This window comes from Pseudofrankia saprophytica, assembly GCF_000235425.2.
Classification (GTDB): Bacteria; Actinomycetota; Actinomycetes; order Frankiales; family Frankiaceae; genus Pseudofrankia; species Pseudofrankia saprophytica.
In genome coordinates, this window is sequence record NZ_KI912266.1 from 4,824,763 (window position 1) to 4,907,685 (window position 82,923).

An 82,923-nucleotide genomic window follows, 5' to 3' on the forward strand; every position below is an offset into this window, starting at 1 on the left:
CCTCCCGCACGAAGTTCCCGTTCATGCCGACCGTGCGCTTGTAATGCCCGTCGGTCTGGAACTCCTCCTCCGGGATCGACGGCGTGCCGTGCACGTACAGGAAGTGCGGAGTGTCGACGTTGTTCTCCGCCATCTCCTGGCAGCAGGTCGCGACCTCGAAGTCCTTGACCACGATCGGCAGCCAGTCGGCGTCGTGGAACTCGGCGACCTCGGGCACCTCGTACGTCGGCTCCGCCCGCTCCAGGTGGTGCCAGGCCCAGATCATGTGGTTGCGCTCGACCACCGGGTAGGAGCGCGCGGTGGCCGTCTTCGGGATGTACGGGTTGTCGTCGTACGGCACCTCGACGCAGGCACCGCTCGCGCCGTCGAACCGCCAGCCGTGGAACGGGCACTGCAGGCTGCCGTCGACGACCTTCCCGCCGACGCCGAGGTTCGCGCCCAGGTGCGGGCAGTAGGCGTCGAACAGGTAAGGAGTCCCGTCGTTGCCCCGGAAGAGCACCAGGTCCTTGCCGAAGTAGAACAGCGTCTTCGTGCGGCCGGGCTCGATCTCGTCGGCCCGGGCGACGATGAACCAGCCGTTCGGGACCGGGAACGGGAAACGCGGCGCCCGCTCCCGGCGGACCCGGGTACGCAGGGACAGGTCATAGAGGGTGTCCGGCCGCTGCGGCATCGGCAGGCCGACCAGGTCGTCGGCGGCCGTCGCGGCGACCGCCGACGTCCCGTAGACACCGGTCAGGCCGGACCGGCTGGCCCTGGTCTCGCCGGAGATCGTCATGTGCTGCCTCCCAGAGAGGTGCGCGCGGGGAGAGACGGAGCAAGATCGGATAAGGTATCCGGTCCTGGCTGGCGGCGGGCTGTGGCGAGCCATCCACTGAACCGCCATTCAACATGATGAACGTGCAGTTCACAACACTGGTTTCTCGGAGCGGCGACCCTGCGGGAGGCCCGCCTCAGCCGACGAGGCGTCCACCGGGAGCGGCCCGGTCCGGCGCTGACCCGCCGCCGACGAGTGCGCGCTGGCCACCGAGCACTCGTCGGCCACTGCCCCGGTCACCGCTTCGATCACGGCCCCAGTCACGGAACGAAAGGTTCTGACGTGTGCGGGCTCGCGCGGGCGGCGACCCTGGAGTAAAGGAGGGATGAGGTGTCGCACGACGGTGATCTCACGGCGGGCCGCCGCCCGCCCGCCGCGTCCGGACACCGCCGCCCCGCCGACCCGGCCCCGGGTCCGACCGAGGCGGAGGCGGCGAGCGCGCAGGTGGCGCCCAAGGCCGGGACGGTGAGCGAGCGGGCGTACTGGCGGCTGGCCGGTGGGACCGCGCTGCTGGTGCTGGCGGCGCTCGTGCCGCTGGACTTCCTGACCGGCCGGCAGCTGGTGGTCTTCCAGGGGGTGACCCTGGTCGCCGCCAGCACGTTCGCGGTCGCCCTGGCCGTCTTCTCCATCGTGCGCAGCCGAGGCGTCGAGCGCCGTTGGCGGCTGCTGCTGAGCGCTGGCCTGCTCACTACCCTGATCGGGGCGTTGTACTGGAGCATCGGCTGGGCGGTCGCCGGCCGCACCTCGCTCCGGCTGCGCGCCGAGGACGCGGTCTACCTCGTGGCCCCCCTGCTGGGCCTGGTGGGGCTGCTGAGCATCCCGACCGGGCCCGCCGACAGGTCAGCCGGACAGCGCGCGCCCCCATCCGATGACGACGGGCGCCGGGTCGCCGCGGTGGTGGTCGCGCTGGACAGTCTGATGATCGTGGTGTCGATGTTCCTGATCGCCTGGGTCGCGGTGCTGAAACACGTCACCGAAAGCGGCCTGCGCGGCTGGCCGTTCGTGGTGGCGCTCGCCTACCCGCTCAGCGAGGTGGCGCTGGTCGTGGTCGCCCTCCTGCTGCTGACGTTCCGACGGCCCCGCAACGGCCGGGCGATGTGGCTGATCACCGCCGGCCTGCTGTTCTTCTCCATCTCGGAGTCGGCGTTGGTGTACCTGACGGCGCGGGGGCCGTTCCACGTGGAGGACACGGCGCTGTACTGGGTCGGCACCGTCATCGGGCCGCCGGTGCTCGCGCTGGGGATGGTGATCCCGCCGGGACCCGCCAGCACGCGACAGACCGGCTTCGGCCGGGTTGGCAGGGAGGACCTGTCCCTGTGGGCTCATGCCTACCTGCCGTACCTGCCGCTGGGCGTCGCCTCGCTGCTCGTCGTCGTGCCCGCCGTGCGGGGGGAGGCGCTGCAGGGCCTCACCCTGCAGCTCTCGATCGCCCTCGCCACACTGGTCGCGATCCGGCAGCTGATCACGGTGGCGCAGAACACCCGGCTGATGGCCAGCCTGCGGGCGACCCAGCGCGGACTGCGCTACCAGGCGCTGCACGACCCGCTGACGGGCCTCGCCAACCGCGCCCTGTTCACGTCCGAGGTCGACCAGGCCGTCGCCGCGCACCAGGCCGACGGCCGGCCGCTCGTGGTGCTGTTCTGCGACCTCGACGACTTCAAGACGGTCAACGACACCCTGGGGCACAACGCCGGCGACGAGCTGCTGCGCGCGGTCGCCGGCCGGCTGCGCGGCGCCGTCCGCCAGGAGGACCTCACCGCCCGCCTCGGTGGCGACGAGTTCGCCGTCCTGATGCGGGACCCGTCCGACGATCCGCGCGCGACCGGCGACGGTACCGCCTGGCGCATCCGGGAGGCGATGCGCCCGGGGTTCGAGGTGCACGGGCGGCGGCGCGACGTCCAGGCCAGCGTCGGTGTCGCCGTGGCCGACGGCGGATCCCCGGTCGCCAGCACCGAGGAGCTGCTCCACCGCGCCGACCAGGCGATGTACGCCGCCAAGAACCGCCGCCGTCGCCGCACTCGCCGGACCGTCCGCGAGCCACGCCGATCCGCTCGCCGCTGAGGCCTGTCCGCTGGGGACTATCGACCGAACTTGGCGATGGCGTCCGGGGTGACCGGGGTGAAGAGGTTCACCAGGTTGCCGTCGGGGTCGCGGAACAGCAGCGCGCGGTTGCCCCACGGCATCGTCGTCGGCTCGTTGACGAAGTCGGTCGTGATGCCCTTGATGCGCTCGTACTCGGCACCGACGTCGTCAACGATGAACTCGGTGATCACCGTGCGGTTGGCGGCGGCCTGGGCGCAGCCCGGTCCGAACAGTGGCACGGTGCGCGAGCTGGCGATCGCCAGCGTGAACGACGACACGGTCAGCTCGGCGAAGACGTCGGCCGACCAGGTCGCCGTGGTCTCGGTGACCTGCTCGTAGAACGCGACGAGTCGAGGGACGTCGTCGGTGATGATCCGAATCGAGACGAACCGCATGATGATCTCCTTCGTCGTCGGGTCAGTTGTGAGACTCGACAGCGACGCTAGGAGCGATACCGGACAGATTCCGCCCGGTATTGGGGAGAATCCTCGGCATGGCCCGTCCGACCGCGCGCGTGCTCGCCCTGCTCGAGACCCTCCAGTCCGGAGGAACGCACACCGTCGCGGAGCTGGCGGCCCGGCTCGAGGTGGACGAGCGCACCGTGCGCCGCTACGTCGGCCATCTCCTCGACCTCGATGTCCCGGTGCGTTCCGTGCGCGGCCGACACGGCGGCTACCGACTGGCCCCCGGATACCGCATGCCGCCGTTGATGCTCACCGACTCCGAGGCGCTCGCCGTCCTGCTCGGCCTGGTCGCCGGCCAGCGTGCCGGCCTGGTGACCACTGCCGACGCGACGGCCGACGGCGCCGCGGCGATCGATGGGGCGGAGGCGATCGATGGGGCCGAGGCGATCAACAGCACGGCGGCGATCGACAGCGCCGCCGGCAAGCTGCGCCGCGTGCTCCCGGAGGCGCTGGGCCGCCGGCTGGCCGCGCTGCTGGAGACCGTCGAGTTCACGGCACCCGCCCGCCCGGCGGTCACCACGACCGAGACGGGTGTCCTCCTGCTGCTGGCCGAGGCCGCGCGCGAACGCCAGCCGGTCTCGATCAGCTACACGGCCTCCGACGGTCGGCACAGCGCGCGCACGGTGTATCCATACGGGATCGTCGCCCATTCCGGCCGCTGGTACGTGACGGGAGGCGACTCCGAGAGCGGACAGGTACGCACCTTCCGGTTGGACCGGATCAGCCTGCCGCGGGCGCTGCCCGGGTCGTTCGACGTCCCTGCCGGGTTCGATCCGGCCGGCCAGGTCCTGGCCGGGATCGCCCGGGCGCCGTGGCGACATGAGGTCTCGCTGCGCGTCCAGGGGACGGCGGACCGCGTGCGTGCGCGGCTCCCGACCGGCATCGCGGTGGTTGGGCCGACCGGCGGGGACGAACCGGCCGACGGGTGGGTCAGAGTTCGGATCCGGGCCGAGCGGCTGGACTGGCTCCCCGAGATGATCGCCAGCCTGGGCCGGCCTTTCGTCATCGAGCGACCAGACGAGCTGCGCCAGCTGATGCGCTCGTACGGCCAGCGGCTCGCGGCCTGCGCCGCCGTCACCACCGACGCCGACGCGCGGACGGCCTGGACGACCGAACAACGGACAGAGTGACAACGGGACGTCGGGTCCGGTCCCGGGCCGGAGGCGGACCTCGCGAGCCTGGAGGGGATCAGGCGGGCTTACGCCAGGTCACCGCATAGCGAAACAGCGGAAGTCGCCGCCAGCGCATCCCGGGAAGAACGGTCGAGGCGATCTTGCGTACCTGGGCGTAGGTGTGGGGGTAGTCCAGCTGAACCGGCGCCGTGTGGCGCCAGAGCCCACGAGTGCGCCTGTACACCTGGGTCTGGACGACGCCGACGCCATCCACGGCGAGATCGACGACGTTCCCGCTCCGCGCGCACCCGACCACGATCAACGCCCCTCCCGGGGCCGTAAGGGCGGCCAGCCTCTGCAGGCCGGCGCCCAGGTCCGGCAGATGGTGAACGGTCGCGATCGAGCCGACGACGTCGAAGTGGTTCTCGGGCAGCGCGCAACTCATCACGTCCGCCACCACCCAGTCGACGTCCGCGCCAGACCGGCGCGCGCGCTCGACCACCGCGGCGTCCCGATCGATGCCCGTCACGTTCGGAACGAGCTCCCGAAGGTCAGCCGCCAGCAGGCCATCACCGGTGCCGACGTCAAGCGCCGTCTTCGCAGCTGGCGCCACCTCGGCCAGGACCAGCCGGTGGTAGTGCGTGTTGTGGTTCCAGTGGCGACGCGGACCAGTAGGCACGTGCGCCACTCTGCCACCCACCGCCAGCCGCCTTTGCAACACCTGACGCGCTCACCCGTCATCCTGTCGAAAGGTGCCGCGTCCCATTCGGCCGGTGATCCGGGAGCCGCGGCCAAGCCGCCGCGGAGGCGCCCGTGTCCACAGATGCTCTCTTGCCCACAGACGCTCTTTCGCCTGTGCCCTTACCCAACCGGGTCTCCCGGCTGCTCGGCGTGCGGATCCCCATCGTCCAGGCACCGATGACCTACATCGCTGGAGCGAGGCTCGCCGCAGCGGTGTCGAACGCCGGGGCGCTGGGGATCATCGAGACCACCTCACCGCAGGGCCGTGAGGATCTGAAGAGGGTCCGTGACCTCACCGACCAGCCGGTCGGCGCCAACGTCGCGCTCGCGATGCGCAAGGATCCCAGCGTCATCGATCTCCTGGTGGAGGCCGGTATCAGCGCGGTGTTCACCTCGGCCGGCGACCCGACTGCGCTGACCGACCGCCTGCACGACGCGGGATTGACGGTGTTCCATGTCGTCGGGAGCCTGCGCAACGCTCTCAAGGCCGCCGATGCCGGGGTGGACGGCCTCGTCGTCGAGGGTGTCGAGGGCGGTGGGTTCAAGAGCGCCAAGGCCGCGTCGACGCTCGTGCTGCTGCCGCTGGTCGCGTCCCAGGTAGCTCTTCCGATCATCTCGGCCGGCGGAATCTGCGACGGGCCGTCGATGGCCGCCGCTATCGTGCTCGGGGCCGAGGGCGTGCAGATGGGCACCCGGATGCTGGCGTCCCGGGAGTCGCCGCTGCACGACAACGTCAAGAACGCGGTGCTGGGGGCGGACGAGACCGGCACCGTCATGATCTCGGTCCCCGGCCTGCCGACCATGCGGGTGCTGCGGACGGCGGCGGCGGAACGGGTACTGGCCTCCGGTCGCCCGGAGGTGGGCCTGGACGGCATTCCTGCGCTCTACTTCGGCGGTGACCTCACGGCCAGCCTCGCCAACACCGGCCAGGTCGCCGGCCGCATCGAACGCGTCGAACCGGTGGCGGACATCGTCCACGAGACGTGGACCGGCTGCCGCCGCGTCCTCGCAGCGGCCAGCTCGCGCGCCAACGGTTGGCAGTGAATGGTGGCCGCGGCTGACAGCGATGGCTGACACTGGGGGTGTGCCAGCGCCCGTCGAGGTCCGCCGCGCCACGGCGGCCGACGCGGTCGCGATGGCCGGACTCGCGGATCGGGCATACCGGCCGTACGTAGCCCGGATGGATGGGCGACGCCCGGGGCCGCTGGACACGGACTACGCCGCCACCATCGACCACGCCGAGGTCTGGGTCGTCGACGGGACAGCGTACCGGCTGCGTGCCTTCCTGGTGCTGGTCCCCGGACCGGACGGTCTGTTGCTCGAGAACGTCGCCGTCGACCCGGCGGCCCAGGGCCAGGGGCTGGGTGGCGCGCTGCTCGACCTCGCGGAGGAACGGGCTCGGGCGCACGCCCACACGTCGATCTGGCTCTACACCCACGTCTCCATGGTGGAGAACCAACGGATCTACGCCGCCCGCGGCTACGTGGAAACCCACCGCGCCACCGAGAACGGCCTCGAGCGGATCTTCTACCGCAAGACCGTCGGCTGAGTCAGCAGAGCGCTCGACGCCCGACGGCTGTCGCGCGATAGGCGGGTCCCTGACGCGACCCGCCTATCGCGGCTGCTCAGACTCGGTAGAGCTTGGCGGCGTTCCCGCCCATGATCTTCTGCTGGGTCTCCGGGCGCAGAGTGGCGATCTTCTCGCTGACCATGCCGACGGGGTCCGGATGCAGGGACGTCGGGTGCGGGAAGTCGGTCTCGAACATGATGTTGTCCTCGCCGACCTGGTCGACGAGGTGCTGCAGATCCCCGCGGCCGGTCTCGAACCAGAACGTGGCGTACCAGTTGCTCTGGAAATACTCCGACGGACGCTTCTTGAGCTTCTTCGCCCACTTGGGCGCGTTCTCCTCCAACTCGTAGTCCATCGCCTCGAGCATGAACGGCACCCAGCCGATGCCGCTCTCGACGGAGACCATCTTCAGGTTGGGGTTGCGGTCGAACATCCCGGAGTAGCAGCTGTTGAGCAGCAGCTGCGAGTTGTTCTGGAACAGGGACGCGCCGCCGATCGCCGGCTTGACGTAGTCGTCCTGGCTGGGCCAGTACGTCGTGCCGAAGTAGGACAGCGACGTCTGGCTCGCGCCGATGTGGAAGTGCACCGGCAGGTTCAGCCCGGCACAGACGTCCCAGAGCGCGTCCCAGGCCGGGTCGCCGAGGTCGGGCGAGCCCGAGTCCTGCGGGTGGGCGGTCATGTTGATTCCACGGGCGCCCATCGCCGCGCAGCGCTCCGCCTCGCGGACGCAGCCCTGGAGGTCCCAGGCCGGCATGATCGGCATCGGCAGCAGCCGGTTGCCGGACTCCGCCTGGATCTCCTGCATCGCGTCGTTGTACATCTCGACGCAGAGCCGCAGGAGGTCCGTGTCCTGGACCGAGTTCCGCAGGTTCTGGCCGCCGAGCCCGATCGCGTTCGGGTAGAGGATCTGCGTGTCGATGCCCAGCTGGTCCATCAGCCGCAGGCGTTCGGCCGGGTCCCACGCCGCCGGGTGCACGTCGCCGATCCCCCAGGAACCGCCCTGGGAGTCGCGGAACGGGTGCTTCTTCCCGTCGTGGTCGATGGTGCCGCCCGAGCCGGCCTTGCCGAACGTCTTGCCCTCGATGACCCACATGTCGACGCCGTCGATCCGCTCGACGTGCGGCACCCGGTCCTCGTACCCCTTCGGGGCCCGCTCGGTAAACAGATCGTGCCGCTCGGTCATGTGAGCGTCCGCGTCGATCACCCGCAGACCTTCAGCCAACTTGACCACTCTGGCCTCCTTGCGCCGTTCGACCACACCGGTCCCGATGCCGAGCTGAGCGTACGCTCACTTCCGAGGGTCCGCAATCTCCAATTTTTTATTTTTGATTGACGGGCGACGATCGGGGCGGCCACGATGGCGACGTGGTGGCCCACCCGGTGTTGCGGCGGACGAAGACGAGCGCGGCGGTGGTCGAGTACATCCAGCACGAGATCTTCGACGGCCGGCTGCGCTGCGGCGACCGCGTGGACGTCGAGCGCATCAGTTCGGCGCTCGACGTGAGCCCCACCCCGGTCCGCGAGGCCCTGGTGCTGCTCGAACGGGATGGCCTGGTCTCGACCCGGGTGCACCGCGCGACCTTCGTGCAGCACTTCGACGCCCGCACGCTGCGGGCGGACTTCCACGTTCTCGGCCTGCTGGGTGGCGTCGCGGCCGCGCGCGTCGCGAAGGGCCGCGACCCGCAGGTCGCGGCCCAGCTGAGCGGCCTCCTGCGGGAGCTCTCCAGAAGCGGCCCGGCAGGCGCCCGGCGCGACGACCTCGCCGCCGAGATAGTCCGGGTCCAGCACCGCGCGGGCGCCACGCCGCGTCTGCTGGCCGAGCTGCGCGGGCTGGGCGGTTTCCTGGAGTGGGCGGCCCGCCAGAGCGACCGGCGAAGCCATGACGACATCGTCGAGGCGCACACCCGGGTCATCGACGCGATCGTCGCCGGCGACCCGCGGCGGGCGTCGCGGGCCCGGGTCGCCGATGCGCGAGCCGCCGCGGAAGAGGTGATCGGCGAGTTGATCCGCCGCGGTGTGCTGCGCGACGACGGCAGCAACGCCGCGGTGGCACCAGAGGCCAGCTCGGTAGACCCGGCCCGCCGCCAGGTAAGTGGCATCGCCGCCGGATAACCGCCGGACACGACTACCGGCCTGGTTTTCCACCACCGTTCTGCGGCGGAAAACCAGGCCGGTCACTTCTTCCGGTCTATTTTTTGCCACCGCAGGCTTCGCCTGCGTCCGGTCTGCCTACCACCGGGATCTCACACGCAGACCCAGACGGAGCGCGCGGGAACCCAGTGTCGTTGCCCGTTCACCCAGTCCCAGTGGCCGCTTTCATGACGCCAGTAACAGTGGGCCGCGGCGTTGGTGACATGGCTGGGTGTCAGCGCGGCCTCGGCCGGAGCCGCGGACAGCACCGATCCCAGCACGGCGGCGACAATCAGCAGAGGATATTTTCGGCCGTTTCGGTACGCCATGTCCGCTCCCCCCGGCGCACTGCGCCGTCTCATCGAGGAAGTTCCGGCTGAATTACCGTTCCGAGATACCCGTGGTTACTGAGAGTTAACCGTTCCTGTGACGTTGGGTAGTACAAGCCGGCGCCCGTGGTGCGAGCGCCGGGCATGGACATGAGACTGCGAACATGAGCGGCACTGCGCGGTTGACCGCCTCCGGATCGTCCGCCGGCGCAGGCGGGCGCGTGGACGCCGCGCCCGGCGTCTCGACGACCGGCCCGGCGGTCGGCGTTCTGGCCGGGCGAACGGTCGTGGTCACCGGCGCGAGCTCGGGCATCGGAGCGGCCGCGGCGCGGCGTCTCGCCGAGCTGGGCGCCAGCGTCGTCGTGCTGGGGCGCTCCCCGGTGAGGACCCGAGCGGTCGCCGAGAGCAGCGGCGCCGTCCCGCTGCTCGCGGACTTCGCCCGGCTGGACGAGGTTCGGCGGGTGGCCGACCAGATCCTGGAGCTGTGCCCGCGCATCGACGTGCTGGCGAACAATGCCGGGGCGATGTATCCGGAACGGCTGGTCACCGTGGATGGCCATGAGATGACCTTCCAGGTCAACTATCTCGCCGGGTACCTGCTCACCTTGCTGCTCATGCCGCGGCTGACCGCGACGCCAGGCTCCCGGGTGATCATGACCAGTAGCATCATAAACCGGATCGGGCATATCGACCTCGACGATCTGGACCATTCCCGCCGTCCCTACCGGGAGTTCCAGGCCTATGCCGACAGCAAGCTGGCGGATATTTTGTTCGTTCGCGAGCTCGCCCGCCGGGCCGCGGACCGGGCCATCGCGAGCCTGGGCACCGACGGACCGACGGCGACCGCCTTCCACCCCGGCGACGTCGCCACCAGCATCGTCCGCTACACCCGGCCACTGGCCCGGCTCAACGGCCGCTGGTGGAACCGGTTCGTCACGCTTACTCCCGACCAGGGGGCGCAGCCGCTGGTCGCGCTCGCCGTCCGCGCGGACCCACGCGCCGTCAATGGCGCCTACCTGCATCGTTTCCGGCGGCACGAGCGGCTGTTGACGTCCCGTCAGTCACGCGACCCGGATCTCGCCCGCCGCCTCTGGGACCGCAGCGCCGCCCTCGTCGACCTGCCCGGGTAACGGCCGGAGCGGCCGCCAGGGAATGCCGGCGGCCGCCGGCCGCGGGCTTGCCCGCGGTCGGCGGCCGCTGAGCGCGTCGACGAAAGCTCCTGGAGCGTGGACGTGCTACCGCTTGTTGAGCAGGCCCGCGTCGACGGGGACGACCGTGCCGGTCACGTAGCGCGCGTCATCGGACACCAGCCATGCGATGGCGTTGGAGATGTCCAGCGGTTCCACCATGTCGACGGGCATCGCGTTGGTCAGCGCGCTCGCGAGCGCCGGCGACCTCTCCAGGATGGCGGCCAGGTTCCCATCGCCGGCCATGGGCGTGCGCACCGCCGTCGGGGCGACGCTGTTCACCCGGATGCTGTACTGCGCCAGGTAGTTGGCCCACGACCGCATCAGCCCGATGACGCCGTGCTTGGCGGCGGTGTAGCCCAGGAATCCCGCCACGGGAATGCCCACGCCGATCAGCCCGCCCGTGGAGCTGGTCAGCACGATCGACCCGCCCTGGTTCCGCTTGACCATCGGCGGGATCGCGACGCGACCGGTGTTCCAGACACCCGTGAGGTTGACGGCGACGACGTCATCCCACTCCGCCTCCTCCGACGCGCTTCCGCCGCCCGCGCCGATGCCGGCGTTCGCCACCACGATGTCGACCGCCCCCAGCTCGGCCACGCCCTCGTCGTAGGCCTTCCGCAGCGAGGCCACATCACGCACGTCGGCCTGCCGGGCGACGATGCGCCGGCCGAGCGCCTCGACCTCCTTCACCGTCTGGGCGAGCTCTTCCGCCGTGCCCATCGGGTATGTCACCGTGGCGATCTGGGCGCAGATGTCCACCGCGATGATGTCGGCGCCCTCCTGCGCCAGCCGAATCGCGTGGCTGCGGCCCTGGCCGCGCGCGGCACCGGTGATGAACGCGACCTTGCCGTCCAGTTTTCCCATTACCCATCCTTAGCTCATGGTGCGGAGATCAGGGCCGGGCATACCGCGATGACAAGCGGGCGCCCACGCTAGCCGACGGTGATCGGCAACGTTTCCCAACCGCGCATCGTCGACGTCGACGACAGCGCGACGTTTTTCCAGTCGACATCCCACGTCGGGAAGCGCTTCACGAACTCCTCGAGCGCGATCCTGGCCTCGAGCCGGGCGAGTGAGGCTCCGAGGCAGTAGTGGGTGCCGAACCCGAAGGTGCGCTGGTTGTTGACCTTGCGGTGGATGTCGAACCGGCCGGGCTCCGGCCAGCACTCCTCGTCCCGGTTCGCCGAGGCGAGGAGCAGCATCATGGCGCTGCCGGCGGGCACCGTCCGGCCATGCAGCTCGACGTCGGCCGTGACGTACCGGGCGACGGCGTGGCCGGTCGGCTCGAACCGCAGGGTCTCCTCGACGGTGTTCGGGACGAGCCCGGGATCGTCCACCAGCTCGGCGCGCTGGTCGGGGTGACGGTCGAGCAGCGCGGCCAGCCAGCCGATCAGCCGGGCCGTGGTCTCGTTGCCCGCGCCGGCCAGGACGGTGACGTAGGTCAGGATCTCCGCGCGGGTGAGCGTGCGGGTCGTGCCGGCCGTGTCGACGAACTCGGCGCGCAGCAGCTCGGTCATCAGGTCGTCCGACGGGTGCTGGGCGCGCCAGTCGATGTAGTCGGCGAACAGGTCGGTGTCCATGAGCGCCTTCTCGGACACCTTCATCTGCTGCCCCGGCTCGGTGCGCAGCTTCGCGTCCGCCCGCTCGCGGACCGCCGTCTGGTCCGACTCCGGGATGCCGAGCAGCATCCCGATCACCCGCATCGGCACCTCGTTCGCGAACTCTGTCATCACGTCGAAGCCGTCGGCTCCGGCCAGCCGGTCGAGACAGCGCGTGCAGAAGTCCCGGATCTCCGCCTCGAGCGAGGCGACCCGCCGTGGCGTGAACACCCGCGCGAGCAGGCCGCGGTGGATGTCGTGGGCCGGCGGGTCCTCCATCAGCAATGTGCCTGGCGGAATGCGGATGTTCGCCTTGATGACTTCCAGGATCGGTCCCCGGGCCGACGAGAACGTCTTCCAGTCGATCAGCCCGCGATTGATGTCCTCGTAGCGGCTGAGGGCGTAGAAGTCGTGCTTGTCGTTGTAGTAAAGGGGTGCCTCCGCGCGCAGCCGTTGGTAGACGGGATAGGGGTCGACGGCGATTTCACGGTCGAAGGGATCCCAGTAGACCGCGCCATCACGACTCACCTGGCGAGCCCCCTTTTCGACGACTGCGAGACCGCGGCTCGCGCGCCCGATCGGACACGCGGAAGTATTAACAGCCGTTCTAGCTGGGCGATCGCCCAATGTCAACAGATGCCGCCCGCCGGGCCGCCGCTCGCCGCCCCGCGGACCCACCGATCCCGACACCTTGAGCGACCATATGACTACCATCCGTGCCGCGGCACGTCGCGGCACGTCGCGGCTCGTCGCGACGAAGGCGCGCCTCCGAGCCTTCGCCGGATGCGCGCGGCACCATCACGGGCCGAGGTCCCGAGTAGGGTCATACCGGCGACGAAAATAATCCTCCGCACCCTTTTCGTATTTCTGATGCACAGCTGAGCGAATTTTCTGATGCGAGGCGGCTGAACAGGGTGATCGACATGGCGACGCGGATCACGGAATGAAGGTCGCGATGCTGGCGCCGGTGGCGTGGCGCACCCCGCCTCGGCACTACGGCCCGTGGGAGCAGATCGCCAGCCACCTCGCGGAGGGCCTGGTGGCCCGCGGCGTCGACGTCACGCTGTTCGCGACGCTGGATTCGCGCACGGCCGGGGAGCTGGACGGTGTGTGCCCGCACGGATACGCCGAGGACCCAGAGCTCGACGGCCGGGTGTGGGAGGCGTTGCACGTGGCCCACGCGCTGGCCCGCTCCGGCGAGTTCGATCTGGTGCACAACCATCTTGACTGGCTGCCGCTGGCGTTCGCGGCGCATTTCCGGGCGCCGATGGTCACGACGGTCCACGGATTCTCCGACCCGCGGATCGTCCCCGCCTATGCCCGGGCGGCCTCCACCTACGTCTCCATTTCCGACGCCGATCGCAGCCCGGAACTGGACTATGCCGCGACGGTGTATCACGGCGTCGATCTGGCCGCCCTTCCGTTCTCGGCCGCCGGCGGGGAGGAACTGGTCGTCCTCGGCCGGATTCATCCCGACAAGGGCACCGCGGCGGCCATCGAGATCGCCCGCCTGGCGGGCCGGCGGCTGGTGATCTGCGGGATCGTTCAGGACGAGCGCTACTTCGCCGAACAGGTGCGGCCCCACGTCGACGGGGACGCCGTGAGCTACCTCGGGCCGGTCGGGCCGTCCAGGCGAGCGGAGGTGCTCGGTTCCGCCGCCGCACTGCTGCATCCGATCGCGTTCGACGAACCGTTCGGCCTGGCGGTCGTCGAGGCGATGGTGTGCGGCACGCCGGTCGTCGCCTACCGCCGTGGGGCCATGCGGGAGGTCGTGGACGAGGGAGTGACCGGGTTCCTGGTGGACGATCCGGCGGCGGCCGTGGCGGCGGTGGACCGCGCCACGAATCTCGACCGCGCCGCGTGCCGGGCAACGGCGAGCCGGCGGTTCTCGATGGCTCGCATGGTCACCGACTATCTCGCCCTCTACGAACGCATCCTGCGCTGACCTGCCCGACGGTTCAGCCCCGTCAGCTCCGTCAGGCGCGTCAGGCCCGGTCGGCCGGCCGGGCGGTCGCCCGGGTCATCCGCGCGAGCAGGGCGTCGACCGGCACGCTCGCCACCCCGACCCGGGAGTCACCGATCCCGTAGGGGAGCCAGAGCCGCCCGTCATGGACCAGGCCGCCGCAGGAGTACACGACGTTGGGGACATAGCCATCGGTCTCGGTCCGGCCCGGGGTGAGCAGCGGCTCGGGCAGCGTCGCGACCAGGGTGGACGGGTCCTCCAGGTCGAGCAGGATCGCTCCCACGGTGTACGTGCGCATCGGCCCGACGCCATGGGTGAGGACGAGCCAGCCCGCCGACGTCTCGATGGGTGAGCCGCAGTTGCCGACCTGAATGAGTTCGAACGGCGCCCTCGGCACATGCACCGGGCGGGACGGTTCCCAGACCAGCCCGTCGTCGGATGCCGTCAGACCGGTGGTCTCCCCGTCGGATCGGCAGAGCGCGAGGTGACGGCCGCCGACGAGCCGGGGGAACAGCGCCATCCCCTTGTTCCGGGCCGCCGGGCCGGCGAGCGGAGAGGACGTGAAGATCCGCAGGTCGGGGCTGGTGAGCAGTCGTGGCACGATGTGGGTGCCGTCATAGGCCGTGTATGTCGCTCGGTAGTCGACGGTTCCGTTCGGCGCGGTGAAACGGACGAACCGCGCGTCTTCCATCCCCTTGCTCTCGCTGGCGACAGTGGGCCACAGGACCCGCTGCGTCAGGGCGCTGTCCCGCGGGAACTCGACTCCTCGCAGCGATCCGGCGATGGACCGGATCCCGGCCAGGATGCCGGCGGCCTGCGGACGGCGCAGCAGTTCCGCGGGCATGCTGGTGAAGGCCTTTTCGAGCCCGTCTCCGGCCAGACTCCTGTCGGTGGCGTCGAGGACATCGAGGACAGAGCGCGTGACCTCGTCGCCGAGGCCATGCTCGGCGAGCAGGGAGCGCAGCCGGCCGCGCTCCCACGCGACCGGTACGACCATGCCGGTGGTGAGCGGGCCGGTGCGTGACTCCAGCCGCACCGTCGGGCCTGGGCCGAGCACGCCGACCGCGAAGGCGATCGAGGACACGTGCCCTTCGCCGACGGCGCGCAGGCTGAGCACCAGGCGCAGTGCGCCGGGTGGCAGCCCCGACTGGTCGGGGTGCGCGACCGCCGACGGATTGGTGACGGCCGCGCCTTCCACCGCGTACTCGGCGGTGAAGCTCGCGCCGAGCAGCAGCGTGCGCGCCGGCGAGAGCTCGGCCGGCGCCGCGACGCGGGGAGCCACGATCGCCGCGTGCCGCGCCAGGGTGCCGCGGTAGTCCCGGTGCCGGGGCTCGAACCGGTCGAGCAGGGCGGCGACGAGGCCGTCAACCTCGTCCTCGGCCAGAGCGAGCACCCGGTCCACGATGCCCGCGGCCCGGGAGTGCCCCTCGCCGCCCTCCTCGCCGGGGAGGAAGAGCTTCGCGATGACCCTGCCGGGATCCGCGGCCAGCGTGAGCGGAAGCCGGGTGACCAGGTCCGACTCAAGGGTCACGGTGTACTCGGCGCCAGCAGCCGGCGGGCGTGCTGCTCCGTGGACAGCAGGGCGAGCGCGGACTCCGCCCCCTGGTTGGCGTTGCACCCCCCGGGTTCGAGGCCGTCGTGGCAACCACCGGTCGTGGCGTCGACCAGCGGCGTGCCGGCGTCGTTCTCGCCGAGGAACCAGCCGTGCGCCTGCCCGAGGCCGGTGAGCCACCGGTTCTGACTGGTCGCCGCGTAGGCCCGCGCGCAGGCGTCCGCGATGGCCGCCGCCTCGATGGGCTGCTGGTCGAAGCCAGGCCTGGGATCGCCCCGAGGGCGCCGGCCACCGACGGGGGTCGGCGACAGCGTTCCGTCCCTGGTCTCCACGTGGAGCAGCCAGGCCAGCAACCGCAGGCCGTCCGCGCGTGCCGTCCGGTCTGACAGGCACATGCCCGCGAGGATCAGCGCCTCCGGCACCGCCGCGTTGGCGTAGCGCAGGGTGGGCTCCGGCCAGGGCCATCCGGGACTGTCGTCGATCGGGCCGATCGCGGCGACGGCGTCGGCGAGCAGAGTACGAGCCGGCTCGTCGTCCGGGTGGGCCAGCAGCAGCTCGCCCGCTCCGAGCGCGGCGAAGGTCATGGCCCGCAGCCAGGGGGAACGGCGGGCGGCACTGACCTGGAACCCGGCCCGGGCCCGCGCCCGCAGCCGCCGGGTGGGCGCCAGCGCCGCCGCGGTGCCCAGCCCCCACAGGGCCCGGCCCCAGCAGTCGCCGAGTTCGGGGTCGTCCCGCCAGCGGCCTTCGGTGTCGCGCCGGTTGACGACCCTTCCGTCCGGCGCCTGCGCCGCCAGCACGAAGTCGAGATAGAGCTCCAGCAGCCGAATGAGTTCCAGGGGTGGCGACGGCTCGCGAGACAGCACGACCAGCCCGCGCGCGACGTCATCCACGCAGTACCCGTACTCCCGGCGCGGCACCGAGCCAAGAGCGTGCTCGAACAGGCCGATGTCGTCGCTGAGCCGGAAAAGATGAGCGAACGAGATCGCCGGCGTCACCGGGCCACCGTCGCCGTCGCCGTCATCGACATGGGCGTGGGCGCTGGCGCGAGCGCCCGCTGGGGCGTGGGCACGGGTGCGACACCCGGCCTGCTCCCGGTGCGGGCGGCCAGCCCGGTGGCGAGCCGGCGGTAGCGCCGCGCCACCGCGGGCCACAGCAGCTCGGGTGCGTGGGTGGCGGCGGCGCTCGTCAGCCCGCGGGCGACGCCGTCATCGGTGAGGATGCCGCGCACCGCCGCCGCGATCTCCGCCGGGTCACCGTGTGGCACGAGCAGGCCGGTGCCGTCGCCGAGCAGCTCGACCGCGTGCGGGAAGCGGGTGGCCACGACTGGCCGCAGCGCCGCGACCGCCTCGATGAGGATGCCGGAGGTCACCTGGTCGACGGAGTCATAGGGCAGCAGGACCACGTCGGCGCCGCTGACGAGGTCGGCGAGCGATTCACTGTCGAGGTAGCGGGGGTCGAAGGCGACGGAGTCGGCCACGCCGAGCCGGCTGGCCAGCGCGGCCAGCCCTTCCCGGTACGCCTCGCCGTCCCGGGCGAGGACCTTGGGATGGGTCTGGCCCGCGACGAGGTAGCGCGGGGCCGGGTCGAGGTCGGCCAGCTGGGCCATCGCCGCGATGCCCCACTCGATGCCCTTGCCTGGCCCGAGCAGGCCCCAGGTGAGGATGGTCGGCCGGGCGGACCGCGCCGGCGTGGCGCGGCGGTTGTCGGCCGCGCCGTGCGGGATCACCGTGACCCGGTACGGGTGGACGTGGTACCCGTCGAGCAGCCGGTCCCGCGCGGTCTCGGTCATCACGACGACGGCGTCCGCGGACGCGACCAGTGCCTCCATGACCTCGCGCTGGTGCTGGGACGGGCTCACGAGCACGGTGTGCAGGACGACCACCACCGGCACCTCGAGATTGTCGAGAACCTCGATCACCTCGTCGCCGTCCGGCCCTCCGTAGACCCCGTACTCGTGCTGGACGACCGCGACGTCGAAACCGTTCAGGAGCCGCGCCGCGCGGCGCGGGCCACCCGCGGTTCCGGCCACCAGGTCCCCCACGACGGCCGCTGGTCGCCGGCCGGGCCCCGCCGGCGCCTCGAGCAGTCGCACCACCCCACTGGTGGCGCCCGGCGCCGCGCTGGCCAGTTCGCCGAGAAGGGCCGCCGTGAAGGTGGCGAGCCCGCACTGCGTCGGGAAATAGGTGCTCAGAAAGCCGTAACGGAGGGGCACGAAGGCCCGCCTTCCGGTAGTTGCCGACACCGAGTCGGCCGGCGGTCACGCGAGCGCTGCGCTCCGTGGATGCACGATGTGAGGCTCACGCCCGCGGCGAGAGGTGCCGGCACCGGCGGGGGCCAGCAACGAAAAGATGGCCATCTGGCCCAGACACTCGTCGCGCCAGAGGTTGGCACTCGATCCTATTGAGTGCTAACTCATTTGTAGCCCTCTCAAACCCCAAAAGCAAACGGAGACAGCCCCGGGTCTCGCCGTGTCATTTGGCGCACCAGATCGCCACTTCCGGTGGCACCCGGAGCTGGTCGCCCCGGTGTCGTCCTGGCACCCACAGGCGCGCCATCCGATGCCACGACCACCGTCGCCATTTGCGTCCGCAAACGTGAGATTGCATACTATTACTTTCCGTCATTGTATGAGCGCAAATTGGGAATTCTCCTTCCGCGCAGGGCTGTACCGGTCGCCGGACGCCGGTCGTCTCGACGGTCCGCCGATATGTTTCGCGGTCCGCCGACCGCGAATTCCCAGCCGTGCGGCGGGAACTCGGCAGCGATCAGGCGACGCCCGTGTCAGGACATGGGTCGCCGTCCGCTCGTGCATGATGCACGCCGCATGCACGATGCAGGTGAGCTGGCCAGCGCACATGATGTGCGTCATGCATTCATCCAGGCCCAGCGGGTGGGGCCCCTGCCAGTGAGCGCCCCGCTGTCCCCGCCGGCGCCGACGCCCCCGGTGGCCCCCGTGTCCAGCCGGCGAGTCGTGGGTGTGCTGGCCGGCGCCGGCACCATGGTCTCGCTGATGCAGACCCTGGTCATCCCGCTGCTCCCCCAGCTGCCCAGGCTGCTGCACACCAGCACCGCCAACGCTTCCTGGGTGATCACCGCGACGCTGCTCACCTCGGCCGTCGCCACGCCGCTGCTGGGCCGGCTCGGGGACCTCTACGGCAGGCGCCGGCTCATGCTGACGGCCGTGGTGTCCCTGACGGCGGGCTCGCTGGTCTGCGCGCTGGGCTCGACCCTGCTCCTCATGGTCCTGGGGCGAACGCTGCAGGGCCTGGGTATCTCCGTCATCCCGCTCGGCATCAGCATCATGCGAGACGTGCTGCCGCCGCGGCGGCTGGGCCCGGCGGTCGCGCTGATGAGCTCCTCGCTCGGCGTGGGCGGCGCGCTCGGTCTGCCGCTCTCGGCCACCGTCGCCCAGCATCTCGGCTGGCACGCGCCGTTCTGGTTCGCCGCCGGACTGGGCTGCGTCTTCACCGTACTGATCATCACCGTGGTGCCGGAATCGCCGGTCCGGGTACGGCAGCGGTTCGACGCCGCCGGTGCGGTCGGGTTGGCGGTGGGGCTGGTGGCCCTGCTCCTGCCGATCTCGAAGGGTGGTGACTGGGGTTGGACCAGTACGCCCGTACTCGGGCTCCTCGTGGTCTCAGCGATCGTCCTCGGGTCCTGGGCGAGGTGGGAGCTGCGTGCCACGGCGCCGATCGTGGACCTGCGCAGCAGTGCCCGCCGGCCCGTGCTGATGACCAATCTCGCCACGGTCGCCGTCGGGTTCGCGATGTACTCCGCGAACCTGCTCGGGCCGCAGATGCTCCAGCTGCCCACGGCGACTGGTTACGGCCAGGGCCTGTCCATGCTCCAGGCCGGCCTGCTGATGGCGCCCGGCGGCCTGACCATGATGGCGTTCTCCCCGCTGGCCGCGCGGATGAGCCAGGCTCTCGGCCCACGGTCCTGCCTGCTGCTCGGCAGCATGGTCATCTGCGCTGGCAACGTCCTCGCCCAGCTGCTTATCGGCACCGCGTGGGGCGTCCTGGTGTTTAACATCGTGAACAGCGCCGGTGTCGGCTTCGCCTACGCCGCCATGCCGAACCTGATCATGAGATCGGTGCCGGTGTCCGAGACGGCCGCGGCCAACGGCCTCAACTCGCTGGCCCGTTCGCTGGGCACGTCCACCGCCAGCACGGTGGTCGGCCTCGTCCTCGGCCAGCTGACGATCCAGCTCGGATCGGTCGCCGTGCCCTCCGAGACCGGCATCCGCGTCTGCCTGGCGATCGGCGCCGCCGGAGCGCTCGTCGCCACCCTGGTCGAGCTGGCCATCCCGGTCCGCCCGGCGCCCGAGCCGCCGAAGGCCCCGATCGGCGACCTTGAGACGATCACGAGGCCCGCCACCAGTTGACCGCCACCAATCATGAACGGTTCTGGTCGAATCTGGACCTTGCCGCCACGGCGGTGGGTCCCGAACCACGTGGTCTGCGAGGCTGGTGGCTGTGGGACGGATTGGTGCGCTGGTGCGGGCCTGTCATCCGGAGCCGGCCGCGGCGGTGACGCTGTTCGCCGTGGCGCTGGCGGTCGCCGTCGGACGGTCGGCGGCCGGGGTCGCCGCGGTCGCTGGCGCGGTCGTCACAGGGCAGCTGTCGGTGGGCTGGAGCAACGACGTCATCGACCGCCATCGGGACGCGATCGGCGGACGGCCCGAGAAACCCGTCGCCGCAGGGGGCATCACGCCGAGAACCGTCGCGCTCGCGGCCGCCGTCGCGCTGGCTGCCTGCGTCCCGTTGTCATTCGCCTCCGGGTGGCGAGCGGGGTGGGTTCATCTGGGCGCGGTCGCGAGCGCGTGGGCGTACAACCTCGGCCTCAAGGCGACGCCACTGTCGGTCGTGCCGTACGCGGTGTCGTTCGCCCTGCTGCCCACGTTCGTCGTTCTCGGGCAGGCAGGTCATCCACTGCCGCCGTGGTGGCTGCCGCTGGCGGGCGCGCTCCTCGGGTGTGGAGCGCATTTCGCGAACACCCTGCCCGATCTCGAGGCGGACGCCCAGACCGGCGTGCGCGGGCTGCCGCAACGTCTCGGAGCCGTCGGCTCGCGCTGGTCGGCCGTGCTGCTGCTCGTCGCGGGCTCCGTCGTCGCCCTGCTCGGCCCGACCGGTCCCAGCACCTGGCGCGTCGCCGTCCTCGCCCTCGTGGCCGCGCTGACGGCGATCGGTCTCCGGCTCGGCGACAAGCACGCGTTCCGTGCCGCGCTGGCGATCGCCGCGATCGACGTCGCCCTGGTCGTCGCCAGCGGTACCCAGTTGCGTTAGGGCGTTCCCGCGGCGGAGGCCGTAACCCGGGTTCCGGCCGTCCCGCCAAGGCTGAATAACGACGTTCTGGCGCAACACAGGCACGCTTGGTCAACATATCCGCTCGCTGACAACACTCTGTGTACTAGAAATGACGCACAGAGTGGCCACAACGGGATGTGGCCCGTCCTTCAGACAGAAGGAGCAGACATGTCTCAGCGACAATGGCGAACAGGGATGTGCTCGGCGGCGCTGGCCGCCGTGGGGCTGATCGTCCTGCCCACGGCCGCGACAGCTGCCACGCCCGGGCCGGCGGTCCTGGCAGGGGAAGGACCGGCGCCGGCGCTCCTGGGGTCTTCTGACCAGGTCCAATACCCGGGGCCCGGCCTTGTCCTGCCCTGGGGCGCCAACGGCCAGGGCCAGCTCGGCGACGGCACGACCACGGGCCGCCTGACGCCAGTCCAGACCGCGGGCATAGACGAAATCACCGCCGTCGCGGCCGGCGAGAGCACCGGGTACGCGATGGCCTTCGGCGCCGTCCAGGCCTGGGGTGACAACTCACACAACGAGCTCGGTGACGGCACCACCACCGACCGCCTGACCCCGGTGCAGGTCAGCGACCTGGTCGATGTGGTCGCCGTCGGGGCCGGCGCCCACAACGGGTACGCGGTGCGCAGCGACGGGACCGCCTGGGCCTGGGGGCTGAACAACCACGGCTCCGTCGGCGACGGCACCACCATCAACCGTTCGACCCCGGTGCAGGTCTCCGACCTGACCGATGTGACCGCCGTCGCCGGCGGTCTGCACACCGGGTACGCGGTGCGCAGCGACGGGACCGCCTGGGCCTGGGGGTTCAACAACGCCGGCGCGCTTGGTGACGGCACCACGACGGACAGCCCGACCCCGGTGCAGGTCTCCGGCCTGACCGATGTGACCGCCGTCGCCGGCGGTGTGTACCGGGGATATGCGCTGCGCAGTGACGGCACGGTCTGGGCCTGGGGATCCAACAGCTTCGGCGCGCTTGGCGACGGCACCACGACGGGCAGACTGACCCCGGTGCCGGTCGCCGGCCTGACCCAGATCATCGCCATCGCGGCCGGCAGCAACAGCGGGTATGCGCTGCGCGGGGACGGCACGGTCTGGGCGTGGGGGTACAACTACGAAGGCCAGCTTGGTAACGGCACCACGACGAACAGCCCGACCCCGGTCCAGGTCTCCGGCCTGACCGGGGTCACCGCCATCGCGGCCGGCGCCTACACCGGGTATGCGCTGCGCAGTAACGGCACTGTGTGGGCCTGGGGATCCGGCGCCGGCGGCGCGCTTGGGAACGGCACCACGACCAACCGCCTGACCCCGGTCCGGGTCACCGGCCTGAGCGGCATCAATACGATCGCCGGCGGCGGCCTCAGCGGGTACGCGGTGAACTGAGACGGGCCTCGCACCCGTCCGGCCTTACCAACCGCTAACCGGATGAGTACATCGGACTCGCTGCTACCCGGCCTGTCACCCGGGTAGCAGCGAGAATCCAGGAATCCGCGACGGGAACTGTCCCAGGCGTCACCCATCACCTGGGACAGTTCGTCGCACGAGGCTGAGCAAGATCGGTCGGGCGTGGGCCGTGCCGCGCCCGACAGACTGACCCCATGCAGCAACCCGGACGTGACCGCCTGCGCGAGCTGCTCGACGCGGTGCTCGCCGGCGCCGACGAGGGCGTCCCGCGTTCCCTCGACGAGATGGCCGGTGAGGCGTACTCCTCGCCGTTCCACTTCAGCCGGCTGCTGTCGCGGAACGCGGGCGAGCCGCCGGTGGCGATGCGGCGCCGAGTGATGCTGGAGCGCGCGGCCTGGCAGCTGCGGCAGGGGTCGACGGTCACCGACGCGGCCTGGGCCGCGGGCTACGAGTCCGTCGACGGCTTCACCCGTGCCTTCACCCGGGCCTTCGGCCACCCGCCGAGCCTGCCCGCGGGCAGCCACTGGCTGCCCGCGCCCAACGGCATCCACTACCACCCGCCGATGTCGCTGTGGGTGCACTCCACGGAGAACACGATGAGCCCCCTCACCGAACAGCTGGTCAGCCATGACCTGGACGACACCCGGGATCTCCTGGAGATCGCCAAGGGGCTGCCCGAGGCCGAACTCCGCGCCGAGCGGCTTCCCTTCCCGACGGTGACGTCCTGGGAGGGCCCCGAGAGGTCGATCGCCGCAGTGCTGGAGCACCACATCTGGACGAAGGAGGTGTGGCTCGCGGCGATCGAGGGCCTCGACCTGCCGCCGCGGGACGAGAACGACGGCGTCGCGCGGCTGCTGGAACGCCACGACGCCACCGCCGGCCGGTGGCTGGCGGTGGTACGCGACATCGAGGCCCGCGGGGCGTGGAACGACCGGCTCATCGACGCGCTGTGCGACCCGCCGGAGAGCTTCGTGCTCAGCAGCGTCGTCGCGCACATCGTCACCTACGCGGCGCACCGCCGTCAGCTGGTGCGCCACCTGCTGCGCGCCGCGGGACGCGAGGTCGACGACGGCGATCCGATCATGTGGCTGCGCGCCGTGCGCGGCGAGACCGAGCACGACCCAGCCGGCAGGCCGGGCGACGAGACCGACGACGACACGACCACCGGGACGGAAGGGAACGACCGATGAGCCGCACGACCTACTACACCGCGACCACCCTCGACGGCTTCATCGCCGACGAGCACCACTCGCTGGACTGGCTGGTCACCCAGGACATCGACCCGGCCGGCCCGATGAACCACAACGAGTTCATCGAGCACGTCGGCGCGCTCGTGATGGGATCGTCGACCTATCAGTGGCTCCTCGACAACCACATCTCCACCGGCGGCACCTGGGACTACCAGCAGCCGAGCTGGGTGCTGACCAGCCGTGACCTCAAGCCGGTCGACGGGGCCGACATCCGGTTCGCCCGCGGCGACATCCGGCCGGTGCACGCCGCCGCGGCGGCCGCCGCCGGGACGAAGGACGTCTGGGTGGTCGGCGGCGGCGACCTCGCCGGCCAGTTCGCCGACCACGGTCTCCTCGACGACCTCATCGTCTCCTTCGCCCCGGTCACCCTCGGCGCCGGCAAGCCGCTGCTGCCCCGTCGGCTCGACCTGCGCCTCGTTGAGGTCACCCGCAACCGGGCCTTCGCGTGCGCCCGCTACGACGTCGTCGGCCCCCGCGCCTGACCTGGCCGTCAGCTCGGGTACATCCCGCTCGTCGCGTTGATCCAGGTGCCGGTGATCGCGGCCGCGTGGTCGCTGGCGAGAAACGTGACCGTGGCGGCGATCTCGGCGAGCCGCGGCGAACGCCCGGTCATCCGAAGCGAGTCCAGGTTGGCGGCGATGCCGGCGACGGCCTCCGGCGGCAGCGGCGCGCCGGTGACCGCCTCGAGCTTCTCGGCGGTCAGGGTCTCCGGCAGCCCGGCCGTCCAGACGCCGACGACGCGCACACCCCGCGGGCCGACCTCCTGGCGAGGTCGCGGCCGCCGCTCGTTGCACCGCAGGAAGTCCAGGCGGTGTTGGTGGCGATCCTGTACAGCCAGGCGCGCAGACTCGACGGGTCGTCGAGCTGGCCGCGGCCGCGCCAGGCACGCACCAGCGCGTCCTGGACCAGGTCCTCGGCCTCGTCGAAGCTGCCCGTCAGGCGGTAGCAGTGGACCCGCAGCTCCCGGCGATGCCGCTCGGCGGCGTCGGCGAACTCGTCGGCGGCCAGCGCTCCCCCACCGTCGGACATCACCGCAGAACCTATGCCCCCGCCGGGGCCGATGCCGCCGCGGCTACGACGGCTGGCAGCGCGGCGTGGTCTCCGCCTTGGGCAGCACGAGGTCCGTGGCGGTCGCCGACAGCGACAGGCCCGACGCGTCGGTCGACGCCCTGGTGATGTCCAGCTTGAACGGCAGTTCGCCGACCGGGATCGGGATCGAGGGGATCAGCTCGCCGAGGCCGCCCAGCGGGATGTTGAGGTTGAACGCCCCGCGCAGGGTGATCTCGGTGGGAACCAGGATGAGCTTGTTGTCCCGGACCTCGAACGTGGTGACCCCGCCCACCTGCTGGGTTCCGAGCAGCGGCACGTCCGCCGTGCCGGAGATCTCGACGCGCCGCCCGTTGTCCATCGGGTTGATCTGGAGCCCGCCCGGCTGGCCGGCCAGGAAGGTGTTCAGGTCGTCGTAGCGGACCCGGACCGTCGCCTGGGCGCTGTCGACATGCACCTCACCGACGTCGTTACCGATGATCTGGCTGAACGGGACGTGGATGCCCTTGAGGTTCGCCTGGATCGAGGCGATCCGCAGCTGCGGGGTGGAGAGGTTCTCGACGGTCACGCCGACGTTCTGGAACTTCCCGAACAGCACCTGGGTGAGGAACGGGAAACCGCCGATGCTGACGTCCTTCACGGTCGGTGGGGCGGCCCCGCAGGCCACGTTCTCCACGACGCTCGTCTTGAGCTGCTTGGCCATCTCCCGCTCGGCGACCGTGACCGTCACCCGGTCGACGATCACGAACAGCAGGATCAGCACCAGCGGGATCGCGGTGAGGATGAGGACGCGCCGCCGGGGCCAGCGCCACCGGGTCGGCGGTGGCTCCACCCCGGTGCCTGCCCCAGGGAACCCGTCCGGCGGCTGGCCGCCGGACGCGCCGGGTGGCCCGGCGTCGAAGCCGCCATAGGCCGCGGCCGGGTATATCACCTCGTAACCGCTGTCCTGGTGGGGTGGGCGCGCCCATGCCCGGGTCTCGTCCCATGGTTCGGCACCGGCCGGTCGCGCCGCCTGCCCCGGGCGGTAGGAGCTCGCGGGCGGTGGAGGATCGGTCGGGCCGAAGGAGCCCGCGGCCCGCGCGGGTACTGGTGTCGAGCGGGGCGGCACGGTCCGGCGAGGAATGCGCTGGGTCGAGGATCCGTCGGTGTCCGCCGCCTCCGGCCATCCCCGGGATGCTCCGGGCGGCGGGACACGGGTGACGTCTCCGGGCTCCTGCCCGTCCTCGTCACGCTCCTGGTTCACCGAATCGTCTCCCGCTCCCCGTCACGCCAGAACCCTGGCTCCGCCGGCCTTCAGCGACCACTCTCGCACCCGGCCGCCGTGTCGGCTCCGAAGCGTCGCGCTTCGTACTGCGCCCGAGGCGGACGCGTGCCGCGGCCAAGGGGATGAACACCCTGTTCCGGGCGACCGGCAGCTTCCTGGCCAGCGTCATCGGCGGCAGGAACACCGTGCTAGATCGCCTGGCAGGTGAACAGGCTCGGATCGGCGCCTGCCCTGGTGAGCAGCGCCCGCAGGTGCCGCTGCTCGTCCGGGGACAGCCGAGCCAACGGGGAGCGCGCGGTCAGTGTCTCGACGAACCGCGCGCGAACCACAGCACCCTGGCGGGTCAGGCCGACAACCTTCTGGCGCCGGTCCGTCGGGCCCGGCCGTCGTTCGACGAGGCCTCGCTGCTCCAGGCGGTCCGTCAGGAAGGTGACGGTGGACGGATCGCAGTTCAGCGTCGCCGCCAGGGTCCGCATCGAGGGGGCCGGCGCGTCGGGGGCAAGCCGCCACAGGACGTTGACGAGCGGCTCGGTGAGGTCGAGCTCCTTCAACAGGTCCACGGCGAGGGTGGTGGTCTCGGCCGCGAGGGCGACGACCTGCTGGATGAGGATCTGAACCGAGGACTCGTCGAGGCGGTCGCGCGTGTCACCCACCCACCGATGCTACGTGGAGACTCCAATGCTTGACATCTCCAAGCATTCGCCGCAATGCTTGGACTCTCCAATTGTTCTTGTGGTGGAAGGAAACGCGGCATGCATCTGGCGGTCTTCGGCAGCACCGGTCACACGGGGCGCCACCTGCTCGAGCAGGCGCTGCGGCAGGGCCACACGGTCACCGCGCTCGCCCGCGACCCCGGCACGCTGGCGGCTCACGAGCGGCTGCGGCCGGTGGCCGGCGACGTCCGCGACCCGGAGGCCGTCAAGGATGTCGTCGCCGGCGGCGACGCCGTGCTCAGCGCCCTGGGCCAGCGCAGGTGGGGCACCACGGTGTGCACGGACGGGATGCGCGCCATCCTGGCGGCGATGAGCACCCACGGCGTTCGCCGTCTGGTCGCCGTCAGTGGCTACGGCGTGGCGGACAGCCGGCACCGCAGTCTCTACGTGGCCGTCAACCGCGTCCTGATCAGGTCGCTGATGCGGGACAAGGAAGGAATGGAGGAACTCATCAGGGCCAGCGACACCGCCTGGACCGTCATACGGCCGGCTGTCCTCGCGCAGGGCGACCACACCGCGCGTTACCGCGCGGGCACCGACCTGCGGCTGTCGTTCTCCTCCAGGATCTCGTTCGCCGATCTCGCTGACTTCATGCTGGCCCAGCTCGCCCGGGACGACCTCGTCCGCCAGGCCGTCGCCATCACCTCGTAGTCGCCAGCTCCGACGTCAGCGCGCTCCGGGCCACGCGGCGCCGGGGGTGGCGTCAGCCGCGCTGGAAATGCGCCCGGTGAGCTTCGGCCCAGGAGCGAAACGGTCGTCGGGCGAGGTGGCCGGTGACGCGTTCCACGGTGTTGTTGACGGGGGCGGGCGAGCCGCGGCCGCCTGCCGAGCAGGCCCCCACTCCCTACCTCGTGTCGACCGGCGAGGCCCGTCCGTGTCGTCATCAGCCCCGGCCACGGCCACGGTGACCCGGCGACTGCGTCCGTTCTCACCTGGCCCGTCCTACGATCGGCCGTATGACCTCGCCGTTGGCCGTGCCCGCCGCCAGTGCCGTTCTGCTGCGCGACCGGCCGTCGGGGCCGGAGGTGCTGTTGCTGCGGCGCAGCCTGTCGGCATCCTTCGCGCCCGGTGCGTGGGTGTTCCCCGGCGGGCGGGTCGATCCCGGCGACCTCGGCGGCGGGAGCCCGGACGACGGGTCCGCCGAGCTGGCGGCCGCCCGCCGGGCCGCGGTGCGGGAGACCGCGGAGGAGGCGGGTATCGACATCGACGGCGCCGAGCTGATCCCGCTGTCGCACTGGTGCCCGCCCGCCGTGGCGGCGCGTCGGTTCCTGACCTGGATGCTGCTCGGCCGGGCACCCGAGCAGGACGTCGTCGTGGACGGCGCGGAGATCACCGAACATCGCTGGATACGCCCGGCGGACGCCCTGTCGGCGCGCGACCAGGGCAGCCTCGAGCTGCTGCCACCGACCTGGGTGACGCTGTGGACGCTCGCGCCGCACGCCGGCGTCGCCGACGCCCTGACGGCCGCGGCGGGCGTACCGCCCGAGCTGTTCGAGACCCAGTTCACCCAGGTCCCCGGCGGACTACTCGCGATGTGGCACGGCGACGAGGGATACACCGGCCCCGCGCCCGCCGCCCGGGAGGGCGCCCGCCACCGGCTGTGGATGCTCGACGCCGGCTGGCGGTACGAACGCGCCACCTGATCCCCGGGCCAGCAGACCGACGGCACAGAAGAGCGCGGCCGCCTGGTTCGGCGGCCGCGCTCCCGCTGTAGGGATCGGATCTACTTGGCCACTCCGAGCTGGCATGCCGCGATTGTTGGCCAGTGCCAGTGCCAGCGCCGCCGGACGCGGCCGTTGTTGGCCAATGCGGCGATTGGCCCATGAGCGTGCCCGCGGACGTCGAAGGCCGTGAACCCGGCCAGGTGGACGGGTGTGATCGGGAGCGCGGTCATGCCTCCTGCCGCCAGAGCGGTGTGACCTCAACGCGGGTGAGCCGCCACCCGTCTTGGGTGCGGAGCGCCTGGAACGCGAAACGCAGGCCGACGAGCCTCGAGAGCGAGGGAAAGACCGTCCTCGACGGGAAGTACGCGACAAGCTCGTTCGCCGTCATGGTGGCGCGGTCCCCGTCAAGCTCGACGAGCACGTCGGTGATCAGATGCTGAGAGTTTTCGTTGTCGTCGCTGGTGCCGCGAATACTCGAGTATGTCGTCGATCCCCGTGGCGCCGCCGCGAGCGCTGTGGATGATGGCGTCCTCGTGGAAGATTACGCGCCCCTCCTTGTCGTCACCGGTGTCCAGCCAGCGCCCAAGCTGACTGACCAGGGCGGCAAGTTCCGCTCGATCGGTGATGTCCCTCAGATGAGGCACGGTGCTCCTTAATGCTCCTGCGCCGAACGGCCGCCGTTGATGAGGTGCGGGCCGATAAGACCGCTTGACCCCGCGGCGGTCAGGCTAAGAGTTCAAGTCCGCTTGAGGTCAACTCCTTCGTCGGCCTGCCTGTATTCGGCGTACGCCTCCCTCGCCCCCGGACCGCAATCCTGTGTGACCTGGGTCACCATTCGCTGTGTGGCTCGCCGTTTTACTGCGGGCATCCCTCAGGGCGTGGACGCCTGCTTCGTGCCTCATTGAGGTCAGGGCAATGGGTGGAGCACGGCCTGCACCGCCGCCGCGCAAAGCTCCTCGGATACGTCCACGAGCCTGCGGGCGGCTTTCGGATCGGCGTGGGCGTCTGCGATGAAGTGGTCGATCTGGCGCAGGTCCGCGCGGGTGAGCAGGGTCTTGTCGTTGGTGACCCATTCGCCGCGCGCCGCGAGTACGGCGTGCGCGGTTTGCGAGGTTGCCTGGGCGACCAGCCCGGCGCACTGGGCCAGCCGGCCATGGCGGGCGTGGTTGACCCGGGCGTAGTCGAAGGTCAGCCGCGCGTTGTCCCACCAAATCTTGGGCGCCCGTTCCCGCAGCGCCGCCGGGTAGCGCACCGTGGGCAGCCGGCCGCGTAGCACCCTGCTGACCGCGAGTTCCGCGAGGACGAGGTAGGACGGGATGCCGGCGAGGTGGAACATCAGCGGCTCGATGCGGAACCGGCCCTCGGCCGCGGCGGCGAGCTCCTCCTCGACGATGTCGAGATCGCGGTAGTGCACGTCCGTGCGGCGTTCGTCGACGACCAGCCAGGCACCGCTGTTGAAGACGCCGCCGCCCCACGCCCCGATCTCGAAGACCCGAGCCGCTGGTCTGTCCGTTCCCAGGGATCATGAGAAGTGCCGGAGGCCGTGACCTGGTGTTTCTCAAGTGCGGGGGACGTCCGGGACCGGGCGAGTCCCATCGGAGCTGAGAATTTCGGCGACCGGATGATCGTCGTAGTGATGTGATGGTCGTCGGTGAGGGAGGTCCGGGCGTGGCTGACGACCGATGCGTGTTCTGCGCGGTCGTGCGGGGTGCGCCTGCCGTCTCGTGTAGGAGGACACATGGAACGCGGCGAAGTCTGGTGGGTGGACTTCGATGAGCGGCGGCCGGTCGTTCTGCTCTCGGGAGAGGAGCCCGGTGGGTTCCGGGCCATACAGGTCGTCGCTCCAGCGAACATCGAGATCAGCGGCGTGGCTGTCGAGGTGGCAGTGGGCGCCCCCGAGGGACTGCCCCTGGGCGGTGTCCTGCGAGTCGCGCTCCCACGCCCAGGCCTCATTCCTTGCACGTGGCTGGTCACCCTGACCAGGGCAGACATGATCGAGAAGGCCGGAAGCCTGTCGCCCGCGAAGCTCGGCGAGCTCGACGAAGCTCTCCGTCTCAGTGGCCTGGAGCAGGTGGACGCTGCGGGAGCCGATGGTTGATGATCGTAGAGCCGTTGGCAGGTCGCTACGGGTCCATTGGTCGCGAAGGTCGTCGATCCAGCGACAGAGGGGCTCGACGGAACATCAGCCGACACACGCCGATCAACTTCTCAGACCCACCGGGACTTCTCAGATCACTTCTTGGCTCCCACGGAACCTCTCATGATCCCTGGGAACGGACATGATCTCGCGCCGACCTTCCCGGCGCCCGCGACGGCGGCAGAACCGCTCCGGACCGGCATCACCCGGCGCCTCCCGCGGATTGGCCAACTATCCCGGCCGGTGGCCATCTACTGGCCAACCATCACGGTGAGTGGCCATCTGTCCGCGATCCCTACACCCGCACTTCCTGAACCTCGGCCGGACGGCGGCCAACGCTGGTCGCGCCGGCTTCCCATGGTCGTGGTGCCGGTCAATCTCCCGGCCACACGCCGGTCGCGCGCCGGAAGCCGTGCGCGCCGAGGCGGTTGACGGCCGCGCTGGTCGCGGCGAACACCGCGCCCTGCAGAGCGGCGGCGAGGACCACCTCGACGAAGGTGTGATCCAGCCGCAACGCGCCAGGAGTCTCGTCCTCGCCCGCGGCCTTCGACCACACCCTCCGGACGATGGCTCCGGACACGGCTCCCGCCAGCAGGCCGCTGGCCATGCCGACAGGCTTGTAGGCGATCTTCTTCCCCACGCTCACACGCGCTTCCTCCTCACGGCCAAGATCAGGACGACCGCCGCGCCGGCCACGGCCGCGCCCTTCTGGGCGGCGGTGAGCTTGCTGCCGGTGCGCTGGTCGAGCTGGGCCGTGAGCTCGGCCGTCTTCTGCCGGGCTGGCGCGGTGACCTCGGCGACCTTGTGCATCGCCGGGGCGGTCACCTCGGCCGCCTTGTGCCGAGCCGGCGCCGTGGCCTCCGCCGCCTTGTGCATCGCCGGAGCGGTCACCTCGGCCATCTTGTGCATCGCCGGGGTCGTCACGTCGACGGCCTTCTGCCGGGTGGCCGCGCCGAACTGGGCCGCCTTCTGGCCGACCTCGGTCGCCTTCGTCCGGGCCTGGGTCCTGACGTCGAGCTTGCCGGTCAGAGCGTCGACGGTCTCGCCAAGCTCGGCGCGGGTCCGGTCCCGGTCTGCGCGCAGTACGTCGGGATCAGTAGCGGACGCGGTCTGGTCTGTCATCGCTGTCGTGCCTCCTTGACGGTGTGAAGATCGTCCTTGACGCCCTCGATGGCGTCGACGGGCAGCGGCGGGGTCGCCTGGCTGACTTCCTTCTTGCCGGTCAGTGCGAGGCCCGCGGCGATCGCGACCAGGACGGCACCCACGATCAGCGCGGCCAGCCACGCGGAGACCGCGGTCGCCAGACCGAGGACGGCGGCCGTGATCAGCACGCCGGTGCCGAACACGCTCACGACTCCGGCGCCGCCCAGCATTCCGCCGCCCAGCGCCGCCTTCTTTCCCTTGCGGGTCATCTCCGCCCGTGCGAGCGCGAGCTCGTCGTGCACGAGCCGGCTCACCTGTTCGGACAGGCGAGACACCAACTCCCCGGCGGAGGCATCGCTGACCGGGGCCCGGACCTCGTTACCGACTGACATGGCGGACCTCGACACTCCTGGCTGGTATGAACAACATCTCGATGATCGGGCTCTGCCCCGAGCGAACCGTGATACACCTGCTAGCGCCGGATTGGGCCCCACCGGGCCGCCGGACCCACCGATCGGGCCAGTCCATCGGCCACCCGGCGGCCCGCGACTCCCAGCCGGCCGGCCGCCGCCGTTTCGGCCAGTCGAACCGGGCTGACCAGCGCATGTTCACCCGCGCTTCATCAGTCAGTTCTACGGTTCTGGGATGACTACCGCCCACCACGTGCCCAGCTGGATCGAGCTAGCCGGGGCCCACAACGTGCGGGACCTCGGCGGGCTGCCCGCCGCCGGGGGGACCGTCCGCCCTCGCGTGCTGCTGCGCGGCGACAACCTGGACGGCCTCACCACCGAGGACATCGCGTTACTGCGTGACGACATCGGGCTGCGTGGCGTCGTGGATCTACGCGCGCCCTTCGAGAACCCCAGGGCGGCCGAATGGTTTCCGCGGCTCGGCGTCACCTGGCTGCACGAGCCGCTCCTGGACCTCACCGGTCTCTCGGACCAGCAGGCGCTGCGTAGCCGCATCGGCGACGACTACGCCACGTTCTACGCCTTCATGCTCGAAGGGGCCGGCCCTGGACTGGCCCGCATCCTGGAATTCCTCGTGTCGGGCCCGCGCACGCCCGCTCTCGTGCACTGCGCGGCCGGCAAGGACCGCACCGGCATCGTGACCTCGGTCCTGCTCGCCGTCGCCGGCGTCGACCGCGACGCGATCGTCGCGGACTATCTCGCCACGGAACAGCGGATCCAGGCGGTCCGGGAGGCGCTGGTCCAGCGGGAGGAGTACCGGCACCTGCGCGAACGGGCCGCTTCGGACCAGTCCACCGGATCCCTAGGGTCTCTCGCGCTCGACCCGCGCGCCATCATCCGCATCCTGGACATCGTCGAGGCCGCGCCCGGCGGCGTGGCCGGTTTCCTCGTCGCGAACGGCGTGACCGAGGAGCAGATCAGCCGCTGGCGCGACATGATCATCGAGCCGAGCTGACCGGAGGAGAACTCCGTGGCCGGTTTCCGCGGCGGGTTGCCGCCAACCCGCCGTGTCATCGGCCACGCCCGGGCGGGCGCGCTGCCCGCCCGGGCCCGGCCGGACCGCGCGGGAGCCGGCCGTACCCGCCCGCCGCGGGTACCAGCCGCGTGTTTTAGTGGCCAGGTGACCGACTCGACCGACAACGCGGTCCGTTTCGTGGCCGTGTCGCTGGACTGCGCCGATCCGCAGGAGCTCGCCAGGTTCTACCTCGAACTGCTCGGCGGCACGCAGCTGTGGAGCAGCGAGAGCAGCGCCGGCGTGCGGGTGCCGGGCGTCGTGCTCGTTCCGCAGCGGGTGGCCGGGTACCAGCCACCGGTCTGGCCGGGCAGCTCGATCGTGCACCTCGACCTGTCCGCCGGCCCGGACCTGGACGAGACCGTCACCCGCGCGGTCGCACTGGGGGCCCGCGTGGCGGAGCCGCAGTCCGATCCGCGCTGGCGGGTCATGCTCGACCCGGCCGGCCATCCGTTCTGCTTCACCACCCTCGTCCCACCAGACCTGTAGAGGTCGCCGGCCAGGGCGAACATCGCGCGGACACGCTCCCGGTGGATCGGGCATTCGGACCGGTGAACCGTGCTCCGATCATGGCGACTCTCGGTCCTCCGCGACCCTGATGATCGTCTTGCCGGGGGTGCGTCGGTCGGGGGCGAACGCCCAGGGGGCTTCCTGGAGTGTCCGCACGGCCCCGACGATCGGCTTGAGGCGTCCGTCCCGGAGTCGCTGGGCGAGGTCCGCGAGCCGGGCGCGGTCCGGTTCGACGACGAAGAAGACAGCCCGCCCGTCCCGAGGTTGGGCCCTGGGTGGCGCGGCGATGGTGACAAGTGTGCCGCCGGCGCGCACCAGCGCGACCGAGCGGTCGAGGACGTCGCCTCCGATCACATCGAACACCACGTCGACCTCGCCGGCGTCTCTCAGTTGATCAGACCGCAGGTCCAGGAACACATCAGCACCCAGACCGAGCACGGTGTCCCTGTCCGCGGCCCGCCCCGTGCCGATCACGCGGGCACCCACCTCGCGCGCGAGCTGCACCGCGATCGAACCGACACCGCCCGCGGCACCGTGGATCAGGACGGTCTGGCCCGTCGCGAGGCGGCCGTGGTCGAACAGGCCCTGCCATGCGGTCAGCCCGGAGATCGGCAGCGCGGCGGCCACGATGTGGTCGACGTCCGCCGGAAGCGGAGCGAGATTGCGGGCCTCCACCGCGGCGTACTCGGCCAGTGAGCCGTCGCGGGTCCAGTCGGTCAGTCCGAACACCCGCTGGCCAACGGTAAGGCCGGTGGTTCCGTAGCCCAGCGCGGCGACGACGCCCGACAGCTCATGTCCAGGCACGCTCGGCGTCCGGTCGCGGCCGGCGCGGTCAGTCCAGGTTCCCGGCCAGTCAAGCTCCCCAGGGGTGAACCCGGCGGCATGCACGCGCACGATGACGTCGTTCTCGGCGGCGTGGGGGTATGGCATCTCCGTCAGGGAGAGTCCGCGGGCGCCGGCGGCGCGGTCTCGAACGGTGATCGCTCGCATGGCAGTCCTCTCAGCGGTGCGGGTCGTCGCCTGCCCGCCCAGCGCCGATATGCCGGGCGTACACCGGCTGACTCGTCCGGTGGCCCGGGAACGGGGAAGGCGACCCGCGGACGACAGGAAGGGGTGCCCCCCGTGTTTCCGGTGACTCCCGCCGCCGAGGCCGCGCTGTCCGTGGCCACCCGTTTCTACTCACCCGCGCTGCGCAACCACTCCATCCGGTCCTATCTGTGGGGAGCGATGTACGGCACGGCGCACGGCATCGCCTTCGACGACGAGCTGTACTACGTCGCGGCGCTGCTCCACGACCTCGGGCTCACGGAGACGTTCGACGGCCACAGGCTGCCGTTCGAGGAGGCTGGAGGGCAACTGGCCTGGGTCTTCGGCGTGGCGGCCGGCTGGCCGGCGGAGCGGGCCGCCCGGGTCTCGGAGATCATCGTGCTGCACATGCGCGATGACGTGGCCCCGGCCGACGACCCCGAGTCCCACATGCTGCAGGTCGCCACAAGCTGGGAGGTAGTGGGCCGGCGGCCGGAGGAGTTCCCGTCGGACGCGAGGGCCGAGATGCTCGCCCGCTATCCACGGCTGGGATTCGGCGTGGAGTTCCTGGCGTGCTTCGAGGACCAGGCGAGGCGCAAGCCGGGCAGCGCCGCCGCCGCATCCGTCGACAAGGACGCGGCCCGGCGGATCGCCGCGAATCCCCTCGAGAGCGACCCACCCGCCTGACCGGATCGCCGTGGGCCTGTCGTCGCCGTCGCGACCTGGCCGGATCCGCGACGACGACCCGGAAGTAGCGATCCGCCGGTTGACCTCAAGCTCACTTGAGGTTCTACGGTGAACGCATGATCTTCAGCGACGCCGAGCAGCGGTTTCTGCTCCGCCAGCCTCGAGGCCATCTGTCGACCATCGGACCGGACGGCGTGCCGCAGGTCAAGCCGCTCGGTTTCACCTATAACCCCGTTCTGGGAACCATCGACATCGCGGGGTACGCGATGGCGTCCAGCGCCAAGTACCGCAACGTCCAGGCCAATCCGCGGGTGGCCTTCGTCGTCGACGAGGTGACCGAGCCGACCATGCAGGGCGCGCACTTCCTGGAGATCCGCGGCGTCGCCGAGACCGCCAGCCACCCGCCCACCGACGCGCATCTCGCCACGGAGATCATCCGGATTCATCCGCGGCGGGTGGTCGCCTACAACGTCGATCCGGACAGTCCCGGCCTGCACACCCGCGACGTCACACAGGACGGCACGCGCGACGGCGACCTGCCTGGCCGGGTGTGAGCACATGCGCGCGATCGAGGTGTCCCGCTTCGGCGGCCCGGAGGTTCTCGTACCCACCCAGCTTCCCGACCCGGTTCCCGGGGCGGGTGAGGTCCTCGTCGCCGTCACCGCCAGCGACGTGATGTTCGTCGACATCCTGGTCCGGTCCGGGGTGGGCAAGGACTTCTTCCCGATCCGGCCCCCTACGTGCCGGGCAACGGGGTCGGCGGACAGGTCGTCTCGGTGGGCGACGGCGTCGAGGACGGCTGGCTGGGGCGTCGGGTCATCACCCACACGGGCGGCCCCGGCGGATGGGGAGGTTACGCCGAACGGGTCGTCGCCCCGGCGGCGGAGCTGGTGGCCGTGCCCGACGGCGTCGACCCGCTCGACGCCGTCGCGGTGCTGCACGACGGACCCACCGCCCTGCGCATCACCGAGCTCGCCCGCGTCGAGCCCGGGCAGCGGGTCCTGGTCCTGGGGGCCGCCGGAGCGATGGGCATCCTGCTCGTCCAGCTGCTGCGCGCCCGCGGCGCGCGGGTCATCGGCGCGGCCCGCGGCACGGCGAAGCTCGACGCCGTCGCGGCCGCGGGCGCCGAGGCCGTCGTCGACTACAGCCACCCAGGCTGGACCGACCAGGTACTGGAGGCGACGAGCGGCACCCGCCCCGACGTGGTGCTCGACGGGGTCGGCGGCGGCCTCGGCCGGGACGGCTACGGCCTCGTCGCCGACGGCGGGCACTTCTCCGCCCACGGCACGCCCAGCGGCTCCTTCGCCCAGATCGACCCGGACGACGCCCGCCGGCGCGCCGTGACGACCAGCGGCATCGGTGACCTGCAGATTCCAGCCGCCGAACGGACCCGCCTCGTCCGCGAGCTGCTGCCCGACCTGCGTCATCGGCTGCGACCCGTCATCGGGCAGACGTTCCCGCTCGCGCAGGCGGCGCGGGCCCACGTGGCGCTGGAGAACCGAGACGCGATCGCCAAGACGGTGTTGACCGTGGACTGAGGACCGAACGCTGGTCAGGTCGGCGGCAGCCGCGGCCCGCTCCCACGGAGAGGGAGGAGCACGGTGACCACGGCGCCGCCGTCGGGATGGTTGGCGGCGGTCACGTGGCCGCCGTGAGCCGTCGCGATCGCGGCCACGATGGCGAGCCCGAGACCGGCGCCGCCGTCGACGCGGCCGCGAGCGGCGTCGGCGCGGGTGAACCGTTCGAAGGCGCGCGGAAGGAAGTCCGGTGGGAAGCCCGGGCCACGATCCCGAACCTCGATCATCACGGCGGGCGCGGCGGGCGCGGCGGGCGCGGCGGGCGCGCCGTTGCCGCTGAGGTCGAGGGGACCGACGCCGGTCGCACCGACGCCGGTCGCACCGAGGTCGGTGAACTCGACCCGGACGTCGATGGCGGAGCCGGCGGGCGTGTGCCTGATCGCGTTGCTCAACAGGTTGTCGACCGCCTGCCGGACCCGGTCCGGGTCGACGTCGAGGACGACGGCCTGCGCGGGGGCAAGCCGAAGCGTGGTCCCGGCGCCCCGGGCCGCGGGCATGGCGGCCCTGACGGCGCGTTCCAGAAGCGGCGTGAGCGGCGTCCGCTCCCGGTGGACGAACTGGTCGGGATCGGCGTCATAGCGGGCGAGCGCGAGCAGCGTCTCGGCCAACCGGATCAGGCGGTCGGTCTCGACGGCCGCGTTGGACAGTGCCTCCGTCAGGTCCTCACGGGTCCGGCCCGGCCGCAGGGCCAGGTCCACCTCCGCCTTGAGGTTGGTCAGCGGGGTGCGCAGCTCGTGGCCCGCGTCGGCGACGAAGGCCCGGTCGCGCGTGCGCGCGGCGTGCAGGCGATCCAGCAGGTCGTTCATGGTCGTGGCCAGCGCGGCGAGCTCGTCGCGGGTGGGCGGGATCTCCAGGTGGCCGCCGAGGTCGGCCCCGCCCATCGCGGCGGCCTGCTGGCGCATGCGCTCGACGGGTCGCAGCGCCGCGCCGGAAAGCCACCACGCCGCCAGGGCGGACAGCGCGATCAAGGGGGCGCAGGCCACCACCATCACGTCACGGATGCGGTCTTCGGCGTCGTCGGTGATGTCCTGGGGCGCGCCGACGACGAGCACCACCCGGCCGGCCGACGCGAGGTCGACGGGCTCCGCGAGGAGCCTCGCCTTCTCCCCCTGTATCCGAACGGTGACCAGGATCGTCCCGCCCTGGGCCTCTCTGATCACGTCGGTGCCGACCAGCGGCCGCATCTGCGTGGTAGGAGACGCGGCGAGCACCCGGCCGTCCGTGCTGACCAGCTGGGTGAGCGGACTCGCGGGCGCCAACGCGCGTTCCGGCGACGTGTTCGTCCCCGCGATCCGGGTGCGCAGCGCCTCCGCCCGGGCCGACAGCGTCGCGTCCAGCGACTGCGACAGGCTGGCCCGCAGCTGCACGTAGAACAGCACGCCCGCGCCGGCGAGCACGAGCGCCGTGCCCAGCCCGAACAACGCCGCGAGCCGGATCCTAAGAGGCATCGCCCGACCGGTCAGACCGGCCGGGCGCCGGGCGGCTCGGCGCCGGACGGCTCGGCGCCGGGCGGCCGTTGCCTGGTCCATGCCCCGTCATCCAGCAGCATGCTCGCACGATAGGACCACCGAGATGTGGATTCGATGTGGACGCGGATCGGCCAGCCGGTGCGGACACTGGTTCGACGCGGTCCGTTTCGAAGTGGTCCGTCGCGGCGCCCAGGGCCCTCACACGGTCCTCACATCCCCGGCCCGCTAAGTTCCCGGTTCATCACGACGAGGCCGCGCGCCTCGTGGCGAGGACGTCTGGCGGGCCGTCGCGCCCATGAACGTCCGCGTCACGACCGCGCCACCGCCATACCGCGGACGCCTCGCCGCCGCGAGCGCGTGGCGCGAATACACCTGAACCAGCGGAGGACCCGATCACGTGAGTGCGATCAGTGCCGGCCAGGCCGTCGTCCTGGGGATTGTGGAAGGGCTGACGGAGTTCCTGCCGGTATCTTCCACCGGCCACCTGAAGATCACTGAAGGGCTGATGAACATACCGGTCGACGACACGTCGGTCGTCGGCTTCACCGCGGTGATCCAGGCAGGCGCGATCCTGGCCGTGCTCGTGTACTTCTTCAGCGATATCCGGCGCTTCGCCGTCGCCTGGGGGCGCGGCCTGGCCAGCGCTCCCGCCCGGAGCAATCCCGACTACAAGTTCGCCTGGTGGGTCGTCCTGGCGACCATCCCGGTCGTGCTCGTCGGGCTCGCGGCCAAGCCGCTCATCGACGGCCCGCTCGGCTCGTTGTGGGTGGTGGCCGGTTCGCTCCTGGTCGGCAGTGTGTACATGTGGGCGGGTGACCGATTCGGTCGGCACAAGCGCGGCGAGCTGGACATCCGACTACCCGACGCGATGATCGTCGGATCGTCGCAGATCCTCGCGCTGCTGTTCCCCGGGTTCTCGCGATCCGGCGCGACCATCAGCACCGGGCTCTTCCGCGACCTCGACCGGGTCGCGGCCACCCGGCTGTCGTTCTTCCTCTCGATACCGGCGCTGACGGGCGCGGGGCTGTACGAGCTCAAGGACGCGACCGGCGGCTCGGTGTCCACCACCGCCCTCGCGGTCGGCACCCTGGTGTCCTTCGTCGTCGCCTACGCGTCCATCGCCTGGCTGCTGAGGTTCGTCGCCGGCCACACGTTCCGCGCGTTCGTCGCCTACCGCGTGGCCGTCGGGGTGCTCCTCTTCGGGCTTCTCCTCACGGGGACCCTGAACGCCTGACCACCCGAACGCCCGACCACCGCGACGCGCCCGAACCGGCCCACGTACCTGGCCGTCGTTCCCGAAAGGACATATCCCATGCCAGGCCCACTGGCCGTCAACGTTCTCGATCCGGCGTCGCTCGCCTCGGCCTTTGGCCTGACCGGGCTCATCCTGGTCATCTTCGCCGAGACCGGGCTGCTGATCGGGTTCTTCCTGCCCGGTGACTCGCTCCTCTTCCTCGCCGGCGCCTACAGCGCGACCGCCGCCGGCGGTGACCGCCCGCACTTCCACATCGGCGCGGTGCTTCTCGGTGTCGCCGTGGCGGCCCTTCTCGGCGCGCAGACCGGCTATCTCATCGGCCGGCGGACCGGCCCCAGGCTGTTCAACCGGCCGGACTCGCGGCTCTTCAAGCAGGAGAATGTCGCCCGCGCCCAGGAGTTCCTGGAGCGGTACGGCTACGGAAAATCGATCATCCTGGCACGGTTCGTTCCGATCGTCCGCACCTTCATGAACCCCGTCGCCGGCGTCATCGGCGTGCCGGCCCGCACCTTCCTGATCTACAACATCGTCGGCGGCCTGGTGTGGTCGCTGGGCGTGACGCTGCTCGGATACAGCCTCGGCCGGTCGATTCCGATCGACCACTACATCATCCCCGTCACCCTGGTCATCGTCCTGCTCTCCGCCATCCCCGTCCTGAAGGAGCTGGCCAGCCGGCGCTCGGCGAAGGGCAAGCACCGCTCCCCCGAGCACACCGACGACATCGATCGCCAGCCGGCCAGCTGACCACCCCGGTCAGGAGGCCATCAAGAACGTGAGGCCCGGCCTGTCGTCGCCGACGGACCGGGCCTCAGGACAGACGGTGCGGGCGAGCGGAGCACCTGCGCCGAGGAACCTCGCGTCGAGGATCCAGTCTGGGCCGGCGAGGCATCCCTGGCCGGTCAGAGCGCCCGTCGCCGGACGAGCACCGCGCACACGACGGCCGACGGGGCCAGCGGCAGCCACACGGTGACGAGGCGGTAGCCGAGGACGGCGGCGAGCGCGGTCGCGGTCGGCGCGCCGACCGCGGTGAGCAGGGCGACCAGGCTGGCGTCGAGCGAGCCGAACCCGCCGGGTGAGGGTACGAGGGCCGCCGCGGCGCTCGCCGCCAGGTAGGCGACGGCGACCTGCCCAACGCCCAGGGACACGTGCAGGGCGGCGCAGACGGCGCACAGCGTGGCGGCGTGCAGCAGCGGGATCGCGGTCGACCCGCACCACAACAACGCACACCGGGCCCGGCTGCCGCCGCCGCCGAGCAGGTGACGCTGGCGAGCGACCTGGCGGCGCACCCATCCGGCGACGCGGCGCCCCGCTGGCAGGAAGGCCGCGTCGGCTCACATCGAACTCACATCAGCCCGGTCCTATCGTGCGCCTATGCGGGTGCTGGTGGTCGAGGACGAGACGCGCACCGCCGCGTTGCTGCGCCGGGGCCTGGCCGAGGAGGGGTTCGCGGTCGACATCGTCGCCGACGGCACCGACGCGGTGTGGCAGGCGGGCGAGGTGACGTACGACGTGATCATTCTCGACCTGATGCTGCCGGGGCTCGACGGGTTCGAGGTGTGCAAGCGCCTGCGGGCAGCGGGCCGCTGGGCGCCGGTGCTGATGCTTTCCGCCCGGGGTGACGTCACCGACCGCGTCCGCGGGCTGAACGTCGGCGCCGACGACTACCTGCCCAAGCCCTTCAGCTTCGACGAGCTGTCGGCCCGGGTACGCGCACTGATCCGACGCGGCTCCCACGAACGCCCCGTCGTGCTCGACGTCGGCGGGCTGCGGCTGGACCCGGCCGGCCGGGCCGCGAGCCGCGACGGCGTCGGCCTGGACCTGTCCCCGAAGGAGTTCGCGCTCCTGGAGTACCTGATGCGCCATGCCGGTGAGGTCCTCAGCCGCACGGCCATCCTCGAACACGTCTGGGACTTCGCCTACGACGGCACCTCCAACGTCGTCGACCAGTACATCGCCTATCTCCGCCGAAAGATCGACAAACCCTTCAGGGTCTCGCAGCTGGAAACCGTGCGCGGAGCCGGCTACCGCCTCAGGACGAGCGCCCAGCCCGACTGACCCGCCGTCCGCGGCCGAGGGCGGCGCGGCCGGTCAGTGGTCGCGCAGCGCACGCCATTCTCTTTCCAGGATCGCAAAGTCGATCTCGGTGCTCCATCTGCCCTTGAACCACTCGTTCTCCACCAGCACCGCCTCCCGCCGCATTCCGAGCTTCGTGAGCACCGCCGCCGAGGCCGGATTCTCGGCGTCTATTCGGGCGGTCACCCGATGCAGCCCGAACTCGTCGAAAAGCAGCGCGAGCAGCGCCCGGGCAGCCTCTGTCGCATAACCCCTGCCGTGGTGATCCGGGTTGATGATGTAGCCGATCTCACCGCCGCGGTGCTCAGTGCTGCGCCAGAAGATGACCAGGTCGCCGATCAGCTCCCCCGTCTCCTCGAGGACGACGGCGAGCGCCAGCACCTGCCCCTCCCGCTCGAGCTCCGACCGGACGAGGTCCGGGTTGGCGAGCCGTTCGGCGAGCTGCTCCCGGTTCATCGGCTCCGGCGGGATGTAGCGGCACACGTCCTCACGGGATCGGTAGGCGTGCATGGCGTCGACGTCACCGACAGGATCGATGGGACGCAGCAGCAGCCGCTCGGTCCTGATGGGGTAGGTCGGCCGGAGCGGCCCGAGCGCGGAGCTGGATGAGGTCATGGCGGCGACCCTAAAGACTGTCGCCGCGGCGACGGCGGCCGGGTTTCGGAACGCTCACGACCAGACCTCGGGAGGCCCTGACCGCGGCGGTGGCGTACCGTCACGATCCAACGACACAAACAAACAACGCGGAAAGCCGGGAGGACGTCCCGAACATCGCCGTTTCCGACTCTCGAAAAGTCCGGGTTGGGGCGGCCGCCGCCGGGTATGACAGCAGTATCGTCATAGGAGGATGTTATGGCTCTCATCGTCGCGGTACTGATCCTCGCGTTGCTCTTCGGCGGGCTGGGATTCGCCGTGCACGCGCTGTGGATCGTCGCGCTCGTGGTTTTCGCGGCCTGGGTCCTCGGTTTCTTCATGCGCAGCGCCAGCGGCAGCGGAAGCAGTCGTTGGTACCGCTGGTAGATCCTTTCCCCGTCCCATGGTTCCAGGGGAACATAGTTCCAGGGATTTCTTTCCGCTCGACGACCCCATCGCACGTTCCACCCGGCACCGCACCGACGGCGCGGTGCCGGGCGGTGCCGCGGTCAGTCCGAACGGGCCTGCTCGATCGCCGCGGCGCCGACCAGGACGACGGCGAGGGCTCCCATCGCCGTCAGGCTCTCGATGCCGGCGGCGAGGGGGGCGCACCCGAGTACCACCACCGCCACGGCCAGCGGCCACCAGGCCCGGTGGCGCCGGACCCGCGCGCAGCAGGCGGCCAGGCCGGCGAGAAACAGGGCCGGGCCGCCACAGGACACGAGGGCGCCCGCCAGGTGCAGCTCGTCGTGGGGGTGGGCGATCACCAGCTCGAGGCCGACGGCCGAGAGCACGATGCCGGCGATGATCGGCAGATGCAGGTAGGTGTAGACGTCCCGGCCGAGCTGGCCGGCCTCGGTCGGCGCGCTGCGGCCGATCCGCCGCGCCACGACCTCGGAGACCTGGCCGAAGTACAGCCACCACAGCGCCGTCGACAGGATGAAGGCGACACCGAGAGCGACGACGACCGCGACGGTGAGGTCCGACTCGGACGCGGTCGCCCCGGCCAGCACGATGCTCTCCCCGAGCGCGATGATGACGAACAGCTGGAAGCGCTCGGCGAAGTGGTTACCGTCGACCTGCCACTGGCTGGTGGGTGTCGATCCCATCCCGGGGATCCAGTACAGGACGAGCGGCGCGATCAGGTCCACCAGCAGCGCGGCTCCCCACGGCGCCCAGCGCGCGTCGCCGTCGACGAACCCGCCCACGATCCACAGCGGCGCCGACAGCACACTCCAGGCCAGGATCTGCACGAAGTTGCGGTGGAACGCGCCGGCGGGGGTGACCGCGACGACGAAGACGTTGCGGCCCAGTTGCAGCGCCACGTAGCTGGCCGCGAACAGCAGCCCACGCTCGCCGAACGCGTCCGGAACCGCGACCGCCATGAGCAGGCTCGCCAGCATGACGAACACCAGCACCAGGCGGACGGCGACCGTGCTCGGGTCGAACCAGTTCGCCATCCAGGTCGTGTAGTTCCACGCCCAGTAGATGACGACGAGCATGAACGCGGTCCGGGCGGCGCCCGCCCAGGTCAGGTCCGCGAGCAGATGGTGTGAGAGCTGCGTGACCGCGAGGACGTAGACGAGGTCGAAGAACAGCTCGAAGAACGTCGCGCGCTGCTCCCCGCCAGTCCGCTTGCGGATCAGCCGGATATCCGGGACGACCAGCTCGGAGGCCGCCACGGGAACCCTCGGCCCCGGGACGGCCGCGTCGCCGGCGCGATCCTCGCCAGGCCGCGGGCCTGGATCCGCCGAGAACGTTGCCGGCGAAGCCGGGTCCTGACCCATGTGGCCGAGCATACCCAGCCAGTGATCTTCGCCGCACCCAGTGGGCGGGATGGCCGAATGTGACATAGCCAGGTCCTTGCTGCCGCCCGGAGCCGGTTGCGAGGCTCGGACACCGTGGACAGCGTGGTTCCCGCCGGTCCGGCCCCGGCTCTGGCTCCGGCCCCGGCTCCCCAAGGGGCGCCGGCTCGGCAGGTGATCGTCGCGGTGTTCGACGGCGTCGAGCTGCTGGACGTCACCGGGCCGGCGGAGGTGTTCTCCGTCGCCGACCGTCTTCGAACGCCGGGCTCGCCCGGGTACGTCGTCCGGCTGGCCGCGGTGCGCCGCGGGCCGGTGCGCACGTCGAGTGGTGTGCGGCTCGTCGCCGACGTCGGGTTCGGCGCCCCCATGGGCGCGGTCGACACCGCCATCGTCCCCGGCGGCATCACACCGCAGACGGCGGGCAGCCTGCCGATCGTCGAACCGGCGGTGGTCGGCTGGGTGGCCCGCCGGTCTGCCGCCTGGCGACGGGTGGCGTCGGTATGCGCCGGCGCGCACATGCTGGCGGCCGCCGGTCTCTTGGATGGCCGGCCGGCGACGACCCACTGGTTCACCGCCGGCCGGCTGGCGGCGGAGTTCCCGGCCGTCGCCGTCGACCCGGACCCGATCTTCATCCGGTCCGGCCGGATCTGGACCTGCGCGGGGGTGAGCGCGGGGATGGACCTGGCGCTGGCCATGGTCGCCGAGGACCACGGCGACCAGCTCGCCCGCGAGGTCGCCCGTTGGATGGTGATGTACCTGCGGCGGCCAGGTGGGCAGAGCCAGTTCAGCGCGCCGCTCGCCCCGGCGGCGCCACGCACCGACCGCATCCGGGACGCGATCGCGTGGATCGTCGAGCACCCCGGGCGGGACCTGTCGGTCCCGGCCCTCGCGCGGCACGCCCATCTCAGCGAACGCCATTTCGCCCGGCTCTTCGCCCGGGAGGCGGCGACCACGCCGGCGGCCTACGTCGAGACAGTGCGCGTCGAGGCGGTCCGCCGGGCGCTGGAGGAGACGGACGACACCCTCGACGTCGTCGCGGCCCGGTGCGGGTTCACCTCGGTCGAGACCCTGCACCGGGTGTTCCGCCGCCGGCTCACCGTCATCCCCGACGACTACCGGCGGCGTTTCCGGCTTCCGTCCGCCGGCTGACCCGAATCCGAGCCATACGCGACCACGGCGTCCTCTCCTACCCACTACCCGGCCTACCTGGTGACCGGCCCTGCCCCTGGTCGACTCGCCGTCCGCACCGCACTCGCACCCCGACCGCTGGAGGCATCCTGTGCCGTCGCCCCTGCCGACCCTTCCCGACAGCGCGCTCGCCGTGGCCGCCGACGAGCTGCTGACGACCTGTTCACCGCCGCCGCTGGTGAACCACTGCCGGCGGACGTACCTGTTCGGCACGGCGCTGCTGGAGAGCAGGCACCGGCCGTACGACGCCGAGGCGCTGTATGTCGCGGCCATGCTGCACGATCTGGGCCTGACCGAGCTGTGGGGCGACGAGGTCACGCCCTTCGAACAGCGCGGCGCGCTCGTCGCGGAGATCACCATGCTCGAGCGGGGGGCGAGCCCGCGGTTCGCAGGGCTGGTGCGGGACGCGATCGCGCTGCACCTGGAGCTCGACACCGCCAAGGATCCCCGTCCCGAGGTCGCCGGCGTGCATCTCGGCGCCGCCGTCGACGTTCTGGGTCTGCGGCTGGACCAACTGCCAAAGGACCTGGTCGCCGATGTCCTCGACGGTCTCCCCCGGCTGGGCCTCAAGGACCTCCTGACCACCGTCCTGCGGCACGAGGCCGAGGCGAAACCCACCTCCCGCATCGCCGGGCACGTCGCCCAGCTCGACTTCGTCCGGCTCGTCGCCGCGGCCCCCTTCGACGGCTGACGTCCGCCTGCGGGTCATCAGCCGCCGCCGCCGGCGACCTTCCCGCGCCGCCCAGCACGCGCGCCGGGCCTCGTCGCCACCGGCGTCGAGCGACGCCGCGGACGGCTCACCGGTCACCGGTCACCGGCGGCGGCGCGGGTCGCGCGCTCGGCGACGGCGTACTGGTCGGTGCGCGCGTCGTAGGACCAGAAGCCGCGCAGCCAGGCCGCCGTCGCGCCGACGCCGACGACGCAGGCGAGGCCGCCGGAGGCGATGCTCCCGCGGACGCTCCACAGATCGGCGGTGACACCGGCGCGCACCTGTCCGCCGAGCGGGCCGAGCGAGTAGGAGAGCAGCTCGATGCCGGCCAGCCGGCCGCGCATCGTCTCGGGAATGGTCTGGTTCCAGATGGTCGAGCGGAAGACCCCGGAGATCATGTCGGCGGCCCCGGCCGCGGCCAGGGCGCAGGCTACCAACCACAGCGTGGGCAGCACGCCCGCCAGGGCGATGCACAGGCCGTAGACCGCCGCGGCCGCCGCGATCGCGCGGCCGTGGTGGTGCACCCGGCTGGTCCAGCCGGACAGCGCGGTCGCGACCAGGGCACCTACCGTCTCGGCCGAGTAGAGCAGGCCGAGCAACTGCGGCTGATGGAAGGTGCGCTCCGCCAGCGCGGGGAAGAGCACCACCGGCATCGCGAGCAGCATCGCGGCGATGTCGACCAGGTAGGTGCCGACCAGGTCGCGGCGGGACACGGCGTAACGCAGGCCCTCGGCGACCGCCGCCAGGCTCGGCGGCGTGGTCTCGGCCCGGTGCGGGTAGCGGCGCATCAGCGTGTACAGCAGGCTGGCGACGAGCAGGCCGCACACGTCGATCACGAAGCACCACCCGATGCCCGCGTACGCCACCAGGAGGCCGCCGAGGGCCGGGCCGGTGAGCATGCCGGCCTGCAGGCCCATGCTGTCGAGCGCGCTCGCCGCGGGCAGCTCCTCATGGGCGACGGTGCGCGGGAACAGGGCCTCGCGGGAGGGCCGTTGCAGGCTGCTCGTGCTCGCCAGCGCCGCGGCCGCCACGAAGATCACCCACGTGCTTGGATGGTCCCGGAAGGCGTTGGCCGCGAGCACCGCCGTGACGGCCGCCTGCGCGAGCCCGCACAGCACCAGGAGGCGGCGGCGGTCGACGTGGTCGGCCAGTGCCCCGCCGTACAGGCCGAAGACGAGCAGGGGAAGGAGCTCCACCGCGCCGACGGCGCCAACCATGGCGTTGGAATGGGTCAGGGCGTAGAGCTGGTAGGGAACGGCGACATAGGTGACCATGCCGCCGAGGTAGAAGACGGTGCCGGCCATCAACAGCAGGCGGAAGTCACGCGAGGTGCGCAGCGGTGTCGTGTCGACGCGCAACGCCCCGAAACGGTCGAGCCAGGTCACGGGAGGACATCCTCGCAACGTGCCGGACTCGGGCGGTCGTCGCGGGATCCCGCGGCCCGGCCGCCGACGGGGACCGGGCTCCACCGGTCTGGGTGATCGGGCCGGCTGATGGGTTCGTCTCGGTAGCGGTACCCGGTCAGCGTCCGGCGCGCGTCAACTCGCTGGTTCGGCCGGAGATCTCGGGTGAGGATGAGCGACGTGCTGGAGGTACGCCTGCTCGGCGCGTTCGAGGTCCGTTCGGGCGGGACGCCCGTCGTGATGACGTCGCTGCGGGCGCAGTCGCTGCTGGCATATCTGGCGCTGCGCCGCGGCGCCCCGCAGCGGCGTGAGCAGGTCGCGTTCCTCCTCTGGCCCGACTCCACCGAGCAGCAGGCCCGCACGAACCTGCGGCACGTGCTGCACACGCTGCGCGCCCTGCTGCCCGCCGCCGACCGCCACGTCGAGGTGACCGCGCAGACGCTCTCACTTCGCGAGTTCTCCGCGGACCTCACGGCGTTCGACGCGGCCGAGGCAGCGTCTGGCGCGAGTGCCGGGTCCAGCGCGACGGGGTCCAGCGCGACGGCTGGGTCCGGCGAGACCGCCCACTCCGGCGAGGACGACGCCGACGCCGACGCGCTGGAAGGGCTGCGGCTGGCGGCCGACCTGTACGCGGGCGACCTGCTGGACGGCTGGTACGACGAGTGGCTGATCGCGGACCGCGAGCGGTATCGCCAGCGGGTCATGGCGGTCCTCGCCCGGCTCGTGCCGCTGCTGGAAGGGCGCGGCGAGATCGACGCGGCGGTCGGCTACGCGGAACGCGCCCGCCAGCACGACCGTCTCGCCGAGCCGCCCTACCGGTGGCTGATGCGGCTGTACGACGCGCAGGGCGACCGGGCCAGGGCGGTGAACGCCTACCACGAGTGCGTGGCCACCCTGGCGGACGAGCTCGGTGTCGCACCGTCCGCGCGGACCAGGGCGTTGTACGAGGCGCTGCTGCCGAAGGCGCAGGACGCGCCGAGAACGAGCGGCGCGGCGGCGTTCGTGGGGCGCCGGGCGCAGCGGCAACGGCTGACCGAGCTGTGGCGCGACGCCGGCGCCGGCGTGCCCCACCTGGCCGTGGTCACCGGCGAGGCCGGCATCGGCAAGACCCGGCTGGTCGAGGAGCTGCGGCACTGGGCCACGCGCCACGGCGCGGTCACCGCGCACGCCCGGTCGTACGAGGCGGAGGGCGCGCTGGCGTACGCCCCCGTGGTGGCCTGGCTGCGCGACCTCGGCGTGGCCCGCTGGCGCGGGCGCCTCACTCCCACCCAGCTCGCGGCGCTCGCTCCGCTGCTGCCAGAGCTGGCGAGATTGCCGGAGCTCGCGACCGAGCCGCCGCCGGCCCAGGCGGGCTCGCGCCTGCGGCTGTTCGACGCGGCCGCGCACGCCCTGGCCGCCGCCGCCGGCGCTGGCGGCGGCCCGGTGCTGCTGGTCGCGGACGACCTCCATGCCGCCGACGCCCCGACCCTGCAGTTCCTGCATTACCTGGTACGCGCCGACCCACCGGCGCCGCTGCTCGTCGCCGGGACGGCCCGGCTGCTCGACGTGGACGCCGGGCACCCGCTGCACGGCCTGCTCACCGGCCTGCGGGCGCTCGGCCGCTGCACCGAGCTGGCGCTGGGCCGGCTGGAGCGGATGGAGACGGCCGCGCTCGCCGGGCGGCTCGGGCACGACCTGGACCGCGCGGACGCCGACCGCCTCCACGACGAGACGCAGGGCAACCCGCTGTTCGTGGTGGAGGCGCTGCGGGCGGGCTGGCGCGGTGACGAGCCGAGGGTGCTCACGCCGCGGGTGCAGGCCGTCCTGGAGGCGCGGCTGCTGCCGCTGACGGACAGCGCCCGGGACCTGATCGCCGTGGCGGCCGCGGCGGGATCGTCGGTCTCCGTCGACCTGCTCGTCCGGATCCACGGGCGTGGCGAGCACGAGGTCGCCCGGGACCTCGACGAGCTGTGGCGGCGGCAACTGCTGCTCACCAGCGGCGGCGACACCTACGACTTCAGCCACGGCCGACTGCGCGAGGTCGCCTACCGGATGATGTCACCGGCCCGGCGCCGCCACAGCCACCTGCTGCTCGCCCGGGCGCTCCAGGACATCCATGCCGGCCGGTGGGACGAGGTCGCCGGGCAGATCGCCGCCCACCTGCACCAGGCCGGCGCCCGCGACGAGGCGGTCGACTGGTACGCGCGCGCCGCCCAGGCCGCGGGGCGGCGTTACGCCGACGCGGACGCCGCGGATCTGCTGCACCGGGCCTGGGAGATCCTCCGGTCCGCGCCGGAGTCAGCGGCCCGCGACGAGCGCGAGCTGGCGCTGCTGACCTCGCTTCCCGGGCCGCTGAGCGCGGCCGACGGGTACGCGTCCCCGCGGCTGCGCACGGCGCTGGACCGGGCGTTCGCCCTCGCCGCGCGGCTCGGCGCCGAGCCGGCCGCGCCCCTGCTGCGGGCACGCGCGATGGCGGTGCTGTCGCGCGGGGAGTTCGACGCCGCCGTCGAGTACGGCGGTCAGCTGCGTGCCCTGGGCGAGGACGACGACGTGCTCGCCGTCGAGGGCGACTTCGTCCGTGGCGTCGCGGCGGCCTGGCGTAACGAGGCCGCGTCGGCCCGCGATCATCTGCGCGCCGCCGTCGCCAGGTACCGGGCCGAGAACCGGTCGGCGCATCTGCTGGCCTACGGTCAGGACCCGCAGGTGCTCTGCCTCGCCCGGCTGGCGCACGTGCACTTCTGCCTCGGCGACGTGGCCGAGGCGCGCCGGTGCCAGCACCGTTCGCTCGAGCTCGCGCACGCGGTCAACCACCCGTTCACGCTGGCCGGGGCCCTGCTCTTCGCCGCCATCCTCGACCTGGACCTGGCGGACCTGCCGGCACTGCGGCGGCGGGTCGCGCAGCTCGCGGCGATGCGCCAGCGGGTCGAGGCGTCGCCGATCCGGGTGGTCGCCGAGGCGATGACCGGCTACCTCGATCTGCTGGACGGCGCCACCGAGCCGGGGCTGGCCCGCATCGACGCCGCGCTGGCCGATCCAGGCCGTGACACCGCTCCGGGCGTGCCCGCGATGCTGCTGCGCGTCCGGCTGGCCGCCGCGCGGGCCGCCGGGCTCGAGGACGAGTGCCGCGACACGGCCGAGCGGCTGCTGGCCGACGGGGTGCGCATCTGGGACGCCGTCGCGCAGGCCGAGCTGGGCGCCGGGCGGCCGGACACCGGCCGCTGAGGCCAGCGGCGCCCCGCCGACGACGGGCGGGCCGGCCGGCCGGCGGACCGGGCAACCGCTGAGGCCACCAAACGCTGAGCCCACCAACGCCGAACCCGCCAAACGCTCCGCCCGGCGTCGAGGAACGCTCGTGGAACGCCGCACCCCGCACCCTGCTCGCATGACCACGACAACTGTGCACCGCGATCCGCCGGACGCGCTGCGCCGCCACTTCCGCGGGACGGTGCTGCGACCGGGTGAAGAAGGCTATGCCGAGGCCCGCCGGGTCTGGAACGGCGCCGTCGACCGCCGACCCGCCCTGATCGCCCGCTGCGCCGGCGCCGACGACGTCCAGGCGGCGATCCGGTTCGCCCGCGAACGCGACCTGCCGGTCGCGGTCCGCGGCGGCGGCCACTCCGTGCTCGGGTACGGCGTGTGCGACGGCGGCATCGTGATCGACCTGTCGCAGCTCAAGGCCGTCTCGGTCGACCCCGCCGGCCGCACCGCGCGGGCCGCGGGCGGCCTGACCTGGGCCGAGTTCGACCTCGCCACCGGGCGGCACGGCCTGGCCACCACCGGCGGCTCGGTCAGCTCCACCGGCATTGGCGGGGTGACGCTCGGCGGCGGGTTCGGGCACCTGATGCGCCGGTACGGGCTGACCGTCGACAACCTGCTGGCCGCCGACCTGGTCACCGCCGACGGCGACCGGCTGCGCGTCGACGCCACGACCGAGCCGGAGCTGCTGTGGGGGCTGCGCGGCGGCGGCGGCAACTTCGGCGTCGTCACCGCGTTCGAGTACGGCCTGCACCCGGTCGGGCCCGTGGTCCTCGGCGGGCCGGTCTTCTGGCCCCTGGATCAGGCCCCCGAGGTGCTGCGTTTCCTGCGCGAGTTCGCGCCCACGGCGCCCGACGAGCTCGGCGTCGCCCTCGTCGCCATGCTCGCTCCCCCGATGCCCTTCCTGCCGGCCGACCGGTACGGCACCCCGGTGCTCGGGCTGCTGCCCGTCTGGTGCGGCGATCTCGCCGAGGGCGCCGCGGCGCTGGCGCCGCTACGCGGAGTGGGGACGCCGATCGGCGACCTCGTCCGCCCGGTCCCCTACCGGGCGCTGCAGTCGCTGCTGGACATCAGCGCCTCCCCCGGGAACGGCTCGTACTGGCGTTCCCACCGGCTGCCCGACCTGTCCGACGCGGCCATCGACGCCATCGTCGACGCCGTCGCCTCGATCACCTCGCCGTTGTCGCTGCTCAACGGCTGGATGATCGGCGGCGCGGTCAGCCGGGTCGCGCCCAACGCGACGGCCGTCGGTCCCCGCGAGCCCGGGTTCGAGCTGCGCCTGATCGCGAACTGGCGCCCGGGCGACCCCGCCCCCGAGCGGCACCTGGCCTGGGCACGGGACGGGTGGGCACGGCTGCGACCCGAGAGCGCCGGCCAGTACGCCACCTTCCTGTCCGACGAGGGCCCCGCCGGCATCCGGGCCGCCTACGGCGACCGCCTCGGGCGGCTCACCGCCCTCAAGGACCGCTTCGACCCGTCGAACGTCTTCCGCCTCAACCCGAACATCCCCACGAGCAAGGGAGTGACCCGATGAAGATCCTGGTGACCGGCGCGACCGGTACCGTCGGCCGGCACGTCGTGCGCGGCCTCGCTGAGGCCGGCCTGCCGGTGCGGGCGTTCGTCCGCGACGCCGGCGCGGCGGCCGGCGCTCTCGGCCCTGGCGTGGAGCTCGCCGTCGGCGACTTCGCCGACCGCGACGCGCTCGCCCGCGCCCTGTCCGGCGTCGACCGGCTCTTCCTCGCCTGCGGCAACGTCCCCGGGCAGGTCGGGCACGAACGCGCGGCCATCGACGCGGCGGTGTCGGCCGGCGTCGGCCGCGTCGTCAAGCTGTCGGGCCCCGACCCGTACCCCGCCTCGCCGCTGGTCTTCGACAGCTGGCACGGCGTGATCGAGCAGCACCTCGCCGCGTCCGGGCTGCCCGCGGTGCTGCTGCGCCCGAGGACGTACCTGACCAATCTGCTGGCCTACGCCCAGGCCATCGCGAGCATGGGCATGCTGTTCGCCCCGGCCGGCACCGCCGAGATCTCCTTCGTCGACCCGCGCGACGTCGCGGACGTGGCCGTCGAGTGCCTGGCCGGCGACGGGCACGAGGGCCGCGCCTACGCGCTGACGGGACCGGAGGCGATCACCTTCGAGCGCGTCGCCCGCGAGCTGGGCACGGCCACCGGCCGCTACGTCCGCTACGTGAACGTCAGCGACGACGACGCCCGGCGGGCGATGACCGCCGACGGCGTGCCAGGGGCGGTCGCCGACGCCATCGTCGCGATCTTCGCGGCGCAGCGGACGGGGTGGATGGCGACGACCACCACCGACGTGCGGAACGTCACCGGCCGGGCACCGCGGTCGATCGCCGACTTCGCCCGCGACCACGCCGAGCTGTTCGGGCCGGCCAGCGCCGGCGACGGGCGTGGCGGCGACGGGCGTGGCGGCGAGGACGGCGGCGCCGAAATTGCCTTGGCAAAGGCGGGCGACCTGGCATAGAGATTCTCTCGATGAATCTCTCCAGGTACGTCTCCGCCCGAGTCTGACGGCGTAGCGACGCGGTGCCAGCCCGGCCCGGCTCGGTCATCCGAGCCCGGCCGGGCCACCGTCCCATGCCCTGACCTGGAACGACGCGGGGCGGGCGCCCAAGGCGCCGCCCGGAGACGAGACAACCCATGGATCTTCACGAATACGCGTGTCACGACGCCGTCGGCCTGCGGATGCTGATCGCGAAGGGCGAGGTGAGCGCCGCCGAGGTCGAGGCGGCGGCGCGGGAGGCGCTGGCGTGGGCGCACGACCGGTGCAACGCTCTGGCCGCCCCCCTGTTCGGCCCGGCGCTGGCCCACGACCCGCGCGGCCCGCTCGGCGGGGTGCCGTTCCTCATCAAGGACGCGGGGCCGATGGCCGCGGGGGTGCGGTTCCGGTGCGGCAGCCGGAGCCTGGGACCCGGGGTGCCGGCCCAGGCCGACCATGAGCTGATGCGCCGCTTCCGGGCCGCCGGCCTGGCGACGCTCGGCCTGACGATCTCCCCGGAGCTCGGGCTGAGCTTCACCACCGAGCCGCTGCTGCACGGCCCGGTCCGCAATCCCTGGGACCCGTCGCGCACCGTCGGCGGCTCCAGCGGGGGCGCCGCCGCGCTGGTGGCGGCCGGCGCCGTTCCGCTCGCCCACGCCAACGACGGCGCCGGGTCGATCCGGGTGCCGGCGTCCTGCTGCGGCCTGGTCGGGCTCAAGCCGAGCCGCGGCCGGACGCCGACGGGTGCCGGGCTCGGCGGAGCGGTGTTCGGCATGCTCTCCGAGTTCGCGCTGACCCGCACCGTCCGGGACGCGGCGACGCTGCTCGACGCGGTGCACGGGCCCGCGGCCGGCGGCGCGTTCGCCGCACCCGCGCCCGCACGCCCGTACGCGGACGAGGTACTGCCCGGCGCGTGGGCCGACGGGCCGTCCCGCGGCGGCCGCCTGCGGGTCGCGGTGGCGACCAGGGCCTGGTCCGGCGCCGCGGTCGACCCCGAGGTGGCCTCGGCGGCCGAGCGGGGCGGCGAGGCGCTCGCGGCGCTGGGGCACCACGTCGAGGAGGCGTCGCCGCCGCTGGCGTGGGACGAGGTGATCCAGGCCTGCGTGACCGAAGCGATCGGCGTCGCCGCCCCGTTCCTGCTGGCCCCCCGCCAGCCTCCGGCCGACCGCCTCGAGGCTGTCTCCCGGCGGGTCCTGGCCGACGCCCGGGACGGCGGAGCCATCGACCTCGTCGCGGGGCTGGACGCGGCTGGCCGGGTCGGACGGGACCTCGACCGCTTCCTCGCCGGGTACGACCTGCTGGTGACCCCGACGCTCGCGCGCCCGCCCGTGCCGCACGGCACGCTGAACTACGACGACCCGGGCCACACCGTCGAGAGCTGGCTTCGCGCGATCTTCGACTTCGGGCCGTTCACCAGCGTCGCCAACGTGACGGGCGTGCCGGCGATGAGCCTGCCGCTCGGGCGGAGCGCGGGCGGCCTGCCGATCGGCGTGCAGCTCATCGCCGCCCACGGCCGCGAGGACCTGCTGCTGCGCGTCTCGGCCGCGCTGGAGGAGGCGATGCCCTGGCGAGGCCGTCGGCCGGGGCTGTTCGTCGGCCAGGGCTGACCCCCGCCGGTGCGGCCGGTCGCCAGGGGGCCCTGGCGACCGGCCGCACCGGCCCTCGACGTCAGCCGGTCGCGCGGCGCAGGCCGGGGACGGGCGGGGTCAGCACGTCCTCGACGCGGGCGAGCAGCTCGTCGACGTCGACCGGCTTGGTGACGTACTCGCTGGCCCCGGCGTCGAGGCACTTCTGCTGGTCGTCGGGCATCGCCTTCGCGGTGACCGCGATGATCGGGATGTCGGCGAACCGGGGCATGGCCCTGATCGCCGCCATGGTGGTGTACCCGTCCATCTCCGGCATCATCACGTCCATCAAAACCAGGTCGGTCGACGGGTTCGCCAGCAGCTTCTCGATTCCCTTCCGGCCATCCGGGGCGTGGTCGACGGTCGCGCCGTAGAACTCCAGGATGCTGGTGATCGCGAACACGTTGCGGACGTCGTCGTCGACGACCAGGACCGACCGCCCGACCAGCACGTCGTCCTCGTCCTCGTCCTCATCGTCGTCCCGCGCGCCCACGGGCCCGTCGGCGGCCGGGCCGGGCACGACCGGCCGGATGTCCGCGTGCCCGTTGCGCACCGGCGCGTCGCCGGCGACGGGGCCGCCGCCCGGGGGCGTCGCCGCCGTGGACGGGCCCGAGACCAGGGCGCCTGGCGCGAGCGAACCCGGCGCGAGCGAACCCGGCGCGAAGAGTCCGGACGCCAGCGGTCCCGCGGCCGCCGGGTACGGGTCGGGCGAGGGTGGCCCGGCGTCCCCGGCGACGGCTTCGTCTGCGCCGTCCGCCAAGGCGGCCGGCCCTGCCCCGCGCACCAGCCCGGGGGCGAGCGCCGGCTCCTGATCACGGGGCGGCTCGGCGCCGGTCAACTCGGCGGGCGGTGTCGTCGGCAGCCGCAGGGTGAAGGTGCTGCCACTGCCGTAGACGCTGCGCGCGCGGATCTCCCCACCGAGCAGGGTGGCGACCTCGCGGCAGATCGACAGCCCGAGGCCGGTGCCGCCGTAGCGGCGGCTGGTGGTGCCGTCGCCCTGCTGGAAGGCGCCGAAGATCCGGTCGAGGTTCTCCTCGGCGATGCCGATCCCGGTGTCGGTGACGGCGAACAGGATGTGGTCGCCGTCGGGGGCGCCCGGCGCCGAGGTCATCGTGATGGCCAGGTCGACCCGGCCCTGCTCGGTGAACTTGACCGCGTTCGAGAGCAGGTTGCGCAGGATCTGCGCGAGCCGGTGCCGGTCGGTGAGCAGGCGGTCGGGCACGTCCGGCGCGATGTCGACGGTGAGCCGCAGGCCCTTCTCGATGGTGACGGGCGCGAACGTGGCCCGCAGGTCGTCCAGCACCGAGGCCAGCGCGACCGGCTCGACGTGCAGGTCCATCTTTCCCGCCTCGACCTTGGACAGGTCGAGGATGTCGTTGATGAGCTGCAGCAGGTCCGAGCCGGCCGAGTGGATGACGTGGGCGTACTCGACCTGCTTGCCGGTGAGGTTGCCCTTCGGGTTGCGGGCGAGCAGTCCGGCCAGGATGAGCAGGCTGTTGAGCGGCGTGCGCAGCTCGTGCGACATGTTGGCGAGGAACTCGGACTTGTACTTCGAGGCGAGCGCGAGCTGGCGGGCACGCTCCTCGAGCTCCTGGCGAGCCCGCTCGATCTCGCCGTTCTTGACCTCGATGTCGTGGTTCTGCGCGGCGAGCAGGTCCGCCTTCTCCTCCAGCTCGGCGTTCGAGCGCTGCAGGTCCTCCTGCCGGGACTGAAGCTCCTCGGACCGGTACTGCAGCTCGCCGGCCAGCCGCTGGGACTCGACCAGCAGGGAGTCGGTGCGGGCGTTCGCGACGATCGTGTTGACGTTGACGCCGATCGTCTCGGTGAGCTGGTTGAGGAACGCGTGATGGACCCCGGTGAACGGGGAGAACGACGCCAGCTCGATGACCCCCAGCGCCTGACCCTCGAAGACGATCGGCAGCACCACGAGGGCTACGGGCGCGGCCCGGCCGACGCTCGAACCGATCGTGATGTAGTCGACGGGAGTCTGGTCCACCACGATGGTGCGCCGGGTGCGGGCGGCCTGGCCGATCAGGGAGTCGCCGAGGCCGAACCGGCGCGGTGTCGCCCGCGAGGGCTGGTAGCCGTAGCTGGCGATGAGGGCGAAGGCGGGCTCGTCGACCGAGGAGTCGACCAGGAAGAACGTGCCGTGCTGAGCGCCGACCAGCGGGGTCAGCTCGTCGATGACGAGCTGGGCGACGGTCGTCAGGTCACGGTGGCCCTGCATCAGCCCGGCGATGTGCGCCAGGTTGGTCTTCAGCCAGTCCTGTTCCTCGTTCATCCGGGTGGTGTCGCGCAGCGAGCGCACCATCGCGTTGATGTTGTCCTTGAGCTCGGCCACCTCGCCCTGCGCGTCGACGGTGATCGAGCGGGTGAGGTCGCCGGTGGCGACCGCGCTGGTCACCGCCGCGATGGCGCGGACCTGGCGGGTGAGGTTCCCGGCGAGCTCGTTGACGTTCTCCGTGAGGCGCTTCCAGGTGCCGGACAGGCCCTCGACCTCGGCCTGGCCGCCGAGGATGCCGTCGGTGCCGACCTCCCGGGCCACCCGGGTCACCTCGGCGGCGAAGGACGAGAGCTGGTCGACCATCGTGTTGATGGTCTCCTTCAGCTCCAGGATCTCCCCGCGCGCGTCGACGTCGATCTTGCGGGTGAGGTCTCCCTGGGCGACGGCGGTGGTGACCTGGGCGATGTTGCGCACCTGGCTGGTCAGGTTGTTCGCCATGAAGTTGACGTTGTCGGTCAGGTCCTTCCAGGTGCCCGACACGCCCTTCACGCTCGCCTGGCCGCCGAGCTGGCCGTCGGTGCCGACCTCGCGGGCGACTCGGGTCACCTCGTCCGCGAAGGCGCCGAGGGTGTCGACCATCGTGTTGATGGTCGACGTGAGCGCCGCGACCTCGCCCTTCGCCTCGACGGTGATCTTCTGGGAGAGGTCGCCGCGGGCGACGCCGGTCGCGACCTGCGCGATCGAGCGGACCTGCGCCGTCAGGTTGGACGCCATCACGTTGACGTTGTCGGTCAGGTCCTTCCAGGTGCCCGACACGCCCCGCACGTTGGCCTGGCCGCCCAGGTTGCCCTGGGTGCCGACCTCCCGGGCCACCCGGGTCACCTCGTCGGCGAAGCCCGAGAGCTGGTCGACCATCGTGTTGATGGTCTCCTTGAGCTCCAGGATCTCCCCACGGGCGTCGACCCGGATCTTCTGCGACAGGTCACCCTTCGCCACCGCGGTGGTCACCTGCGCGATGGACCGCACCTGGTCGGTGAGGTTGCCGGCCATGACGTTGACCGACTCGGTCAGGTCCCGCCAGGTGCCGGAGACGCCCTTCACGTTGGCCTGGCCGCCGAGGCGCCCGTCGGTGCCGACCTCCCGGGCCACCCGGGTCACCTCGTCCGCGAACGAGGACAGCTGGTCGACCATCGTGTTGATGGTCTCCTTCAGCTCCAGGATCTCCCCGCGCGCGTCGACCCGGATCTTCTGCGACAGGTCACCCTTCGCCACCGCCGTGGCCACCTGCGCGATCGAGCGGACCTGGCTGGTCAGGTTGCCGGCCATCGCGTTGACGTTGTCGGTGAGGTCCCGCCACGTGCCGGAGACGCCCTTCACGTCGGCCTGGCCGCCGAGACGGCCGTCGGTGCCGACCTCCCGGGCCACCCGGGTCACCTCGTCCGCGAACGAGGACAGCTGGTCGACCATCGTGTTGATGGTGTTCTTCAGCTCCAGGATCTCGCCGCGAGCCTGCACGGTGATCTTCTGGGACAGGTCTCCCCGGGCGACCGCCGTCGCCACCTGGGCGATGTCCCGGACCTGGCCGGTCAGGTTGCCGGCCATCGCGTTGACGTTGTCCGTGAGGTCCTTCCAGGACCCGGACACCCCCGGCACCTCGGCCTGGCCGCCGAGCTTGCCCTCGCTGCCGACCTCGCGGGCCACCCGGGTCACCTCGGAGGTGAACAGCGCGAGCTGGTCGATCATGCCGTTGAAGACGAGGGCGATCTCGTCCATCAGCTCGTCGCCCACCTGGGGCAGCCGGGTACCGAAGTCACCCCCGCGCACCGCGGTGAGGCCGGCGAGGAGCTGGCGCAGCGCACTGTCGTCGGGCCTGACCGGCGAGCCCTTCGAGGGAACCAGGGTGTCGCTCACCGACGTCCTCCCTGCACATGTTCAGACGCCGGCACGGCGCGGCGACAGCGGTAGCACATTGGCAGCCATCATGCCTTCGGATGGCCACAGAGTGTGTAACAATGATCTTCCTTCGCACACCCGGCGGCCGTGTCACCCGGTTATGAATGGCACCCCAGTAGGGTAAGCGGCGCCATGGCGGCCGCAGGTCGGAAGCCTGAACAGGGCAAGCAAGAGGAGAAGGGTGGCCCGAACGCCGCAGGAGCCCGAACAGTCACCGGAACGCCGCAACCGGCTCCTCGACATCGTCATCCGGCAACGGCAACGGATCTTCGACCTGGAGGCCCGGGCCGCCGACGCCCACCTCGTCGACCTGGCCGTCGGCCTCCTGATGGCGCGTCTGGGCGCCTCCCCCGCCGACGCCGCCGACCAGCTCCGGCTGCTCGCGCACACCGCCGGCGTCGGCGAGGCCGAGTTCGCCGCCGAGCTGCTGGGCGAGCCGCGGCCCACCATCACGGCCCTCGCCGCCGCCCCGGCGAAGGCCAGGGCGTGGCGGCGGCTCTGGCGGGCCGCCACGGTCGCGGACCACGCCGCGGACGGCGACGCGGTCGCCCAGGCCGTGCTCCGGGAGGGCCTCGCCACGCACGGCGCCTGCGCCGTCGCGCTCTGGATGCTCGAACCGGACGGCGCGCTCACGCTGGTGGGACAGCACGGTCTCAGCGCGCTCGACGCGAGCCGCTGGCGGCGGGTGCCTCCACAGCTCGACTGCGCGGCCAGCAGGGCCGCCGCCCAGGGACAGCCGGTCTGGTGGCCGGCCGGAACGCCGCCGCTGGACGCCGACGCCGGGCCGCCGCCAACGTCGCCAACGCTGCCACCGCCGTCCGCGAGGCTGGGCCCCTGGGACGGGGCCAGGGCCGCGCTTCCGCTGCTGAACGCGGGCACGCTGGTCGGCGCGGTCGAGATCTGCTGGGACCGGCCGATGGATGCCGACGGCACCCGGCTGCTGCGCGAGCTCACCGCCCTCGCCGACGTCTGCCAGCGCGCACTGCGGCCGCGCGCCGAGGAGGGCGACGGCCCGGCCGAGGCCGCGGCCGACGCCGACCCGGCCGGTGGTGGCGGCGGCGGACGGGTGCCGGCCGCGTGGCTGCCGGCCCTGCTGGACGGCCTGGCCGGCTCGGTCCTGCTCGCCCGGGCCATGCGCGACGGGGCCGGCGAGGTCGTCGACTTCCAGATCACCTTCGTCAACAGCGACTTCGTCGACCCCGCCGGGCTGTCGGCGGACGAGGTGCGCGGCGCGCGGCTGCTCGACCTCTATCCCCTGATGGGCGCGGACGACGGCCTGTTCGGCCACGCCGTCGACGTGCTGCGGACCGGGGCCCCGTACGCGGCCGACCGGACGGTGCTGCTCTGCCTGGTCGGCGACGCGCTCGTCAGCCGGGAGATGGACATCCGCGTCACCCGGCACGCCGACGGGGTCGCGATCAGCTGGCGGTTCACTGACGGGGCGGACGCGCCGGCCTCGCTGGGCGCGCACGTCCAGCGGCTCGGCGGGTTCGGCGGCTGGCAGGAGGACGTCGGCAGCGGGGCCATCCGGTGGACGGACAACACCTACGACCTCTTCCACCTGCCGCGGTCGGCGCCGCCGATCTCGCTGGAGGACCTGCGCGGGCACGTCCACGCCGAGGACCGGGACGCGTTCGACCAGTTCCGGGCCGCGCTGCCGCGGCTCGGCCGGGCGGCAACCGCCTCCTTCCGCGTCCTGCTGCCGGGCGGCGGGCAACGGCACTGGCGCACGTTCGCCGAGCCGGTCACCGACACCGCCAGCACCCTGGTCGCCGTCCGCGGGGTCTATCAGGACCTGACCCACCAGTACCGGACCGAGCTCGTCCTGCATGCCACGCAGAGCCAGCTCGCGGACTCCGAGGCGCGGGCCGCGAGCCAGCACCGGCTCGCCATCGCCCTGCAGAAGGCGATCCTCCCGGAGGCACAGCCGCTGCTGACCACGAGCGGTCTCGCCGTGGCCGTCCGCTACCGGCCCGCCGAGCAGGAGAGCCTGGTCGGCGGCGACTGGTACGACGCGATCGTGCTGCCCGACGGGCAGATCCTGCTGGCCGTCGGCGACGTCGCCGGCCACAGCATCCGGTCGGTCGCGGGGATGACCGCGCTGCGCAACGGCCTGCGGGGGCTCGCCGTCACCGGCGCCGGCCCCGGAGAGTTGCTGCGGTGGCTGAACAACGTCGCCTGCCACCTCATGGACGACATCACCGCCACCGTCATCTGCGGCCTCTACCGGCCGCAGGACCGGGCTCTGCGCTGGGCGCGGGCCGGGCACCTGCCGCCGGTGCTCGTCCGGGACGGCCGGTCCGCGGTGCTCGCCGCGCCCGACGGACTCCTGCTGGGAGTCATGCCCGACGTCTCCTACGAGGAGACCGTCACCCAGCTCACACCCGGCGACGCGCTGCTCCTCTATACCGACGGGCTCGTCGAGCGGCGGGGAACCGGCCTGGACGAGTCGCTGCGTGACCTGCGCCGTCTCGCCGCCATGCCCCACCCCGACGTCGGGCGACGGGCTGACTTCCTGCTGGCGCACTGCACGCCGGACACCGACGACGACACCTGTCTGGTGATCATCGAGCTGCAGCCGTAAATGCGGGGTGATAGCGCCGTTCCGCCGGGTACGACCCGCATCGGCATCTTTAAGACGGATCGAGAAAAGGTGGACGCGCCGTGAGTCTGACTGTCCCACCGACAGGCGAGCCGCGCTCTCGGCGATCTTCCCAGAATCCCCCGCGGGGCGCGGTGCTCGACGTCTTCACGGTGCCTGCCAGTCCTCAGTCGGCCCGGGTCGCCCGGCAGCGGGCCACCGAGGTGCTGACGCGTCACGGATGCGCGCCGGACCTGGTCGACGACGCGATCCTGCTACTCAGCGAGATCGTCACGAACGCCGTCGTCCATGCGGACAGCGCGGCCGAGATCGAGGTCCGGGCGGACGACCTGGTGATCTGGTTCGGCGTCCGCGACACCGACAGCCGCCGGTGGCCGGTCCACTGGCCGGTAAGCCTGGGCGCTTCCGGCGGACGAGGCCTTCACCTGGTCGCGACGCTCGCGGCGGGATGGGGCACAAACATACACAGCGACGGCGGGAAGACCGTCTGGTTCTGGCTCGGCCGCTAACCGCTAACCGCTAACCGCCAGCCCCGACGCGGCCGGCGATCTGTCGGCCTTCGGACACAGCGCGGTTCCGCGAGGGGAATCAGAACGGTCCGGCTCGGCGACCCCGGGTGCGGACTACGGCGTGACCCGAGCGGCCTCGGTGTTCCCGCGGTATCTCCGAAGCCGGGCGGGGCGCGCCGGCCGAACACCACGTCACGCCTCGATGCGTCAATCGTGACGCCAGCCCCGTCCACCACGCATCGCGATAGCAGAATGTAAAGGATCACGGACGCCTCGAAATCGAAACCGATGCCGGGCACCCTCGCGCACTCGAACTCCGTTGCGTAACAACCGGTGACACGATCGGTAAGTGCTAGCACGTAGGCGGCGCCCCGCGGCGGTCTGTCCGACCATCGGCGCAGGTAGAGTTTCCCCGGGCCGAGAAGCCGTGGTCCGGCGGCGCGGGGAAGGAGCGGCCTTGGAGGCATTGGGTCCGCACGACCCGACAACGGTTGGTACCTATCGCCTCGCGGCCGTACTGGGCAGCGGCGGTATGGGACGGGTCTATCTGGCCTTCTCGCCGAGCGGTCGCCGGCTGGCCATCAAGGTTATCCGGCCCGATCTCGTCCAGGAAACACACATCCGTCAGCGCTTCGCCCGCGAGGTGGCGGCATCCCGGGCCGTGAGTGGATTCTTCACCGCCGGCGTCGTCGACGCCGACATTGAGGCGAATCCACCCTGGCTGGCCACCGCCTTCATTCCGGGCCCGTCTCTCAACGCCGCGATCCGTGACGCCGGCCCGCTTCCGGTCCCGTCGGTGCGAGCACTCGGAGCCGCCCTGGCCGAGGCGCTTTCCGCCGTTCACGCCGCCGGCCTCATCCATCGGGACCTCAAACCCGCCAATGTGCTGCTCGCACCCGACGGTCCCCGCCTGATCGATTTCGGGATCTCCTCGCTCGGGGACTCGGGAACCCTCACCCATGCCGGCACCATGATGGGCTCGCCTGGATTCATGTCGCCGGAGCAGATCCAGGGCAAGCCGGTCGGCCCGCCGACCGACGTCTTCGCGTTCGGCGCGGTTCTCACGTTCACCGTCACCGGGACCGGCCCGTTCGGCGTCGGGTCCGTGCCCTCGATGCTCTACCGGAGCGTGCATGCTCCGCCGCAGCTGTCGCTGGTACCAGACGAGCTGCAGCCCCTGCTGGCCGCCTGCCTGTCCAAGGACCCCGCCCGGCGGCCCGGTCTGGACGCCATCCTGCGGGAGCTGACCGGTGGCCGGGCCGGCGCCGACATGTTCCCGCCGGGCTGGCTGACCACTGCCTTCGCCACGGCGCCGGTCACGATCGCAACACCGCCACCCCTGGTAGGGCCGACGCCAACCCCGCTGGGAACGACGCCCATCCCGCCGACCCCCTCGGCAGACAGCCCAGCCCGGGAATCCGCCCCATCCGGGGCGCGCCGCCCGGCGGACCTGGCGACGCGGGAACAGAGCCTCTCCCCCACGCCCATCCCCGTCGCGGGCCAGCCGACGCTCCGCCAGGAGCCAGCGGAGCCCACGCACCTGTCCTGGGGGCGCACGACTCCCGAAGAACCGCCGGACCAGCCAGCCGCGCAGCCGCGGCCCAGCCGCCGCCGACTGCTGGCCGGTGTGATCGGCGCGGTCGGCGCGGCGGGCGTCGCCGCCGCCGGAGCGACGACCTGGCTGCTTCTCGACGACGATGACGATGCTCCCGCCGCCAGGACCCTGCGTTGGAAGTTCCGCACGGTCGGCACCACGTTCTCCCGCCCCCGGGTCGCGGGCGACCTCGTATATGCGTCCAGTAACGACGGCACCCTGTACGCGCTCCGGACGTCGACCGGGGCGCAGGCGTGGAAGTTCACGACCAAGGCCGCGCTCGGGTCCGCTCCCTTCGCCCTCGGCGGGGTGGTCTACCTCGGCGCCGACGACACGAATCTGTACGCCATCGATGCCATCACCGGCCAGCAACGCTGGGCATACCCCACAGGAGGGATCGTGCACTCCGCGGTGGGGGGCGGGGGCATCGTGTATGTCGGCAGCGCCGATTTCCACCTGTACGCCGTGGACGCGGTCGCCGGCACGCTCCGGTGGAAATTCGCCACCGAGAACGACACACACTCACCGACCATGGCCGGTGAGACCGTGTATGTCGGCAGCAGCGACACCAACCTCTACGCCGTGGATGCCTCCAGCGGAACCCAGCGATGGAAGTTCCCCACCTCCGACGCGGTGTCCGGTATACCCGCCGTGATGGGTGGGATGGTCTACTTCGCCAGCGGCGCACGCCTGTACGCCGCCGAGACCGGTAGCGGAAACAAGGTCTGGACATTCGACGGAGTTTCCGTCGGCGCCGGGCCGACCATCGCGAACGGCGTCGTCTACATGGGCGGCAGCGATCGAACCCTGCACGCGCTTCGCGCCACAACCGGCGACAAACTGTGGACCTTCCGCACCTCTGGGGACGTCAGCGCGCCGACGGTAGTGGGTGACACCGTCTACATCGGCAGCAGCGACGCCAACCTCTATGCCCTGGACGCGGCCACCGGAGCCCAGCGGTGGGCGTACCTCGCCACCAGCGGCGTGCACACGGTCGCGGTCGTCGACGACACCGCCTACTTCGGGACCGATGACAACGAGCTCAGTGCAGTGCGCGTCGGATGACCTCTCCAGGTGATCACGGTTTTCCTTCCGTGGATACCGTGTGGCGGCGCCTGCCTCCGCCCGGAGCCCGATGGGCAGAGGAGCTATGCCGACGGGCAGGGGAGCTATGGCGGTAGCCGGGCGGAAACCCGCGCGGCCGGTGGCGAAGCACGCTCGCCGTAACCTCACGGTGCGGGATGCCTATACGCGCTGCGCCGAGGTATGTGGGCCCCTGACCGCTGCGCGGGGCGAGAGCCCGCAGGTGGAGTTCCGCTCCGTCGTGCCGCCGGGCCGCCGGTTCGCCCTCACCCTCCTGTTCACTTTCACCACCCTCGTGGACCTGCTGCTCATCGGCTGGCTGCTGCTGCCGGACCACGTACCCGGGCCCGGTGTGATCGGAATCGGCGACTGGCGGCTGACCCTGGCCCGGGTGAGTTTCTGCCTCGTCATCCTCGTCGAGGTCATCAGGCTCGTTCAGGTCACTGTCATCTGGATACTCGCCTGGAACGCCAAGGACCCCGTACCGCTCACTCCGCCCTCAGGGCTGCGGGTGGCGGTGCTCACCACGATCGTTCCGTCGAAGGAACCGATCTCCGTCGTGGCCAAGACTCTGCGGGCGATGCGGGAGATCTCCTACCCCGACGGTTTCCTGACACCGTGGATCCTGGACGAGGAGGACGATCCGGAGGTCCGGCGGATCGCGGACGAGCTGGGGGTCCTGCACTTCAGCCGCAAGGGGCGCCCGGAATACAACCAGCCCGACGGCGAGTTCCGGGCCAGGAGCAAGGCCGGCAATCACAACGCCTGGCGCGCCGAGCATGAGAGCGGCTATGACGTGGTGGCTCAGATGGATCCCGACCACGTGCCGCTGACGTGCTTCCTGGAACGCACCCTGGGCTACTTCCGCGATCCGGACGTCGCCTTTGTCGTGGCGCCCCAGGTCTACGGGAACATGCGCGAGAACTGGGTGGCGCGCGGGGCCTCGATGCAGCAGTACCTCTTCAACGGTGTGATCGAGCGGGGCGGGAACGGCCTGGACGCCCCGCTGCTGATCGGCACCAACCACCTCTACCGCCCGGACGCCTGGCGGCAGATCGGCGGCTACCAGGACTCGATCATCGAGGACCACCTGACCAGCATGCGGGTGCAGGGAACGGTCAACCCCGCGACCGGGAACCCCTGGAAGGGCGTCTACACGCCCGACGTGATCGCGATCGGCGAGGGGCCGACCACCTGGACCGACTACTTCAACCAGCAGAAACGATGGGCGTACGGCGTCTGGGACGTGAAGCTACGCCGCCGGGCGAGGGCTGGGATCAGGCTGCGTGCCCGCCAGCGGCTGGTGTACGGAATGGTGCAGTTCTACTATCCGAGCGTCGCCATGAGCCTGCTGTTCGGCAGCCTGGCGACGATCGCCTACCTGATTTTCGGCGCCACCGCGATCAGCCTGCCCGGTGATCCGTGGCTGACGCTGTGGTCGGCGAGCCTGGCCAGCTGGCTCAGCGTGTGGCTGTGGCTGCGCCGGTTCAACCTCGCCGATCACGAAAGGCGTGAGGCCGGGATGGCCGGCATGGCCCTGACGCTGTTCGCCGGGCCGATCTACGTGTCCGCCGCGTTCGCCGCGCTGCTGCGCCGGCCACTGGCCTATGCCGTCACCGCCAAGGGGGAGCTACGCAGCAGCGAGTCGCTGCGCACGTTCCGTCTGCACCTGGGCTGGGCGATCAGCGCCGGGGCTCTGCTGGGCGTCAACCTCACCGTCCACCGTCACTACGCCACTCCGCAGGCCTGGGCGCTTCTCAGCCTCGTGGTGGGAATGTCCCCGCCCCTGATCGCCGTGGCGGGGAGGATCGCCGCGCGCGGCGGGGACGGGACGACGGGTGACCTGCCCTCCGCGGCGGCGCGCATACCCGCACCCGCCGCCTCGGACCGGGTGGAGAACCAGCTCCGGCTGGCCCCGCGACTGGCCGAGCAGACACTGGCCGAACAGACACCGGGCAAGGAAGGCGCACGGTGAGACTCGCGGTGCCGCGGGTGCTCGGCGTGGTCCTGGTGCTCGCACTCGCCGGCTATGTCTTCCGGGTGGCGCCGAACCTGGCCGGAGCCGAGACGCCGGCGGCAACGCTGTCCGGCGACCTGCCCGCCGATCTCATGCCGCCTTCCGCGCGCCCCGGGTCCGCGGGCCCCGCGACGCTCTTCCCCGACCAGGGAAAGGTCTTCATCGGCATCATGACCGCGGAGGGAGTCCACGACTTCGGCGCCGCCGCGGACTTCGCCCGGACGACAACCTACCGGCCTCGGGCCTATCAGTTCTCCCAGGGCTGGGCAGCAGATGGTTTCAGCGCCGATGCCCTGAACAAGGTCGCGAGTCTGGGCATGATGCCGATAGTGGCGTGGGAGCCGTGGGACTTCACCGTCGTGCCCAAGAGCGACGATCTCCGCGGCGAACAGCCGGAATACCGGCTCAGCCGGATCATCGACGGTTCCTTCGACTCCTACATACGGTCCTGGGCACGCGGGGTCAGGAGTCTTGACTACACGATAGCCATCCGGTTCGCGCATGAGATGAACGGCTACTGGTACCCATGGTCCGAACAGGCGAACGGCAACCGGCCGGGAGAGTACGTCCGGGCCTGGCGCCACGTCCATGACATCTTCACGGCAGAGGGGGCGACCAACGTCGTCTGGATCTGGAGCCCGAACATCAGCTACCAGAACTCCACCCCGTTGGCTGAGCTCTATCCCGGCGACGCGTATGTGGACTGGGTGGGCTTCTCCGGCTACTACGGCACGGCGGGCCTCGAGGCCTACCGGTCCTTCGACGAGCTGTTCGACAGCAGCATCGCCGAGGTCACCCGGATCACCCGGAAGCCGATCGTGATCACGGAGACCGGCGCGGCCGACGGGGCGGGGCGCAAGGCGGAATGGATCGCCCAGCTCTTCCAGTCCCTGCCTCGGCACCCCGAGATCATCGGCGTCATCTGGCAGGAGGCCGTGAAGGAGACCGACTGGCGGGTTGCCGTGTCCCCCACCGCCGCGCGGGCCTTCGCCATCGGTGCCGCCGATCCACGCTACGACGTGAACTGGCAGCGAGGAAGCAGGCCCCGGCTGACCTTGGCGCTCCGCTGACCTTAGGTTTCTCCGCTGATTTGGGTTCCTCGCCGACCTGGTTCCTCCTCGCCGCCCCTGGTCGATCTCGGCGCAGGTCGGCGAGGCCGAGGCAAGGTCAGGGGGCGACCCGGCGCCAGATCGTCCAACCGCTCGGATCCGGCACCTGCGCGACCTGGCGATACCTCGTCGGGTCGTCAAGGACGTCACGGATCTGCCGGTCGAGCGCCGCGGTAGGGCCGTAACGCAGCACGACGATGTCGTAGTAGCGGTCGGTCAGGGCCGCGCGGTATGCGTCCACGCCGGTGACTGCTTTTCCTGTGTCCGGGTCCACGTAATAGAGGTAGTACGTGTTGTCCCACTGCCCGGACGCCGTCCGGTCCTCCAGGTAGTAGCGGGGAACTTCCGACTCCTCGACCAGATAATGGTCCGATGGATTGCCGACCTGGCTCCTGAGGAACGCGACGAGGGGGCGGCTGTCCGCCCACTGACCGAACAGATCGTGCGCGGTCCGTGCGCCGCTGTACAGCAGCACGAGGCCGGCCGCCGCGGCCAGGAGAATGCTGAGCGGCAGAATCCGCCCGGGATTGCGGGCGCCCAGCCACGTGACCGCGCCCGCGACCCCGGCGCCGGCCAGCGGGGCCGCGAAGGCAAGGCCGAAGGCGACATGCTTGTGCAGGGACGTCAGCTCACCGGACCGCGCCTGGAAGATGATCGGAAGCAGGGAGGTGATGAGTAGCAGACCGGCCAGCACCGGTCGCCGGCGGCCGACCAACGCGACCGCCAGGACGGCCACCAGCAGGGTCGGCGCCGCCCACCGGAGACCGTGCTCGAAGACATCGAGCCGACCCGTGGTGACGAACGGCGTGCGGGAGATGGTGGTCGTCCTCATCCCGGAGAGCTGTCTGGTGCCGGTGAGCCCGAGCCATACGCCGGCAGTGGCCGCCGCTCCGGCCGCGCCGCCGAGGGCGAGCGCCGCGAGCCGCGCCGAGAGTCGGAACCCCCGGCCGCGGGCTCGCCGTGTCGGCCTCCGGTGGCTTCCGGTTGCCGACGCGCCCTCGGCCGGCGGCCGCCGCGCCGGGGACGGTGTGCCGGGCGCTTCCGCGCTCCCGCCGGACAGCGACCTCGACGTCCGAATGGTCATGGCGAGGACGACCAGGCAGACGGAAGGGACGAACAACGCGACCATGTACTTCGTCGCGACCGCCCCCGCGAGAAGGACGCCCGCGACGGAGGAAAGCAGCAGCGCGGTCCTGGTCCGTTCCGCGACCGCGGCCCGGAGCCCGACGGCCAGGCCGCCGGTCAGGAGCATGAGCGCCATCGCGTCGTAGGTGGCGAATCCGCCGAGGAAGAGCACCGGGCCCCCGCAGACGAACGCCGCGGCCCCGGCCACGCCCGCGGTCCGGTCGAACAACGTGCGGCCTACCGCCGCGACGAGGACCGTGGTGACGAGAGCGAAGACCAGGCTGAGCAACCGCGCGCCGGCAAGCCCGGCGACGCCGTCCGCGAGGGCGCCGAGCGGTGGGTAGATGTACGGGGAGCCCGAGAAGTAGCCGGCGAAGTCGTCGTAGTCCGGTCCGCCGTGAATCCAGGAGTTGAGAATCTGCCGGCCGGCGTGCAGGTAGAGCGCCTCATCCTCGAAAGCCGTGGCCGAGAGACTGAGGGTGACCGCCGCCTGAACGGCCAGCACCGCTATCAACCCGGCCGCCAGCCCCGCGCGGGTACCCACGACGAACCGCGGCCGCCAGCGGCGCGGGGCGCGGGTGCCTCTGGCGGCCGGCGCCCGCGGAGCCGCGGTGTCTGTCATGACGGGGAGATCCTAGAACCGCGGGCCGTTGCGCCGCAGCTCGGCCAGCCATACGGCGGCGTTCCCGTCGGAGGGGGCGCGCCAGTCCCCACGCGGCGACAGCGTGCCGCCGTAGGTCACCTTGGGGCCGTTGGGCAGCGCGGACCGTTTGAACTGGGAAAGCTGGAAGAAGCGCAGGAGAAACTCCTCCAGCCAGCGCGTGATCGTCGGCAGGTCGTAGAAGTGCCGCCGATCCTCCGGAAAGCCGGCGGGCCAGCGGCCCGCGGCGGCGTCGCGCCACGCGTGCCAGGCCAGGAACGCGACCTTCGACGGCGGCAGCCCGTAGCGCAGGATGTAGAAGAGGAAGAAGTCGTGCAGCTCGTAGGGGCCGATGCGGTCCTCCGTGCTCTGCATAGCGCCCGTCTCCTCGTCGGCGGGCACCAGCTCGGGTGAGATCTCCGTGCCGACGATCTCGGTGAGCAGCTCTCCGGTCGTCTCGTCGAACTGCCCGGAGGTGATGGTCCAGCGGATGAGGTACTGGATGAGCGTCTTGGGCACGCCCGCGTTGACCGCGTAGTGGCTCATCTGGTCGCCGACGCCGTAGGTGCACCAGCCGAGTGCCAGCTCGCTGAGATCACCGGTGCCGATGACGAACCCGCCGCGCTGGTTCGCCAGCCGGAACAGGTAGTCGGTACGCAGGCCGGCCTGGACGTTCTCGAAGGTCACGTCGTACACGGGCTGACCCGCGGCGGCCGGGTGCCCCAGATCGGCGAGCATCTGGTTGGCCGCGGGACGGATGTCGATCTCCGCCGCCTCCACCCCGAGCGCGCGCATCAGCGCCCAGGCGTTCGCCTTGGTCTTCTCCCCCGTGGCGAACCCGGGCAGGGTGAACGCGAGGATGGACGAGCGCGGGATCCCGAGCCGGTCGCACGCCTTCGCCGCGACGATCAGCGCATGCGTCGAGTCGAGGCCGCCGGAGACGCCGATGACCATCGTCTTCCCGCCCGCCGACCGGAACCGCCGGGCGAGGCCGTGCACCTGGATGTTGAACGCCTCGTAGCAGTCGAGGTCGAGCCGCTCGGCGGTGTCGGGGACATAGGGAAATCGACGCTGCCGGCGCCTGAGCCCCACGTCGCGCCGGTGCGGCCGGTGCTCGAACCCGACGGTCCGGAAGCGGCGCTCGGGATGGTCCGCCTGGATCGCGTTGTCGTTGAACGTCGGGGTGCGCATGCGTTCCAGCCGCACCCGCGCGAGGTCGACGTCGGCGACCAGCAGCTGCGGTGTCTCGGCGAACCGTTCGGACTCGGCGAGCAGGTCGCCGAGCTCGTGGATCGTGCCCTGGCCGTCCCAGGACAGGTCGGTGGTGCTCTCACCGGTACCCGCCGCCGAGTAGACGTAGGCCGCCATCGCCCGGGCCGACTGGGCGGCCGACAGCAGGGCGCGCTCGGCGGACTTGCCCACGACGATGTTCGACGCCGAGAGGTTGGCGAGCAGCGTGGCGCCGGCCATCGCCAGGTAGGACGACGGCGGGATGGGGCCCCAGTAGTCCTCGCAGATCTCGATGCCGACCACCAGGTCGGGCAGGTCCGTCGCCGCGAAGATCAGGTCGGTCCCGAAGGGCACCGTCTGGCCGGCGACCGAGATCTCCTCACCGACGATGCCGGCCCCGGGCGCGAACCAGCGCTTCTCGTAGTACTCCCGGTAGTTCGGCAGGAACGTCTTCGGTACCACCCCGAGCACGCGGCCGCGTGAGATCGCCAGCGCGGTGTTGTACAGCCGGCCGCGCCGGCGCAGCGGCGCGCCGACGAGCAGCAGCGGCCCGAGGTCGCGGGAGGCGTCGCGCACCTGGGCGACCGCGTCCTCGACGGCGTCCAGCAGGACGTCCTGCAGGTGCAGGTCGTCGATCGCGTAGGAGGACAGGCCGAGCTCCGGGAAGACGACGACGTCGACGCCGTCCGCGTCCGCCTCGCGGGCCAGCGCGACCGTCGCGTCCGCGTTGCGCGCCGGGTCGGCGGTCGCGACCAGCGGGGTCGCCGCCGCGACCCGGACCAGCCCGTGGCTGTGGATGGCCCCAAAGTCGCGCTGACTCACATCATCTCCAGGTGGTGTCACGGGTCCGGCCCGGGCGCCCGAGCAGCGGGCGGCCTGGCCGGCCTACCTCTTACCTCCATCTTCGCGAGTCGGGCCAGCCAACCAGGCCCTAGTGGTCGACGAACCGTCCGGAGCGTCCACGAACTGCACCATCGCCGCCGCCACCACGCCGATCCGGACATCGTCAAGACCGGCGTCGAACTCGTGGCGCCGGACCGAGGCGCCCGTCGGTGACGAGATCGCACGAAGACCTCGCCACCGGATGTTCGGAAAAGGGTTGGCGGGTGATATTGACCGGTCACCGTGGCGGCGCTCTTAGCCTGCCCGGTTCCTGACGGGGAGGTGTTTGAGGGCGTTGACGGATGTGGAGCGGAGATATTCGGGCTGGCCGGTGATGTCGAGGTGCGGGAGTTGGTGAAGGAGTTCTCGATACATGGCGGTGAGTTGGCTGCGGGCGAGGTGGGCGCCGAGGCAGTAATGGGGGCCGGCGCCGCCGAAGGCGAGATGGGGATTGGGGGTGCGAACGAGGTCGAGGTGGTGTGGGTTAGCGAAGACCGCAGGGTCGTGGTTAGCGGCCGGATAGTAGAGGATGATCTTTTCTCCGGCGGCGAGGTGCTGTCCACCCAGGGTCGTGTCACGGGTGACGGTACGGCGCATGAACGCGACCGGGCTGGTATGGCGCAGGAGTTCCTCGATGGCGGTGGGGGCAAGGCGTTCGTAGTCGGCAGCCCATTCCCGGCGGGCGGCGGGGTTGCGGTGGAGGGCGAGATAGCCGAGGGCGATGGTGTTGCGGGTGGTCTCCTGGCCGGCGAACGTGAGCAGGGTAACGAAGGCAGCGATCTCCGCGATGGTGAGGCGGCCGCCGTCCACCTGTGCATGGACGAGGGTGGTGACGAGGTCGTCGGCGGGGTGATGTCGACGGTGTTCGGCGAGGTCAGTCGCGAGGGCGGTCAGGGTGCGGCCGGCGTCTAGGAAGGCGATGACGGGGTTGGTCTGGTCAGGGATCAGATCGGGGTCACCACCGGAGACGATGACGTTGGAGGCGGCCAGGACCTCGGCCCGATAGCTGTCGGGTATGCCGAGCAGGTCACAAATGACGGTGAGAGGGAACGGGGTGGCCAGGTCGGTCACGAAGTCGAACTCACCGAGGGCGACGGCGGCGCGGACCGTATCGGTGGCGGCCTGTCCGATGTGATGGTGTAGGGCCCGGATGGCGCGGGGGGTGAACGCGGTCGCGACAATGCGGCGCAGCCGGCTGTGACGGGGGGCGTCCATGCTGATGATGGACCCGTAGAGCTCGTTGAGGTCGGCGGGCAGGTCGTTGATCCACAGTGTGCCGTGGGCAGAGGAAAAGTCGGCGGGGCGCCGAGTGGCGTCGACGACGTCGGCGTGGCGGGTGACTGCGAAGTAACCGCCGCCTTTAGGGAGGCCGGGGATCGCGGGTTCGTCGAAGTGGGCCAAGCCGGACTGGTCGCGGATCTCGGCGAGGTGGACGAGTTTCTCGGCGGGGGTGGCGTCGCGGAAGCGGCGGCTGGATGGCCACACCAGCCCCGCCCGAGCCGCCCTGGCGCCGGCGGGCCCATGGGTGTGGCGGGTGAGCATTTCAGGCCTGATAGGTGTAACGGATGGCGGGAGGCTGGCCGAAGAAGGAGACGATCGAGGTCAGCCGACCACCGGGGGTGAAGTGGACGATCTCGATGCCAGCGAGGACCGTCTGACCGGCGCGGTCACGCAGGGCCCATTCGTAGCGGGCAGCGTCGTGGTGGGCGTCGACGCCGGAGGTGCGGGTGGGCAGATAGCCGGGGTAGGCCGCGGTCAGTTCGGAGATCAGCTCGGACAGGGCCTGGACACCGCGGCAGTTGCGCAGCGGATTGGCGTAGGCCACGTCGTCGGCGCAGATGTCGGCAAGCAGGGTGACACGGCGGCCGGTGTCAGTGACAGCCCACGCTTCGTGGACCTTGCCAGCCGCGCTGGCGACCGTCTGGGCAAGCTGTTGGGTGATGCCGCCGCCGACGGCGCCGGTCTCATGGCGGGTGACCGTGCCGCGGTTCACCGTTCTTCTCCCCACAGCTTTGCCGCTTCGGCGCGCCGAAGCTTGCCGGACGGCGTCTTCGGAACCGACCCCGGTGGCACGGCGCGGACGGCGGGCCGCACGCCGACGGTGGTGGCGACCGCGAGGACGACCTGCTCGCGCACGGCTGACTCGTCGTGGCCGGGGCGGATCTCGAAGACAATCGTCACCGCGTCGGTCGCCGATCCGGTGTGGCGGGTCGCGAACGCGACGACGTTGCCAGGCCGGACCCCAAGAACCTGGGCAGCGGCCTGTTCGATCTCCTCGGGGTGCAGGTTGCGACCACCAACTATGATCACATCCTTGGCGCGGCCGCAGACGACGAGCTCATCGCCGACGAGGTAGCCCAGATCTCCGGTCGCCAGCCAGCCGGCCGCGTCCCACCGCACCTCGACACCCGCCTCGCCGTCGCCGACGTTGGCTGGGACTGGAAGGTAGCCCGCGATCGACGGGCCGGACACGTGGATCTCTCCGACCACCCGCTCCGCGCATGCGGCACCGGTCACCGGGTCGACGATCCTGACCCCGGCGCCGGGGACTGGCCGTCCCAGCAGTGCCAACCGGCGGGCCCGGCCGCCCGGCCGGGCAGGAACCGCGACCTGCTCCTTCGCCAGCCGATCGGCGTCGACGGTGTCGACGCGCAAACCCAGATGGGGTTCGGGCATAGTGACTGCGAGGGTCGCCTCGGCCAGGCCGTAGGCGGGTAGAAACGCCTCCCGCCGTAGACCGTGCCGCGCCGCCGCGTCGAGAAACCCCTCAATCGCTGCCGGTTCGATCGGCTCACCACCGCACAGCGCAACCTCGACCGACGACAGGTCCAGCACCGGCCCGTTGTCCAGCAGCCGACGCGCGAGCGCATATGCCGACGCCGGCCCGACGACGACCGTCGCACGATACCTGGACACGTTGTCCATCCAGGATCCCGGCGCCTCGAGATAATCCGTCGGTGAGCTGATCAGCAGGTCACAATGCCCACAGGTCAGGTGCAGCGCAAATGCCCCCACCAAACCCATGTCGTGCGAGAGCGGCAGCCACGTCAGCATCCGGCCGTGGACCTCGTCATGCCGAGCCCGGTCCTTGATCGCCACGATGTTCGCGGCGAGGTTCCCGTGGCCAACCTGGACGATCTTCGGCGCGGCCGTGGTGCCACTGGTGAACTGCAGCACCGCCGGATCGCTGTCCACGAGGTCGGGCGGCTTCCACGCCCCAGCCGGCTCTGCCGTTACAACGTCGACCAGGTCGTCCACTCGGGCACCGCCCTCGGCAAGCGCCCCCGCGAGCCCGTCGAAGGGCGGTCCGAGCAAAACCAGCGGATCGCCTAGCGCGGCCACCCGCTGCCGGGTCTGTTCGACGAACAATGCCAGGTCCGTCGTGCGCGCCGGCGTTGGCGCGCACGTCACCGCCCCACCCGCCAGCCACACGCCGACGACCGCCGTTACCATCTCCCGCGACGGCAATGCCAGCACCATGATGCGGCTTCCCGGTCCCACGCCCCGAGCATTCTGCAACCAGGCCGCGACCCGTTCCGCCTCACCGAAGAAGCTCCCCCAGTCCAGCTCGCGGTCCGCCGAGCCCGCTGCCCCCAGGAACACCACTCTGCCAGGCCCGAGCCTCGCCTCGAAAATCCCGTCCAGGAGACCAACCACCGAACGAATGCCCCTATCTGTGAGAAAGAAAGCTCGCCCGCGCCCGAGGCAGGAAGGAAGCACCGACACGGGCGAGTTCAATCAATGGCGTATCGTCGCGGCACGCGGCGGAAGCGCCCTCAGCGCGCCAGCCCGACATGGTGCCGGCGGAGAGCTAGCAGGTACTCGTCCCAATAGCGGCCGCTGTAGTAGCTGTGCTCGGTCAGCCGGCCTTCTACGTCGAAGTACCGGCCGGCGCCACTGGCGATCAACGTATAGTTGAACTCCGGAACCTCCAGGTACAGTTTCCTGAAAGGCCACACCTGAAACAGATACCGGGCGAACATCGCCATCACTTCCATGGGAAGCCCGGAGGAAATCAGGCGTGGGACGAATGCACCCCCGACGTAGCACAGCCCAAGATTGTGGTCCGCGTTGTACGCCACGACGTGCCCTACCGGCTCACCGCTCCTCCTGTCGGCTACGACAAACTGTACGTGGACGCCTCGCGAGAGCCCGGCCTGAAAGGCCTCGAAGGGTGGCACGTTTCCCCGAAACCGCCAGCGGAAGCCCACCTCCTCGGAGATCGCGAGCTGGTAGAGAAACGGCATTATTTCCGGCGTCAGCGGGCTGAGGGCGAATCGCTCGTCATGACGCCTTGTCGGTGCCGCCACCATCCAGCTCTGCGGAGTGGCGGTCGCCTCCGTCGTGTCGCCGTGCGGCCGGGTCGTCTGACTTACCAGGCCGGCAACATCGCGCACAGTTACCAGAGCCGCGACTTCGGCTGCGCCGACATCCGCTCCCCTGGTGGATAGCCAGGCCAGCAGTTCAAGTCGCTGCATGGAGTCGAGCGCCAGGTCATCGACGAGTCTCGCCCCCGGCTGGATGTCGACATCCGCGCCAAGAACCCCCCGCAGGAATGCGGCGACCTCCTCGGCCGCCGCCGCGCCGTCCACGGGCGCGGCAGCAACCGTCTCCGCCATGGTTGACGTGATGCTCACTTCGGCGGTTCCACCCCGGCGACAGACTCCACGACGCCGCGCCGCTTGCTGATCGCGTTCGCGAGTGCGGAGTCGGACAGGTCCGTCACGTTGATATCCCCGGACCGGGGGACCAGCGTGTGAAAGCCGAGCTCCTTGTTGTACCTGGTCGAGAAGATGTAGGTACCCCCGGCCGAGAGTGGCAGGTCGTCCGCGAACAGAACCAGCCGGCTCTGTTCCGGGTCGTAGCCGCCCTCCTGGTTCACAGTCACCTCGGCAGGAAGGGTTCCCTTAAGGTTCTCCTTGACCTTCACCTTGAACTGGACCTCGAGCCCGTCCACCGCCCTGCTGCCAACTCGTTCGACGACCTGCCCAACGAAAACGTTGTCCGCGAAGACAGTGACCTGCTTCTCGTCGTCGATGTCGAACGCAAACGAGCCGTGCGCCACGTCGACCTGGAGCTCACGGCTACCGGCGGCGGTGGAATCGTCGCCGTCCGGGCCCCAGACCAGGAAGGCACCCGCTGCTACAGCCGCGCCCGACACAAAAATACCGGCCTTGATGATCCACTCTTTCGGGGTCATGGCGAAGAGTTCTCCTAGAACCAGAGGGTGTTGTAGTCGTCCCAGTCGTGCTGCGTCGGCGCCTGGATTGGGGGCGACGCGATGGTCTGATACATGAGGATACCGGTTGTCTGCGTGTGGTCGTTAATTCCCAGGGCATGGCCGAGTTCATGGGTCAGTACCGAGTTACTCTTGTCGCTCACCGACGGCCCCAGAAAGTATACGTTCAGATCGATCTTGTCTGCGGCTATGTTATGCGACCACCTACCCAGCCAGGAGACGTCCGAGCGGTTCGCGTCCCCGATTTCGAGGTCGGTTATGCTGAAGATGTCGTCATAGCCGAACTTAATGCCGCCGTCCTTGTACCATGCGTTGATCGCGTGCGCGACCGACCCGCTGTATTGGGTGTATGATTCGTAACGAATCCAGTCGCCGTCGACCGAGCTAACTCCACCCGGATTGAAATGGGTCTCGGCGTGAGCCGTTCCGGCCAGACCGGCACCGGCGGCCACGGTCGCGACCGACGTGATTGCCACCTTTCCGGTGACGCTGTTGAAGAAATGAGTAGGCAAGGCGGAGCCCTTCCGGGAAAGCCTGCGGCCTGGCTCCGCCATTACGCGGGCGCCAAGAGAACGTTCAGGCAAGTGGAAAGTAGTAGTTCGCCCATGGGTTGGGCGAAGGTCCGCGTGCTGTCTCACACGACTGTAGTAGGTCGACGAACGCTATGGGCGCAAAGGTCGAAAAACACGCTGGGTGCCTGTTTGACTACCGGGAGACTGGCACCGCGCCGGGATCCTGCCCGTCCAGGTGACCCGGTGGACTTGGCTCGTCGACGTCCTGCGGACGCTGGTCTCGATGTGACGGCCGCCGGCAGGATGGCGTCGGCCAGCCTGCGGCCGATCAAGACTGGCACCCACCACCGAGGTTCACCCCTCCGCGCGGCCGCGGTAACCAGGACGCCTCCGTCGGAGATCAGCCTTCAGCGGGCCGCCTGCCATGGATCTTCGTCAGCCGGGCGCCGATCCGACCGTGTATCCAGCCGGTGATCTCCGGCCGATCCGGGAGACGGACAACACCTTGGTCACAGCCGAGTATGCGTAGATCAGACAAAAGGGGCCGGTGCGCCGCACCTCATACCCACTCGGCGATCATGCGCCGAGCTTCGCCGGCCGAGGAGGAGTGATCGCTGTCTGTGCGCGGGCACTGGCGCCCGGCGGATAGGTGGTAGTCGCGCCCCAGCAAGATCCACGGGAGGCCCGGGTGGCAGGCTGTTCCGGAGCCCGTCGGCGGCGCGTCCACGAGCGTGTAAGACATCGAAGGCCGACGGGTCGAATCCGCTCATGCCGTCCAGTGCGCGAACGGCGCTCGCACAGACCTGCGACGATAGCCGGGCAGCAGCGGGTGATCTTCGAGCTTCGCTATGCCGTCAGCGGCCGCGCCGCCGGCCCGCCGACAGGGTGGTAGCGGCCCGTGCCGACGAGACGTCTCGTCGGCACCGGCGGGAGCGGCCCCTATGCGGGTACGCCGGCCCGCCGTCGCGGTCGGCAGCCCGGGTACGGATGACCACCCAAAAGGGTTAACCTGCCGAAAACGGGGAACCTGAGGATCATCGTCGCCGAAGGTCGGCGCGGTGTTCCCCTCCGGAGCACTTCCTTGTCTCTACTGGAGCGCTGACATGGGCCTGCGCTACACCCGTCGTCCCCATTACGGTCCGTTTTACGTGAACGTGAGCGAGAACGGGGTGTCATCGGTCACGCTCAAACTCGGGCGCATCTCCTGGCGGCTCTGGTCGAAGCACCGTCGGGGCGGCCTCTCCAGCGTGGACCTGCCCGGTCCGTTCTCGTACCGGCGCGAAGGCGCCTCCCGCAAATAGCAATCCGCACGGCGGTAGTTGGCGGGCGGCGTCCGGTAGTCGAGGGCACGCCCGCCGGCCACCACCCGGCCCCGGCTCCTGCTCCGTCCGTGGGCGACAGACAACGAGATCCATCGCCGAGCTGGACCGAGACTCCGCCGACGTCACCGTGAAGTACCGTGTGGCGCCGGTGTGACGGCCGGCATCGACGCGCGGGCCCGCACCGGAACACGGTGCGGGCCTTTGCGATGCGGTGGGCGCCACGACCAGGGACGGTCACCTCGCCGGACGCCGTTCCGCGACGGCGTCCGAATCAGGCCTCGCCGGCCGGCGGACGCCGATCAGCCAGCTCCTCGATCTGGGCGCTGATGAAGGCGCCGACGGCCTCGTAGTCGGACGCGATGCCCAGATCGACGTCGATCGTCATGATCTGGGTCATTCCGATCATCGCCAGCTGGGCGACTAGCGGCGGACACCGTTCTGGAGGGACTCCGAGGTCGGTGAGCGCGACCGTGAAAGCGTCGAGCTGAAGCTGGCGGTAACGCTGGTAATACTCGACGAGCGCCGACCGGATCGCCTTGCGGTGATTGGCCAGCGCCATGAACTCGAGGTTGAACCTGCTGCCGGTGACGCTGGTCTCGCGCAGTTCCCACAGCTGCCGCAGCGTCGGCTGGGAACCGAGTACTTCCCGTAGGAGCTCCAGGCCCGCGTCCGCGCGCCGGCGGAACACCTGTAGAAACAGGTCGTCCATCGTCTGGAAGTAGTAATGCACCAGCTGGGGCGTCAGGCCGGCCCGCGCACCCACCCGGCGCGAGGTGACAGCGGCGTAGCCTTCCTCCAGCAGCAGCCGCTCCGCGGCGTCGAGCAGCTGCTCACGCCTCCCCGACTCGGCTGAAGCCGTCCGACGCTGGCTTACCATCTGTCCTTCATATCGCGGCGCGACGGCCGGTTCCGCACGGTTCACGCCGTGTCGTGCCGGCCAGATTATCAGGGCACATCATGAGCCGGAGGCCAGCCGGGCCAGCCGGGCCAGCCGAGCCGGCGGAACCAGCCGGGCCCCCGCCGGCGCGGGCCCTGCCATGACGCACTCGGGCCCTGCCCCAGTCGCCTGGAGGGGCAGGGCCCGAGGCGGCCCATGGGTCAGCCGCGGCTGTCGCCCTCGACGGGCGTGAACTCGAGGTGGAGCTCGGTCAGGCCGCGCAGCACCCAGGTCGGCTCGTACTTGAAGCGCCGTGCCTCGGCCGGCCCGTGGTGCTCCTCGGAGAGCCGGATGTCGCGGGTGCGGTCGAGGATGCGCTCCAGGCTGATACGGCCCTCGACGCGGGCCAGTGGGCCGCCGGGGCAGGAGTGGACTCCCCGCCCGAAGGCGATGTGCTGGCGGACGTTCTTGCGGTCGTGCCGGAACTCGGCCGGGCACTCGAACTGCCGGGGGTCGCGGTTGGCGGCGCCGTTGAGGAGCATGACCGGTGTCCCCGCCGCCACGTCGACGCCACCGATGGTCGTGGCGCGCCGGGCGAGGCGGAAGTCGGCCTTCACCGGGCTCTCGACGCGCAGCGTCTCCTCGATGAGGTCCGGGATGAGCTCACGGTGTTCCCGAAGCTCGTCCTGGACCTTGGGGTGTTCGGCCAGGTACTTCAGCACCGAACCGAGCAGCCGGGCGGTGGTCTCCTGCCCGGCCGCGAACAGGAACGTGGCGGCCCGCACGACCGAGATGACCTCCGGGACGCTCCCGTCCGGATAGGTCGCCGCCGCCATCTGCGTCAGCACGTCGGTCCGCGGGGACTGGCGCCGGTCCTCGATGTAGCGGGCGAACCAGTTGTCGAGCCAGCCGAGCGAGTTCAGCTCCCCGTCGTGTTCGCCGCCGGCACCGATCTTGCCGGGGCTGGCGGACAGGCCGAAACCCTCCCGGAACCGCTGGTGGTCGGACTCGGGCACGCCCAGCACGTCGGCGACCGCCAGCATCGCGAACGGCTGCGCGAACCCGCGGATGAACTCGCCGCGGCCGTCCGCGAGAAAATCGTCCAGCTGCTGGTCGGCCAGCCGCCAGATGAACTCCTCGTTCTCCTGCAACCGCTTCGGCGTGAGCATCCGCATCACGAGCGCCCGCTCGCGGGTGTGCATCGGCGGGTCCATCGTGACCATGTGCTCGTTCATCGGAAGCTGGTCCCGGTAACGGTCGATGATCTCGCCGACGTCGTCGCCTTCGAGCGGCACCGGGAATGTGGCGAACGGACCGATCACCGAGTTGCACGACGAGAAGGTGTCCACATCGCGGTACACCTCGTGCGCCTCGTCATAGCCAGTCACAGCCACCACGCCGAGGTGCGGCAGCGGGAGCACCGGGCACACCGAACGCAGGTCATCGAAGTAGGCGTACGGGTCTTCCACAAGCGACTCGTCGTTGAAGAAGTCGATGGTGGTCCAGTCGGTCATCCCAGCCGCCTTCCAGGCTTCGGACACACGATATCCAGGAGTCTTGGGCGGTCGCCAAAACGGTGATTGACGAATTTTTAGCACACGCCCAGCCCGACCCGCAAGCGCACCCGGAATCACTACTCGCGCCCCACGGCTCGACCACGCCCACGCCCCCGAGCCAGCTCGACGCGCGACGGACCGGCAGAAGGACCAGGTCAGCGCGGAGGCGGTGAACGACCTCGCGACCGCGCCGACGAGCGTCGGGCCGTCGCGGGCCAGGAGTGAGCACCACGCCAGCCGCATCCGTGGCACCGAGTGCAGCAACGCGCGGCCGCATGCGAGGATCGGGCACAGCCGGCGATACGGCCGGCGCCACCGAAGTCCCTATGACTCCCGCCCACCGCGGCCATTGTCGCTTCCGCTTGACCCGACGGGAACGCGATCGCGGTTCGCAAAGGGCGGGCTTGCCGAACCAGTGGGCATGTGCTAGACACCGGGCGAGCAAAATTGGGCGACCGCACAAGATGGAGTTGGCCGAGGCCGTGATGGTCGAACCTCAGCGTCAACAGCGCGGCGGTCAGACGTTCTAAACCGAGTATCAACGCCGTCCCCCGCGGCAGAGGAGAAGATTCATGACGCTGGCCGGACGTCCCCTGCGGATCGTGCAATGGACGACGGGGAAAGTGGCCCGGGAGGCCGTCAAGGCGATCGTCGAACGCCCGGACCTCGAACTCGTCGGTGCGTACGCCTTCAGCAAGGAGAAGGTCGGCCAGGATGTCGGTGACCTCACCGAACTCGGGCGCACCCTTGGTGTGGCCGCCACCGATGACATCGACGCCGTCATCGCCTTAAAGCCTGACTGTGTCGTCTACATGCCGCTGCATCCCGATGTCGATCATCTGACCCGCCTGCTGCGCGCGGGTGTCAACGTCGTCTCGACCGCGGGCTTCATCACCGGCCGCGCCTACGGCCTCGAGACGCGCGCCGCGCTGCAGGAGGCCGCCCTCGCCGGCAACGCGAGCCTCTTCGGCAGCGGCATCAATCCCGGCTTCGCCGAGTACATCGCCACGGTGGCCTCGGGACCGTGCCGGGAGGTCAACTACGTCCGGGTCACCGAGTCGTTCAACATCGGGCTCTGGGCCGCGGACGCGAACCAGGACGAGCTCGGCTGGGGCCGCCCGGCGGGCGATCCCGGCCATGCCGAGGACATCGAGAAGGCGACCGCCGTCTTCGGCGACGCCGTCGAGTCGATCGCCGCCCACCTCGGCCTGGCGCTCGACGACATCCGCTGCGAGGTCCAGTTCGCCCATGCCACCAGCGACGCCGACGTCCCGGGCCGGGCCGTGAAACACGGCACCGTCGCCGGTATCGACGTCCGCTGGATCGGAGCCGAGGCCGGCATCGACCTCGTCGAGGCCCAGGTGCGCTGGACGGTCGCGGGCGATCTCGACCCGGCGTGGGACATCGCGATGGCCTACCTCATCGAGGTGCGCGGCACACCGCAGATCAACCTGCGCGTCGACGTCCTGCCCGCGGACATCAGCACGTTCACCCTCGAGGACGCGTCCGCGATGGGCTCGATGATCACAGCCATGCCGGTCGTCAACGCGATCCCCGCCGTCGTGGCCGCCCCGCCGGGCATCGTCACCTACGCCGATCTGCCGGCGGTAACCTCACGGCTGCGGGCGAAGCGCTGACACGAGCGACACCGGCGAATCGAGGCGGCGGGACGGCGATGAGCGAAAGCGATCCGGACAGTTCAGGCGAGTTGCCCAGCCCCCGGCGACGGCGACGTCCTGGCCACCCGCGGCGCGCGGCCCTGGCCGCCGCCGCGGTGGTCACGGCGCTGGCCGCCGGGTGT

General features: G+C 71.3%; 71 protein-coding genes and 1 pseudogene (1 of these 72 only partly in view). 37 read left to right on the forward strand and 35 right to left on the reverse strand.

Annotated elements, in window-relative coordinates:
* Positions 1-775, reverse strand: the 5' portion of a protein-coding gene (locus FRCN3DRAFT_RS45400) for a Rieske 2Fe-2S domain-containing protein (protein WP_007512107.1). 311 nt of this gene lie to the left of the window's left edge; only the first 775 of its 1,086 coding nucleotides appear in the window; the start codon lies at positions 773-775; its stop codon lies beyond the left edge, outside the window.
* Between the two features lie 369 nt (positions 776-1,144).
* On the opposite strand from FRCN3DRAFT_RS45400, the gene FRCN3DRAFT_RS45405 reads away from it, so the two are divergent.
* Positions 1,145-2,875, forward strand: coding sequence for a GGDEF domain-containing protein (locus FRCN3DRAFT_RS45405; protein ID WP_007512109.1), 1,731 nt, complete (start codon positions 1,145-1,147; stop codon positions 2,873-2,875).
* 17 nt (positions 2,876-2,892) lie between these two features.
* Here FRCN3DRAFT_RS45405 and FRCN3DRAFT_RS0220265 read toward each other — a convergent pair whose 3' ends face one another.
* Entirely contained in the window at positions 2,893-3,291 is a 399-nt protein-coding gene (locus FRCN3DRAFT_RS0220265; RefSeq protein WP_007512111.1) for a VOC family protein, read from the reverse strand.
* A gap of 98 nt (positions 3,292-3,389) precedes the next feature.
* On the opposite strand from FRCN3DRAFT_RS0220265, the gene FRCN3DRAFT_RS0220270 reads away from it, so the two are divergent.
* On the forward strand, positions 3,390-4,490 hold the full coding sequence (locus tag FRCN3DRAFT_RS0220270; protein ID WP_007512114.1) for a helix-turn-helix transcriptional regulator: 1,101 nt from the start codon (positions 3,390-3,392) through the stop codon (positions 4,488-4,490).
* Positions 4,491-4,548: 58 nt separating this feature from the next.
* Here FRCN3DRAFT_RS0220270 and FRCN3DRAFT_RS0220275 read toward each other — a convergent pair whose 3' ends face one another.
* Positions 4,549-5,151, reverse strand: coding sequence for a class I SAM-dependent methyltransferase (locus FRCN3DRAFT_RS0220275; RefSeq protein ID WP_027140772.1), 603 nt, complete (start codon positions 5,149-5,151; stop codon positions 4,549-4,551).
* Positions 5,152-5,327: 176 nt separating this feature from the next.
* Here FRCN3DRAFT_RS0220275 and FRCN3DRAFT_RS0220280 point away from each other — a divergent pair, with 176 nt between their 5' ends.
* Both FRCN3DRAFT_RS0220280 and FRCN3DRAFT_RS0220285 read left to right on the forward strand, forming a co-directional pair.
* Complete coding sequence (locus FRCN3DRAFT_RS0220280) at positions 5,328-6,257, forward strand: NAD(P)H-dependent flavin oxidoreductase (RefSeq protein WP_232794088.1); 930 nt, start codon at positions 5,328-5,330, stop codon at positions 6,255-6,257.
* A gap of 40 nt (positions 6,258-6,297) precedes the next feature.
* A complete protein-coding gene (locus FRCN3DRAFT_RS0220285) occupies positions 6,298-6,762 on the forward strand; it encodes a GNAT family N-acetyltransferase (RefSeq protein WP_027140774.1) in 465 nt (154 codons plus the stop codon).
* A 76-nt stretch (positions 6,763-6,838) separates the two neighbouring features.
* Here the strand turns inward: FRCN3DRAFT_RS0220285 and FRCN3DRAFT_RS0220290 are convergent, their stop codons facing one another.
* Positions 6,839-8,014, reverse strand: a complete 1,176-nt coding sequence (locus FRCN3DRAFT_RS0220290) for an amidohydrolase family protein (protein WP_007512122.1) — start codon at positions 8,012-8,014, stop codon at positions 6,839-6,841.
* A 134-nt stretch (positions 8,015-8,148) separates the two neighbouring features.
* On the opposite strand from FRCN3DRAFT_RS0220290, the gene FRCN3DRAFT_RS45410 reads away from it, so the two are divergent.
* The gene (locus FRCN3DRAFT_RS45410; RefSeq protein ID WP_051466317.1) at positions 8,149-8,895 is read left to right on the forward strand and encodes a GntR family transcriptional regulator; all 747 of its coding nucleotides are present in this window, start codon (positions 8,149-8,151) and stop codon (positions 8,893-8,895) included.
* Positions 8,896-9,406: 511 nt separating this feature from the next.
* Positions 9,407-10,372, forward strand: coding sequence for an SDR family NAD(P)-dependent oxidoreductase (locus FRCN3DRAFT_RS0220305; RefSeq protein WP_106410242.1), 966 nt, complete (start codon positions 9,407-9,409; stop codon positions 10,370-10,372).
* Between the two features lie 105 nt (positions 10,373-10,477).
* Here FRCN3DRAFT_RS0220305 and FRCN3DRAFT_RS0220310 read toward each other — a convergent pair whose 3' ends face one another.
* Positions 10,478-11,296, reverse strand: a complete 819-nt coding sequence (locus FRCN3DRAFT_RS0220310; RefSeq protein ID WP_007512130.1) for a mycofactocin-coupled SDR family oxidoreductase — start codon at positions 11,294-11,296, stop codon at positions 10,478-10,480.
* A gap of 68 nt (positions 11,297-11,364) precedes the next feature.
* Positions 11,365-12,558, reverse strand: coding sequence for a cytochrome P450 (locus tag FRCN3DRAFT_RS0220315; protein WP_007512132.1), 1,194 nt, complete (start codon positions 12,556-12,558; stop codon positions 11,365-11,367).
* A 415-nt stretch (positions 12,559-12,973) separates the two neighbouring features.
* On the opposite strand from FRCN3DRAFT_RS0220315, the gene FRCN3DRAFT_RS0220320 reads away from it, so the two are divergent.
* Entirely contained in the window at positions 12,974-13,975 is a 1,002-nt protein-coding gene (locus FRCN3DRAFT_RS0220320; RefSeq protein WP_007512134.1) for a glycosyltransferase family 4 protein, read from the forward strand.
* A 40-nt stretch (positions 13,976-14,015) separates the two neighbouring features.
* Here FRCN3DRAFT_RS0220320 and FRCN3DRAFT_RS0220325 read toward each other — a convergent pair whose 3' ends face one another.
* The 3 genes from FRCN3DRAFT_RS0220325 to FRCN3DRAFT_RS0220335 are packed head-to-tail and all read right to left on the reverse strand — an operon-like array spanning position 14,016 to position 17,757.
* Complete coding sequence (locus tag FRCN3DRAFT_RS0220325) at positions 14,016-15,524, reverse strand: glycoside hydrolase family 130 protein (protein ID WP_007512136.1); 1,509 nt, start codon at positions 15,522-15,524, stop codon at positions 14,016-14,018.
* On the reverse strand, positions 15,521-16,540 hold the full coding sequence (locus FRCN3DRAFT_RS0220330) for a hypothetical protein (RefSeq protein ID WP_007512138.1): 1,020 nt from the start codon (positions 16,538-16,540) through the stop codon (positions 15,521-15,523). The genes FRCN3DRAFT_RS0220325 and FRCN3DRAFT_RS0220330 overlap by 4 nt, the downstream gene beginning before the upstream one ends.
* Entirely contained in the window at positions 16,537-17,757 is a 1,221-nt protein-coding gene (locus FRCN3DRAFT_RS0220335; RefSeq protein WP_007512139.1) for a glycosyltransferase, read from the reverse strand. Before FRCN3DRAFT_RS0220335 ends, FRCN3DRAFT_RS0220330 begins: the two co-directional genes overlap by 4 nt.
* 741 nt (positions 17,758-18,498) lie before the next feature.
* Here FRCN3DRAFT_RS0220335 and FRCN3DRAFT_RS0220340 point away from each other — a divergent pair.
* The 5 genes from FRCN3DRAFT_RS0220340 to FRCN3DRAFT_RS0220360 all read left to right on the forward strand — a co-directional run bounded on the left by FRCN3DRAFT_RS0220340 (position 18,499) and on the right by FRCN3DRAFT_RS0220360 (position 23,990).
* Complete coding sequence (locus tag FRCN3DRAFT_RS0220340; protein ID WP_232794089.1) at positions 18,499-19,929, forward strand: MFS transporter; 1,431 nt, start codon at positions 18,499-18,501, stop codon at positions 19,927-19,929.
* Positions 19,930-20,020: 91 nt separating this feature from the next.
* Positions 20,021-20,830 carry a UbiA family prenyltransferase gene (locus FRCN3DRAFT_RS0220345; RefSeq protein ID WP_007512143.1) on the forward strand — a complete coding sequence of 270 codons (810 nt, stop codon included), beginning with the start codon at positions 20,021-20,023 and terminating at the stop codon, positions 20,828-20,830.
* A gap of 189 nt (positions 20,831-21,019) precedes the next feature.
* On the forward strand, positions 21,020-22,237 hold the full coding sequence (locus tag FRCN3DRAFT_RS0220350) for an RCC1 domain-containing protein (RefSeq protein WP_007512145.1): 1,218 nt from the start codon (positions 21,020-21,022) through the stop codon (positions 22,235-22,237).
* Positions 22,238-22,452: 215 nt separating this feature from the next.
* The gene (locus FRCN3DRAFT_RS45415; protein ID WP_007512148.1) at positions 22,453-23,448 is read left to right on the forward strand and encodes a helix-turn-helix domain-containing protein; all 996 of its coding nucleotides are present in this window, start codon (positions 22,453-22,455) and stop codon (positions 23,446-23,448) included.
* Entirely contained in the window at positions 23,445-23,990 is a 546-nt protein-coding gene (locus FRCN3DRAFT_RS0220360) for a dihydrofolate reductase family protein (RefSeq protein WP_007512150.1), read from the forward strand. Before FRCN3DRAFT_RS45415 ends, FRCN3DRAFT_RS0220360 begins: the two co-directional genes overlap by 4 nt.
* An 8-nt stretch (positions 23,991-23,998) precedes the next feature.
* Here the strand turns inward: FRCN3DRAFT_RS0220360 and FRCN3DRAFT_RS55185 are convergent, their stop codons facing one another.
* The 4 genes from FRCN3DRAFT_RS55185 to FRCN3DRAFT_RS0220380 all read right to left on the reverse strand — a co-directional run bounded on the left by FRCN3DRAFT_RS55185 (position 23,999) and on the right by FRCN3DRAFT_RS0220380 (position 26,472).
* Positions 23,999-24,253, reverse strand: coding sequence for a hypothetical protein (locus tag FRCN3DRAFT_RS55185; RefSeq protein WP_007512151.1), 255 nt, complete (start codon positions 24,251-24,253; stop codon positions 23,999-24,001).
* The gene (locus FRCN3DRAFT_RS57175) at positions 24,208-24,537 is read right to left on the reverse strand and encodes a sigma factor (RefSeq protein ID WP_007512152.1); all 330 of its coding nucleotides are present in this window, start codon (positions 24,535-24,537) and stop codon (positions 24,208-24,210) included. Before FRCN3DRAFT_RS57175 ends, FRCN3DRAFT_RS55185 begins: the two co-directional genes overlap by 46 nt.
* Before the next feature lie 43 nt (positions 24,538-24,580).
* Entirely contained in the window at positions 24,581-25,798 is a 1,218-nt protein-coding gene (locus FRCN3DRAFT_RS0220375) for an LmeA family phospholipid-binding protein (protein WP_007512153.1), read from the reverse strand.
* Between the two features lie 209 nt (positions 25,799-26,007).
* Positions 26,008-26,472, reverse strand: coding sequence for a MarR family winged helix-turn-helix transcriptional regulator (locus FRCN3DRAFT_RS0220380; protein ID WP_007512154.1), 465 nt, complete (start codon positions 26,470-26,472; stop codon positions 26,008-26,010).
* Positions 26,473-26,571: 99 nt separating this feature from the next.
* Here FRCN3DRAFT_RS0220380 and FRCN3DRAFT_RS0220385 point away from each other — a divergent pair, with 99 nt between their 5' ends.
* On the forward strand, positions 26,572-27,183 hold the full coding sequence (locus tag FRCN3DRAFT_RS0220385) for an NAD(P)-dependent oxidoreductase (RefSeq protein WP_007512155.1): 612 nt from the start codon (positions 26,572-26,574) through the stop codon (positions 27,181-27,183).
* 305 nt (positions 27,184-27,488) lie between these two features.
* Positions 27,489-28,175 (forward strand): NUDIX hydrolase, encoded by a 687-nt coding sequence (locus tag FRCN3DRAFT_RS0220390; RefSeq protein WP_007512156.1) that lies wholly within the window; start codon positions 27,489-27,491, stop codon positions 28,173-28,175.
* A gap of 247 nt (positions 28,176-28,422) precedes the next feature.
* Here FRCN3DRAFT_RS0220390 and FRCN3DRAFT_RS57785 read toward each other — a convergent pair.
* Positions 28,423-28,840: pseudogene (locus FRCN3DRAFT_RS57785) on the reverse strand (nuclear transport factor 2 family protein).
* 263 nt (positions 28,841-29,103) lie between these two features.
* Positions 29,104-29,610 (reverse strand): hypothetical protein, encoded by a 507-nt coding sequence (locus FRCN3DRAFT_RS45420; RefSeq protein WP_007512159.1) that lies wholly within the window; start codon positions 29,608-29,610, stop codon positions 29,104-29,106.
* A gap of 324 nt (positions 29,611-29,934) precedes the next feature.
* Here FRCN3DRAFT_RS45420 and FRCN3DRAFT_RS0220410 point away from each other — a divergent pair, with 324 nt between their 5' ends.
* Positions 29,935-30,294 carry a type II toxin-antitoxin system PemK/MazF family toxin gene (locus tag FRCN3DRAFT_RS0220410; protein ID WP_007512160.1) on the forward strand — a complete coding sequence of 120 codons (360 nt, stop codon included), beginning with the start codon at positions 29,935-29,937 and terminating at the stop codon, positions 30,292-30,294.
* A 412-nt stretch (positions 30,295-30,706) separates the two neighbouring features.
* Here FRCN3DRAFT_RS0220410 and FRCN3DRAFT_RS0220415 read toward each other — a convergent pair whose 3' ends face one another.
* From FRCN3DRAFT_RS0220415 to FRCN3DRAFT_RS0220425, 3 genes are read right to left on the reverse strand one after another with little or no spacing between them, the layout of a single operon-like run.
* A complete protein-coding gene (locus FRCN3DRAFT_RS0220415) occupies positions 30,707-30,979 on the reverse strand; it encodes a DUF4235 domain-containing protein (protein ID WP_007512161.1) in 273 nt (90 codons plus the stop codon).
* Positions 30,976-31,455, reverse strand: coding sequence for a DUF3618 domain-containing protein (locus FRCN3DRAFT_RS49690; protein ID WP_007512162.1), 480 nt, complete (start codon positions 31,453-31,455; stop codon positions 30,976-30,978). Before FRCN3DRAFT_RS49690 ends, FRCN3DRAFT_RS0220415 begins: the two co-directional genes overlap by 4 nt.
* A complete protein-coding gene (locus FRCN3DRAFT_RS0220425; RefSeq protein WP_007512163.1) occupies positions 31,452-31,868 on the reverse strand; it encodes a phage holin family protein in 417 nt (138 codons plus the stop codon). Before FRCN3DRAFT_RS0220425 ends, FRCN3DRAFT_RS49690 begins: the two co-directional genes overlap by 4 nt.
* Positions 31,869-32,121: 253 nt before the next feature.
* Between FRCN3DRAFT_RS0220425 and FRCN3DRAFT_RS0220430 the strand changes: the two genes are divergently transcribed.
* Both FRCN3DRAFT_RS0220430 and FRCN3DRAFT_RS0220435 read left to right on the forward strand, forming a co-directional pair.
* Positions 32,122-32,901, forward strand: a complete 780-nt coding sequence (locus FRCN3DRAFT_RS0220430) for a tyrosine-protein phosphatase (RefSeq protein WP_007512164.1) — start codon at positions 32,122-32,124, stop codon at positions 32,899-32,901.
* A 165-nt stretch (positions 32,902-33,066) separates the two neighbouring features.
* Positions 33,067-33,447, forward strand: a complete 381-nt coding sequence (locus FRCN3DRAFT_RS0220435; RefSeq protein ID WP_051466318.1) for a VOC family protein — start codon at positions 33,067-33,069, stop codon at positions 33,445-33,447.
* Between the two features lie 78 nt (positions 33,448-33,525).
* Here the strand turns inward: FRCN3DRAFT_RS0220435 and FRCN3DRAFT_RS0220440 are convergent, their stop codons facing one another.
* Positions 33,526-34,458, reverse strand: a complete 933-nt coding sequence (locus tag FRCN3DRAFT_RS0220440) for an NADP-dependent oxidoreductase (protein ID WP_007512166.1) — start codon at positions 34,456-34,458, stop codon at positions 33,526-33,528.
* Positions 34,459-34,590: 132 nt separating this feature from the next.
* Between FRCN3DRAFT_RS0220440 and FRCN3DRAFT_RS0220445 the strand changes: the two genes are divergently transcribed.
* The 3 genes from FRCN3DRAFT_RS0220445 (at position 34,591) to FRCN3DRAFT_RS45435 (ending at position 36,719) form a co-directional block, all read left to right on the forward strand.
* Positions 34,591-35,181, forward strand: a complete 591-nt coding sequence (locus FRCN3DRAFT_RS0220445; protein WP_007512167.1) for an HD domain-containing protein — start codon at positions 34,591-34,593, stop codon at positions 35,179-35,181.
* A 116-nt stretch (positions 35,182-35,297) separates the two neighbouring features.
* Positions 35,298-35,735 (forward strand): PPOX class F420-dependent oxidoreductase, encoded by a 438-nt coding sequence (locus FRCN3DRAFT_RS0220450; protein WP_007512169.1) that lies wholly within the window; start codon positions 35,298-35,300, stop codon positions 35,733-35,735.
* A gap of 186 nt (positions 35,736-35,921) precedes the next feature.
* Positions 35,922-36,719: a zinc-binding dehydrogenase gene (locus FRCN3DRAFT_RS45435; protein WP_007512170.1), complete on the forward strand. Its 798-nt coding sequence runs from the start codon at positions 35,922-35,924 to the stop codon at positions 36,717-36,719.
* Between the two features lie 14 nt (positions 36,720-36,733).
* Here the strand turns inward: FRCN3DRAFT_RS45435 and FRCN3DRAFT_RS0220460 are convergent, their stop codons facing one another.
* Complete coding sequence (locus tag FRCN3DRAFT_RS0220460; RefSeq protein WP_035928801.1) at positions 36,734-38,206, reverse strand: sensor histidine kinase; 1,473 nt, start codon at positions 38,204-38,206, stop codon at positions 36,734-36,736.
* A 418-nt stretch (positions 38,207-38,624) separates the two neighbouring features.
* Here FRCN3DRAFT_RS0220460 and FRCN3DRAFT_RS0220465 point away from each other — a divergent pair, with 418 nt between their 5' ends.
* Positions 38,625-39,461: an undecaprenyl-diphosphate phosphatase gene (locus FRCN3DRAFT_RS0220465; protein ID WP_007512172.1), complete on the forward strand. Its 837-nt coding sequence runs from the start codon at positions 38,625-38,627 to the stop codon at positions 39,459-39,461.
* A 78-nt stretch (positions 39,462-39,539) separates the two neighbouring features.
* The gene (locus FRCN3DRAFT_RS45440) at positions 39,540-40,226 is read left to right on the forward strand and encodes a DedA family protein (protein ID WP_007512173.1); all 687 of its coding nucleotides are present in this window, start codon (positions 39,540-39,542) and stop codon (positions 40,224-40,226) included.
* A gap of 155 nt (positions 40,227-40,381) precedes the next feature.
* Here FRCN3DRAFT_RS45440 and FRCN3DRAFT_RS0220475 read toward each other — a convergent pair whose 3' ends face one another.
* Positions 40,382-40,798 (reverse strand): lysylphosphatidylglycerol synthase domain-containing protein, encoded by a 417-nt coding sequence (locus FRCN3DRAFT_RS0220475; RefSeq protein ID WP_083401797.1) that lies wholly within the window; start codon positions 40,796-40,798, stop codon positions 40,382-40,384.
* Between the two features lie 55 nt (positions 40,799-40,853).
* Between FRCN3DRAFT_RS0220475 and FRCN3DRAFT_RS0220480 the strand changes: the two genes are divergently transcribed.
* On the forward strand, positions 40,854-41,537 hold the full coding sequence (locus FRCN3DRAFT_RS0220480; protein ID WP_007512175.1) for a response regulator transcription factor: 684 nt from the start codon (positions 40,854-40,856) through the stop codon (positions 41,535-41,537).
* Between the two features lie 33 nt (positions 41,538-41,570).
* Here FRCN3DRAFT_RS0220480 and FRCN3DRAFT_RS0220485 read toward each other — a convergent pair whose 3' ends face one another.
* Positions 41,571-42,170, reverse strand: coding sequence for a GNAT family N-acetyltransferase (locus FRCN3DRAFT_RS0220485; RefSeq protein ID WP_007512176.1), 600 nt, complete (start codon positions 42,168-42,170; stop codon positions 41,571-41,573).
* A 237-nt stretch (positions 42,171-42,407) separates the two neighbouring features.
* Here FRCN3DRAFT_RS0220485 and FRCN3DRAFT_RS0220490 point away from each other — a divergent pair, with 237 nt between their 5' ends.
* A complete protein-coding gene (locus FRCN3DRAFT_RS0220490; protein ID WP_007512178.1) occupies positions 42,408-42,575 on the forward strand; it encodes a hypothetical protein in 168 nt (55 codons plus the stop codon).
* A gap of 122 nt (positions 42,576-42,697) precedes the next feature.
* Here the strand turns inward: FRCN3DRAFT_RS0220490 and FRCN3DRAFT_RS0220495 are convergent, their stop codons facing one another.
* Positions 42,698-43,975 (reverse strand): low temperature requirement protein A, encoded by a 1,278-nt coding sequence (locus tag FRCN3DRAFT_RS0220495; RefSeq protein ID WP_027140778.1) that lies wholly within the window; start codon positions 43,973-43,975, stop codon positions 42,698-42,700.
* 192 nt (positions 43,976-44,167) lie between these two features.
* Here FRCN3DRAFT_RS0220495 and FRCN3DRAFT_RS0220500 point away from each other — a divergent pair, with 192 nt between their 5' ends.
* The gene (locus FRCN3DRAFT_RS0220500) at positions 44,168-45,142 is read left to right on the forward strand and encodes a GlxA family transcriptional regulator (RefSeq protein WP_232794090.1); all 975 of its coding nucleotides are present in this window, start codon (positions 44,168-44,170) and stop codon (positions 45,140-45,142) included.
* 130 nt (positions 45,143-45,272) lie between these two features.
* The gene (locus tag FRCN3DRAFT_RS0220505; protein WP_007512183.1) at positions 45,273-45,872 is read left to right on the forward strand and encodes an HD domain-containing protein; all 600 of its coding nucleotides are present in this window, start codon (positions 45,273-45,275) and stop codon (positions 45,870-45,872) included.
* 113 nt (positions 45,873-45,985) lie between these two features.
* Here FRCN3DRAFT_RS0220505 and FRCN3DRAFT_RS0220510 read toward each other — a convergent pair whose 3' ends face one another.
* Complete coding sequence (locus tag FRCN3DRAFT_RS0220510) at positions 45,986-47,275, reverse strand: MFS transporter (RefSeq protein WP_007512185.1); 1,290 nt, start codon at positions 47,273-47,275, stop codon at positions 45,986-45,988.
* 198 nt (positions 47,276-47,473) lie between these two features.
* On the opposite strand from FRCN3DRAFT_RS0220510, the gene FRCN3DRAFT_RS0220515 reads away from it, so the two are divergent.
* The 4 genes from FRCN3DRAFT_RS0220515 (at position 47,474) to FRCN3DRAFT_RS0220530 (ending at position 54,630) form a co-directional block, all read left to right on the forward strand.
* Positions 47,474-50,494, forward strand: a complete 3,021-nt coding sequence (locus FRCN3DRAFT_RS0220515; protein ID WP_158072977.1) for an ATP-binding protein — start codon at positions 47,474-47,476, stop codon at positions 50,492-50,494.
* Between the two features lie 160 nt (positions 50,495-50,654).
* A complete protein-coding gene (locus FRCN3DRAFT_RS0220520) occupies positions 50,655-52,061 on the forward strand; it encodes an FAD-binding oxidoreductase (RefSeq protein WP_051466319.1) in 1,407 nt (468 codons plus the stop codon).
* Positions 52,058-53,008 carry an SDR family oxidoreductase gene (locus FRCN3DRAFT_RS45445; protein WP_007512190.1) on the forward strand — a complete coding sequence of 317 codons (951 nt, stop codon included), beginning with the start codon at positions 52,058-52,060 and terminating at the stop codon, positions 53,006-53,008. Before FRCN3DRAFT_RS0220520 ends, FRCN3DRAFT_RS45445 begins: the two co-directional genes overlap by 4 nt.
* Before the next feature lie 176 nt (positions 53,009-53,184).
* Complete coding sequence (locus tag FRCN3DRAFT_RS0220530; protein WP_007512192.1) at positions 53,185-54,630, forward strand: amidase; 1,446 nt, start codon at positions 53,185-53,187, stop codon at positions 54,628-54,630.
* Between the two features lie 61 nt (positions 54,631-54,691).
* On the opposite strand, the gene FRCN3DRAFT_RS0220535 is transcribed toward FRCN3DRAFT_RS0220530, so the two are convergent.
* Positions 54,692-58,783 carry a HAMP domain-containing protein gene (locus FRCN3DRAFT_RS0220535; RefSeq protein ID WP_007512194.1) on the reverse strand — a complete coding sequence of 1,364 codons (4,092 nt, stop codon included), beginning with the start codon at positions 58,781-58,783 and terminating at the stop codon, positions 54,692-54,694.
* Positions 58,784-59,006: 223 nt separating this feature from the next.
* On the opposite strand from FRCN3DRAFT_RS0220535, the gene FRCN3DRAFT_RS0220540 reads away from it, so the two are divergent.
* From FRCN3DRAFT_RS0220540 to FRCN3DRAFT_RS0220560, 5 genes are all read left to right on the forward strand, one after another.
* A complete protein-coding gene (locus FRCN3DRAFT_RS0220540; protein WP_007512196.1) occupies positions 59,007-61,409 on the forward strand; it encodes a SpoIIE family protein phosphatase in 2,403 nt (800 codons plus the stop codon).
* Between the two features lie 170 nt (positions 61,410-61,579).
* Positions 61,580-61,936 carry an ATP-binding protein gene (locus FRCN3DRAFT_RS0220545; protein WP_051467045.1) on the forward strand — a complete coding sequence of 119 codons (357 nt, stop codon included), beginning with the start codon at positions 61,580-61,582 and terminating at the stop codon, positions 61,934-61,936.
* Between the two features lie 457 nt (positions 61,937-62,393).
* Complete coding sequence (locus FRCN3DRAFT_RS0220550) at positions 62,394-64,595, forward strand: serine/threonine-protein kinase (RefSeq protein ID WP_007512199.1); 2,202 nt, start codon at positions 62,394-62,396, stop codon at positions 64,593-64,595.
* Between the two features lie 241 nt (positions 64,596-64,836).
* Positions 64,837-66,588, forward strand: a complete 1,752-nt coding sequence (locus tag FRCN3DRAFT_RS0220555; RefSeq protein ID WP_232794091.1) for a glycosyltransferase family 2 protein — start codon at positions 64,837-64,839, stop codon at positions 66,586-66,588.
* Complete coding sequence (locus FRCN3DRAFT_RS0220560; protein ID WP_007512202.1) at positions 66,585-67,700, forward strand: glycoside hydrolase family 26 protein; 1,116 nt, start codon at positions 66,585-66,587, stop codon at positions 67,698-67,700. The genes FRCN3DRAFT_RS0220555 and FRCN3DRAFT_RS0220560 overlap by 4 nt, the downstream gene beginning before the upstream one ends.
* Positions 67,701-67,797: 97 nt before the next feature.
* On the opposite strand, the gene FRCN3DRAFT_RS0220565 is transcribed toward FRCN3DRAFT_RS0220560, so the two are convergent.
* The 8 genes from FRCN3DRAFT_RS0220565 to FRCN3DRAFT_RS49695 all read right to left on the reverse strand — a co-directional run bounded on the left by FRCN3DRAFT_RS0220565 (position 67,798) and on the right by FRCN3DRAFT_RS49695 (position 77,367).
* Positions 67,798-69,486, reverse strand: coding sequence for an ArnT family glycosyltransferase (locus FRCN3DRAFT_RS0220565; protein WP_007512204.1), 1,689 nt, complete (start codon positions 69,484-69,486; stop codon positions 67,798-67,800).
* Between the two features lie 12 nt (positions 69,487-69,498).
* Positions 69,499-71,556: an NAD(+) synthase gene (locus FRCN3DRAFT_RS0220570; RefSeq protein WP_007512206.1), complete on the reverse strand. Its 2,058-nt coding sequence runs from the start codon at positions 71,554-71,556 to the stop codon at positions 69,499-69,501.
* 315 nt (positions 71,557-71,871) lie between these two features.
* Positions 71,872-73,158: a cytochrome P450 gene (locus tag FRCN3DRAFT_RS0220575; RefSeq protein ID WP_007512208.1), complete on the reverse strand. Its 1,287-nt coding sequence runs from the start codon at positions 73,156-73,158 to the stop codon at positions 71,872-71,874.
* Between the two features lies 1 nt (position 73,159).
* Positions 73,160-73,609, reverse strand: coding sequence for a hypothetical protein (locus FRCN3DRAFT_RS0220580; RefSeq protein ID WP_007512210.1), 450 nt, complete (start codon positions 73,607-73,609; stop codon positions 73,160-73,162).
* Complete coding sequence (locus FRCN3DRAFT_RS0220585; protein WP_007512212.1) at positions 73,606-75,273, reverse strand: long-chain-fatty-acid--CoA ligase; 1,668 nt, start codon at positions 75,271-75,273, stop codon at positions 73,606-73,608. Before FRCN3DRAFT_RS0220585 ends, FRCN3DRAFT_RS0220580 begins: the two co-directional genes overlap by 4 nt.
* 119 nt (positions 75,274-75,392) lie before the next feature.
* A complete protein-coding gene (locus FRCN3DRAFT_RS0220590) occupies positions 75,393-76,253 on the reverse strand; it encodes a phosphopantetheine-binding protein (RefSeq protein WP_051466320.1) in 861 nt (286 codons plus the stop codon).
* Positions 76,250-76,816 carry a hypothetical protein gene (locus FRCN3DRAFT_RS0220595; protein ID WP_007512216.1) on the reverse strand — a complete coding sequence of 189 codons (567 nt, stop codon included), beginning with the start codon at positions 76,814-76,816 and terminating at the stop codon, positions 76,250-76,252. The genes FRCN3DRAFT_RS0220590 and FRCN3DRAFT_RS0220595 overlap by 4 nt, the downstream gene beginning before the upstream one ends.
* 14 nt (positions 76,817-76,830) lie before the next feature.
* Positions 76,831-77,367 (reverse strand): matrixin family metalloprotease, encoded by a 537-nt coding sequence (locus FRCN3DRAFT_RS49695; RefSeq protein ID WP_157845238.1) that lies wholly within the window; start codon positions 77,365-77,367, stop codon positions 76,831-76,833.
* A gap of 1,103 nt (positions 77,368-78,470) precedes the next feature.
* On the opposite strand from FRCN3DRAFT_RS49695, the gene FRCN3DRAFT_RS51665 reads away from it, so the two are divergent.
* A complete protein-coding gene (locus tag FRCN3DRAFT_RS51665; protein ID WP_007512219.1) occupies positions 78,471-78,668 on the forward strand; it encodes a DUF4236 domain-containing protein in 198 nt (65 codons plus the stop codon).
* Between the two features lie 292 nt (positions 78,669-78,960).
* On the opposite strand, the gene FRCN3DRAFT_RS0220610 is transcribed toward FRCN3DRAFT_RS51665, so the two are convergent.
* On the reverse strand, positions 78,961-79,566 hold the full coding sequence (locus FRCN3DRAFT_RS0220610; RefSeq protein ID WP_007512221.1) for a TetR/AcrR family transcriptional regulator: 606 nt from the start codon (positions 79,564-79,566) through the stop codon (positions 78,961-78,963).
* Between the two features lie 221 nt (positions 79,567-79,787).
* Positions 79,788-81,080 carry a cytochrome P450 gene (locus tag FRCN3DRAFT_RS0220615; RefSeq protein WP_007512223.1) on the reverse strand — a complete coding sequence of 431 codons (1,293 nt, stop codon included), beginning with the start codon at positions 81,078-81,080 and terminating at the stop codon, positions 79,788-79,790.
* Between the two features lie 614 nt (positions 81,081-81,694).
* Between FRCN3DRAFT_RS0220615 and FRCN3DRAFT_RS0220620 the strand changes: the two genes are divergently transcribed.
* Positions 81,695-82,759 (forward strand): NAD(P)H-dependent amine dehydrogenase family protein, encoded by a 1,065-nt coding sequence (locus FRCN3DRAFT_RS0220620; protein ID WP_007512225.1) that lies wholly within the window; start codon positions 81,695-81,697, stop codon positions 82,757-82,759.
* Positions 82,760-82,923: the final 164 nt, after the last annotated feature.

Excerpts from the sequence above, each read along its gene's own strand:
- FRCN3DRAFT_RS57175 (WP_007512152.1), bottom strand. The coding sequence starts at position 24,537 with ATGTCCGACGGTGGGGGAGCGCTGGCCGCCGACGAGTTCGCCGACGCC.
- FRCN3DRAFT_RS0220310 (WP_007512130.1), bottom strand. The coding sequence starts at position 11,296 with ATGGGAAAACTGGACGGCAAGGTCGCGTTCATCACCGGTGCCGCGCGC.
- FRCN3DRAFT_RS0220490 (WP_007512178.1), top strand. The coding sequence starts at position 42,408 with ATGGCTCTCATCGTCGCGGTACTGATCCTCGCGTTGCTCTTCGGCGGG.
- FRCN3DRAFT_RS0220270 (WP_007512114.1), top strand. The coding sequence starts at position 3,390 with ATGGCCCGTCCGACCGCGCGCGTGCTCGCCCTGCTCGAGACCCTCCAG.
- FRCN3DRAFT_RS0220425 (WP_007512163.1), bottom strand. The coding sequence starts at position 31,868 with ATGTCAGTCGGTAACGAGGTCCGGGCCCCGGTCAGCGATGCCTCCGCC.
- FRCN3DRAFT_RS0220595 (WP_007512216.1), bottom strand. The coding sequence starts at position 76,816 with ATGACCCCGAAAGAGTGGATCATCAAGGCCGGTATTTTTGTGTCGGGC.
- FRCN3DRAFT_RS0220485 (WP_007512176.1), bottom strand. The coding sequence starts at position 42,170 with ATGACCTCATCCAGCTCCGCGCTCGGGCCGCTCCGGCCGACCTACCCC.
- FRCN3DRAFT_RS0220575 (WP_007512208.1), bottom strand. The coding sequence starts at position 73,158 with ATGCTCACCCGCCACACCCATGGGCCCGCCGGCGCCAGGGCGGCTCGG.
- FRCN3DRAFT_RS0220440 (WP_007512166.1), bottom strand. The coding sequence starts at position 34,458 with ATGCGAGCGATCACCGTTCGAGACCGCGCCGCCGGCGCCCGCGGACTC.
- FRCN3DRAFT_RS0220410 (WP_007512160.1), top strand. The coding sequence starts at position 29,935 with ATGGAACGCGGCGAAGTCTGGTGGGTGGACTTCGATGAGCGGCGGCCG.
- FRCN3DRAFT_RS0220430 (WP_007512164.1), top strand. The coding sequence starts at position 32,122 with ATGACTACCGCCCACCACGTGCCCAGCTGGATCGAGCTAGCCGGGGCC.
- FRCN3DRAFT_RS0220390 (WP_007512156.1), top strand. The coding sequence starts at position 27,489 with ATGACCTCGCCGTTGGCCGTGCCCGCCGCCAGTGCCGTTCTGCTGCGC.
- FRCN3DRAFT_RS0220495 (WP_027140778.1), bottom strand. The coding sequence starts at position 43,975 with ATGGGTCAGGACCCGGCTTCGCCGGCAACGTTCTCGGCGGATCCAGGC.
- FRCN3DRAFT_RS0220520 (WP_051466319.1), top strand. The coding sequence starts at position 50,655 with ATGACCACGACAACTGTGCACCGCGATCCGCCGGACGCGCTGCGCCGC.
- FRCN3DRAFT_RS0220530 (WP_007512192.1), top strand. The coding sequence starts at position 53,185 with ATGGATCTTCACGAATACGCGTGTCACGACGCCGTCGGCCTGCGGATG.
- FRCN3DRAFT_RS0220385 (WP_007512155.1), top strand. The coding sequence starts at position 26,572 with ATGCATCTGGCGGTCTTCGGCAGCACCGGTCACACGGGGCGCCACCTG.
- FRCN3DRAFT_RS0220620 (WP_007512225.1), top strand. The coding sequence starts at position 81,695 with ATGACGCTGGCCGGACGTCCCCTGCGGATCGTGCAATGGACGACGGGG.
- FRCN3DRAFT_RS45445 (WP_007512190.1), top strand. The coding sequence starts at position 52,058 with ATGAAGATCCTGGTGACCGGCGCGACCGGTACCGTCGGCCGGCACGTC.
- FRCN3DRAFT_RS0220450 (WP_007512169.1), top strand. The coding sequence starts at position 35,298 with ATGATCTTCAGCGACGCCGAGCAGCGGTTTCTGCTCCGCCAGCCTCGA.
- FRCN3DRAFT_RS49690 (WP_007512162.1), bottom strand. The coding sequence starts at position 31,455 with ATGACAGACCAGACCGCGTCCGCTACTGATCCCGACGTACTGCGCGCA.
- FRCN3DRAFT_RS0220360 (WP_007512150.1), top strand. The coding sequence starts at position 23,445 with ATGAGCCGCACGACCTACTACACCGCGACCACCCTCGACGGCTTCATC.
- FRCN3DRAFT_RS0220565 (WP_007512204.1), bottom strand. The coding sequence starts at position 69,486 with ATGACAGACACCGCGGCTCCGCGGGCGCCGGCCGCCAGAGGCACCCGC.
- FRCN3DRAFT_RS45415 (WP_007512148.1), top strand. The coding sequence starts at position 22,453 with ATGCAGCAACCCGGACGTGACCGCCTGCGCGAGCTGCTCGACGCGGTG.
- FRCN3DRAFT_RS0220350 (WP_007512145.1), top strand. The coding sequence starts at position 21,020 with ATGTCTCAGCGACAATGGCGAACAGGGATGTGCTCGGCGGCGCTGGCC.
- FRCN3DRAFT_RS0220460 (WP_035928801.1), bottom strand. The coding sequence starts at position 38,206 with ATGCCTCTTAGGATCCGGCTCGCGGCGTTGTTCGGGCTGGGCACGGCG.
- FRCN3DRAFT_RS0220615 (WP_007512223.1), bottom strand. The coding sequence starts at position 81,080 with ATGACCGACTGGACCACCATCGACTTCTTCAACGACGAGTCGCTTGTG.
- FRCN3DRAFT_RS0220480 (WP_007512175.1), top strand. The coding sequence starts at position 40,854 with ATGCGGGTGCTGGTGGTCGAGGACGAGACGCGCACCGCCGCGTTGCTG.
- FRCN3DRAFT_RS0220305 (WP_106410242.1), top strand. The coding sequence starts at position 9,407 with ATGAGCGGCACTGCGCGGTTGACCGCCTCCGGATCGTCCGCCGGCGCA.
- FRCN3DRAFT_RS0220610 (WP_007512221.1), bottom strand. The coding sequence starts at position 79,566 with ATGGTAAGCCAGCGTCGGACGGCTTCAGCCGAGTCGGGGAGGCGTGAG.
- FRCN3DRAFT_RS0220320 (WP_007512134.1), top strand. The coding sequence starts at position 12,974 with ATGAAGGTCGCGATGCTGGCGCCGGTGGCGTGGCGCACCCCGCCTCGG.
- FRCN3DRAFT_RS51665 (WP_007512219.1), top strand. The coding sequence starts at position 78,471 with ATGGGCCTGCGCTACACCCGTCGTCCCCATTACGGTCCGTTTTACGTG.
- FRCN3DRAFT_RS45440 (WP_007512173.1), top strand. The coding sequence starts at position 39,540 with ATGCCAGGCCCACTGGCCGTCAACGTTCTCGATCCGGCGTCGCTCGCC.
- FRCN3DRAFT_RS0220265 (WP_007512111.1), bottom strand. The coding sequence starts at position 3,291 with ATGCGGTTCGTCTCGATTCGGATCATCACCGACGACGTCCCTCGACTC.